72 protein-coding genes, 8 tRNA genes, 2 pseudogenes and 1 riboswitch (1 of these 83 cut by a window edge) are annotated in these 85407 nt (G+C 39.6%); of the genes and pseudogenes, 61 read left to right on the top strand and 21 right to left on the bottom strand.

Translation table 11 applies throughout. The features are described from left to right. Positions 1-8 precede the first annotated feature (8 nt). The 13 genes from IGI38_RS23490 to gor all read left to right on the top strand — a co-directional run bounded on the left by IGI38_RS23490 (position 9) and on the right by gor (position 7659). Positions 9-81, top strand: a tRNA-Val gene (locus IGI38_RS23490). Positions 82-84: 3 nt separating this feature from the next. Further along, positions 85-157, top strand: a tRNA-Lys gene (locus IGI38_RS23485). Positions 158-166: 9 nt separating this feature from the next. Then, positions 167-248 (top strand) — tRNA-Leu (locus IGI38_RS23480). 19 nt (positions 249-267) lie between these two features. Next, positions 268-340, top strand: a tRNA-Thr gene (locus tag IGI38_RS23475). Positions 341-344: 4 nt separating this feature from the next. Next, positions 345-416 (top strand) — tRNA-Gly (locus IGI38_RS23470). A 24-nt stretch (positions 417-440) separates the two neighbouring features. Then, positions 441-526, top strand: a tRNA-Leu gene (locus tag IGI38_RS23465). A 12-nt stretch (positions 527-538) separates the two neighbouring features. After that, positions 539-612: transfer RNA gene (locus IGI38_RS23460), tRNA-Arg, on the top strand. Positions 613-628: 16 nt separating this feature from the next. After that, a tRNA-Pro gene (locus IGI38_RS23455) sits at positions 629-702 on the top strand. A gap of 117 nt (positions 703-819) precedes the next feature. Further along, entirely contained in the window at positions 820-1287 is a 468-nt protein-coding gene (locus IGI38_RS23450) for a CtsR family transcriptional regulator (RefSeq protein WP_438734394.1), read from the top strand. 5 nt (positions 1288-1292) lie between these two features. Then, positions 1293-3791, top strand: coding sequence for an ATP-dependent Clp protease ATP-binding subunit (locus tag IGI38_RS23445; protein ID WP_438734379.1), 2499 nt, complete (start codon positions 1293-1295; stop codon positions 3789-3791). Positions 3792-3896: 105 nt separating this feature from the next. Next, positions 3897-4811 (top strand): peptidase U32 family protein, encoded by a 915-nt coding sequence (locus IGI38_RS23440; RefSeq protein ID WP_438734378.1) that lies wholly within the window; start codon positions 3897-3899, stop codon positions 4809-4811. Positions 4812-4826: 15 nt separating this feature from the next. Further along, positions 4827-6068: a peptidase U32 family protein gene (locus tag IGI38_RS23435; RefSeq protein WP_438734376.1), complete on the top strand. Its 1242-nt coding sequence runs from the start codon at positions 4827-4829 to the stop codon at positions 6066-6068. A gap of 241 nt (positions 6069-6309) precedes the next feature. Then, entirely contained in the window at positions 6310-7659 is a 1350-nt protein-coding gene (gor, locus tag IGI38_RS23430) for a glutathione-disulfide reductase (protein ID WP_438734375.1), read from the top strand. 34 nt (positions 7660-7693) lie between these two features. Here gor and IGI38_RS23425 read toward each other — a convergent pair whose 3' ends face one another. The 4 genes from IGI38_RS23425 to IGI38_RS23410 all read right to left on the bottom strand — a co-directional run bounded on the left by IGI38_RS23425 (position 7694) and on the right by IGI38_RS23410 (position 11455). Beyond that, complete coding sequence (locus IGI38_RS23425) at positions 7694-8647, bottom strand: biotin--[acetyl-CoA-carboxylase] ligase (protein ID WP_438734374.1); 954 nt, start codon at positions 8645-8647, stop codon at positions 7694-7696. Between the two features lie 99 nt (positions 8648-8746). Then, positions 8747-9550, bottom strand: coding sequence for an ABC transporter ATP-binding protein (locus tag IGI38_RS23420; protein WP_438734372.1), 804 nt, complete (start codon positions 9548-9550; stop codon positions 8747-8749). Next, the gene (locus IGI38_RS23415) at positions 9551-10447 is read right to left on the bottom strand and encodes an ABC transporter permease (protein ID WP_438734371.1); all 897 of its coding nucleotides are present in this window, start codon (positions 10445-10447) and stop codon (positions 9551-9553) included. It lies immediately after the preceding gene. 42 nt (positions 10448-10489) lie between these two features. Beyond that, positions 10490-11455 carry an ABC transporter substrate binding protein gene (locus IGI38_RS23410; protein WP_438734370.1) on the bottom strand — a complete coding sequence of 322 codons (966 nt, stop codon included), beginning with the start codon at positions 11453-11455 and terminating at the stop codon, positions 10490-10492. Between the two features lie 785 nt (positions 11456-12240). On the opposite strand from IGI38_RS23410, the gene rpoB reads away from it, so the two are divergent. The 4 genes from rpoB to msrA all read left to right on the top strand — a co-directional run bounded on the left by rpoB (position 12241) and on the right by msrA (position 21899). Beyond that, the gene (gene rpoB, locus IGI38_RS23405; RefSeq protein ID WP_438734369.1) at positions 12241-15855 is read left to right on the top strand and encodes a DNA-directed RNA polymerase subunit beta; all 3615 of its coding nucleotides are present in this window, start codon (positions 12241-12243) and stop codon (positions 15853-15855) included. Positions 15856-16054: 199 nt separating this feature from the next. After that, the gene (rpoC, locus tag IGI38_RS23400; protein WP_438734368.1) at positions 16055-19708 is read left to right on the top strand and encodes a DNA-directed RNA polymerase subunit beta'; all 3654 of its coding nucleotides are present in this window, start codon (positions 16055-16057) and stop codon (positions 19706-19708) included. Positions 19709-20042: 334 nt separating this feature from the next. Further along, positions 20043-21143, top strand: a complete 1101-nt coding sequence (locus tag IGI38_RS23395; protein ID WP_438734366.1) for an LCP family glycopolymer transferase — start codon at positions 20043-20045, stop codon at positions 21141-21143. Positions 21144-21374: 231 nt separating this feature from the next. Next, the gene (gene msrA / locus IGI38_RS23390) at positions 21375-21899 is read left to right on the top strand and encodes a peptide-methionine (S)-S-oxide reductase MsrA (protein WP_438734364.1); all 525 of its coding nucleotides are present in this window, start codon (positions 21375-21377) and stop codon (positions 21897-21899) included. Here msrA and IGI38_RS23385 read toward each other — a convergent pair. Then, a pseudogene (locus IGI38_RS23385) lies at positions 21896-22492 on the bottom strand (prepilin peptidase); the annotation flags it as partial. The gene msrA and the pseudogene IGI38_RS23385 overlap by 4 nt on opposite strands. Positions 22493-22696: 204 nt before the next feature. Between IGI38_RS23385 and IGI38_RS23380 the strand changes: the two are divergent. After that, on the top strand, positions 22697-23164 hold the full coding sequence (locus IGI38_RS23380) for a Dps family protein (protein ID WP_438734362.1): 468 nt from the start codon (positions 22697-22699) through the stop codon (positions 23162-23164). Between the two features lie 62 nt (positions 23165-23226). Here the strand turns inward: IGI38_RS23380 and IGI38_RS23375 are convergent, their stop codons facing one another. From IGI38_RS23375 to IGI38_RS23365, 3 genes are all read right to left on the bottom strand, one after another. Then, positions 23227-23934 carry a transposase gene (locus tag IGI38_RS23375; RefSeq protein ID WP_438734360.1) on the bottom strand — a complete coding sequence of 236 codons (708 nt, stop codon included), beginning with the start codon at positions 23932-23934 and terminating at the stop codon, positions 23227-23229. Further along, positions 23927-25456: a DUF1538 domain-containing protein gene (locus IGI38_RS23370; RefSeq protein ID WP_438734358.1), complete on the bottom strand. Its 1530-nt coding sequence runs from the start codon at positions 25454-25456 to the stop codon at positions 23927-23929. The genes IGI38_RS23375 and IGI38_RS23370 overlap by 8 nt, the downstream gene beginning before the upstream one ends. 97 nt (positions 25457-25553) lie before the next feature. Next, positions 25554-26303, bottom strand: a complete 750-nt coding sequence (locus tag IGI38_RS23365; protein ID WP_137609646.1) for a MurR/RpiR family transcriptional regulator — start codon at positions 26301-26303, stop codon at positions 25554-25556. A 147-nt stretch (positions 26304-26450) separates the two neighbouring features. On the opposite strand from IGI38_RS23365, the gene pfkB reads away from it, so the two are divergent. The 4 genes from pfkB to lacD are packed head-to-tail and all read left to right on the top strand — an operon-like array spanning position 26451 to position 30268. Next, positions 26451-27401 (top strand): 1-phosphofructokinase, encoded by a 951-nt coding sequence (pfkB, locus tag IGI38_RS23360; RefSeq protein ID WP_438734357.1) that lies wholly within the window; start codon positions 26451-26453, stop codon positions 27399-27401. After that, complete coding sequence (locus IGI38_RS23355; protein ID WP_438734355.1) at positions 27383-28825, top strand: PTS fructose transporter subunit IIC; 1443 nt, start codon at positions 27383-27385, stop codon at positions 28823-28825. The genes pfkB and IGI38_RS23355 overlap by 19 nt, the downstream gene beginning before the upstream one ends. A gap of 13 nt (positions 28826-28838) precedes the next feature. Next, positions 28839-29297, top strand: a complete 459-nt coding sequence (locus tag IGI38_RS23350; protein WP_438734393.1) for a fructose PTS transporter subunit IIA — start codon at positions 28839-28841, stop codon at positions 29295-29297. Continuing rightward, positions 29294-30268, top strand: coding sequence for a tagatose-bisphosphate aldolase (lacD, locus tag IGI38_RS23345; RefSeq protein ID WP_438734354.1), 975 nt, complete (start codon positions 29294-29296; stop codon positions 30266-30268). The genes IGI38_RS23350 and lacD overlap by 4 nt, the downstream gene beginning before the upstream one ends. Before the next feature lie 223 nt (positions 30269-30491). Here the strand turns inward: lacD and argH are convergent, their stop codons facing one another. Continuing rightward, positions 30492-31862, bottom strand: coding sequence for an argininosuccinate lyase (gene argH / locus IGI38_RS23340; protein ID WP_438734352.1), 1371 nt, complete (start codon positions 31860-31862; stop codon positions 30492-30494). Between the two features lie 400 nt (positions 31863-32262). Further along, the gene (locus IGI38_RS23335; RefSeq protein WP_438734350.1) at positions 32263-33471 is read right to left on the bottom strand and encodes an argininosuccinate synthase; all 1209 of its coding nucleotides are present in this window, start codon (positions 33469-33471) and stop codon (positions 32263-32265) included. Positions 33472-33822: 351 nt separating this feature from the next. Between IGI38_RS23335 and rplM the strand changes: the two genes are divergently transcribed. Continuing rightward, entirely contained in the window at positions 33823-34251 is a 429-nt protein-coding gene (rplM, locus tag IGI38_RS23330; protein ID WP_438734392.1) for a 50S ribosomal protein L13, read from the top strand. A 15-nt stretch (positions 34252-34266) separates the two neighbouring features. Continuing rightward, positions 34267-34659 (top strand): 30S ribosomal protein S9, encoded by a 393-nt coding sequence (rpsI, locus tag IGI38_RS23325; protein ID WP_010741373.1) that lies wholly within the window; start codon positions 34267-34269, stop codon positions 34657-34659. A 361-nt stretch (positions 34660-35020) separates the two neighbouring features. On the opposite strand, the gene IGI38_RS23320 is transcribed toward rpsI (IGI38_RS23325), so the two are convergent. Next, entirely contained in the window at positions 35021-36184 is a 1164-nt protein-coding gene (locus IGI38_RS23320) for a site-specific integrase (RefSeq protein WP_061053483.1), read from the bottom strand. 253 nt (positions 36185-36437) lie between these two features. Here IGI38_RS23320 and IGI38_RS23315 point away from each other — a divergent pair, with 253 nt between their 5' ends. Then, positions 36438-37013 carry a tyrosine-type recombinase/integrase gene (locus IGI38_RS23315; protein ID WP_061053482.1) on the top strand — a complete coding sequence of 192 codons (576 nt, stop codon included), beginning with the start codon at positions 36438-36440 and terminating at the stop codon, positions 37011-37013. 14 nt (positions 37014-37027) lie between these two features. Here IGI38_RS23315 and IGI38_RS23310 read toward each other — a convergent pair whose 3' ends face one another. Continuing rightward, a complete protein-coding gene (locus IGI38_RS23310) occupies positions 37028-37948 on the bottom strand; it encodes a hypothetical protein (RefSeq protein ID WP_225869332.1) in 921 nt (306 codons plus the stop codon). A 122-nt stretch (positions 37949-38070) separates the two neighbouring features. Between IGI38_RS23310 and IGI38_RS23305 the strand changes: the two genes are divergently transcribed. From IGI38_RS23305 to IGI38_RS23235, 15 genes and pseudogenes are all read left to right on the top strand, one after another. Beyond that, on the top strand, positions 38071-38286 hold the full coding sequence (locus IGI38_RS23305; protein ID WP_061053480.1) for a hypothetical protein: 216 nt from the start codon (positions 38071-38073) through the stop codon (positions 38284-38286). Between the two features lie 412 nt (positions 38287-38698). Further along, positions 38699-39271 (top strand): recombinase family protein, encoded by a 573-nt coding sequence (locus tag IGI38_RS23300; RefSeq protein WP_061053479.1) that lies wholly within the window; start codon positions 38699-38701, stop codon positions 39269-39271. 200 nt (positions 39272-39471) lie between these two features. Beyond that, entirely contained in the window at positions 39472-39687 is a 216-nt protein-coding gene (locus tag IGI38_RS23295) for a hypothetical protein (RefSeq protein ID WP_061053478.1), read from the top strand. A 22-nt stretch (positions 39688-39709) separates the two neighbouring features. Further along, positions 39710-41137, top strand: a complete 1428-nt coding sequence (locus tag IGI38_RS23290; RefSeq protein WP_061053477.1) for a hypothetical protein — start codon at positions 39710-39712, stop codon at positions 41135-41137. Beyond that, on the top strand, positions 41130-41366 hold the full coding sequence (locus IGI38_RS23285) for a hypothetical protein (protein WP_061053476.1): 237 nt from the start codon (positions 41130-41132) through the stop codon (positions 41364-41366). Before IGI38_RS23290 ends, IGI38_RS23285 begins: the two co-directional genes overlap by 8 nt. An 819-nt stretch (positions 41367-42185) precedes the next feature. Continuing rightward, positions 42186-43640 (top strand): primase C-terminal domain-containing protein, encoded by a 1455-nt coding sequence (locus IGI38_RS23280; protein WP_082741542.1) that lies wholly within the window; start codon positions 42186-42188, stop codon positions 43638-43640. Then, on the top strand, positions 43633-44460 hold the full coding sequence (locus tag IGI38_RS23275; RefSeq protein ID WP_061053474.1) for a hypothetical protein: 828 nt from the start codon (positions 43633-43635) through the stop codon (positions 44458-44460). The genes IGI38_RS23280 and IGI38_RS23275 overlap by 8 nt, the downstream gene beginning before the upstream one ends. Before the next feature lie 425 nt (positions 44461-44885). Continuing rightward, the gene (locus tag IGI38_RS23270; RefSeq protein ID WP_061053473.1) at positions 44886-45104 is read left to right on the top strand and encodes a hypothetical protein; all 219 of its coding nucleotides are present in this window, start codon (positions 44886-44888) and stop codon (positions 45102-45104) included. Positions 45105-45185: 81 nt separating this feature from the next. Next, complete coding sequence (locus tag IGI38_RS23265) at positions 45186-45407, top strand: hypothetical protein (RefSeq protein WP_061053472.1); 222 nt, start codon at positions 45186-45188, stop codon at positions 45405-45407. An 80-nt stretch (positions 45408-45487) separates the two neighbouring features. After that, positions 45488-47011 carry a type I restriction-modification system subunit M gene (locus IGI38_RS23260; protein ID WP_061053471.1) on the top strand — a complete coding sequence of 508 codons (1524 nt, stop codon included), beginning with the start codon at positions 45488-45490 and terminating at the stop codon, positions 47009-47011. After that, complete coding sequence (locus tag IGI38_RS23255; RefSeq protein ID WP_061053470.1) at positions 47001-48206, top strand: restriction endonuclease subunit S; 1206 nt, start codon at positions 47001-47003, stop codon at positions 48204-48206. Before IGI38_RS23260 ends, IGI38_RS23255 begins: the two co-directional genes overlap by 11 nt. Positions 48207-48209: 3 nt before the next feature. Beyond that, on the top strand, positions 48210-51287 hold the full coding sequence (locus IGI38_RS23250; protein WP_061053469.1) for a type I restriction endonuclease subunit R: 3078 nt from the start codon (positions 48210-48212) through the stop codon (positions 51285-51287). Between the two features lie 252 nt (positions 51288-51539). After that, positions 51540-51656 (top strand): annotated as a pseudogene (gene rpsI, locus IGI38_RS23245) (30S ribosomal protein S9); the annotation flags it as partial. Positions 51657-51788: 132 nt separating this feature from the next. Further along, positions 51789-52694, top strand: coding sequence for a hypothetical protein (locus IGI38_RS23240; protein ID WP_438734345.1), 906 nt, complete (start codon positions 51789-51791; stop codon positions 52692-52694). A gap of 179 nt (positions 52695-52873) precedes the next feature. Beyond that, on the top strand, positions 52874-54958 hold the full coding sequence (locus IGI38_RS23235; protein WP_438734344.1) for a DUF262 domain-containing protein: 2085 nt from the start codon (positions 52874-52876) through the stop codon (positions 54956-54958). 324 nt (positions 54959-55282) lie between these two features. Here the strand turns inward: IGI38_RS23235 and IGI38_RS23230 are convergent, their stop codons facing one another. From IGI38_RS23230 to IGI38_RS23220, 3 genes are read right to left on the bottom strand one after another with little or no spacing between them, the layout of a single operon-like run. After that, the gene (locus IGI38_RS23230; RefSeq protein ID WP_438734343.1) at positions 55283-55714 is read right to left on the bottom strand and encodes a DUF6608 family protein; all 432 of its coding nucleotides are present in this window, start codon (positions 55712-55714) and stop codon (positions 55283-55285) included. Further along, positions 55707-56165, bottom strand: coding sequence for a LytTR family DNA-binding domain-containing protein (locus IGI38_RS23225; RefSeq protein WP_438734342.1), 459 nt, complete (start codon positions 56163-56165; stop codon positions 55707-55709). The genes IGI38_RS23230 and IGI38_RS23225 overlap by 8 nt, the downstream gene beginning before the upstream one ends. 22 nt (positions 56166-56187) lie before the next feature. After that, positions 56188-57147 carry an alpha/beta hydrolase gene (locus tag IGI38_RS23220; protein WP_438734340.1) on the bottom strand — a complete coding sequence of 320 codons (960 nt, stop codon included), beginning with the start codon at positions 57145-57147 and terminating at the stop codon, positions 56188-56190. Positions 57148-57460: 313 nt separating this feature from the next. Between IGI38_RS23220 and IGI38_RS23215 the strand changes: the two genes are divergently transcribed. After that, positions 57461-57949, top strand: a complete 489-nt coding sequence (locus tag IGI38_RS23215) for a DUF3916 domain-containing protein (RefSeq protein WP_438734338.1) — start codon at positions 57461-57463, stop codon at positions 57947-57949. 250 nt (positions 57950-58199) lie between these two features. On the opposite strand, the gene IGI38_RS23210 is transcribed toward IGI38_RS23215, so the two are convergent. From IGI38_RS23210 to IGI38_RS23200, 3 genes are all read right to left on the bottom strand, one after another. Further along, complete coding sequence (locus IGI38_RS23210) at positions 58200-59228, bottom strand: hypothetical protein (protein WP_438734337.1); 1029 nt, start codon at positions 59226-59228, stop codon at positions 58200-58202. Between the two features lie 384 nt (positions 59229-59612). Next, entirely contained in the window at positions 59613-61049 is a 1437-nt protein-coding gene (locus IGI38_RS23205) for a hypothetical protein (protein ID WP_438734336.1), read from the bottom strand. Positions 61050-61161: 112 nt separating this feature from the next. Beyond that, a complete protein-coding gene (locus IGI38_RS23200) occupies positions 61162-61866 on the bottom strand; it encodes a helix-turn-helix domain-containing protein (protein ID WP_438734335.1) in 705 nt (234 codons plus the stop codon). Positions 61867-62268: 402 nt separating this feature from the next. Here IGI38_RS23200 and IGI38_RS23195 point away from each other — a divergent pair, with 402 nt between their 5' ends. The 5 genes from IGI38_RS23195 to IGI38_RS23175 all read left to right on the top strand — a co-directional run bounded on the left by IGI38_RS23195 (position 62269) and on the right by IGI38_RS23175 (position 67124). After that, positions 62269-63414: an efflux RND transporter periplasmic adaptor subunit gene (locus IGI38_RS23195; protein ID WP_438734333.1), complete on the top strand. Its 1146-nt coding sequence runs from the start codon at positions 62269-62271 to the stop codon at positions 63412-63414. After that, positions 63407-64084: an ABC transporter ATP-binding protein gene (locus tag IGI38_RS23190; protein WP_438734332.1), complete on the top strand. Its 678-nt coding sequence runs from the start codon at positions 63407-63409 to the stop codon at positions 64082-64084. The genes IGI38_RS23195 and IGI38_RS23190 overlap by 8 nt, the downstream gene beginning before the upstream one ends. Further along, positions 64081-65286, top strand: coding sequence for an ABC transporter permease (locus IGI38_RS23185; RefSeq protein ID WP_438734330.1), 1206 nt, complete (start codon positions 64081-64083; stop codon positions 65284-65286). Before IGI38_RS23190 ends, IGI38_RS23185 begins: the two co-directional genes overlap by 4 nt. A 169-nt stretch (positions 65287-65455) precedes the next feature. After that, positions 65456-66049 (top strand): helix-turn-helix domain-containing protein, encoded by a 594-nt coding sequence (locus tag IGI38_RS23180; protein ID WP_438734329.1) that lies wholly within the window; start codon positions 65456-65458, stop codon positions 66047-66049. A gap of 100 nt (positions 66050-66149) precedes the next feature. Next, a complete protein-coding gene (locus IGI38_RS23175; RefSeq protein WP_438734327.1) occupies positions 66150-67124 on the top strand; it encodes a tRNA dihydrouridine synthase in 975 nt (324 codons plus the stop codon). A 197-nt stretch (positions 67125-67321) separates the two neighbouring features. On the opposite strand, the gene IGI38_RS23170 is transcribed toward IGI38_RS23175, so the two are convergent. Further along, complete coding sequence (locus IGI38_RS23170; protein WP_438734326.1) at positions 67322-67651, bottom strand: ArsR/SmtB family transcription factor; 330 nt, start codon at positions 67649-67651, stop codon at positions 67322-67324. 170 nt (positions 67652-67821) lie between these two features. Between IGI38_RS23170 and IGI38_RS23165 the strand changes: the two genes are divergently transcribed. The 10 genes from IGI38_RS23165 to IGI38_RS23120 all read left to right on the top strand — a co-directional run bounded on the left by IGI38_RS23165 (position 67822) and on the right by IGI38_RS23120 (position 80167). Then, positions 67822-68823, top strand: a complete 1002-nt coding sequence (locus IGI38_RS23165; RefSeq protein WP_438734324.1) for an NADP-dependent oxidoreductase — start codon at positions 67822-67824, stop codon at positions 68821-68823. A gap of 64 nt (positions 68824-68887) precedes the next feature. After that, the gene (locus IGI38_RS23160; protein WP_438734322.1) at positions 68888-69394 is read left to right on the top strand and encodes a macro domain-containing protein; all 507 of its coding nucleotides are present in this window, start codon (positions 68888-68890) and stop codon (positions 69392-69394) included. A 77-nt stretch (positions 69395-69471) separates the two neighbouring features. Next, entirely contained in the window at positions 69472-69858 is a 387-nt protein-coding gene (locus IGI38_RS23155; RefSeq protein WP_438734320.1) for an ASCH domain-containing protein, read from the top strand. Between the two features lie 550 nt (positions 69859-70408). Next, on the top strand, positions 70409-71932 hold the full coding sequence (locus IGI38_RS23150; protein ID WP_438734319.1) for a helix-turn-helix domain-containing protein: 1524 nt from the start codon (positions 70409-70411) through the stop codon (positions 71930-71932). 19 nt (positions 71933-71951) lie between these two features. Then, positions 71952-72245 carry a nucleotide pyrophosphohydrolase gene (locus tag IGI38_RS23145; RefSeq protein ID WP_438734317.1) on the top strand — a complete coding sequence of 98 codons (294 nt, stop codon included), beginning with the start codon at positions 71952-71954 and terminating at the stop codon, positions 72243-72245. 487 nt (positions 72246-72732) lie between these two features. Beyond that, entirely contained in the window at positions 72733-73293 is a 561-nt protein-coding gene (gene lepB, locus IGI38_RS23140; protein ID WP_438734315.1) for a signal peptidase I, read from the top strand. Between the two features lie 55 nt (positions 73294-73348). Then, positions 73349-74539 (top strand): DUF7601 domain-containing protein, encoded by a 1191-nt coding sequence (locus tag IGI38_RS23135; RefSeq protein WP_438734313.1) that lies wholly within the window; start codon positions 73349-73351, stop codon positions 74537-74539. A 4-nt stretch (positions 74540-74543) separates the two neighbouring features. Beyond that, positions 74544-75506, top strand: coding sequence for a class B sortase (srtB, locus tag IGI38_RS23130; RefSeq protein ID WP_438734311.1), 963 nt, complete (start codon positions 74544-74546; stop codon positions 75504-75506). Further along, on the top strand, positions 75496-76191 hold the full coding sequence (locus IGI38_RS23125; protein WP_438734310.1) for a Spy0128 family protein: 696 nt from the start codon (positions 75496-75498) through the stop codon (positions 76189-76191). The genes srtB and IGI38_RS23125 overlap by 11 nt, the downstream gene beginning before the upstream one ends. Before the next feature lie 124 nt (positions 76192-76315). Beyond that, positions 76316-80167: a beta strand repeat-containing protein gene (locus IGI38_RS23120; RefSeq protein WP_438734308.1), complete on the top strand. Its 3852-nt coding sequence runs from the start codon at positions 76316-76318 to the stop codon at positions 80165-80167. A gap of 120 nt (positions 80168-80287) precedes the next feature. Here the strand turns inward: IGI38_RS23120 and gloA2 are convergent, their stop codons facing one another. Next, complete coding sequence (gene gloA2, locus IGI38_RS23115; RefSeq protein ID WP_438734306.1) at positions 80288-80677, bottom strand: SMU1112c/YaeR family gloxylase I-like metalloprotein; 390 nt, start codon at positions 80675-80677, stop codon at positions 80288-80290. A gap of 129 nt (positions 80678-80806) precedes the next feature. Beyond that, positions 80807-80896: riboswitch (TPP riboswitch) on the top strand. 71 nt (positions 80897-80967) lie between these two features. Here gloA2 and thiW point away from each other — a divergent pair. From thiW to thiD, 4 genes are all read left to right on the top strand, one after another. Further along, the gene (thiW, locus tag IGI38_RS23110) at positions 80968-81507 is read left to right on the top strand and encodes an energy coupling factor transporter S component ThiW (protein ID WP_438734305.1); all 540 of its coding nucleotides are present in this window, start codon (positions 80968-80970) and stop codon (positions 81505-81507) included. Further along, on the top strand, positions 81504-82322 hold the full coding sequence (locus IGI38_RS23105) for a hydroxyethylthiazole kinase (RefSeq protein WP_438734303.1): 819 nt from the start codon (positions 81504-81506) through the stop codon (positions 82320-82322). Before thiW ends, IGI38_RS23105 begins: the two co-directional genes overlap by 4 nt. Then, positions 82301-82933: a thiamine phosphate synthase gene (gene thiE, locus IGI38_RS23100; RefSeq protein ID WP_438734302.1), complete on the top strand. Its 633-nt coding sequence runs from the start codon at positions 82301-82303 to the stop codon at positions 82931-82933. The genes IGI38_RS23105 and thiE overlap by 22 nt, the downstream gene beginning before the upstream one ends. Positions 82934-83008: 75 nt before the next feature. Beyond that, on the top strand, positions 83009-83827 hold the full coding sequence (gene thiD, locus IGI38_RS23095; RefSeq protein WP_438734300.1) for a bifunctional hydroxymethylpyrimidine kinase/phosphomethylpyrimidine kinase: 819 nt from the start codon (positions 83009-83011) through the stop codon (positions 83825-83827). A gap of 80 nt (positions 83828-83907) precedes the next feature. Here the strand turns inward: thiD and IGI38_RS23090 are convergent, their stop codons facing one another. After that, positions 83908-84261, bottom strand: coding sequence for a winged helix-turn-helix transcriptional regulator (locus IGI38_RS23090; RefSeq protein ID WP_438734298.1), 354 nt, complete (start codon positions 84259-84261; stop codon positions 83908-83910). A 198-nt stretch (positions 84262-84459) separates the two neighbouring features. Here IGI38_RS23090 and IGI38_RS23085 point away from each other — a divergent pair, with 198 nt between their 5' ends. After that, positions 84460-85407, top strand: partial view of an MFS transporter gene (locus IGI38_RS23085; RefSeq protein ID WP_438734296.1) — the 5' portion only. 261 nt of this gene lie beyond the right edge of the window; the window shows 948 of its 1209 coding nt (coding positions 1-948); its start codon is at positions 84460-84462; its stop codon lies beyond the right edge, outside the window.

Here is an 85407-nt window from a genome sequence, read left to right as displayed (position 1 = left end):
GAACTTATGGGGGTTTAGCTCAGCTGGGAGAGCATCTGCCTTACAAGCAGAGGGTCAGCGGTTCGAACCCGTTAACCCCCATTTGAGCCGTTAGCTCAGTTGGTAGAGCATCTGACTTTTAATCAGAGGGTCACTGGTTCGAGCCCAGTACGGCTCATAAGTATATGCGGGTGTGGCGGAATTGGCAGACGCACTAGATTTAGGATCTAGCGCCTTACGGCGTGGGGGTTCAAGTCCCTTCACCCGCATTTCTAATATTATTTAGTTGCCGGCTTAGCTCAGTTGGTAGAGCATCTGATTTGTAATCAGAGGGTCGAGGGTTCAAGTCCTTTAGCCGGCATCGCGCGGAAATAGCTCAGTGGTAGAGCACCACCTTGCCAAGGTGGGGGTCGCGGGTTCGAACCCCGTTTTCCGCTTTCCTGAAGACCAGGGGAAGAAACGCCGGGGTGGCGGAACTGGCAGACGCACAGGACTTAAAATCCTGCGGTGAGTGATCACCGTACCGGTTCGATTCCGGTCCTCGGCATTAATAAAATACGCACCCGTAGCTCAATTGGATAGAGTACTTGACTACGAATCAAGGGGTTAGAGGTTCGAGTCCTCTCGGGTGCATAATTTTTTTATTTACCGGGAAGTAGCTCAGCTTGGTAGAGTACTTGGTTTGGGACCAAGGTGTCGCAGGTTCGAATCCTGTCTTCCCGATCAAAAGAAGGTGAAAACCTTCTTTTTTTTTATCCTAATTTAAAGAAAGGCGTTCTTCTTTATTTCATGCGCCAAATTCGATATAATTATGGTCAGGAATAGTCAATAGGAGGCGATATTATGAGTAGAAATACCTCTGATTTGATCGAATCTTACTTAAAAGATATTTTGGAAAATAGTGAAATTATCGAAATTCGAAGGGCTGAGATGGCGCAGTTGTTTAATTGTGTACCTTCCCAGATAAATTATGTGATCAATACGCGCTTTACTTTTCAACGCGGTTATTTAGTTGAAAGCAAACGTGGCGGAGGCGGCTATATTCGAATAAGTAAAGTTAAGATTTCTGATCAGCATTACTTTTTGGAACAATTAATGGACTCTTTTGGCAGTGAAATTTCTGAAGCAAATGCTTTTGGGATAATTCAGAAACTATTTGAAGAAGAAATTATTACAGAGAATGAAGGCAATTTGATGTTGAGTGCAGTATCGAAGAATGTTCTTGGAATCAGTCAAATTGAAAATAGACTACGTTCAAGGATTCTACATGGATTTTTGGAACGCTTAAGTTATGAGAAAAAGGAGTGAGAGATATGGATCAGCTGTATACAGAACGCGCCAAAGCAGTATTGGCGATTGCGCAACAAGAAGCCAAATATTTTAAACACCGCTCGGTTGGTTCGGAGCATTTATTGTTAGCGTTAGTAATTGAACAACAAGGAATTGCGGGCAAAACATTGCGTCAGATGAATTCAAGCGAGAATGATATTCGTGAAGAAATCGAGCACATGACGGGATATGGATCTGTTAAGTCTTATCCAGAAGGCGGCTATCTTCCTTATTCTCCTAGAGCGAAGCAGATATTGATTTTTGCTGATGATGAAGCGAAACGTTTTAATGCAAAATTGGTAGGTACTGAGCACATCTTATTAGGATTATTACGGGATGATGAAATCTTAGCTTCTCATATCTTAGTGAACCTAGGTTTGAGTTTGCCTAAAATGCGACAGCTTTTACTGAAAAAAATGGGCGTCAATGAAACACAAAATACGAATCAAGGTGCGGGAGCTCGCAGGAAAACAGCGGCTAAACCTGCACAAAGTAATTCTCAAGGAACACCTACACTAGATGGCTTAGCTCGTGATTTGACGAAATTGGCGCGGGAAAAACGATTAGATCCAGTAGTTGGAAGAGATAGTGAAGTACGCCGTGTCGTGCAAATTTTGAGTCGACGTACGAAAAATAATCCTGTATTAGTCGGAGAACCTGGTGTCGGTAAAACGGCAATTGTTGAAGGCTTAGCGCAACGAATTATTTCTGGTGATGTTCCTGAAGATATGCGTGGAAAACGTCTGATGATGTTAGATATGGGCGCCTTAGTTGCTGGTACAAAATATCGAGGTGAGTTTGAAGATCGTCTGAAAAAAGTGATTGATGAAATTTATCATGATGGACAAATTATTTTGTTTATTGATGAATTGCATACTTTGATCGGTGCTGGCGGAGCAGAGGGTGCGATTGATGCATCGAATATTTTAAAACCTGCTTTAGCTCGTGGTGAATTGCAAACCATTGGTGCGACAACATTAGATGAATATCAAAAATATATTGAAAAAGATTCTGCTTTAGAACGACGATTTGCTCGTGTGCAGGTAGAAGAACCGACACCCGAAGAGGCAGAAGAAATTTTAAAAGGATTGCGCCAACGTTATGAAGACCATCATGGTGTAGAGATTACCGATGAGGCGTTGCATGCGGCAGTTTCTTTATCGGTTCGATACATCAATTCACGTCAACTTCCTGATAAGGCAATTGATTTAATGGATGAATCTTCTGCTAAAGTTCGCTTGGATTCGACGGATGAAGTATCAGAGCTTACGGAACTAGAAGAAGAGGTTCATGATTTGGTGGTTGAAAAAGAAAAAGCGATCCAAAATCAAGATTTTGAATCTGCAGCTCGTCTACGATTGCGTGAAAAACAATTATCTGAGGTGCTGGAACAAGCCAAAATTAAAGCAGCAAAACAAGAAAACGGCTATATTGATCAAGTGACTGATGAAGATGTAGCAGCAGTTGTTTCGCAATGGACTGGAGTGCCGTTACAACAATTAGAGAAAAAAGAAAGTCAGCGTTTGTTAGATTTAGAAAATGTTTTGCATAAACGAGTTGTCGGACAAGAAGAAGCTGTTCAGGCTATCTCGCGCGCTATCCGGCGTGCTCGTAGCGGGTTGAAAGATCCTAATCGCCCAATTGGTTCATTTATGTTCTTAGGACCAACAGGTGTCGGAAAAACAGAATTGGCGAAGGCTTTAGCCGAAGCGATGTTCGGCAGTGAAGAGTCTTTGATTCGAGTAGACATGTCTGAGTACATGGAAAAATATAGTACGAGTCGTTTGATTGGCTCTCCTCCAGGTTATGTAGGTTATGAGGAAGGCGGTCAATTAACAGAAAAAATTCGTCAAAAACCGTATTCAGTAATTTTGTTAGATGAAGTGGAAAAAGCTCATCCTGATGTCTTCAATATTTTATTGCAAGTCTTAGATGATGGTCATTTGACAGATTCGAAAGGTCGTAAGGTTGATTTCCGTAATACGATTTTGATTATGACTTCAAATATTGGGGCAACAGAAATCCGAGAAGAGAAAAATGTCGGGTTTAACGTGAAGGATATTACTAAGGATCATCAAGCTATGGAAAAACGTATTTTGGAAGAATTGAAAAAGGCGTTTCGTCCTGAATTCCTAAACCGAATTGATGAAACGGTTGTCTTTAAATCGTTAGACCAAGAACAAATCCATGAAATCGTGAAGATTATGAGCCGTTCTATATTAGATCGTATGAAAGAACACGAAATTAAAGTTAAGATCACGGCAGCAGCCTACGATGTGATTGGAAAAGTTGGTTTTGATCCAGAGTACGGTGCGCGACCAATTCGCAGAGCATTGCAAAAAGAGATTGAAGACCGATTAGCAGAAGCTTTATTGTCTGGTCAAATTCAATTGGGGGATGCGGTAACGATTGGTGCGAGCAAAGGAAAAGTCACATTGACTGTGAAAAATTCTAAAGAAGAAAAGATTCCTGAAAAAGTTTGATTGATTGGAGGATAACGCATTGGCGTTGTCCTCTTTTTCTGGGTGGTCAGTTGGAAACTTTGAGAAGCTGTGATAGTATGAGAAAGTCTAAAAGGAGGACGTATCATGATCGAATTAATTGCGACAGCAGAATCGATGGCACAGGCTGAAGATTTGTTAACTGCTGGCGTTGATACATTATACATAGGGGAAGAAGATTATGGCTTACGACTGCCGCATTCTTTTTCTCGTGAAGAACAAAAAGCCTTGATTGAGTTGGCTCACTCACTAGGTAAAAAAGTGAACATTGCTGTAAATGGCATCATGCATCCTGATAAGATGAAAAAGATTCCAGAATATTTGGCTTTTTTGGCGGAGGTGAAACCAGATCATGTAGTTGTTGGTGATACTGGTGTGATTTATTTATTGCAAGCATACGAATTGCCTTATATTTATGACGCGGAGACGTTGGTCACTAACGCACGACAAATCAATTTTTGGCAGAAAAAAGGTGCAGTCGGTGCTGTCTTAGCACGTGAGGTTCCTTTTGAAGAGATGCAGCGTTTAAGGGCGCATGTTGATGTTCCGGTAGAAATATTGGTGTATGGGGCTACGTGTATCCATCAATCGAAAAGGCCGTTGTTGGATAATTATTTTAATTATACGAAACAGACAGAAGACGCTTCAAAAGAGCGTGGGTTATTCATTTCAGAACCGAAAAAAGCAGAAACGCATTATTCAATCTATGAAGATCAGCATGGAACGCATATTTTCGCTGATAATGATCTGAATTTAATTCAAGAGTTGTCTGAACTGGCTCGGACAGGCTATCAAACATGGAAACTCGATGGTTTATTTACACCTGGGGTAAATTTTGTAGCTATCGCAAAAATATTTGCAGAGGCCAAAGCAGCAATTGAATTGGGCTCTTGGGATGAGACAGCGGCACTTAATGCGCAAAAAGAAATCCAAAAATATCATCCTGTTGGTCGGGGAATGGATACTGGTTTTTATCATTTAGACCCAACAGCGATTAAATAGGGGTATATTATTAACATGACAGAGAGAAAATTGAAACGTCCAGAAGTTTTAGCACCAGCAGGGACATTGGAGAAGTTGAAAACCGCCATTCATTATGGTGCGGATGCAGTATATATTGGCGGGGATGCTTACGGGCTGCGCTCGCGAGCTGGAAATTTTTCATTTGAAGAGATGGAAGAGGGCGTGGCATTTGCTGATGAGTATGGTGCAAAAGTTTATGTAGCAGCGAATATGGTAACGCATGAAGGAAACGAAGAAGGTGCGGGAGCGTTCTTCAAAAAATTACGGGATATTGGTATTTCAGCAGTGATCATTTCTGATCCGGCCTTGATTGAAATTTGTGCAACAGAGGCACCTGGGTTAGAAATTCACCTATCGACTCAAGCATCAGCAACAAATGCGGAAACGTTGAAATTCTGGCAAAATGAAGGCTTAGAACGGGTAGTATTAGCTCGCGAAGTCTCCATGGATGAACTAGCAGAGATTCGCCGCAACACGGATATTCAAATTGAAGCATTCATTCATGGCGCGATGTGTATTTCATATTCAGGTCGTTGTACGTTATCGAACCATATGTCGATGCGCGACGCTAATCGCGGCGGGTGTTCGCAATCCTGCCGGTGGAAGTATGAATTGTTCGATATGCCTTTTGCTCAGGAGCATCGTTCGTTAACAGAAAATGGAGATGTGACGGAAGAGTTTTCTATGAGTGCCGTGGATATGTCCATGATTGAGCATATTCCTGATCTGATTGAAAATGGTGTTGATAGTTTGAAAATTGAAGGACGAATGAAATCGATCCACTATGTTTCGACTGTAGCTAATGTATACAAAGCGGCTGTAGATAGTTATATTGAAGATCCAGATAATTATGTCTGCAAGCAGGAATGGATTGATGAATTATGGAAGGTTGCTCAAAGAGAGCTGTCTACGGGTTTTTATTACCACATACCGACAGAAAATGAGCAGCTATTTGGTTCGCGCCGCAAGATTCCGGTTTATAAATTTATCGGAGAAGTTTTAAACTATGATGAGGCCAGTGGGATCGCGACTGTTCGTCAAAGGAATCATTTTAAAGTTGGCGATGAAATTGAATTTTATGGCCCGCATTTTCAACATTTTGAACAGACTGTTGTGAAAATGAAAAACGATGAAGGTGAATTAATTGATCGTGCTCCAAATCCTATGATGGTTTTGACGATGCCTGTTGCTCAACCCGTTCAACCTGGAGATATGATTCGGAAGAAAAAAGACTAACGATTCAAAGCAAGATGATATGCCGACTAGAAAAATCTGGTCGGCTTTTTTGACAGAAGTCTCATACTAAAAATGAATATCATTGAAAATGGCTAGGCAAAAAGCAATTATTTTCTGACTGAATGTATTAAAATAGATTTATTGAGGTTGAAGAGATTGATTTGCTAATTCTAGGCTACTTTTTTATTTAGAGTGAGACAAATTGAATAAGTGATAAAAAATGATTAATGGAGGCAGATGAATGAAAGAGTATGATTACATTGTTATCGGTGGCGGTAGCGGCGGGATTGCTTCGGCAAATCGTGCGGGGATGCATGGCGCAAAAGTATTATTGATTGAAGGAAATAAAATTGGCGGAACATGTGTCAATGTTGGCTGTGTGCCGAAAAAAGTCATGTGGCAAGCGAGCAGTATGCTGGAGATGATTGAACGGGATGCGCCAAGCTATGGGGTTCAAGCGGATGTTGAAAAATTTGATTTTAAAGAATTAGTCGCGCGTCGTGAAAAATACATCGATTTTTTACATGGGGCTTACTATCGAGGACTTGACAGTAATAATGTTGAACGCATCGAAGGGTACGCAACTTTTAAATCGGATCATGTCATTAGTGTAAATGGCGAAGAATACACTGCACCGAATGTTTTGATCGCAACTGGTGGTCGTCCAAGTCAGATGACAATTCCTGGTGGTGAGTTTGCTATTGATTCTAACGGCTTCTTTGAATTGACAGAACAGCCTAAAGACGTGGTCGTCTTAGGTGCGGGATATATCGCAGCGGAATTGGTCGGTGTCTTGCAAGGAATGGGGACTCAAGTTCATTGGGCCTTCCGTTATGGCCGTCCGCTACGGACGTTCGATAAAATGCTGGCGGATAATTTAATAGAGATCTATCAAGACAATAAGATGAAGCTTTATGATCACCATGTGGCAAAAGAAATCAAACAAAATACTGATGGTACTTATACCGTTTATTTTGAGAATGGCAATACGTTAACGGGAGATCAGGTATTATTTGCTGGAGGGCGTGTTCCTAACACTGATAAATTAGGTTTGGAAAATACTTCGGTAACGTTGAATGAGAAGGGATTTGTGATCGTCGATAAATATCAAAACACAACGAGTGAAGGTGTTTATGCAGTTGGTGATGTTATCGGTAAGATTGATTTGACGCCAGTGGCCATTGCTGCAGGTCGTCGTTTATCTGAACGGATTTTTAATGGCAAGTCTGAAGAATTTTTGGACTATGAAAATGTGCCGACTGTGATTTTTACGCATCCAACGATTGCGACGATTGGATTAACCGAAGAAGCAGCTGTTGAACGTTATGGCAAGGAACAGATTAAAGTCTATCGTTCTCGATTCACTCCAATGTACTTTGCATTAAGCGACTACCGTCAAAAATGCGAGATGAAATTGATTTGTCTTGGAGAGGAAGAGAGGATCATCGGATTGCATGCGATCGGTATCGGTGTTGATGAAATGCTGCAGGGATTTGCTGTAGCTATCAAGATGGGAGCGACGAAGAAAGATTTCGATGACACTGTTGCCATCCACCCTACAGGTAGTGAAGAATTTGTGACGATGCGATAAAAAAATGATGTGCCAACTATGGCACATCATTTTTTTATTGGATTGAACTTAAGCTGATCTCACCAGATGAAATGGTTATTGTTTCATTTCCTAAATCAACCACTAATTCACCTGTATCAGTGATAGCAACCGCAGTTCCTAGATACAACTGTTCTTTACGCTTGAATGTGATTTTTTTACCTAGCACGAATGATTTTTTGCGATAGGTATCAAGATAAGCTTCTTGATCAGCTAACAAGTCAAAGAAACGATTCCAAATGGTGATAATCAATTGATTCCGTGTGATTGTCGCTTCACCATCAGGAAACAGGGAGGTTGCCTTTTCCTGCAGCTCTTCGGGATACTTTTCCTGCGGAATCGAAAAGTTGATCCCCATACCGATAATGATGTATTTTAATGAGTTGGTTTCAACATCAGTCATTGCTTCTGATAAAATTCCAACGACTTTTCTGTGATCCACATAGATATCATTCACCCATTTTATTTGACTGTCGATGCCTAATACTTCATCGATTGCTTCAGCGACAGCGACAGCCATCAAGATTGTATACTGTGGCAGCTCTTGCAGCTGCCCCTTGGGCTCTAATAATAAGCTCATGTAAATTCCTTGTTGTTTCGCCGCGAAAAAAGGTCGATTGAAACGGCCTCGCGGAGCCTCTTGCATGTCTGCTACGATCAATAAGGGTGATTTCTTGCCATCCATCACTGCTAGTTGCGCATCTTTCATAGTGGAGACGGAAGTCTCTAAGACGGTAACATCGACAGGTTGTTCGATATGTGCTTGGATTTCTTTTGCGTCTAAAATATCAGACGGTCGATAGCGATACCCATTTGCTAAGTGCTGAATCTGGTAGCCTTTCTTTTCCAATTCTTTGATTGCTTTCCAAATAGCGGTGCGGGATACACCTAATTCTTGGGCTAAGGTTTCACCGGACAGAATTTCTTCTGCAGCTTTTAAACGGGCCAAAATTTTTTCTTTCGTTGTCAACCGGATACCTCCATCATTTTTCATTCTGGGCTCAGTGTAACAAAAAAACAGGCTACATAAAAGTAGCCTGTCAAGAAAGAAGGGAGAATCATATCGGAATCAACCTAATAATAAGGCATCATCTTTGAGTTCGACACCAGAATTTTGATGGAACAGTTCCATCAATTTTGGAACTGTTAAATGTTGTTTTTCCTCTTGTTTCAAATCTAAAGCGATTTGTCCTTGATGGAGCATGATTAATCGATTACCGTACTGGATCGCATCCTCCATATTATGGGTTACCATGAAGGCGGTCAGCTCTTGTTCGCGAATCAAACGTTCGGTCAATGCCATCACTGTTAATGATGTCTTTGGATCAAGCGCCGCTGTATGTTCATCTAGTAAAATCAAGTCGGGTCGTTGTAAAGTAGCCATTAATAAAGTGATGGCTTGGCGTTGTCCGCCGGAAAGTAAACCGATCTCAGCGTCTAATCGATTTTCCAAGTTTAGATTCAACATCGCTAGTTGTTCTTGGAAGAAACTCCGATCTTTGCTTTTTACCCCTAGAGAAAATCCACGCTTGTGTCCGCGCTTCATTGCTAGGGCTAAATTTTCTTCTACCGATAAACGAACTGCCGTCCCCATTTTAGGGTCTTGGAAGACGCGGCTGATTTTTTTTGAACGACGAGTTACAGAATGCTTGGTGATTTCTTCTTCATTCAGAAACATTTGCCCTTCTTCAATCGGCAGAGTACCAGCAACACTATTCAGCAGGGTTGATTTTCCTGCACCGTTACCACCGATGATCGTTACGAATTCGCCGGGGGCTAAGCTTAAATTGATGCCGCGCAATACATGATTTTCATTGACTGTACCACGTTCGAAATATTGGTGAAGGTTATTGATTCTTAATACTGGTTGCATTTACGCCGCCCCTTTCTTTTTCGATTTGAAGGTAAATTTTGAACGAATTTGCGGTAATGATAGACAAATAACTAATACGATTGCTGAAGCTAGTTTAGAATCTGTCGGCTCCACATTCAGCTCAAATACTAACGCTAAGATGAAGCGGTAAATAATGGCGCCCGCCACAATTGTAATCAGGCGAATAAGGATTGGTTTATTATGGAGCAGAACTTCCGCGATAATGATCGAAGCCAGTCCAATAACGATAGTCCCGACCCCTGAATTCAAATCGGCGAAGCCATTGTTTTGCGCGAGCAATGCCCCTGAAAGAGCGATGCTGCCGTTTGAGATCATGTAGCCCAACAGCTTCATATTCTCAGTTTTAATTCCGTTAGCTTCACTCATATCCGGGTTATCACCAGTTGCTCTGACAGCTAAACCAATCTCTGTTCGGAAAAAAAGAACTAGCAATAAGATGACCAGCAGTACGATGAAAGCGCCGACCAAAATCACAGCATTATTTTTACTCAATCCCATATCTTGTGCAGCAGTAAAAACAGTACTTTCTCCAAGCAAAGCAATGTTTGGCGCGCCCATCACTCGTGAAGTAATGGAATATAAACCAGTCATCGTAATTATTCCGGCCAGTAGAGCTGGAATTTTGAATTTGGTATTCAAGATTCCAGTGACTAGTCCAGCTAGCATACCGCCAACAAAGGCCAGTAAAGTAGCCAACACAGGGTGCAAGCCGCTGACAATCCCGATCGCAGCAATCCCTCCGCCTAAAGGGAAACTACCTTCGGCGGTTAGATCCGCAATATCCAAAATTCGAAAAGTCATGTAAACTCCGATCGCTAATAGTGACCAGAGCATACCTTGTGACGTCGCTGATAAAAACAAAGTGATAACATTCATGATTCTTCCTTCTTTCTTTTTGGTGCTGTTTAACTATTCTCTTTATTTAGGTTCTTTGATGCTATCTGGATCGATTCCCAAGGCTTCCGCCATGTCTTTGTTGACAACTAATTTAAGTGTGTCGGCTGACTCTACTGGTGTATCTTCAGGTTTTGCATCCCCATCCAAAATTTTTGCCGCCATTTTTCCAGTTTGTTTGCCAAGTGATTTGTAGTCAATTCCAACAGTCGCTAAACCACCACCATCGACTTGTTCAGTTGAACCTGCAACTAATGGAATTTTCTTTTCTTTTACCACATCACCAATGACCGAAGCGGCACTTGCGAAGGTATTATCTGTCGGGACATAGATACCATCTGTTTCACCTGCTAGTGATTCAGTGACCTGCTGAACATCATTTGTTGTGTTGGCCGTTTTGACTTTGACGTCAACGCCCGCTTTCTTCAATGCTTTTTCAGCAAGATCAGCTTGGATTTTTGAATTGGCTTCACCGGCGTTGTACATAATTCCAATAGTTTTCGCATCTGGAACGATGGATAATAAAAGATCAATTTGTTTATCGATTGGGACCATATCGGTTGTTCCCGTTACGTTTCCGCCCGGTTTTTTATCACTTTTAACTAATTTCGCTTCTTTTAAATCCGTAACGGCGGTAACAGTGATCGGAATTTCGGTTGTTGCGTTTAATAAAGACTGAGCAGCTGGCGTAGCGATCCCTAGAAGCAGATCTGGTTCATCCTTAATTAACTTCTCGCTCATACTTTTTAAATTATCTTGATTGTTTTGTGCATTTTGGTATTCAATTTCTAGATTATCGCCTTCTTTATAGCCGCCTTCTTCTAGTCCTTCTTTGAACCCTTCATAGGCATTGTCTAAAGATGAGTGTTGAACTAGTTGCAAGACGCCTACTTTTTTAGCGTCATCATTTCCGCCTGCTTCTTTGCTGCCGCAAGCTCCTAACATTAATAAACTTACCAATCCAATTCCTGCTAATACCGTTTTTTTCATAATTTTCTCTCCTTCTTCAAATTGCATACCAATTCCTTCTTTATATGTGCGGTTTACCCAACCTAACCATGAAAAGCAGAACTGGTATCCTTTTGTAATAAAAAATCACCCGCTTAGAATTAACGAAACTCTAAGTGGGTGATACGAATACAAAGATAGTATGATCCTTCAGCCACTTAGATTTCTCTATGCGGCCGGTGGTACGTCAAACTGCTCTAGCCATCATAGATACAAAAAACACTCAAGTTGTTTGTATCCATCGTGATGAATACAAACCTATCTAAAATAGCTAAAGTAATAGCGGTTATTCAGTTGTGAGTTTTTTGTGTTCAGCATAGGAACAACCTCCAACTTGGTTAAGATGTAAATTAGTATACGTTAAGAAAAATGAGATGTCAATAATAAAACGTCGAATATTCTGAATATTCTAAAATGTAAATCAAATTAAACCAATTGGTACTTGCTGAAAGTTTTAAGAAAAGCTTGCGGAAACTAAAATGAAGTACTGAGGCTATTGACTTTTATGCTATTGTCATGTATCATATTAATTTGCTAAAACTATCTGAAAATGATAACAGGCAGGAACGAAATATTGTCCGTTCCGGCTTTTAATAAGGAAACAAAAGTAGAAGCTCGCGAATATTTTTCAAGAGAATGTTCTATTTTTGGTTTTTTTTTGCCAAAAAGCCGCAAAAAATGTCGGGTGTTACGTTAATTTAATTTTTGTAACACAAATGTAATTAATCTTCGGATCGGTTTTCAAACTTTTAAGAGGGGTGAAGAACTTGGCTGGACACGTAGTGAAATACGGAAAACACCGAGAACGTAGAAGCTTCGCACAAATCAGTGAAGTGTTGGAATTACCGAATTTGATCGAAATTCAAACAGATTCTTATCAATGGTTCTTAGATGAGGGCTTACGAGAAATGTTTGAAGACATTTTGCCAATTGAAGACTTTAATGGAAACTTGTCACTTGAATTTGTTGACTATGAATTGAAAGAACCTAAATACACGGTTGCAGAGGCTCGTTCACACGATGCAAACTATTCTGCACCATTGCATGTTGTCTTACGACTAGTAAACCGCGAAACTGGTGAAATCAAATCCCAAGAAGTATTCTTTGGTGATTTCCCATTAATGACTGAACAAGGAACCTTTATTATCAACGGAGCTGAACGGGTTATTGTATCTCAATTGGTTCGTTCTCCGGGCGTTTATTTCCATGGAAAAGTGGATAAAAACGGAAAAGAAGGCTTCGGTTCAACTGTGATTCCTAACCGTGGCGCATGGTTGGAAATGGAAACAGATGCGAAAGATATTTCTTATGTGCGGATCGACCGTACGCGTAAGATTCCTTTAACCACGTTAGTTCGTGCATTAGGTTTTGGTTCAGATGATACAATCTTCGAGATTTTAGGAGAAAGCGAATCATTGCGTAACACGATCGAGAAAGACTTGCACAAAAACCCAAGTGATTCTCGTACGGAAGAAGGTTTGAAAGATGTATACGAACGTTTACGTCCGGGCGAACCTAAAACGGCTGACAGCTCTCGTAGCTTGTTAACAGCTCGTTTCTTTGATCCAAAACGTTATGACTTGGCAAATGTTGGTCGTTACAAAGTAAATAAAAAATTAGACCTTAAAACACGTCTATTGAACCTGACTTTAGCCGAAACATTGGTGGACGCTGAAACAGGCGAGATTATCGTTGAAAAAGGTACCGTTTTAACTCATCAAGTGATGGAAGATTTAGGACCACGCTTAGAAAACGGCTTGAATTCAGTGACTTATTACCCATCAGAAGATGCGGTTGTTACTGATCCAATGACTGTTCAAGTTATCAAAGTCTTTTCGCCAAAAGATCCAGAACGTGAAGTAACGGTGATCGGCAATGCTTATCCTGATTCTTCTGTACGTACGGTTCGTCCAGCGGATATCATTGCTTCAATGAGTTATTTCTTAAACTTAATGGAAGGTATCGGCAATGTTGATGATATCGACCACTTAGGAAATCGTCGTATCCGTTCAGTTGGTGAATTATTACAGAATCAATTCCGTATCGGATTAGCTCGGATGGAACGTGTCGTTCGCGAACGTATGTCAATCCAAGATCAAGAAACATTGACGCCGCAACAATTGATCAATATTCGTCCAGTTGTTGCCAGCATCAAAGAATTCTTCGGTTCTTCTCAGTTGTCACAGTTCATGGACCAAACGAACCCACTAGGGGAGTTGACCCATAAACGTCGTCTATCTGCCTTAGGACCTGGTGGTTTGACTCGTGATCGTGCCGGCTATGAAGTCCGCGACGTTCACTATTCTCACTATGGCCGTATGTGTCCGATTGAAACCCCCGAAGGTCCAAACATCGGGTTGATCAACAGCTTGGCTTCATATGCGAAGGTCAACAAATTTGGCTTCATCGAAACACCTTATCGTCGTGTGGATCGTTCAACTGGTCGAGTAACGGATAAAATTGATTACTTAACAGCTGACATCGAGGACCATTATGTTGTTGCCCAAGCGAACAGCAAGTTAAACGATGATGGAACATTCGTCGAAGAAGTCGTTATGGCTCGTGCTACTTCTGAAAACTTGGAAGTTACGATTGATAAAGTGGACTACATGGACGTGTCACCGAAACAGGTTGTCGCAGTCGCAACAGCTTGTATCCCGTTCTTGGAAAACGATGACTCCAACCGTGCCTTGATGGGTGCCAACATGCAGCGTCAAGCAGTACCATTGATCCAACCTCGTTCTCCATGGGTTGGTACTGGTATGGAATATAAAGCCGCTCATGACTCAGGTGCCGCCTTATTATGTAAAAACGATGGTGTCGTTGAATTCGTAGATGCTCACGAAGTACGTGTTCGTCGCGACAATGGCGCATTAGATAAATATGACATCACTAAATTCCGTCGTTCAAACTCAGGAACCAGCTACAACCAACGTCCTTTAGTTGGTTTAGGTGAACAAGTTGAAGTCGGTGATATCTTAGCTGACGGACCTTCAATGGAAAATGGTGAATTAGCATTAGGTCAAAACGTGGTCGTAGCCTTCATGACTTGGGAAGGGTATAACTATGAAGATGCCATCATCATGAGCCGTCGTTTGGTAAAAGATGATGTCTACACGTCAATTCATATTGAAGAATATGAATCAGAAGCACGTGATACAAAATTAGGACCTGAAGAAATCACGCGCGAAATCCCGAACGTTGGTGAAGACGCCTTGAAGAACTTAGACGAAATGGGGATTATCCGCATTGGTGCTGAAGTTCATGATGGTGATTTATTAGTAGGTAAAGTCACTCCTAAAGGGGTAACTGAACTATCTGCTGAAGAACGTTTATTGCATGCGATCTTTGGTGAAAAAGCTCGTGAAGTTCGTGATACTTCTCTACGTGTGCCTCACGGCGGCGGCGGAATCGTTCATGATGTGAAGATCTTTACCCGAGAAGCAGGCGATGAATTATCTCCAGGTGTGAATATGTTAGTGCGCGTCTACATCGTGCAAAAACGTAAGATTCATGAAGGGGATAAAATGGCCGGCCGTCACGGAAATAAAGGGGTCGTTTCTCGGATCATGCCTGAAGAGGACATGCCGTATCTGCCAGATGGTACACCAGTAGATGTCATGTTGAATCCATTAGGGGTTCCATCTCGTATGAACATTGGGCAAGTATTGGAATTGCACTTAGGGATGGCTGCTCGTCAACTAGGTATCCATGTGGCGACACCAGTATTCGATGGCGCGCAGGATAGCGATGTTTGGGAAACAGTACGTGAATCTCGTATGGCGGCAGACGCTAAGACTGTCCTTTATGATGGACGTACAGGTGAACCATTCGATAACCGTATTTCCGTTGGGGTAATGTACATGATTAAATTGGCCCATATGGTCGATGATAAATTGCATGCTCGTTCAATCGGACCTTACTCTCTTGTTACGCAACAACCATTGGGTGGTAAAGCTCAATTTGGTGGACAACGTTTCGGGGAAATGGAAGTTTGGGCACTGGAAGCATATGGTGCTGCCTATACATTACAAGAAATCTTGACTTACAAATCAGATGATGTGGTTGGTCGTGTGAAAACTTACGAAGCCATCGTCAAAGGTGAACCTATTCCGAAACCAGGCGTGCCTGAATCTTTCCGTGTATTAGTGAAGGAATTACAAGCTCTTGGTTTAGATATGCAAGTCTTAGATATCAATGACAAGGAAATCGAGTTGCGAGACATGGATGATGATGATGACGACTTGATCACAGTTGACGCGTTGACAAAATATGCAGAGCAACAACAATCTGCAAAACAAGTCGAAGAACAAGCAGCTGCTGAAAAAGCCGAACAAAAATCTGATTTAATCCAAGAAATCGAAACTGCTGAAGACTTATAAGAGCCGCACTTGTCTGAAGAGGTAGTGCCAGAAGTGTTCAGTTTCAAGAAATAAGAAAGAATTTCAAAGAATTGATTCTCAAATTTATGAAATTTCGGCTTATCTCTGAAGAAGCTACTTCTGGAACACCGTTTATGCATACGTAAGTCAGCTAGTTCCCTAGCTGACTTACGATAAAATGAAATGGAGGGAAACCCTTTTGATCGATGTAAATAAATTCGAAAGTATGCAAATAGGTTTGGCTTCTCCTGAAAAAATCAGAAGCTGGTCATACGGTGAGGTAAAAAAACCGGAAACCATTAACTATCGTACATTGAAACCTGAACGTGAAGGGCTATTCGATGAAAGAATTTTTGGGCCAACCAAAGACTGGGAATGTGCCTGTGGAAAATACAAACGGATCCGTTATAAAGGAATCGTCTGCGACCGTTGTGGTGTTGAAGTAACACGTTCGAAAGTTCGTCGTGAACGGATGGGTCATATCGAATTAGCAGCACCTGTCACACATATTTGGTACTTCAAAGGAATTCCTTCTCGAATGGGTCTTGTGTTAGACATGAGTCCTCGTGCGTTAGAAGAAATCATCTACTTTGCATCTTATGTCGTAATCGATCCAGGCAATACGAGCCTAGAGAAAAAACAATTATTGACTGAACGTGAATACCGTGAAAAACGGGATCAATACGGTCAAGAATTCCATGCGGCAATGGGTGCCGAAGCGATCAAACAATTATTAGATCACGTTGATTTAGATGGCGAATCAACCGAATTAAAAGAAGAGTTGAAAACAGCTCAAGGACAAAAACGTACGCGAGCAATCCGTCGTTTAGACGTTCTAGAAGCCTTCCGTTCTTCTGGCAACTTGCCAGGCTGGATGGTTATGGATGTTATTCCCGTTATTCCGCCAGATTTACGTCCGATGGTTCAATTAGAAGGTGGCCGTTTTGCAACGAGTGACTTGAATGATTTGTACCGTCGTGTAATCAACCGTAACAACCGTTTGAAACGGTTGTTGGACTTGAACGCACCGAATATCATTGTCCAAAATGAAAAACGGATGCTGCAAGAAGCGGTCGATGCATTAATCGATAATGGTCGTCGCGGTCGTCCAGTAACTGGACCAGGTAACCGTCCATTGAAATCTTTATCTCACATGTTGAAAGGGAAACAAGGTCGTTTCCGTCAAAACTTGCTGGGTAAACGTGTCGATTACTCTGCCCGTTCCGTTATCGTTGTTGGACCGTTCTTGAAGATGTATCAATGTGGTTTGCCAAAAGAAATGGCGATCGAATTGTTCAAACCTTTCGTTATGAAAGAACTTGTTCAACGTGAAATTGCTTCAAATATCAAAAATGCTAAACGTAAAATCGAACGTCAAGAAGATGTTGTATGGGATGTCTTAGAAGAAGTTATCAGAGAACACCCAGTTTTACTTAACCGGGCACCTACATTGCACAGACTTGGTATCCAAGCATTTGAACCTATCTTAGTTGAAGGTCGTGCGATTCGTCTTCACCCACTAGTGTGTGAAGCCTACAATGCCGATTTCGATGGAGACCAAATGGCCGTGCATTTACCATTAGGTGAAGAAGCACAAGCGGAAGCTCGTATGTTGATGCTGGCTGCGACGCACATCTTGAACCCGAAAGATGGCAAACCAGTTGTTACACCGTCTCAAGATATGGTCTTAGGTAACTATTACCTAACAATGGAAGAAGAAGGCCGTGAAGGTGAAGGAATGATCTTCCGTGACATGAATGAAGCTGTTTTAGCATGGCGTAATGGCTACGTTCACTTGCACTCACGTGTGGCTGTTGATCCTAATACATTAGGCGACAAACCATTCACTGAAGAACAAAAAGAACGCATGCTGATCACGACTGTTGGGAAAATTATTTTCAACGAGATCATGCCGCAAGAATTCCCTTACTTGAATGAACCAACCGATTTCAACTTAACACAATATACACCTGACAAATACTTTGTCGAAAAAGGTGCAGATATTCCTGCAGCGATCAAAGAACAAGAAATTATCTTGCCATTTAAGAAGAAAAATCTTGGAAATATCATCGCTGAAGTCTTCAAACGTTTCAAAGTCACTGATACGTCAATGATGCTTGACCGAATGAAAGACTTAGGGTACAAACACTCAACACACGCTGGTATGACCGTTGGTATCGCCGATATCATGGCGCTAGCAGAAAAACAAGAAATCATCGACAATGCCCACAAACAAGTTGGCACGATCACGAAGCAATTCCGTCGTGGTTTGATCACGGATGACGAACGTTATGAACGTGTTATTGCTGTTTGGAATGCCGCTAAAGATGAAATTCAACAACGACTAATGGAATCATTAGATGCGAAGAACCCAATCTTCATGATGTCTGATTCTGGAGCCCGTGGTAACATCTCCAACTTTACTCAGCTTGCTGGTATGCGTGGACTGATGGCCGCTCCGAATGGACAAATCATGGAATTGCCGATCATCTCGAACTTCCGTGAAGGTCTATCTGTCTTGGAAATGTTTATCTCGACTCACGGAGCCCGTAAAGGGATGACCGATACAGCCTTGAAGACAGCCGATTCAGGTTACTTAACTCGTCGTTTGGTTGACGTTGCCCAAGATGTTATCGTACGTGAAGAAGATTGCGGCACTGACCGCGGTTTAGAAATCTCTGCGATTCGCGAAGGTAATGAAATCATTGAATCACTAGAAGAACGTCTAGTTGGACGTTATACACAAAAATCAGTATTGCATCCTGAAACAGGTGAAGTTCTGTTGCCGGCTGATGCATTGATCAGTGAATCAGACGCAAAACGTCTCATTGACGCTGGTGTTGAGAAATTGACGATCCGCTCAGTATTCACATGTAATACAAAACACGGTGTATGTAAACATTGTTACGGCCGCAACTTGGCAACTGGCGACGACGTTGAAGTCGGCGAAGCAGTTGGTACGATCGCTGCCCAATCAATCGGTGAACCTGGTACTCAGTTAACCATGCGTACATTCCATACCGGCGGGGTTGCCGGAGATGATATCACACAAGGTCTTCCTCGTGTCCAAGAAATCTTCGAAGCACGTAATCCTAAAGGGTTGGCTGTTATTACTGAAGTTACAGGTGAAGTTGTTGAAATCGCAGAAGATGCTGCGACTCGTGTGAAAGAAGTTACGGTCAAAGGTGAAACGGATACGCGTACCTACACTGTTCCTTATACAGCACGTATGAAAGTCGTTGAAGGCGATATGATCCATCGTGGAGAACAATTAACAGAAGGTTCAATTGATCCTAAACACTTATTGCAAGTGCGCGATGTAATCTCTGTTGAAACGTACTTGTTACGTGAAGTTCAACGTGTTTACCGGATGCAAGGGGTAGAAATCGGTGACAAACATATTGAAGTTATGGTTCGTCAAATGTTGCGTAAAGTCCGCGTTATGGACCCAGGCGACACAGATATCTTGCCAGGTACATTGCTTGATATCGCTGACTTCAAAGACCAAAACTACAATACATTGGTTGCTGGTGGAACACCTGCGACATCTCGTCCAGTTTTGCTTGGTATCACTAAAGCGTCATTGGAAACGAACAGCTTCTTATCTGCCGCATCATTCCAAGAGACAACACGTGTCTTGACCGATGCTGCGATCCGCGGTAAGAAAGATCCATTACTTGGATTGAAGGAAAATGTTATCATCGGTAAGATCATCCCTGCTGGTACAGGTATGGCGACTTACCGTAACATGGAACCAAAAGAAGTTGTCGTAGCAAGCGAAAATGTCTACAGTATCTCTGATATTGAAGCGCAAATGGCTGCTGAAGACGCTTTGAACAATCCATTAAACTAAATTTAAAGGCTTTACGAACACGCTCAGCTTTTGAGCAATAAGATGAAACTTGTTCAAACTGTTTTTCAACGTTCGAATGAATGTCGCTTATTGCAAAAAAAGCTCGTTGACAAAGTCCGATATAGTTAGTACGAAGACCACAAGGTTCAAAAGAATCTTGTGGTCTTTTTATTTTCGCGCTATTATAAGAAGGTATCTGGTAAATGACAGCAGTCGCTTTGTTCAGATATTAAGTTTCGTTTAGAGGACGATATAAATACTATTGTCTAAGGATATTTTATGAGAGAATGACGGAAACTATTATATAGGTACGTAAAAATTTTTGAGGTGTTACATGAACAGAACAAAGAAAATCATCTTGATTGTCGTGGGAATTATTGTACTGCTCGTCGGAGCTGCTACCGTCTATCTGTTGAAAGTGAATAACGATGTGGATCAGGCAATCAATAAAATGACTAAAAAAGTCAATTATAAAAGTCAGCGATCGGATGCCGTTGATCTGGAAAGCGGGGAACCCTTTTCTATACTGTTGATGGGGACAGACACCGGCGATAAAGGCCGAACCTATCAGGGACGTTCTGATTCCATGATGCTGGTCACTATCAATCCTAAGAAGAAACAAACCTTGATGACGAGTTTGGATCGAGATATTTATACCCAGATCGTTGGATACAAGGGTGACGAGGATAATTACGTCGCGAAAGGCGATACGTATTACGATAAATTAAACGCGGCTTATTCACTAGGCGGCACTAAAATGGCGATCGAATCCGTCCAAGAAATGATGGATATTCCTGTTGATCATTATATTGAGATCAATATGAAGGGATTGAAGACCTTAGTTGATGCTGTCGGCGGGATCGAAGTTGATAATAAGATCGCTTTTACATTAGATGGCGTACATGTGAAAAAGGGCAAACAAACCTTAGATGGCAGACATGCCTTAGAATATGTGCGGATGCGTCATGAGGATCCTAAAGGCGATGTGGGGCGACAAGCACGCCAACGAGAGATTTTATCTAAGATCGTTCATAAAATCCTTTCAGTCAATTCAGTTACAAAATATAAAAAATATTTGCATGCAGTGGAAGATTATGTGCGGACGGATCTAAGCTGGAGTGAGATGCTGACAGTGGCGAAAGATTATACACCGGCTGCTGAGAATATCAAGCAGACGCAAGTTGAAGGTCAAGGCGAGATGATCAATGATATTTATTTCCAAATATTGGGATTGAACAATTTATTGGAAGAACAAAATATCGTGAAGAAACAGCTCGGCTTGCCTACGAAGAAAAAATTGCCGAATCTAGATGAGGATGACGACAATCAATTATTCTTTGATGATAGTGATGTCGATAAAATCAGTGCAGGGACGCATTATGACTATACCGGGTACGGGAAAATTCTGTATCCTATTGATCCAGATAATTATTAACAATAGTGAATCGTTCAGAAGAGGGTGGCCGTGAAGTGGGGCACTCTCTTTTTTGGCTATTAGGGAAGTTTAAAATTTACTGCTGAACAGCAGGATACCCATGTCCGGCTTCACGAACTAGCCTATCGGCAATAAACGGAGCGAGTTCGCGAAGTCTTTCTTGCCTAATGAGCAGATTCGTTTCAATTTTTCTAAAAATGTTTATGATGAAACCAAAAGGGGGCGTATTTCATGACAGAAGAGAAAGCTATTTTTGCCGGCGGCTGTTTTTGGTGTATGGTGAAGCCTTTCGATCAGATGCCGGGTATCAAAAAGGTTGTTTCCGGCTATACCGGAGGACAGGTACCGAATCCAACATATGAAGAGGTTTGCAGCGGAACGACTGGACATACTGAAGCAGTCGAGATCACCTTTGATCCAGCGGTGATCTCTTATCAGCAATTAGTGGAGATTTATTGGCAGCAAACGGACCCGACGGATGCATTTGGCCAGTTTGCGGATCGCGGCGATTCTTATCGTCCAGTGATTTTTTATTCCTCTTCAGAGCAAAAGGAAGCTGCTGAAGCGTCGAAAGAACGACTGCAAGCTAGTGGCCGTTTCAACGCGCCAATCGTTACATCAATCGAACCAGCTCAGCCTTTTTATCCCGCAGAAGACTATCATCAGGATTTTTATCGAAAGAATCCTGAACATTATACTGCTTATAGTGAAGGTTCTGGTCGCCGCGGATTTATTCGCCAAAATTGGAACGCTTAACGATTTTTCAACAATAAAAATAAAAGCCCGATAAATAAGAAGGGCACAAAGGGCAAAGGCTCCGGCGCTTGTCGACGCAACGCGTGATACCCGAAAAAGGCTAAACCGCTGAGTGAAGCAACGAAGAGGAGTTGCAGCAGCTCGTAGCCAGACAAAAAGAAACTCCATAGCCCGATTACCCAGAGATCTCCCAGACCTAAGCTGTTTGGGAGAATTTTTTGACTAAGGTAAAATAGCCCGCCAATAATCAACGGCTGAGTCCAATTCAGCTGGAAAAGGACGGCTCCGCTAACGAACAAAATCATCCCTGTAGAGAAGAAAATCCGCATCTCTACAATCAAGTAGTCCCAATCAATTACTGCTAAAGCTAGTGCGCTCAGCAGCCACAGCAAACGCCAAAGATTGATCCAATGAAGATCCTGTAAAAAGATCAGAAAAAGAAGGCCGCAAAAAAGTTCTAGCCAAAAACTTCGCGCAGAAAATTTTTGCTGGCAGTGGGCACAATGAAACCTTTGGCGCAAAGCAGAAAGCAGCGGGATCATTTCGATTGGCCGGAGCGGGTGCTTGCATTGATCGCAGTGAGACGGCGGGTAGAGTAACGATTCATTTCAAGGGATACGAGTACAAACAACACTTAAAAAAGATCCGATAATCGTTCCGAAAATAAAAGGCATGTCATATTCACCTCCTTTTTCAATAAGATACGAAAAACGAGCAAATTCCCAGCATTTTCTTTGTGCTTTTGCCATAATTGTATTATGCTTTTAGTGGAGTAAATAATTAGGAGGTATGAAGGAATGAAATTCGAAAAAACAAAAGAAGTATTGAACCAACTAGTTGCAGACTTGAGTCAAATGTCCATGGTCATCCACCAAACACATTGGTATATGCGCGGCCCTGGCTTCTTGACATTACACCCAATGATGGACGATTTCATGGATGACGTGAACGACCAATTGGATGAAATCTCAGAACGTTTAATCACATTAGACGGTTCTCCTTATTCAACATTACGTGAAATGGCTGACCAAACAAAAATCCCAGACGAAGTAGGCCGTTGGGACCGTACAATGGAAGAACGCTTAGCGACACTTGTTGAAGGTTACCGTTACTTAGCAGATCTTTATCAAAAAGGGATCGAAGTAACTGGTGAAGAAGGCGATGATCCAACTCAAGATATCTTTATCGAATTCAAAACAGCGACTGAAAAACGCATTTGGATGCTTCAAGCACATTTAGGAAAAGCACCTGAAATTGATGCTTAATTAAACCAAAAAGAGGTTCTCATCTTAGATGGATGAGAGCCTCTTTTTTTCACTATAAAAACTTATTGTTGAGTTGTATCCGTTGTTAAGCCAATCACGCCGTCGACGGGAATAGAAATCAAGATGCCTTGAGCCTCACTAAGCAGCCCGCATTGTTCGCCGATCGCCTTCATGATCGCCATTTTTTTGTCTTGCTCCACTAAGATATAAACCATTTCTTTTTCTGGTTGAATACTGATTCCCCATTTTTTCATGGTTTCTTGCGAGTCCAGACGGCGAGCATGGACAACAGTTCCGCCCGCGGCACCAGCCCCGGTGGCAGCGATCATGACCTCTTCACTGAATCCTTGGTTAATCGTCACCATTAGTAAACTGTATTTAGCATCTTGGATCATCTGCTTTTCCTCTCTTTCCATGTGTTTTTGGATTGATTCATGCATTTCTGTATCTAAAATTTTCATGACATAGCTGCTTGCTCCAGAGACGGGAAAAGTAAATGCACACCCTCTGTTTGGTTTGTTAAGGCATAGGCCTTCGCCGAGAGCGGCAAACAAATCAGGGACGCATTTCTTTAATACGGGACAAATAAAAATCGCTTTTTCTGATACGCCTAACCCTAAATAGTCCATGACTTCGTTGGTGGCGGTCCCTTCGCCGATACACAAATATTGGACAGGTGTATGATGAGCATCAAAAATAGCATGCGCCTTTTTCTTATCTTTCTGGTCTATGATCAAAATCAACATTCGAACTGCCGGTCTATTATGCATCCTCTTCAGCGTCCTCCCATTCTTCAATTTCATTAAGTTCTTCTATTGCTAACTCTTCTTTTTGAGCCGCTTTGTTTTCTTGCCATTTATAAACGATCCCCATGATTTGGATGGCGATCAATGGTGTTAATGCAACCAGTGCCACTACGCCGAACGCATCTGCCATAATATTTCCCCCTAAGGCTTCGCTGACTCCGATACAAAGAGGAAGCAGGAATGTGCTGGTCATGGGTCCGCTGGCTACGCCGCCTGAGTCAAAGGCGATCCCGATAAATATTTTAGGGACAAATCTGGAGAGCAGCAGGGCGATAAGATAGCCGGGGATAATGATCCAATAAATGCTGATCCCAGTAATAGAACGCATCATGGCCAGCCCGACACTGACTGCTACTCCAATGGAGAGACACATATTCATGGACGAGGCGGAAATCGACCCGCCGGTAACATTTTCTACTTGGTGGTTCAGAACCTGAATGGCGGGTTCGGCTTTTACAATAAAGTAGCCGATCAGCATCCCGATCGGTATTAACAGCCATTTGAACTTACTGGCAGCCAGTTCACCGCCAAGCAGGCTGCCCACCGGAGCAAAGCCAATACTTACACCCGTTAGAAAAAGCACAAGACCAATATAGGTGTAAAAAAGTCCGACGATCATCCGGATATATTGCCTGTGATGGTAACGGCGGCTGATAAGTTGGAAAACAAAGAATAATAAAGCGATCGGCAGCATGGAGATGAAGACCTCTTTAGCAAAATGAGGCAGCTCCAGCATGAACTCACGCATCACATCTTGCGTAGTGCTGACATTAAGAAACTCTGTCGGTGTATAAGAAGCATCTGTGGGTTGAAAGAAAATTCCCAACAGCAGTACCGCCAAAATCGGGCCGATACTGGAAATAGCAACTAAACCAAAGCTGTCGTCAGAAGCATTTTTATCACTTCGAACGGAAGCTAAACCGACCCCTAAAGCCAAAATGAAGGGTACAGTGATCGGTCCAGTGGTAGCCCCTCCTGAATCGAACGCCACCGGGACGAAATCATTGGGGGTCAAAAAGGAGAGTAAGATTACGATAGCGTACAGCACTGTCAGTATGAGAGATAAATTGATTTTGAACATGATCCGCAAGACGGCGATTGTTAGACAAATACCGACCCCGATCGCGACAGTCCAAATCAATAAATTACTAGGTATGGCGGGCATTTGATCGGCTAATACTTGCAGATCAGGTTCTGCGATAGTAATAACGGCACCGATAATAAAAACGCTAGCGGCCAATATGCCGATTTTTTTACTTTTAGAAAGCTGAACGCCCATCCCTTCACCGAGGGGAGTCATGGACATTTCGGCACCTAGCTGAAAGAAGCCCATCCCAATGATCAGCATGACGGCTCCCATTAGAAACATAGCGAATGTTCCTATTTCCATCGGAACTAAAAACACACTAATGACTAGAACGGTAATTGTAATCGGCAGGACTGCCGACAAGGATTCTGAAATATTCTCTTTTAGTTTTTGATTCATCGTTTCACTCCGTTTCTATTTTATCTGGAGGAATGTTGTCAATACGGACTATTTATACCTAAAAGTCATATTTCCTCTTGATGGAACAAGGTATTTATTAAGTATCAGTGACACGTAAAGCGTAGGAGTCGAGTAAAATTCTCGCGATGATTTGCAGCGGCAAGCGTGAGCGCACCTCGTAATCAGGAAAATAGGAACCTTCAGATTTGAAACCAACCAAAGCAATTTCACAATAAGTCATCAGACTAGAGGAATTGTTCGCTGTTAATAGGATCGAACCAATCTCCGCATCGTAACAGTTCTTCGCCGCGATGACGAGTTCCTTCGTCTCGCCGTTCAGAGAAATAAAAATGACGATGTCGCGCTTCGTTAGTTTTCGACTGATATTCTTAATAATCTCCGGATCGGTGTGCATCTGACAATTTTTGCCGGTCAATTGGAACTTCACCATCATTTCCTGACCGATCATTTCTGAAAAACCTCGCGCAAAAATAATCACCCGCTCAGCGAACTTGATCTTTTGGATCGCGTCTTCAATATTTCCAATCTTCATCATGTTGATGGTTCGAACGACCTCTTGCTCATTTTTTAGAATCGCTCGCCGAATGCCTGTATCGACCTTATCTAATGAAGAAAAGTTGATGTTCTTATTTTCTTGCTCCTTTAAATGATGCTTAAAAGCAGTGAATCCTTCGTAGCCTTTCTTTTTCATCGTACGAACGATCGTCGCTGTCGAAACATTGGCTAGTTCACTAAGTTTGACGATGGAGTAATTAGGGATCTCAAGAATATGACTTTCAATAAAATCCCAGAGGTATTGTTCAGTGTCGCTTAATTTATGTTCCATTGCCTCATAAACCTTCTTTCAATGTATCACTAGTTAAAAAGTATCATGTTTCGTGAAAAGATGTAAAGCTTTTCAGGAAAATCCCTTAAACATGAAAACCTTTTCGGTGTCGAATGTCCCATAATAGGGTCAAGGAGGTCATCACTCATGTCTATCTATACATGCACCATGAATTTAGCGATTGATCTATTTATTGAAACAGACACCATGAATCCTTCTACAGTAAATCGAACGAAGGATGATGATATCCAAGCAAATGGAAAAGGCGTGAATGTCTCGCTTGTATTAAAAATGCTGGGAGTCGCCACCACTGCATTAGGATTTCGTGCAGGGTTTACAGGGAACTATATAGAAGATTATTTACAGGAAAAAACAATCAGCACTGATTTTATTGAAGTTCCCGGAATGACTCGCATCAATGTGTTCACTCAAGTCAATCAAACAGGGGAGGAATACAAACTAGTCAATCAGGGACCAGAAATACCGCCTGAAAAGGTTCAAGCCTTTTTAGATCAAATCAAAGGGTTGCAGCCAGGCGATCATCTCTGTATCTCAGGAAGTTTGCCTCGAGGAGTAGAGCCGAAAATTCTTGTTGCTATTAGTCGGATCTGTCACGAGCGCGGAGTTCATTTGATCATTGACAGTAGCTACCAGGAAGTCATGGATTGTTTGCCTTATCGGCCGTTTTTACTGAAGCCGAATGAAGAGGAATTGGAATCTTGGTTTGGACAAGTGATTGACACGGAAGAAGCCTATTTGTTTTATGGGCAGCAATTGTTGGAAGCGGGTGCGCAAAATGTGTTGTTGTCACTTGGCGGAGACGGCGCCATCTTTTTCACGCAGGGAAAGATCATTCGAGGAAATTCGCCAAAAGGAAAGGTAGTCAATACTGCTTGTGCCGGAGATACGCTATTAGGCACGTTCTTGGCCGGCTATTTGACTGATCAGCCGCTGGAGACGACATTGCGAAAAAGCTTGGCAGCGGGAAGTTCGACGGCTTTTCGTAAAGGTTTGACCGATTTTTCGGATGTAGAAGAGTTAAGTAAACAAATTGAAATCAAAGAAGAGAGGGTAAAAACATGGGAAATTATCAATTAATCGCAGCAACAGGTTGTCCGACAGGGATCGCCCACACCTATATGGCGCAAGAGGCTTTAGAACAAGCGGCGAAGAAAAAGGGTGTCACGATCAAAGTCGAGACGCATGGGCAAATCGGAGTCGAAAATGAATTAACAGCCGAAGAGATCAAAAATGCAGATGCCGTTATTATTGCGGCAGATAAAGATGTTCATCCGGAACGCTTTGCTGGGAAACGGATTATCGATGTTTCGGTTAGCACGGGGATCAAGGATGCGGAACGATTGATCGACGATGCGTTAGCAGGAAAAGGGTCGATTGCTGCAGAAAATAAAGCAGTTGAGGCTTTGGAGCAAGAGACAGGGAATAAAAGCAGTTTTGGCCGCAGCATTTATAAAAATTTGATGAACGGTGTTTCTCACATGCTGCCTTTCGTAGTGGCCGGCGGGGTATTGATCGCGATCTCATTTGCTGTTTGGGGCATTTATTCTTTTGATCCAGATAATGCGCAATACAATTCGACGGCAGCGATGCTAAAAGCCGTTGGAGATGCGGCGATGGGGATGATGGTTCCAGTTTTGGCGGCTTATATTGCTGAAGGGATCGCGAAACGTCCAGGTTTAGTCGTTGGTTTTGTCGGCGGGATCGTCGCGATGAATGGCGGTACCGGATTCTTAGGCGGTATTTTGGCAGGTTTCTTAGCGGGGTATTTCATTCTATTCTTGCAAAAAATCTTAGATGTGTTACCAAAACAATTGGATGGACTAAAAGCAATTTTCTTATATCCAGTTATTGGTGTGGCTGTTATCGGGGTCGTGATGTCTCTATTGGCAGGACCGATGAAGGCAGTCAATGAAGGTATGATGAGTTTCTTAGCTGGGTTTGAACATTCAAATCCATTGGTTCTAGGCGTGATCGTTGGTTGTATGTGTGCCTTTGATATGGGAGGGCCAATCAACAAAGCCGCTTATGTGACCGGAACGGCATTATTGGCGCAAGGAAATACGACCTTTATGGCGGGTGTTTCTGCAGCGTGTATCGCACCGCCATTGATTACAGGATTCGCAACCTTATTCTTTGGAAAATATTTCGATACAAATGACCGCAATGCTGGTTTAGTCAACTTCATTTTAGGTTCAACCCATATCACTGAAGGGGCGATCCCATTTGCCGCAAAAGATCCGATTCGAGTATTGCCGACAATGATGCTAGGCTCATCAATCGCGGCGGTCTTAACCTACATGTTCGGCGTCCAAGTACCAGCGCCCCATGGCGGGTTCCTGGTATTACCAGTCGTAACTGGTAAATTCCAATGGGTTCTTTCGATTTTGATTGGCTCGATCGTGGGCGGCATCATTTTAGGCTTTATCCAAAAGAGCAGTGTCGCTGCTAAAGAGAAGAAAGCAAATGCCGAACAAGCAGACAAATCGGCGGTTGCGGAATAGAGAGGAATCCATGATGGAAATTATTCAAGAAGAGAACATCTTTTTAAAGCAAACATTGACTACCCAAAAAGAAGTATTTGAATTTTTGGCCAAACAAGCCAAGCATTTAGCGATTTCAACAGATGAACATCACGTGTATCAAAAATTAGTCGAACGTGAAAACGAGGGCACTACAGGAATGATGGACGGTTTTGCGATTCCCCATGCGAAAGATCCATCGATCAGCGAACCAAGCATCATCATTGTTACGCTGGAGCAAGGCATCGAATGGAACAGCTTAGACGGTCAGTTGATCAACTTTGTTATTGCACTGTTTATTCCAGATTCAGAAGCGGGAACGACTCATTTGAAATTATTATCCGCAGTCGCACGTTTACTGATGCGAAACGAAGTGACGGAACAATTAAAAGCAGCGCAATCGAAGATAGAAATCGCAACATTACTAAACGAAAAAATAGGTGAGAATGAATGAAGACAATCAGTGCAGGAAAAAAGAACTATTTAAATCAAATAACCAATGAAGAAGGAATCATCGGTGCTTTAGCGATTGATCAGCGCGGCGCTTTGAAGAAAATGATCGGCAAATACAAAGAAGCGACCACAGCAGATGTGATTAAGTTCAAAGAGCTGGTTTCTCAACAATTGACGCCTTATGCGTCCGCAATTCTGCTGGACCCAGAGTATGGCTTGCCGGCGGCTGGCGTTCGCGACAAAGATTGCGGACTGCTTTTAGCCTATGAAAAAACCGGTTATGATGCAACAACTCCTGGTCGTTTGCCCGATGTGCTAAATGATTGGTCAGTGAAACGCTTGAAAGAAGCAGGTGCGGATGCCTGCAAATTCTTACTATATTATGATGTCGATGAACCGAAAGAAATCAATGAACAAAAACAAGCCTATATGGAACGAATTGGCTCAGAGTGTACAGCGGAAGATATTCCTTTCTTCTTAGAGATCGTTTCCTATGACGCGGAAATTACCGATGCGACATCAGTAGACTATGCAAAAGTGAAGCCGCGGAAAGTGATTGAAGCGATGCGGGAATTTTCGAAAGATCGTTATCAGGTCGATGTTTTGAAGGTAGAAGTTCCAGTAAATATGAACTTTGTTGAAGGGTACGGTCAAGAAATCCTCTGTAGTCAAGCCGAGGCAGCCGCTTACTTCAAAGAGCAATCAGAAGCAACCGAGCTGCCGTTTATTTTCTTAAGCGCGGGTGTCAGTGCGGAGTTGTTCCAGGAAACATTACGCTTTGCGAAACAATCAGGTTCAACTTTTAACGGCGTGCTATGCGGCCGGGCAACTTGGGCCAATGGTGTGGAGTCCTTTGTAACTGAGGGTGAAGAGCAAGCGATGGCTTGGTTATCGGAAGAAGGCAAGCGAAACATCGAAGAATTGAATGCCGTATTAAAAGAAACGGCAACCTCTGTTTATACCAATGTATAAGAAAAGGACCTGTGACAAAAGTCTTGTCACAGGTCCTTTTTCCGACCAAACGGTGTGTCAGAAGCAGCTTCTTCTTCGCAAGCTACGCATACAGTTACTGCTAAGTTTCACTAAGCAGAGCTAGCATTCGGAAATAAGCCGAAATTTCTTGAAGCTGACCACTTCTGTCACAACCTCTTCTTTGTCAGTGCTGTTTTTGCAGTGAATTTGTTTTGAGCTGTAGCTATAGTTCTGTTTTAGCCAGTTGAATTTGTTTTTTGACTTGATCGAAGCCGGTGCCGCCTAAGGAATGCCGGCGAGTTACCGCCGTTTTAGAAGCCAGCGTATCATAGATATCTTCTTCAATTACGGGGTTGATGGCTTGATAGTCTTCTAACGGCACATCTTGCAAATAAATCCCTTTTTGGGTACAAGCCAATACAAGTTTTCCGACGATTTCGTGGGCTTGACGGAAAGGAATCCCTTTTGTTGCCAAATAGTCGGCTAGTTCAGTCGCGTTAGAGAAGTCTTTTTCAGTAGCATCGTGCATGATTTGCGTATTGACCTTCATGGTATCGATCATACCTGCCATGATGTCCAAGCTAGTTGCTACAGTATGAACCGTATCAAACATGCCTTCCTTGTCTTCTTGCAGATCCTTATTATAAGCCAGCGGCAATCCTTTTATGACGGTCAATAAGCCCATCAAATCACCGAAAACACGTCCGGATTTTCCGCGGATCAATTCTGCCATATCAGGATTTTTCTTTTGGGGCATGATCGAGCTGCCGGTTGAAAAAGTATCCGTCAATTCAACAAATTTGAATTCATGACTACACCATAAAATGATTTCTTCACAGAAACGCGAGAGATGCATCATCAAGATCGAGCTGTTGCTTAAAAACTCGAGAATAAAGTCTCGATCGCTCACGCCGTCAAGACTGTTCATGTACAGATCAGCAAAGCCCAACTCATCGGCAGTCATCTGACGATCGATTGGGAAAGTCGTACCTGCCAAAGCAGCACAGCCTAGAGCGGAAATGTCCACTCGCTTCATACTTTCCTCCAAGCGCGCCTGATCACGCGTCAGCATGCCGTAATACGCCATTAAATGATGACCGAAAGAAATCGGCTGAGCATGCTGCAGGTGAGTATAGCCGGGCATGATCGTTTCGACATGTTCTTCGGCCTTATTGACCAAGACCGCACGAAAATACTGAACCTTCTCAATGATTGCCTTTAAGTGCTCCTTCAAATATAAATGCATATCGGTCGCGACTTGATCGTTTCGGCTGCGGGCGGTGTGGAGCTTGCCGGCGACAGGTCCGATTTCGTCGTGGAGCATTTTTTCTAAGTTTAGATGAATGTCTTCATTTTCAATCGTGAAGGTTAATTCATCCTTCGCAGCTTTTACTGCTAATATCTTTAAACCAGCGGTGATTTGTTCCGCTTCTTCTTTTGTGATAATACCTGTTTCGCCTAGCATTTTAACATGCGCTAAACTGCCGGTGATATCTTGTGTAGCTAGCTGCTGGTCAAACGGAATCGAGGCGCCGAATGCGTCGATCCAAGCTTCGTTTTTTCCATCAAAACGCCCACCCCATAATTTTGCCATTGTTTTATCCTCACTTTTCTTTAATAGAAGATTATTGCTAAAAAAGACCGACGAGTCGGTCTTTTTCGCGATGAAGTATAGTTACAACCTCATTTTTTTATATCTAGCTTAACGAACTCGCTTTTTCTGCAATAAGCAAAAACATTTCGAAATTTGAGAACCCATTTAAAAATATTTTGGTCTTATTGCTCAAAAGCTGAGTGAGTTCGTGAAGCTTTTAAGCTAGGGAGGAGGCATCTTTTCAGATACCTCAGGATGAAAACATTGCTGGTTTCCTTATTTCCTGACTGGAAAAGAAACTCTCCTAAGAGCAATGGCAAGATGTGAAACCGGACGGCCTTATTTACCGGCAAGTAAAAGCCGCCTCACATCTGGTTTCTCTTGCACTTTCTTTACTATATTATACTGTTGGTTGTTTCTTTTCAGCTTGGACTTCAGCGTTTACCTTTGTTGGCAAGCCCCATAGCTTGATGAAGCCGATCGCCGCGTCTTGATCGAAGGTATCCGCAGATGTGTAAGTCGCCAAGTTTTCGTTGTATAAGCTGTTGTCAGACTTACGTCCTTCTACGATCACATTGCCTTTGAATAGTTTCACACGTAATACGCCGTTCACAACTTCTTGTGATTGTTTCAAGAAGGCGATCAATGCGTCCATTGTCGGATTGAACCATAGACCATCATAGATCATTTGACATAATTGCTGTTCGATGACTGGTTTGAAATGCGCCATCTCACGAACGAAGGTCAAATCTTCTAATTCCTTGTGAGCCTTCATCAAGACCTCCGCACCTGGACATTCGTATACTTCACGAGATTTGATCCCAACCAGACGATTTTCGATATGGTCAATTCTGCCGATGCCGTGTACGCCGGCGATCGTATTCAGCTTCATGATCAATGTCGCTAGAGATAAATCTTCACCATCTAAAGCAGTTGGAACGCCTTTTTCGAAGGTGATCTCAACGATGGTTGGTTTATCTGGTGTTTCTTCTAATTCAGCGGTGATGGCATAAGCGCCAGCTGGCGGAGTAGCCCATGGATCTTCTAATACGCCGCATTCGCAGGCACGTCCCCACAAGTTTTGGTCGATCGAGTAAGGATTATCTAAATCTGCTGGGATCGGCACGCCTTTTTCAGCCGCATAGTTGATTTCTTCTTCCCGAGACCATTTCCATTCACGAACAGGCGCGATGATCTTCAAGTTTGGATCAAGCGCTGCGATAGACACTTCAAAACGCACTTGGTCGTTTCCTTTACCAGTACAACCATGAGCGATCGTTGTCGCTCCAGTTTGGTGGGCAAGCTCAACTAATTTTTTCGAGATCAATGGACGAGACAAGGCCGATACTAATGGGTAAGAATTTTCATAGTAGGTATTTCCTTGCAACGCGATCAATACGAAATCTTGCGAGAATTCTTCACGGGCATCGATGGCATATGATTCAGATGCGCCAACCTGCAAGGCTTTATTTTTAATAAACTCAGTGTCACGGCCTTCACCAATATCCAGACAGCAGGCAATCACGTCGTACCCTTCATCAACGAGCCATTTGATTGAGACTGAAGTATCCAGACCACCTGAGTATGCTAAAATCACTTTTTCTTTCATCCTGATTGCTCCCTTATCGCTTTTTCATTAAATTCTAATTAATGTGTTGAAGCAATATTAGCACCGTAAAATACAAAAAGCAAGTACTTTTTAAATATTTATGCAATATTTTTTGTAAATACGTTTCTTTATTCATTTTAAACTGTATATTGAGGTTCGTTTTGTATAGTAGAAGAAATGTAAAAGAATGAAAAATATTTTGCGTTTTCAAAGAGAAAAACATTGACATGGCAAGGCTTTGCAAGTATTATGGTAAATGGTATTGTTTGCCCCATGAGAGCCCCGGAAACTCAAGTGTTTGTCAAACATTCGAAATTGAAATTGGAGGAAAAAAACGTGCGTACAACATATATGGCTAAGCCAAACGAAGTAGAACGTAAATGGTACGTAGTAGACGCAACTGATGTTCCTTTAGGACGTCTTTCAACAGTTGTTGCATCTATGCTACGCGGTAAAAATAAACCAACATTCACACCACATGTAGATACTGGTGATTTTGTAATTGTAATTAATGCGGATAAAATCAAATTGACAGGTAAAAAAGCAACTGACAAGATTTACTACCGTCATTCAGGTTTTCCAGGCGGATTAAAATCAGTCTCAGCAGGCGAATTGCGTGCTAAAAATTCTCGCCGTTTGATCGAAACTTCTGTTAAAGGGATGCTTCCTAAAAACACTTTAGGTCGCGCTCAAGGCATGAAACTTCATGTTTACGGTGGAGCAGAACATCCACATGCAGCACAACAGCCAGAAGTTTTAGACATCACAAACTTAATTTAATAGGAGGGAAATTCATTGGCACAAGTTCAATATAGCGGCACAGGCCGTCGTAAAAATGCAGTTGCTCGCGTACGTTTAGTACCAGGAACTGGTAAAATTACTGTAAATAAAAAAGACGTTGCAGAATATATCCCACATGCTGACCTACGTTTAGTAATCAACCAACCATTTGGCGTTACTGAAACAACAGGTTCATATGATGTATTTGTAAACGTTGATGGCGGAGGTTACGCAGGTCAAGCCGGCGCTATCCGTCATGGTATCTCACGTGCTTTATTAGAAGTAGATCCTGATTTCCGTGCACCTTTAAAACGCGCTGGATTACTTACTCGTGATTCACGTATGGTTGAACGTAAAAAACCAGGGTTAAAAAAGGCAAGAAAAGCAAGTCAATTTTCAAAACGTTAATCCTTATTACATCAAGGATTTCAAGACATCATCTATTTGGATGGTGTCTTTTTTTAGCTAAATTTCTTAAAAAATGGGTCTATTTTACAGACCCTTTTCTATATAAACTGTTTTCGAGACTTGGAAAAATCTGTTATTTTTAAATTTTATTTAATTCTAATGTTTACTATGTTTTTAGCAGTGTTAGGTAATGCGAAAGTATAAAATTGTTATCGAATTATGATTTTTACCTTTGGGACGTAAAACATTGTGTTTTATGTATCTTTTGTTGGTTTAGAATGTATAGAAAGTCTTTAATAGGTGAATAGAAAATTTATTTTTGTTGAACTAAAAAAGAAGCTAATTCGTATGAACTAGCTTCTTAGCTATCTAAGTATAAAGCAAGTTTATTTGCTGTTTCTCTTTTAGTTTCAGTTGTGACATGAGTATAAATCTTTAAAGTTATATCACTATTAGCGTGTCCTAATCGGTCTTGAACTTCTTTGAGTGTTGCTTCTGCTTCAAATAATAGAGAACAATGAGTATGTCTAAATCCGTGAATTGTAATTTCTCTTATTTCTTTATTTTCTTTGGTTATTGTTTTCATACATCTATTAAGATAATCTGGGTCGAATGGTTGGTCTTTTTCATTCTTTAATGGAATATCTCTTGTAAATACTAAATGATTATCCTTAACATTAATATAGCGTGCCTGTTGTTTCTCTTTCCAAGTTTTTAAAATATTAGAAGTCGTAGGGTCGATGCTAATTACTCTATTGCTTTGTTCATTTTTAGTGTCTGATACGTAAGCAATGCGTTTAATCATCGTCATTGATTTATTTACGATAATACTGTCAGCACGTATATCAGACCATCTTAAAGCCATCAGTTCGCCTTTCCTCATCCCCGTAAAAGCCAATAATCGAAAAGCTGTAAACCACATATAATCATAGTTCTGCTCCAACACATCCAAAAAATTATTCAATTCATTCTTATCATAGTAATTTTCGGTATTATCACTTGATAATTCGACAGTATTAGCAATATTCATTCGAGATTTATTTATCTTTGGCATTGTGCATAGTCGCATAGGATTTTTTTGAATTAAATCTTTTTTTACTGCTAAATCAAGAATTTGTTGTGTGTAACCTTTTAAAGCTTTGTATTTATGATATTCTTTTGCCCACTTATTTAGTATTTGCTGACAAAATTCTGTAGTTATTTCATCAACATATTTTTTACCAAAAATGGGTAATATTTTTAATCTAAACAAATCAATTGTTCTATTGTATGTAACCAATCTGACAGAATCTTTATAGGTAATCAACCATTCTTTATACATATCCTGAAATGATAATTGAATATATTTTTGCTCAGATTCAATTTTCCCTTCTATTTCAGCTAGTTTTTCAAGTGCTTGTTTTTTTGTCGGGAATCCAGATTTTTTAATATATTTTTGTCTACCAAGGTAGTCTAACCCAAGGAAAATCCTAAATTTATAGGCAGTTGCTCCATTTTTCTTTATGTATTTTTCTATTTTAGCCAAACCAATCGCTCCATTCTGAAGAAGTGTGCAGCGATTATACCTCACTTCAGAGTGGATATCGAGGATGTTCTACAAATTTGCAACCATCAAATTGTGATGCTATAACGGACCATGAAAGGGATACTTCTTCAATTAGTATCCATCACGAATCCTATTATATTAATGTTTCATTTTTGATTTATAGGGTGATGGATACTTTTGTATCAGAAATTAATAAAAGTATCCACCAAAATAGAAATAAGGGAGGCAAATTATGGGACAAAAAATGATAAATGTAAAACCAATAAAAAATAAAGAGGTCCTGAACCAATTTGGAAAAGAGTTAAAAAAAGGGAAGCATGGAAAACGAGACTATCTAATCATGGCAATCGGAATTAAAACAGGGTTACGGATTTCAGATATACTTAATTTAAAGGTTTCTGACGTGAAAAATAAAACACAAACAGAAATTATTGAACAAAAAACAGGAAAAAGAAGAACGTTGCATTTAAACAGATTGACCGTATCTATTATTGAATATTTAAATGAAGAACATGATTCTCAATCAGAATGGTTATTTCCAAGTCCTTCAGATAGAAGTAAACCCTTGGCAAGTCATCAATATTACAAAATCATGCAAAAAGTAGCTGATAGTATGGGGTTAGATTATATTGGCACACATACACTAAGAAAGACTTTTTCTTATTTCTTTCTAAAGCATAATCGAGGAGATATTGTAACATTAATGAAAATTTTAAACCACAGTAGCCAAGCAGTAACTTTAAGATATGCTGGTATTGAAGAAGACGATATCAAAGCGAAATTAGAAGATTTTGACCCGTTTAAATAAAAAGGCACAGTCGATTAAGATTGTGCTTTTTGTTTGTCCTTTTTTATTTGGACAGTATTAAATTTTTGTTTGTTTTCCTCGCTTTTACGATACAAAGTGTGAGCATTGTCAAATTCATCTTTAGATAAAGAAAAATAGACAGAATCTTTCGAGTGAGAATATTTTGCTAAAAAGTAGTAAAAATCCATAATGGAAATTATTTGATTAAACTCATATTCTCTGTGTTCATTCTTTTTAAAATAAATAAGCTTATCTATTTGCTCAATGTAAACAAGGATATCTTCTCGGATATAATGGGTATTTCTCTCAATATTTCTGTAAGAAAAATCATCTAATTTAGATTTGAGAAACGGAAGGAATTCAATAGTAGGAACTGTCAAAATTTCTATGGTATCTAAAGAAGCTGTATAGTAGCTGTTTTTCGATTCCTCCGTCATACTTGAAGCGAGGATAGGAAATTTTGTTAGTTCATTTTTTACACATTCGACGAAAAAATCAGATTCAGCAGACTCATATGGTAATTGATTAATGAGTTGATTAGCTTGTTGTTTTAACCTTGTTATTGTTTTAAAACATGTTCTTCCTGACGAATGTGTTGATAGAAACAATTCTTTTTGTTTTTTTGAATTAGTAAAGACGGTTATCTTGTCTACATAGATATTAAATGTGTGTAATTTTTGAATGATGTTTGCTTGAGCATCTAATGTTTTTAAGTTCTTTAAGTCAAAGTTATTGGTATAAACAAATTGTTTGTGAAATCTCTCTTGTTGAATCCATTTTTGTCTTTTCAATGTGTCTAGTCGTGATGCTAAACTGATTCGATTGCATAAAAGCATTTTTTCTAAAGTTGATTGATAAATCCCTTCAGCATTATTTATTATTTGAAATAATTCTTCTGAATCAATAGCTCTTTTGTTTACAATTGGTGTGTTCATGTTCACTCCCTCCATTATTTTTTATATAGTGATTATTTAGCTTTGCTATTTCAAAAACGAAAATAGTGATTCTCGAAAGAATCCTTTATTTTTATCCATCAGAACAGTAGAGCAATAGGCTATTGGAATTTAAAGATTTTCCATTTGGCAAGCATTTAAAAAAATTATGGAGGTTTCCATTCGATTTTTTAAAAAACAGCATCAAAAATGATAGAGTTTTAAAAAAGTTATGCCAAAAGTTATCTTTTTGTTATCATTTGATTTTTGGAAAACAGCCTTTTATTAAGGATGATGTAGGGGTTACGGAGCCTAAAAAGAAAGGGCAATGTAGGGCATGAATGATAGAATAAAGGAATTGGTTCTCGCAACTATCCCTCGAAAGTATCCCAAATTTAAAAGTATCTACCCCTTCATTCCCGCTCCAGTATAGCATCATAAGAATAAAGATGAAAATTTGAATGTTGTGTTTCGAGTTGTTGACAAAATAAGAGTTTTTCTGCTAACAATTCCTGAAAGCGGTATAAAACAACTTTAAATAGAACGTTTCCATATAAAAGTAAAGACATAAGTGATTTTCTCGACAACGGTGGGGGATGATGCAATAATTAAAGATAACCTTGATATAGAAGACAATCCAGAATACTATCACCTGTACTATTATTTTTAAACCCTGACTGTGATAGTCAGGTAATTTTTGAATTTGAATAGCGTAGCACACTAAAATTTATAGACGAAAGGAGGAGAATCATTATGACAAAAACAATCGGTTATATTAGAACTAGTAAAAATTCACAAAATTTAGGTGTAGAAGTTCAAAAAGAAGCACTTATTCGTTATAAAATTGATGTTTTTTTTATCGAACAAGTGTCAGGAAGGAAAGAGAATCGAAAAGAATTAGATAAAGCTCTGAGGGAATTAGAAAAAGGAGATACGCTGATTATTTATAAGATAGACAGATTAGGACGTTCCACCAAGCAATTGGTCAATATCATGAGCGAGCTACAAGAAAGAGGAATCAATTTGATTAGTATCAAAGAAAATATTGATACATCGACACCGATGGGGAAGGTTATTTTTACTATATTATCGGCGATTGCCGAGCTTGAAGCCGATTATATATCGGAACGGACGAAAGAAGCACTGGCAATTCTCAAAGAAAATGGCGTGAGATTAGGTAATCAGGGATTAGACCGAAGAACTGTCAATAAAATTAAAAAGTTATATACAGAAACTGATTTAACCCAGAAAGAAATTGCCGAAAAATGTCATGTATGTATTAAAACCGTGTATAATGTAAAAAAACGGTATCAATTGACCAGATAACGCTTTTCATTATTCTACTTAATTTGGTATAATAATTGCCGGTAAGAGACGTTCGTTTGTTACCGATAGAGCCTAAAAAAATATAAATACATAGAACAGTTGATAACTCTGATGTTTTCTTTTCAGAAGTATCAGCTTTTTTTGTTGGTCTTAAACGAACGTTTCATTCATGCAGCTAAAATAAAGAAAGGGTTGATTTTGTGGCATTAAAGGGTGGAAAAATCTTTCAAGAAATGATAGAGGTTCCTGACAAACAGGAAGGTGGTTGTTTAACAGCCAGTATAAGTTGGCTTATTGGATTTGCTATTATCATTGGGATTTTGGTATTAGGTTTCAATTTTTTGATGAGCCATCCAATTTTTTTATTTGGTTTTATCGCAGTAGCTCTATTTATTGGTGTGAAAGTAAGTAAATAATAAGATAGGTGTGGTGATTAAAATGAATAAATGGATAAAACTAACAAGTATGAGCTTATTAATACTTGTTGTGTTAAGTGCTTGCGATAAAAAACAAGACACTCAAGAAAGTGAAGGAAGTTCTCAATCGTCAACGCTTGAATCGACAGAACAAATTAAGGAAAAAGAATCAATTATTATAGAAAAAACAGCTACAGATTATGATGCTATTTATGTTCAAAATGGTTTAGTTATTGCTCAAACTGGAGACGATAGTTCGTATAATTGGACGATTTATGATACGGAATTAAATGAAAAAAATTCTATTTTAAATGCTGATATGAAAAGAGATGAACTGGCTCATTCGTTAGAAACAGGTTATTCAAAAAAGGTAAATGGAACAGCAGTAATAGAACAGGATGTTCATGAAGATGAAGTATATTCCACTTATTTAGATGAAAATGCTGAATTAGCAAAGATTAGTCTAGGGGAGCGAACAACTGATAATGACGTGTCAATAAATACATTAACTTCTGGTAAATATGAAATTATTCCTTATCGTGATGGGTCAGGAGTTACAATTAATTATTTAGCTAACGGATACAGAGAAAAGAGGTTTTCAACAGCACATGGAAGTATGTCGGGAGATATAAATAAAAATGGCTATTTCACACTTCTTGACCAAATGAATGATAAAAAAATAGTTAATGATACTTCTGTTCAGATTTATGATGCTAAATTAAAAGATAGTGGTGATAACAGTAGCGGTGAAAAAAACATTGCTGCTAAAACAATCAATACAGTGAAACTAGATACAGCAACAAATATAAACGATAAAAACCGTCTATTTATCAGACAATACACTACTGGATTAGTAGATGATCCTGCGATTTGGACATTTTATGATTTGGATTCTGATGTGAGCTACAATTATCCATCAAATATTAATATTCTTAAATTTACTGACTATGGAATTGAAGAAAATATTGGTGATGGTGAATTTATGGGAGATATTGGTGGAGCAGAAAATTATATCTACGAAGACTTAAACGAAAAAGTAATACCCGATGATTCTACTCCATCAAGTATAGATTTTACTCCACGCAAAAAAGGGATTATATCATCTGATGGAACAGTTATCAAAGAACCGTTCGCTTTTGAAATTAAGAAACCAAATGCCAACGGAATTGCTCCATATAAGTTAGAAAAAGATGGAAAATATGGTTTGATTAACGTAAACACTGCAGAAATAGTCAAAGAACCATTTGCTTATAACATTCAACGATTTAATGATAATGGATTATCAGCAATGAAAGAATCTGAAGGTGGGAATTGCAGCATAATTGATGAACAAGGGAATGTGTTGGAAGAAACAGAATATATTTATATATCCCCGCTAACCAATGACAATCTAGCCAGCTACCGAGAAGAAGTAAATGGTAGCCTAGGAGTATTGAAAATTAGTGGATGAATTAGCCAAAAAGAAATTTGTTCAACACAAGATTAGAAAAACGTATTATCAATCAAATGCAACAATTCCTAAAATTGTAGTGAATCAGTTGGCAAATGTGCTATATAAAGAATTTGAAGGATTAGCAGGAATTGAACAAGAAAAATTACTTTTGTCTGGAAAATTAGTCATGGCATTATGGAATAAATATATGGAAAGAGTGAATAGGGAATTGCTGGAAGAGGTGTGAGTAAAATCGTGCCTCTTTTTCACTCAAAAATTTATCTAAACATTTATGATAGAAACCACTTAAAAATCGGCATTGAAAAAAACCAATAAAATCAACTCGTTTCTCTTTATTGACAAAAACATTAGGATGTTGAAACATCAACATTTTAACGATTTATTTTTGGAAAAATCCCTCTCAGACAATACGAAGAAATATTTATGGGTGATGCACCGCTTAAACAGTTAATTTCGAATGTTTTAAGAAATTATTAAGAATGTTTAAAGTCGATAAAAAAGCATGGTTTTACAAAAACAATTTGAAAAGTGTAAATATAATTTTTTTATTGTTATTTTATTTCTGGAGTTAGCCAACTGAAGATGGTGTTTTTGACTTTTGTTAATTTGTTTTATTTAGCTGTGAACAAAACTATTGTATATCTCACAACACTTTTATTTTATAAACAAAATCGTTGTAATAAAAGGGTTTGTTAGGCATTTTTCAAATATTGACAATATATTTTTTTTGGTATAAATCGATTATACAAGAAATACACCATAAAAAAATTCTTGTATAGAATTTAAGATTAACTATTTACATAATAGATAATAGTGTTATTATATGGATGTCGATGGGATTTTTTAAACATAAAGAAAAAGGGGGATAGATTTTAATAGGGTCAAAAATTTTCCATCGCTAATAGAGTGCATATTATTGAAAAAAGTAAAGGTTAAGAAAAAAATAATGTAAATAACTATTGATACTGTGCATCTTTTCTCATCCTGCACTTATACATATATGTATTCTCTAAAGAAATAAATTAAATACTTAATAATAACTAATATGGAGGGAGTAATCATAAAAAATTTTGCAGAAGAATATGAAATGAGAATGGGGGAAAGAATACCTACTAGGAAATTAGGAGAATCAGATTTAGAATACTATGTTAGAAGATTAACCTATAACATGATATTTCATCGAATCATTAGTTATGAGATAAGAGATAGTGAAGGAAATGTTCATTATGAAAGTATTGATTTTCTCAATACAGAAGAAGCTCTGATAAATCTCGACTATAAAAATGTGTATGAAAATGTCTTTTTAAGCATTAATAGCTTTAGATATTGTTCCAGAAGAGAAGAAAATTTACGAGCGGTCAATGCCTTTTATTGCGATATTGATACGGAAAAGAAATGGTGTATGAAAAGCGAAGACTTTTGGCAACAAAAAGTAATACCTTTTTTAGAAGAAAAACAATTTCCTTTTCCCAGTCTAGTTGTCAATAGCGGTCGTGGGTTACATTTATATTGGATAATCACTCCTGTTGAAGTGAATCATCCTAGTGTGACATTTTTATATAAATCGATTCAAACAAAATTAAGCCGTTTATTTAAAGAGTTGAAAGCTGATTATTTGATTGATTGTAGCCGCCACTTACGAATTGCAGGCACAATAAATAAAAAAGAAGGAAAAGAAAATCAACACGTATCAATCATTTATGTAGACGATGAGAAAGACTATGAACTAAGCGTCTTTAGAGACTATTTTCAACTTCAATTTAATGCTGATATAGAAAAGCAAAAGAAGAAAAATAATATGATTCTAATTGATTATCCGATAAAAAGTAGCTATCGAAGTAAAAGAAAATCTCAGAAAAAAGATAGCGATACATTTTCTGGAGTAAGAAAAAAATTTAGTAAACGGAGCTTATATACCGCAAGAATCCATGATTTGAATCAGTTAATAAAACAAAGAAATTATCAATTGACAGGTCACAGAAATGATTTTTTCTTTATCTATGCCAATCTTTTAATGGAACTTCAGTATTCAGAAAAATCAATTATGGATACAGTTGAAAGCTGGAATGCCACGCTAGTGAATCCGTTATCTGATAGCGAGATAAAACGGATTGTAAAAAGTTCATTTTCTAAAAATGAAGCATATAAATTTACAAATACCTATCTGATTCAAAAATTAAATATTTCAGAAAAAGAACAAAATAGCTTTAAAACCATGATAAATCCTCAAATAAAAAAGAAAAGGAAAAATCAAAAAGAACGAGAACGATATGTTCAGAAGAAAAAAATAGAAGAAAAACGGCAAAAAGAGAATATGCGAAAAAAAGAAGCATATTTATCTACAAAAGCCATGAATCAAGAGAAAAAGCAAAAGTTAATTAATAGAGCAATAGAACTTCGAAAAAAAGGACTTACTATTTCAGCGATTGCTCAACAGTTACATCTATCAGAAAGTACCATTAAACGCTATATAAAGAAAGGAGAAAGTGCTTGTGCTTAATCAAATACAACGAGATAGAATTTTAGGGAAAATGACGGCGTCGCAAAGAAATGTCTTATTTGAATACAAACTGAAAGATAGAAGAAACTATTTTTTGAATCAAATATATTTGAAAGATACCGATTGGGAATTTATCGATTATAAAGAAAGTTTACATTATCAGGATAAGGGCGTATCTAAAAAAGAACGGTTGTTTTGTCAGTGTGGCAGAGAAATTAAATATCAGTGTGTATTATGTTCTAATAAAAGCGGTGAATTGATAAATTTGAGTTTACATCATTTAGAAAAACACACTTCGATTCCTAAAAATATCGCTAAGGAAATTGAGCAAGGAATATTAGAACTTGATGAAGTGTTAGACAGTATTTTACGGAAGTTTGACAAGGGAGAAAGATTTCCTCAATGGTATAAGAATTTTTATCGGAAATACCAGTGTATATTACAAGTAAGTGAGCCTTACCGAGAAAGAATGAGAATGTTCATAAAAGAAGACTTACCTATATCAACCAGTGATGAACTGGAACTTCGTGAAAAATCCAATCTCTATCTTAAGGAATTAGAGAAACCAATTGTTATTACAGATATTTCAGATAAACGATTTTTAAAGGATATTGCAGATTATATAAATAGTAGAGAAAAAGGAGAATTTTATATATTGCGTGTGGCAGAGTATTTGTCTGCTAAAAATTATGATGGAGCTTTGGATTTTGGAGACATTAGTCAAGCTGTAGACATTTTAACAGAACAATTTCCAACGATTTTAAAAACATTGTCACTTCCCATGAAAGAAAAAATTTCTGACGAGAAAATAATTATTTGATAATTGATTTATCTTTCATTTTTTAGGAAAGGGTTAGAGAGTTGATATCTATAACTATATATTATCCAAAGAGTTGAAAAGACCGCAAGTTTTAATGACTTTTCGGTCTTTTTATTTACTCAAAAACTGGTTGCTACATAAAAGATACCTCTCAGATGTAAATAAGCGTAGAATTACCCACAAAAATTTCTTTGTGTGGTGTGAGAGGTGTTTTTTGGGAAATAGTGCCTCGAAACATTGATATTTCAATAATTTATTAATTTTGTCAACAATCATAAAACCCTTAATAATACAGGCTTTTAAGTAGTTCGATTTTTAAGTAGATTTTATTGGAAATACGCAGATAATTTTACATAGCACATATTGACTATAGTTTTAAAGGATGGTAGTCTTCTGGACCTATAAAAGATACGGAGGTCAATAACATGAAGGACAGAGTAACAATTATTAAATCAAATTTGAGTTATCAACAAGCTATCTTCTCTTTACTAGCGTTAGATTCATTGCCGAATGATTATGTAGGCAACCAAATATTCAGAGAAAATGTTCAAACGATTGTTGAAAAAACTTTAGAAAATGACGGAAGTGAACTAATTATTATAGAAACTAATTCAAATGATATTGAAGCTATTGCGTATTTTTGATAAGAGGACAAGTTAATAAAGTTGATTTATTGGTATTTATAGATATAATTGATTAAGTTAAATAAGGATGATGCATTAAAAATGAATACAAAACGTACTTACGTAGAAATCGAAAAAGATTTCCATCATTTGAGGAAAAAGAATTATTATCCAAAACAGTATAATGAGAAATTACAAGCATTGATGGACGAGCTAAAGGAAAACTATGATTTTTCAGTTTACACAGAGGAGAATTCTAGAGCAATTGCTTTGCATTATCATATGTCTCAAAAATTTCAAACGGATAAACCCACTCTATTTTGAATGGGTTTTTTTGCTGTCCTAAAAATGCTTAAAAGCTGTTATAATAGTAAAGTATGACAATGATTAGGAGGAAGTAAATAATGGTCTCAGCAGAACTTAAAATTGAAGATAAACTGTGGGCAGCTGCAGATAAACTAAGAGGAAGTATGGATGCTTCAGAGTATAAAAATGTTGTTTTAGGATTAATATTTTTAAAATATGTTTCAGACAGTTTTGAAGAAAAGTATGAAGAGCTAACCAAAGATGAGTATGCGGATCCGGAAGATAAAGATGAATATTTGGCTGATAATATTTTTTGGGTACCTGCTGAAGCAAGATGGGAAAAAATCAATCGTGATGCCAAAAAACCAAAAATTGGTGAAACAATTGATGAAGCGATGATTGCTATAGAAAAAGAGAATCCATCTTTGAAAAATGTATTACCTAAAAACTATTCAAGACCTCAATTGGATAAAACTCGTTTAGGAGAAACGGTTGATTTAATTACTAATATTAAAGTAGGGGATTCAGAAAACCGCAAAACTGACACTTTAGGAAGAACATATGAATATTTTCTTGGAAAGTTTGCCGGTGCTGAAGGTAAAAGCGGTGGTGAATTTTACACCCCAAATCCAGTAGTTACTTTGTTGGTTGAAATGTTAGAGCCATATTCAGGACGTATTTATGACCCATGTTGTGGAGCAGGGGGGATGTTTGTTCAATCAGAAAAATTTGTAGAAAATCATCAGGGGAAAATTGGAGATATTTCTGTTTATGGGCAAGAATTTAATCCAACTACATGGCAATTATGTAAAATGAATCTTGCAATTAGAGGAATTGACGGAAATATTGGCACACATAATGCTGATACATTCCAAAATGACCTTCACAAAGGATTAAGAGCAGATTACATTTTAGCTAATCCACCCTTCAATATCAGTGACTGGGGGCAAGAAAAGCTATTAGAAGATTCTCGTTGGAAATATGGCCTGCCACCAAAAAATAATGCAAATTATGCTTGGATTCAACACATTATATCTAAATTGGCACCAGAAGGAACGGCAGGCTTTGTATTAGCTAATGGAAGTATGTCTACATCAACAAAAAGTGAATATGAAATTCGTAAAAATCTAATCGAGAATGATTTAGTGGAATGTATCGTGACTTTACCAAGTCAAATGTTTTATAACACTCCAATTCCCGCATGTTTATGGTTTGTCACAAAATCTAAAGCTAAAAAAAATGAACGCAATCATCAAGGAGAGATTCTTTTCATTGATGTCAGAAACGAAGGTTACATGGCTGATAGGACAACAAAAACTTTTAGTAGAAATGACATTAAAAAAATAGCAGATGCTTATCATGATTGGAAGGGGACAAGTGCCAAAGAATATGTTGATATAGCAGGATTTTGTTCATCAGCTTCATTAGATACAGTTAAGGCACAAGATTATATTTTAACTCCTGGTCGTTATGTAGGGTTAGAAGAGAAAATAGAAGATTCTGAGCCGTTTGAAGAAAAGATGGAACGATTAACTACGTTGTTATCAGAACAATTTATCCAATCTCATCAATTAGAAGAAGATATCCGAAAAGCACTTGGAGGGATTGGGTATGAAATATAAACTTTCAGAATTAGCTTTTTACAGTACTGAAAAAATTGAGATTGATAAAGTTGATGAGAGTAATTATGTTTCGACAGAGAACATATTACCTAATAAAGCAGGGATTTGTATTGCGGATAAATTACCTCAAATAAAAAAAGTCAATGCTTATAAAAATGGAGATATTCTTATATCAAATATTCGACCTTATTTTAAAAAAATTTGGTTTGCTAATAAGGATGGGGGACATTCAGCTGATGTATTGAATTTTAGAGCAAAAGAGGGCGTAAGTAATGGATTTTTGTACGCGTTACTTTTTCAAGATAGTTTTTTTAATCAGATGGTGCTTTCTTCTAAGGGAACAAAGATGCCACGTGGAGACAAAAATGCAATAATGAATTTAGAATTTGAAGTTCCTTCTTATAACAAACAAGAGAAAATTGGTGATATTCTATTTTATTTTCAACATAAAATAGAATTAAATAATCAAATTATTTCTAATCTTGAAGAACTAGCATCCACATTGTTTAAACAATGGTTTGTTGATTTTGAATTTCCTGATGAAAATGAAAATCCATATAAATCCAGTGGTGGAAAGATGGTTGATAGTGAATTAGGTAAAATTCCTGAAGGATGGGAAGCAACTAGTTTATCAGATATTGCTAATTATAAAAATGGACTTGCAATGCAGAAATTTAGACCAGATGAGGATGAAGAATCTTTACCAGTTCTTAAAATAAAAGAGTTAAATCAAGGTTTTACTGATTCCAATAGTGATAGATGTAGTATTGACATCAGTGACGAAGTTAAAATTGAGAATGGTGATGTTGTTTTTTCTTGGTCAGGAACTTTATTAGTTAAAATTTGGACGGGAGGAGACGCTGGATTAAATCAGCATCTATTTAAGGTCACTTCAAATAAATTTCCTAAATGGTATTATTATCTATGGACAAAGTTTTACATGAATAAATTTATAGGCATTGCAAAAGATAAGGCTACAACTATGGGGCATATTAAGAGACAGCATTTAAATGAGGCTAAAGTTCTTATTCCGTCAATCGATATGTTAGAGAAGTTTGGCAAAGTTTTAGGTCCTACGATTGATATGGTAACTGAAAAAGGTATTGAAAATTTAGAACTTTCAAATCTACGAGATTCCTTACTCCCCAAATTACTATCAGGTGAAATAGAACTACCAGAAGATGAGGAGGCGTAATTTTTGGCTGAAGAATACAGTTTTAACGAAAATGAACTAGAATTAGTTGCTTTACGCTGGTTAGAAGAAGTGGGATACACTTCTGTTTCTGCCAAAGAATTAGAAGATAGTGGGATGTCTAAACGGAAAGACTACAAAGAAGTTGTTTTGATAGACCGTTTGAAAGAAGCTCTTGTAACAATTAATCCTGATGTATCAATGGCAGTAATTGATGAAGCCATTAAGACAATTACTGTCCATAAACATCCCGATATGGCAGTCAATAATCAGACTTTCCATAGATACATTACAGATGGTATTGAAATTCCTACACGAGAAGGCAATCGCAATGTTACAAAACGTATTTTATTATTTGATTTTAATGAACCTAGAAACAATGACTTTTTAGCTGTCAATCAATTTATTGTAGAAGAGGATAATCAACGCAAAAGAACGGATATTATTCTATTTATCAATGGATTGCCTATTGTGCTGTTTGAATTGAAGAATGCTACGGATGAAGCCGTGGGTATTTCAGACGCTTATAACCAATTACAGACATATAAACAAGAAATTCCTTCGCTGTTAACGTTTAATGAATTTATGGTTGCTAGTGATGGAGTGCAAGCAAAAGTGGGGACTTTATCAAGTAATGAAGAACGTTTCATGGTTTGGCGAACAATTGATGGGAAAGTGGAACCTGGAACAGCTAGTAGTCAATTAGAAGTGTTGATAAAAGGAATGTGCAATCCAGAAGTACTACTTGATTTACTGCATCATTTTATCTTATTTAAAACTGATGGGGATAAAACGATTAAGATTTTAGCGGCTTATCATCAATATCATGCAGTGAATCGTGCAGTAGAAGAAGCAAAACGTGCGGTTAGCACTGAAGGAGATAATAAAATTGGGGTTGTTTGGCACACCCAAGGCTCAGGTAAAAGTCTATCAATGGTTTTTTATACTGGGAAATTGGTGCAAGAATTAAACAATCCGACTGTTGTAGTTTTAACTGATAGAAATGATTTAGATGACCAATTGTTTTTAACGTTTAGTCAATCAAGTGATTTATTACGGCAAACACCAAAACAAGCCAATGATGGGGATGAGTTAAAAGAGTTATTGTCTGTCAATGCAGGTGGCATCGTTTTTAGTACCATGCAAAAGTTTGCACCTAAAGAAGGCAATCAAATGGATATATTAACTGATAGACGAAACGTTATTGTAATGGCAGATGAAGCTCATCGTTCTCAATATGGATTTAGTGCGGATGTGAATGATAAAGATGGCTCAATCAAATACGGGTATGCTAAATACTTACGAGATGCGTTACCTAACGCTTCCTACATTGGTTTTACAGGAACACCTATTTCTAGTGCAGACAAGTCTACAAAAGCTGTGTTTGGGGATTATATAGACGTATACGATATGACCCAAGCGGTAGAAGATGGAGCTACAGTAAAAATCTATTATGAAAGCCGAATCATCCCTGTATCACTTCCTGATGGATTAGATATAGACGATTCAGTAGAAGACATTGTGGAAGGTCAAGAAGAAGATGTCGCTTCAAAAACGAAAGCAAAATGGAGTCGAATAGAAGCTATCACAGGTTCACAACCTCGATTAGAAAAATTAGCTCAAGATTTTGTGAAACACTTTGAAACAAGACAAGAAGCTTCTTTCGGTAAATCAATGATTGTTACAATGTCAAGAAGAATTGCGATTGATTTATACCAAGAAATAATTAAACTTCGTCCTGATTGGCATTCTGATGACGATGATAAAGGGAAAATTAAGATTGTAATGACAGGTTCAAGTAGTGACCCAGATTATTGGCAACCTTTTATTGGGAGTAAGACAAGACGTGATAAATTAGCGAAGCGAATGAAAGATGATTCTGATGAACTTCAAATTGTCATTGTTCGAGATATGTGGTTGACAGGTTTTGATGTTCCGTCTATGAACACGATGTATATTGATAAACCAATGCAAGGACATAATTTAATGCAAGCAATCGCTCGTGTAAATCGTGTATTTAAAGACAAAACAGGCGGATTGATTGTAGATTACATTGGGATTGCACCGAATTTGAAAAATGCTCTACAAGAGTATACACCAAATGACCAAAAACAAGCAGGGATTGATACCCAAGTTGCCGTGAGTTTAGTCAAAGAAAAATATGACTTGATTACCAATACGATTCTAGATAAGTTCGATTATTCTGATTTTAATTCAACAGATTATACGAAAAAATTACAAGTTATTACAAATGCTGCAAACTATATTTTAGGATTAGATGATGTTGAAGATGTTAAGAGATTTAAAGATTTAGTAACGGAAATCACTCGAGCGTATGCTTTGTGTGTGACAGAAGAAGAAGTCCAACAATACAATGCTGAAATTGCCTTTTTTAAAGCTGTAAAAGTATATTTAATTAAATTAAACTTTGTAGATGGAGTAAAATCTCCTCAACAAATCGATGAAGAACTGAAGCAATTAATTTCTAAGTCCGTTGTAACGGAAGATATTGTGGATATTTACGATTCTCTAGGATTAGAAAAAGCTGAATTGTCTATTTTGTCTGACAAGTTTTTAGAAGAAATTAAAGAAATGCCACAGAAGAATCTTGCTTTACAACTACTTGAAAATTTATTAGCGGGAAAAATTAAGTCTATTCAAAAAACGAATGTTGTCCAAGCAGAAAAATACTCTGAACTATTGAAAAAATCCATAAATAAATACAATACTAGAGGAATTACTTCTGAAATTGCCATTCGTGAGTTAATTGAATTGGCAAAAGACATGAAAACAATGAAAGAAGAAGGCGAAGAATTAGGCTTGACAGTCGAAGAAAAAGCCTTTTATGATGTTATCTCTAAAAATTCGGATGAAGATGAACAAGTTCTAAAAGATATTGCAGTAGGTATCGCTAAAACTATTGAAGAAAATATGACAATTGATTGGACAAAACGTAGTTCTGAGAAAGCCCGAATGAGAGTTAAAATCAAACGTTTTTTGAGAAAAAATAAATTTAAGACAGATTTAGAAACCATTGATTTAGTGATTACACAAGCAGAGCTAATGGCAGAAAACTTGGTTTAGAGGTAAAAATAAAAAAGCCTAAAATTAAGGCGTTTTCATTTTACTCACGAACATAGAAATTTTTTTCATACTTTAATAAATTGGGTCTATTTTATTTTTGAAATGTTATCTAATCCCTTGATATATGTGGCTAAAATCCATTTTATTTTTGGGTCTGGATTTTGAAAATTTGAGGTAAATTGAAGAATTTAAGACTGTATTCTAAAGTATAAAAGATGGTGAGAAAAACCATTGTAAACGTTGATATATAAGGATTTCCGTTTAGCTCTTAAACGTGCTGGATTACTTACTCGTGATTCACGTATGGTTGAACGTAAAAAACCAGGTCTTAAGAAAGCCCGTAAAGCTTCACAGTTCTCAAAACGTTAATATATTTTATATATCGACATTCAAGACACTTTCCAATTTTGGAGAGTGTCTTTTTTTAGTGTGTTCTCGATTAATAAAACGGACATGATAATTGGTAGTGATGATAAGGGATAATTTGGTATACAATTAATTATGAAAAAAGAATTGAAGGAGTATGAAATGAAGAGAAAAGTGATGGTTGGTTGCTTATTTGCGAGTGTGATTTTACTAGGGGCATGTCAAAAAGCGAATACGGATAGTGCTACGACAGATAAATCAATGAAACAGTCTATAAGCAAAGCTGAGAGTTCCAGTAGTATAAAGAAAACAGATACTAACAATCGAATAGAGGATACGCAAAATAAATTAACCAACGAAGAGCTTGCGGTTGCAATATATATCACTCCTGATAATGAGACTCGATCAATCGATGCAGTGATTAATGATTATACTAATGCTTATGAGAAAGATACTGGATATGGTACGAAATTACAATTGTCTAAAAACTTATTACCTGACATAATAGTAAGCTTCTCCTCAATAGGAACAACCAAACGATTTCATTTTGAGGGAGATAAAGTTACTGTAACTGGACGATCGAATTCAGGAGATGAGTCATCACAAAACTTTAGTGTAAAAGAAATGACTGCTAAATTTGGAGAATACAAAGATGGTATAGCCAAATTAGTAGCCAAAGCAGAAAATTATTCTCCTTTAGATGAACAATCGGGATCATCTGAAAGTAATTCCGATACAAATGTTGACACTAAAAATTTAACTTCTGAACAATTCAAGGAATGGGTTAGTGCTGTTTTAGATAAACAATTTAGCATGGGAAGAAGTTCATTCCCGTATGATCTAATCGTAGAAAACAATGTTGGCTATGCCTATGTTCGTGTGAAGCATAGTGAATTACAAGTAGACACGATTACGATGTTTCGAATAAATGATGAAGGACAGTTAGAGGAAGAGGATAAATCAAATGGATATCCAGCATCTTATAAAGTTGTATCTACGAAATTTATAGATACTTCAGAAGTTACTGTAGTAGATAATTGAATTATTAATTAATAAGAAGTGCCTATTTGGGAAACCATATGGGTGCTTTTGCTCATTTCAAAAGTAGTTGATAAATACTAGATTGAACTTTTGTTAGTTTGTGTAATGATGTACAATTAATCATAAGTAACTGTTTGAAAATATTGTGAAATAATATATTAACTTAAAGGAGTGTATTTATGGATACAGAATTAACTAGTTTGAGTGATTTATTTAATAGATGTATTTACAGAATCCCTGATTACCAAAGAGGATATGCTTGGGAAGGAAAGGAAATTCAAGATTTTTGGGATGATTTAGAAATACTATCGAACAATAGATTACACTATGGTGGAGTTATAACTTTAGAACCAGTTGAAGAATCTGTATATGAGAAATGGACTCAGGATACATGGCTTTTTGAGAGAAGAAATATAAAACCTTATTATGTTGTTGACGGACAGCAAAGATTAACTACAGCAATGATTTTATTATCAGTTATATTGGATAATGTGAAAAAAAGGTTCAAGAATGAGAAATTAGATGAAAATAAAACTGTAGAAGAAATTGAGAAACTATTTATTCTAGAAACAGGGAATGGAAGTTTGAACTCGACTCTTCTATTTTCTTACGAGAAAGATAACAATAGTTATGGTTTCTATATTGCTAATATTATTGGAAGAGACTACTTAGTTGATAAAGAAGATGTTTACGAGAATAAATACACTGATAATTTAAAATACGCATATGATTTTTTTTATGAAAAATGTGAAGAATTGAATTTTACTCAGTTAGATCAGTTATATTGCAAACTGACTTATAATTTTGTTTTTAATAGATATGTCATCCATTCTAAATTAGATATATTTGTTACTTTCGAGACTATGAATAATAGAGGTAAGAAATTATCTCAATTGGAGTTACTGAAAAATAGATTAATCTATTTGACGACATTGTATGATGGGATTGATGTTGGAACAAAAGCTGAAATGAGAGCTCAAATTAATAAATGTTGGAAGAAATTATATAGTTATTTAGGAGAATTGCAATTAAAAAATATACCAAGATGGCAAAGAAGAAGATATAGAGACTTTGATGGTATGGGAATGAATCTAGATGATATTTTTTTAGGAGCCCAAGTTTCATCATATCGAAACGAGAAGCTAATTTCGCTGTCACCTAGAAGTAGTGGTGACGGAGAGTCAATTTTAAATATCACAAATTTATTGAAGTCAGTCTTTACAGCTAAAAATGTTATGGAAAAAAACTTAGAGATGGAAGATATAAAACTGTATATATCTGATTTATCTCATAGTATTGAAATATGGAGTGCAATGAAGTCTCCAAGTTCAGCTGATTTTTCGTTGGAACTAAAAGAATACCTCTATAAAATAAAGTATTTTTTAGGTTCAATATACTTCAATTTCAACTTTAACTTTAGTTTAAACGATGGTGTATACCATCGGAGAATTTTTGGGAGTGAAGTGATTGAAACGAGTATTTTCAAATTATTAAAAACTGAATTTGTTGACGACACACTAAAAATAATCAAAAGCTTAGAAAAAATTTTATTTATTTATGGATATTTACCTAAAGAAAATAATAGAGAGTACGAATTTAAAGCAAACGGTTTAATGAAGGACTGTATATTAGGTTTAAACACGATTAACAATCAAAACAGTTACACAATAGAAGATTTAAAAGAAATAAACAAGAAATTAACTAAGATAAGAATAGAATTATCAAAACTTTTCGGTATCACAACTGGAGACTTTTTGAATAAACAGGCTTATCGCGACTATAAAAGTATAAGTTATTACATTTTGCTTGAATATGAAATATACTTATTAAAAAAATCTAAGAATAATTATTCAATCTCAGATATTGAAAAGCTATATGAGGATAAAGAAAAATTAAATTTGGAGCATATCTATCCTAAAAATGGAAGGAATAGATATTGGAAAGAGAGATTTGGTGATTTAACTGATAAAGAAAAAGAATTGTATAAGAATAGTTTGGGGAATTTAATCATAATATCAAGTGAAAAGAACGATGGTTTGGGTAATAAAGACTATCCGACAAAAATTGATGGTGGTACGATAAATAATCCTTTAGGGTATAAATATGGCGGTTATGCGGAACGATATCTTGTCAATAATTATTCTGAATGGACTACTAGATCAATTGAAAAAAGAGGGAAAGAATTACTAGATTTTATTAAGAATAATTGGAATCTGCACATTACTAAGGAAATGCGAGGAGATTTATTAGGGATTCCTGTCTAAACTTTAGATTTGCTAAAAATATTTTAAAAGAAAGTATTTGAACGTAGCAACTAAAATATGATATTTTAATATTCTGTATTCAACTACCATCTATCGTGGTTCAAATTGGTTCAAATATAGTCTATAAGAGTGCATTTGTATCAAATTTGAAGTAATCTGCATACTGTCGAATCTTTGATATAAAAGGATTTCTATTGATTGAGCTTCTTAAAGATTACGTTTTTCTGTTCTCAAAACGTTAAGATATTTTATATATCGACATTCAAGACACTTTCCAATTTCGGAGAGTGTCTTTTTTTGGAAATCCCCACCAATTTCTCGCTATTAAAGCAGCTTATTCTGACTTGTCTGAATTTCCTCTAGTAATCGATTCTGTTTTCGAACATCAATATGCAGGCCGACATAATAGGCGATTGCGCCAATGATGTAAATAGCCGTAAAGGAAGAAAAAGCACCGAAGTAGCTGTTCTCGTGTAATTTTTCAAAGAAGCTGCTAATCCAAATGGTCAAAAATACCAGCAGCATTGCGCCAACATATTGCAGCACAATCATCGCCAAAGGTGACAATCGTTCCAGCAGCGGATGCGTGTATAAGATGCTCACTGCAATGGCGGTACAGATAAATTTGAACAGCAGACTGGAGAAATCGTCACGGCCGTCGTAAAACAAACGATCATAAAGGGTCGTTCCTAAGGAAATAATCGTATAGCTGACGCAAATCACCGTCAGCATTTCTTTTAAACGATTTTTAGTCATGTAAAATACCTCGTACTTTCTTTAAGTAGTTTTGAAAGATCTTGCGATAATAACGGCTGATGACTAGCTCCTCCTGGTTATTCAAAACCACTTTCAGCCGCATATTGGCTTCGGACTTCACTTTTTTTATTTGCTGAATGTTGACGATATTGGCTTTACTAATACGGCAAAAACCATGTTTGGACAAAGCAGATTCAAGAAATGTTAAACTTCCTTGGATTTGGAAAACGTGTTCTCTTAAGTAAGCAAAGGTCTTTTTATCGACAGTATCGATATAAAAGATTTCTTCCAACGACAGAAGTACCTGTTCACCATCCTCTAATCCAAAAAGCTGGGGGACGGAACCCTCCAGCATTTGACGGACTTTCTCAATTTGCTCGGTCATTTCACGATAGTAAATTTCTGTTCGGTCTTCTTCAAGAGCGTCCTCTTGAAATAATTTGATCCGCATAGTTCAGCTCCAATTCAATCAGTTATTTTGCTAGAAATTGCATAACGGCAGCTATGTACTCTTCTTTTTGGTCAAGCATGCCTTTAATGTGCTCCGTGTTGATGGAAACGAGTTCCTTATCCTCTGCTGCAATATTCTCGTATAAAGACGTCACCTTTTCAGGAAGACATACGTCGTCCTGCTCACTATTAATAACGAGTGTTTTGATTTCATTATATTTTTGTTGTTCGGTGATTTCAACATCTTTAAAAGTAAAGCCGTAGTTTAGCTTCATATAGAAGTTCCCACAAGCAACAACATAAGGGAATGGAATGCCTTCAGTATCCTCCATGCCTTGCCAAACTCCGGCAAACATTTCCTCCATACTACAAACTGGTGAATCCATAATCACGGCATCCACATGTTTAGCCGCGTGTTCAGTCGCTGCATACATCCCAGCAGTCGCGCCGCCCATTGACTGCCCGTGAATGACAATTTGCTTATCCGAATTTACTTTTTCTGCATAATCCACGATCGCACTTACATCCAAGCGCTCTAAGTAGCCAAAAGTGACCAAAGGATCTTCGTTGTCACCATGTCCGCGCATATCAAAGGTCAACACGTTCCAGCCCTTTTCCAAATAAATCTCTGCTAAGGGAGAAAGAAAAACGTTATCGCCGCCTGCACCATGAATCAAAATCGCGGTATCTTTCGCTTTATCGCCATCTGTGCTGAAAGAAGTTACCGGAAACGTGTTCCCATCTTCAGCCTTCAAGTCAAAAGTCTCTCCTGAGTATTTTGCATTAAATTTCTCCAAATCATAGCCCCATTCCTTCAACTGTAACAGGCTATTCTTCTTTGTATCGTTTCCATCGTTTTGGTGAAACAAGCCTTCTGTTACCATCTTTCCAAAATAATAACTGGCCCCAATTCCAGCGATTAAGATAATTCCTAATAAAATACTTGCACCGATGCTGATTTTCTTTTTGATTGATTTTTTCATATTTTTCTCCTCCATGACGACTTTTTTTATCTTTAAAGTCATCATAGGCGACTGGAAAACGGTTTTCCACCGATTCTTTCTTTGTTGCACTTTGGAGGAGCTGAGTTGCACTTTTTTTAGTTTCTTAGTGATTCTAGATGGGAAAAACGAAATAAGGCGATGATGTTCTTGAGATATTAGGAGATGATTTCCTAAGCTGAATCAGCTATTGAAGGACTAATACATAGAAGTTAGAAAATGTAGTGGTTTACAGTGAGCGGATAGACTAATATAAAAGCTGAAGAGACAGAGTACGTATAGGAGGAGAGCAGTATTGGATAGGAAGAAACAACGTGGTCAAGGACGCAAATTGAAAATGTTGCTAAGACGTATTAATGAGTTCACGCCATTTCTTGAAACAGACGACAATTACGATCATTTTCATGTACCAAGTGATCCGTTTATTGACAGTCTAAAAACAAGAGGAAGAATAAAGACAGAATTTTGTAGAGCATGGATAAGTACTACCGAAAGATTCATTCTTCAAAAACCAAATGATTTGCCTTTCTGTAAAGTTATTGCTGTCATATCCGTTCCTTATTATTGGAATTCGCAAATCATCATTTTTTATGATGAAAATTACTACAATAATTTTTGGGATAGGACAGGACCTGAACAATTTTGGACGAAAATAGATCAGGAATATTCATTCTGTAAAGAGCGTAATATCAAAACAGCAGTGCGTGAAATGTGCTATCAGGAAAAGATGATTGATGATGAACTGCTTGTAAATGACTTATGGTTTTATGGAGAGTTAAACTAAGAAATTGTGACAAGTGAGACAAACAGATCCGGTTTTTCAGGATTTTTATGTGCTGAGATGTGTGCAAAAACAGTTTGAAATTTCTCAAAACGTAAATCCGTTTATCCAGAATATCGAAAGGCGTTTTCCATTTGGAAATTTTGTATAAGAATTGAAATGGAACAGAAGATTTTCCCACACCAAATAAACGTCATCTTTCCTCAACTCAAAGAGCACATTCAATCGCCTCTCCTTCACTGCGAGAGCGGGGTCACTTCCTCCTTTTCAGGATTTTGTTGAGTTTGTTTCGCCAAGCTCTTTCGTCTCGTCCTTGTTGGATCTGTTCTTTGCTTTTGCCGTAGTGCAGATCGGTGTCGTCCGTGTTTTCAGGAGGTGCGGCCGATTTTTGTGTTTTGGCTGTTGGATAGGGTGCAGCTTGATTCTTTGGTTCGGCTGGCGGTACGTTTCCCGGAATCGGGGCTGTCGTGTCTGCCTTCGCCTTGGTTTCTTGTTGGGTCCGCGTGTGTGAATGGGTCTGGTTTGCTGACGAAGGTGCTTGATTTTTTTCGGGAGCATTGCTGCTTGATGTGTTGGCAGCGGGCGTAATTCGTTCTGGCTGCATTTTTTCTTTCCGAGAAGTGTCTTCAACGGCTTGCTGAACAAGTTCTTCTGGGTCTGCTTGAAGGGCTTCGTGCTCTGCATCGATGCAGCCTTTTTTACTTTTGAATTTGACGTATTCCGCAAAACGGCGGACACCTGAGGCTTGAAAAATCGTTAAGGTCGTCAAGATTCCTAATATTTCGGCAGTTTCTTCCTCGGAATGGACTTGTTTTGTATTGCGGAGTGTCCATGTGTGGCGTTTTCCGTTGGCATCTTTAAAAATCGATACGAGATCGAATTGGAATTCGGATTCGTGGGAGGTTTCAAGGTTCTTTTTCTCTAATAATTTCTTATAGAAGCGTGTTTCCTTGGTGAAATGCTGGTACTCTTCTTCGTTGGCGAATAGGCGTTGGGTAACCGTCTGCCATTCTTCTGCCGAAAAGAAATGCTGGAAGTAGAGGCAATGTCGGCGCAACGTATCATTTGGGGGCGTGTTCAAGAAAATTTGCTGGATCAACTCGTTCAGCGGCTGAAGTGAAAAGTCGCCAACGCAGATCGAGTGGCGAAACAGGATCGCTACAAGGTATTCGACAACTTCTGCCGCTTGCTGTGTCTGTTGGAAAAACCGAGTAATTCTCTTTAGAAGCGTATCTTTCTTCATTCCAAATAATTGTCTCTGACCAAGTTTTGCTACATCCATTGTCATTTTCCTCCATACTGTTCAAAAGTTTTGTGCAACCGTTTTCTATGAGATCTATCTAAAATAGTAGCCTTATATAACATCGTTGTAAAGAGGTTTTCAAATACCCAATTTTGCATATTTTTTTAAAACATTTGAATAATAAGGTTTTAAAGGTATTTTTGAATATTTTTGTATGATTAAGTATGGTTTAAAATAACTAATCTAGGAGTAGTCTGCTGGCTGAATAAGACCGCCAGACTATTTATTGGATTTTTCCACATCTGTTTTTATTTCTAAATAAGCGTATTGATTATAATTATTCTGAAGAAAAAAGAGATATCGCCTAAAAAAAGCGGTATCTCTTAACAGAAATTTCTTAGTTTTTGGCCCTAAACAGCCAGTTTATTGTTTCGTCAAAACGCAGGTGAAGATGTAGTTGGAGATGTCTTTCAAATCGTTGGTCAGGTTATTGATGGAAATAGGGAGAATAAACGTTCTATCTTGATTCAATAGGCAACGCTCACACACGATAAAGCAGTTGATGTTGAAAAATAATTCTGGGATATCGTCGATGGAATAATAGATTTCGTCATTGATGATAAAATAATTTTCAGAGATGATCTTGCTGATATTGTTTCTGAATAGCATATGGGAATATTCATCTTTAGAGACAATGACGATGGGAATCTTTTTTTTCTCACCTTTTTTCAGAATGGGCATGACTAGATGACAAAATTGCAAAATGATGGATTCCGACATGGTTATATTGGTTGAAATTTCTTCGTTCAACCAGGTTCGTACGATTTGGCTGATTTTATTCTGAATAAAGTGATCCTTGCAATCAATGAAATAGTACTGATTAAGCAAAAATTCATTGATCCCCAAAGTGGTGGTATACACGAGATCCATCAAGGGTTTTTCAAATTCGATTTCCCCCAGCAGGTTCATTTCAAAGGCAGCCTCAAAATTTCTGATAAGCTGCAGAACGGAAGGGTAGCTTTTTATTAATCGTTCACGATAGTATTGGTAGTCCGCCTCGATTAACCGGTAGCTTTCAGGATTGTAGGGCAAATTTTTATAGATGAAAGCAATATACGCGATATCCTCATCCGCTGCCTCGAGCCCGTGCTGCGAGAAACAAGTCCTCACGCTGTTAAAAATAATTCCAGATTTCAAGAATTCGATTGTTTCAGCATCTATTGGCAATGTTTCCTCTCTGGTGATGCTCAAAAACAGGGCGTATTGCAAATAGTGCAAACTTTTTTTACTCAGACGATTTTTCAAAAGTTCGCCTAAATGGTGCGCCATTCGCTCTGATTTATAAAATAAAGGATCGGTCTTCAACTCAGCGACACCGATGCCTCTCATCCAAAGAGCTAGGTAAATATATCTTACTTTCAATTTCCTCTCAAAAGCGATTTCCCCATCCGAATTGATTCCCAGCGCTTGTCTAAAATATCTTTCCGACTTCTTTTTCAGATTGAAGACTTTCGTCACCGAAATAAATTCTTCTTCGGCTATGGAAGTGTAATTATTTTTCCCCAAAAGACAGCGGTAACATACATTTAAAAAAAGTGAATCTGAATACAATTTCCGCACTAGCTCGTAACAGCTGATGCCTTGTTTGAATTGAAAGGACAGCTCTGAACGAGTGATGGAGTAGGTAACGATCTCATCTGCCAGCTTTGAGGCGATTTTTTGACAATCTTTCTTCAGTGTATTGAAGCTGGTATTTATATTTGCGGCAAGCTCTCCAATTTTTATCTGTCTGCACTCATATAATACATAGGTAATTTTCACTCTGCGTAGGATATCTTTTTCTATAAAGTTGTCTATCAATTGAATGTCTCCTTATATTGTTAACCCAGGAAAAAATAAAATAAGTATCCCTCTATCGTTCTTTTGAAGAACCCGATTCTGCTTACCTTTAAATGAGATTCGTGCAGCCCTTTTAATTCATATAGTTCTGAACATCGTTGAACAGCAGATCCCCCAAAAAGTAGCCTTTGTTCCAAGAGGTTATCAGCTCACCGTCAGGGAAATGATTCACAGCTAGTTTCTTTTTGATTCGATTGGTTAAGTTGGAAAGCTGACACAAATTTGATTTTGTTACGTCGGTTTCCCAGATCAGATGGCATAATTTTTCTCGCGACAATACCTTTCCGTCTTTTTGAAACTGGTAGATATGATATAAGAATTTTTTTTCATTGGACGAGAGACTGAAAAAGAATAAATCGGAATTTTTTTCGTTCCTTGATCCAAGATTGTTATCATTAGGAAGCGTCATTTTGACTTGTCCGCTAGTTAGTTTAGCAACTTTTTCAATGACATCGATGTCGGTTGTTGCGGGCGTAATCCAATCATCGATCTCATCAAGCAAGTAGGAAAATTCGGAATTTTTCAGATCGTCTTTATTTCCTTTTCTTAAAATCGCCAAGCCGTTTTTCTTGAAGGCAGAATAATACTTTGAAACGTCTAAGGTAGAAATGGTATCACTAAAAATAACCAATGAGAAATACTTGATGATTTGCGGGGAGAACTGTGCGTCGCTCATTAAATCGCTGGAACAGTAGACCTCTTCATTGGAACGCTGCAGGATAGCTTGCAGGGATTGTTCCGCTAATAAATTTTTGGTTATGATTAATACTCTTGACATAAATTTCACTCCTATTAGCAAATTTTCAATGGATTTTATCGAGATTAGTCGAATACCTATTAATTTGCCTTATTTCTTTGTTACTACTGCAACAATACATTATCAAAAATACATAAAAAAATTTTTCCTTCTTTTTAATTTTTTTAATTGATAAATTAAATTTTTGAATAAAATACATCAAAAACCAAAAAGTAATATACGATTTGTCATTATTTATAAAGATAGAAAACGCTGAATAGATTACTAATCCTCTATTTTGAATAAAACTGACGATAATAGATTTTTTCAGTTTGTGAATGTTGTCGTATTACTTTTTTGTTAGTTTAAACGAAGTTGATTCGATGTTAGCAAAATGTCCTGCATTGTAGACTAATTTCAGAAAGTCTATTTGGGGGAAGATGTATGAAGAAAAAGACAAAAATAATTGTAGCTGGGGTAGCCGGTTTGGTTCTTGCCGGAGGTGGATTTCTTGCATTTAGTTCTAAAAAAAAGGAATCACCTTATCATGTTTATACAGTAAAAACAGCGGAGCCGTTACAGCTCAAAGGCAAGGTAGAACCGATTAAGCGTCAGCTTTATTTTTTAGACGCGAATAAAGGAACAATCAAAAATGTTCCGGTTAGTAATGGGGAGGAAGTCGCTGTAGGAACCCCTTTGATCGACTATCAGAATGATACTGTCCAAAATGAGACGATCACACAGCAGCATGCGGTGAATAAAAGTTCTCTGGATGCCTCTCAAGCGGAAGCCACCGTGGCTGCTGGGGAACGACAGGTCCAAACGATTACGAATCAAATCAATGACACTCAGCAAAAAATTGCTCAGGCAAAAGAGGCAGAAGAGAAGACCGCGTTAAATGAGCAGTTGAAGCAGCAGCAGAGTGAATTGCAGTCCGCAAATGATCAATTAAGCCAAGCGCGTTTTGCGGTACAGGGGGCTTATGAAGATGTTCAATCAGCTAAGGATGTATTAGCGGGTCAGCAAAAACAGGCGTCGGCAATCGTGAGTTCGGAAATTGAAGGTGTGGCCTCTGTAGATGAGAAGGGAAAAGGTTCTCCTGAGGTCCCCGTAGTGACGGTTTCCAGCAAAGAGAAGCAAGTCAAAGGGATCGTCACTGAATATGATCTAGATAAATTGGTGCCTGGACAAACGGTGCAGGTAGTGACAGTCGGCAGTGATAAAAAAGTCGATGGAACGATCAAAAGTATCGCTGCTAGTGCTTTGGCAACTAGTGGTGACAATAATAAAGTCGCCTCTTATGAATTTACAGTAGAAGGTAATTTTCCGTGGACCGATGATTTATCGACCTTGGTCACGTTGCAGCAAAAACAACTGTTACTGCCGGATTCTGCGGTGAAGAAGGCTGGAAAAGAGCAGTATGTCTATAAATATGTGAACGGTAAAGTCCAGAAAACTGCGATTCAAACATTGAATCTTAATGGACGTACGGTGGTTCAAAAAGGGTTGAATGATAAGGATAAAATTATCGAAAATCCAGATGACGCCTTGAAGGATGGCGCAGAGATCCAGGTGAGTGCCAATGATTAAGCTGGAACACATCTATAAGTACTACGAAACAGGCGGAACGTCGTTGGCTGTTTTAGAAGATATCAATTTTTCAATCGATGCAGGCGAGTTTGTCGCCATCATGGGGCCTTCTGGTTCGGGAAAATCGACCTTGATCAATCTTTTAGGCTTTATCGATCGTAATTTTAACGGGGAGTACCTGTTTAATGGACGAGAAATAACCAATTTCAAAGATGAAGAATTATCTGAGATTCGCAATCAATCCGTCGGCTTCGTTTTTCAAAATTTTAGTTTGATCGAAAATTTGACGGTAGCTGAAAATGTGGAATTGCCGCTTTTATACAAAGGGGCTAAACACAATGAGACCCAAAAGAAAGTGAAGGCGGCTTTAGCGAGGGTTGGTTTAGCTGATAAGCTGAATCAACTGCCTAAACAACTATCCGGCGGCCAGCAGCAGCGGGTGGCAATCGCTCGCGCGTTAATCAATCGACCTAGCTTCATCATTGCAGACGAACCGACCGGGGCATTAGATACGCATACGACGGATGAGATCATGCAGCTGTTCAAGCAATTGAATGAAGAAGGTGTGACGATCATTTTGGTGACTCATGATCCGGAAACGGTCGTTTACTGTGACCGACTATTGAAAATCAGAGATGGAAAAATGATTGAGGAGGTGCTGCAGTCGTGAGAAAATATATTCTCTGGCGGACCGCCTTTCGCTCGATCTTCAAGAATAAACGCCGCAGCTTCTTAACGATGGTCGGGATCATTATCGGGATCGCTGCAGTGATTACGATCGTTGCTCTGGGGAATGGCTTCAAACGCAATATCTTATCAGAAACGACGGATGTAGATGAAACGGGTCAAACCAAATACATCAATCTTAAATACAATGATTTTGATAATCTGGTCAGTGACAACAGCGGAATTTCGCTAACGGATAAAAATATGGTTGCTAATTTGCCAGAGGTGAAGGATGTCTCCTATTATAAAGCGATGAAAAAAGAGAGCAATCCATCTATTGACTTCTATGACAAAAATACGAAGCTTACTATGACGGTTCAGCCAAGTAAAGAAACAGAACTGTCGATTTTAACGGGACGCCAGCTGAATGCGGCGGACAGTGACGGGTTGAACAAGGTCGTTGTTCTCGATGAAGCTGTAGCAAAACAAGTTTTTGGTTCGAAAGAGTCGGCCTTGAACAAAGGCTTTGACGTAAATGGGCAGGTTTTTACCGTGGTTGGCGTATCTGCAAATACGTCAGGTGAAATCAGCCCGCAAAACTATAAACCGCTTGCCTTTTTCCCTAAAAGGACCTATACCCACTACTTAGGAAAAAAAGAGGACCATTCCGTTTTGGCGATTCAGTTCAATGCTAAGGCAAATGATGAAGCGGCGATGTCCAAAGTACTGAAACAGCTCAATATGAATGGTGAAAGTCGAACACAGGGAGAGTACCAAAGCTATGACCCGACGTCTGAAATTAAACAGCTGGGCTCAATGCTGGATCAGCTGACACTGTTCATCAGTGCAGTGGCGGCTATCTCGCTATTTATCGCTGGTGTCGGCGTGATGAATATGATGTACATTTCTGTCTCCGAACGGACAAAGGAGATCGGTATCCGCCGCGCGCTGGGCGCGAATGCCAAGTCGATCAAATTGCAATTTCTATTTGAAGGAATCGTATTGTCCTTGAGCGGTGGGATCATCGGCTACATTTTAGGTATTTTAATTGCTTTTGGAGCATCCTTTGCATTGCCGTTTTCCGTTCGGCCGGATATGATGACCGTGCTGATCTCGATTGGGACCTCAATGTTGATTGGTGTAGCCTTCAGCTACTTGCCTGCATCTTCTGCAGCCAAAAAAGAATTGATTGATATTTTGAAATAGTGACCGCTGTTGGATGTCTCATTTTGTTTGAGTTAAACGCTTAAAATCGAATTTTTTTCCAAACCTTCTGAAAATGGTAAAATTTAGGTGCTCAACGAATGGTTTAGTCTAAATTTTAGTCATTCAACAGAAGGTTTATTGTCTGCGTAGATACTGGAGGGATATAGTTATGGTAGAGATCGGTCCGAAAGTCAAAGAATTGAGAGAAGCAAAAAAGATGGCGCAAAAGGATCTAGCAGATCTGCTCAATGTTACGCCGCAAGCTGTTTCAAAATGGGAACGGAATAAAAGCTATCCGGATTTAGATACATTAGTAAAAATGAGTAAAATTTTTCACGTGACTGCAGATGAGCTTTTAGGGAATTCGAAACCGTCATTTTTTGCCTCTTTCTTTTCTAAATCAAAAGGAGAAGATGAAATGAATAAGTCGATCGAGATAAAAAAATACCCTGAAGGGAAAGTACCAAAAGCAGAAAAGATCGAAAACATGTCTGGATTTCTGCGAATCACTTTTGAAAGTGGAGAGGTCCGATTTTTAAGATCACATATTTTTGATGGGATGCTAGATATTTTTTCTCCCAGCAGAGGGAAAGGAAAGCGCGGACCATTGATGTTTGGTAAGTATAATTCTTATAATTGGATCGGTTCACAATTTGAGATCAAAGAGACAGGCGAAGTGATTCTCAACGGGACAGACTCCTATTCGCCAGAAGAGCTTTGGTATGATAGTAAAGAACATATTCATGAAATCACCTACCCTTAGTTTGTGCTAAGGGTATTTTTTTTAGTTTGTATTTTTGCTTCTTCCCTCAAACCTTAGTATAATAACGTTGTTTTGGATGATATAGGAGGACACATACATAATGACAACAAATTTTTGGGCGGAGCTGCCAAAGCCCTTTTTTATTTTGGCACCGATGGAAGATGTGACAGACGTGGTGTTTCGCCACGTTGTAAAAGCGGCGGGGGCACCGGACGTATTCTTCACGGAGTTTACGAATTCGGATAGTTTTTGTCATCCGGATGGGATCGAGAGCGTTCGCGGACGTTTGGCCTTTACGGAGGATGAGCAGCCGATGGTCGCGCATATTTGGGGAGATAAGCCGGGATTTTTCCGCGAGATGAGTATCGCGTTAGCGGATATGGGCTTTAAAGGAATTGATCTGAATATGGGCTGTCCAGTTCCAAATGTTGCGGAGCGGGGCAAAGGCAGCGGCTTGATTCTGCGTCCAGAGGTTGCGGAGGAATTGATCGAAGCGGCGAAGGCAGGTGGGCTGCCGGTCAGTGTGAAGACGCGTCTTGGTTTTACTGAAATTGCTGAGATGGAACACTGGATCCGTCATTTATTGAAGCAAGATATCGCGAATCTTTCGGTTCATATGCGGACACGGAAAGAAATGAGTAAAGTCGATGCGCATTGGGATCTGATTCCCCAAATCGTGAGCATGCGGGATGAGATCGCTCCGCAAACCTTAATCACGATCAACGGCGATATATTGGATCGGCAGATGGGCCTAGAACTGGCGGAAAAATATGGTGTGGATGGCTTGATGATCGGTCGCGGGATTTTTAAGAACCCTTATGCGTTTGAAAAGGAGCCGAAGGAGCACTCACCAAAGGAAATGATCGGCTTGCTGCGTTTGCAGCTGGATCTGCAGGATAACTATGCGGAGCAAGTGCCTCGTTCAATCGTTGGTTTGCATCGCTTTTTCAAAATCTATGTCAAAGGATTCCCTGGAGCAAATGATCTACGGGTAAGCTTGATGAATACTAAATCAACAGCGGAGGTCCGCAAGATTTTAGATGCGTTCGAAAGTGGACATGAAAGCATTATCTAACGCTGAATACGTGAAGCAAAAAAGAGGCTGTGACAGAAGTGGTCAGCTTCAAGAAATTTCGGCTTATTTCTGAATGCTAGTTCTGCTTAGTGAAACTTAGCAGTAACTGTATGCATAGCTTGCGAAGAAGAAGCTGCTTCTGACACACCGTTTGTTCGGAAAAAGGAACTGTGACAAGATTTTTGTCACAGTTCCTTTTATTTCGTTTCTTCGATGATCTGACTAACGTGCGTCAACAGCTGTTTAAGTTTATTGATTTCTTCGGTGTCGTGAGATAAAAAGTAATAATTCTTTGTGCCCTTACTTCGGTAATCCACGAGTTTTGCTTGTTTCAAAATCTTCAAATGATGAGATACAGCGGGGCGCGAAAGCTTTGTTGTCTCAGTCAGATCGGTCACACGCAATCCTTCGCACGCTTTATCCTCTAGCAGAGCGATGATGATCGCTTGGCGCTTTTCGTCACCTAAGGCGATTAGAAAGTCGCTTACTTCAGCAAATTCATTCTGCAATTGTTTTAAATCGGACATGCGTCTACACCTTCTGTTTATTATTTTAAACCATTAAACCATCGGGTCTGATACTTGTCAATTTTCTGAATCAAAGAAGTTGACGAAATAGCCTTCTTTCGTTAAGATACATTTCATATCAATGGTTTAAAAATTTAAACGAATGAAGAATATTGAAGGGAAGCTATCAAATGAAAACAGCAATGATTCACGAGTACGGTCAAAAAAATATCGAGGTAGCGGAGACTGCCATGCCGAAAATTCGTGAGAAGGATGTTCTGGTGAAGATCGCGGCAGCCAGCATCAATCCTATTGATCTAAAAACTAAAGACGGCAAAATGAAGATGCTGTTAACCTACAAAATGCCCTTGATTTTAGGCAGTGATTTTTCAGGAACTGTAATGGAGGTCGGAGAAGGGGTGACTGATTATCTGGTTGGTGACAAGGTTTATGGTCGCGTTCAAAAGGATCGGATCGGGACTTTTTCAGAGTATCTGGCAGTGGCGCAAACGGATATTGCTTTGATGCCAAAGAATATAAGCTATGAAGAAGCGGCGGCGATTCCTTTAGTAGGGCTGACTAGTTATCAAGCGCTATATGAGGTCATGCAGCTGACTGATCAGGATAAAGTATTGATCCAGGCTGGTTCAGGCGGAATCGGAACGATCGCGATCCAATTAGCGAAATTGTCAGGCGCCTATGTAGCGACTACCACTAGTGAAAAAAACGCGGCTTTTGTAAAGGCTCTGGGCGCTGACAAAGTGATCGATTACCACAAAGAAAATTTTGAAGATGTTCTGACCGAGTATGATTATGTGTTTGATACGATGGGAGGGGAAATCTTAGAGAAAGCCTTCAAGATAGTTAAGCCCAAGGGAAAGGTTGTGACCTTATCAGGTATTCCCAATCGCCGGTTCGCGCAAGAGTATGGTCTGCCGATATGGAAGCAAGGGGTTTTAGCTCTGGCTAGTCGTAAATTCACGAAACTGGAAAAAGCAGCGGACGTGAGTTATCATTTTCTATTCATGAGACCGGATGGCCAACAGCTAGCACGGCTGACAGAATTGATTGAAGATGGGAAGCTTCGTCCGATTATCGATCGCGTGATCCCCTTCGAGGATATCCAAACTGCTTTTGATTATTCTGCTTCTGGCCGAGCAAAAGGGAAAATCATTATCAAAATGGAGAATTAGCTGTTAAGGGAGTTCTCAGGATTCTTGCTATAATAGAGAGAATAGAAACAAGGAGTGGAATAGGATGATCGAAGTCATACTGGGAGATATCTCTCGTTTAGATGTTCATGTTGATGCAATCGTTAATGCTGCGAACGCAGCGCTGATTCCTGGCGGAGGTGTCGATGGTGCGTTGAACCGAGTCGCGGGTCCCAAATTGAAACAAGCGATGAGAGCGATTGGCGGAACACCGACTGGTACAGCGGTACTCACACCAGCCTTCGATTTATCTGCCACCTATGTGATTCATGCAGTTGGCCCGCGTTATATCGATGGCGAACACGGGGAAGAAGCCTTGTTGTATTCTGCTTACGAGTCGGTTTTTCGGCTGGCTCATGAACAAGAAGTTCGTACTCTGGCGATTCCAGTATTGAGCGCGGGGATTTATCGTTATCCCAAAGAGGCTGCGGCTCGGATTCTTTATGAAGTAGCGAATCGAGCAGAAAATCAAGGGATCACGACAAAGATCATTGTATTTGAAGCTTTTTGGGTGCCGCTTTTTGAAAAGGTACAACAGGAGCATTTTGGATGAAAACGGTTAATTTGTTTTAATAATTTTCTGATAAAGTGATAAGATACTAGTAAATAAGTAGAAGTGAGGCGAATGATTTGAAAGCTATCTCAATTCACCCCGAGCCAGTGATGGCTATTCTTTCCGGAAAGAAAACAGAGGAATATCGCTCATGGTCGACCCATTATCGCGGCCCATTGCTGATCTGTTCGACAGCGATCAAGACTCCCGGCTGTATTTCAGGGCAGGCTGTATGTATAGTGGCGCTTGTCGATGTAAAAAAATTGGGCGAGGATTCTTATGCGTGGATTTTTGAGGATGTCCGCTGTATTAAGCCGTTTCCAGTCAAGGGGCAGCGACGCTTATATCATGTACCGGATGAGCGGATTCTTGAACCGGGTACGGGAGAATTTGTGATCGAGAATGGCGAAAAGGTCGTAACCGAGGCATTTTGGCAAGAATACTATCTATCCATCGTTAATTAACACTCCGATTAGGTACTAATAAAACTGGGATCGCGGCCTTTCTAGTTGCTGTTTTGACCTAGTCTATTAAATAGTAAGAGAAGGACAAGAGCAGACAAAGCTCTTGTTTTTTCATTTTTCTAAAAAAAATGGGAAAACGGATAAAATCTAAATATACGCTAAAAAGACATTGTGTTTCGATAAAAATCGTCAAGATGGTAAATTATTTGCATTTTTTTTTTGCTGATTCCAGGAATTGTTCTCTATTATTGTTCATTATTCATAAAAAAACGACGAATAAATAATGGATTTTGAAGCTTTTTGAGTAAAATTGCCATTGTGATCTTTTTATATTATTATTTGTTGAAAATAAGGATGATTTTAAAGCATTTCATATTTTTTTGAGATTAAAAATGATCTGTTACGCGTCAAATAGATTAGGAGAGCTCAATAATTAATAATAGTACCTTTTTTTGATAGGTTACCCAGCACTTGTTTCTGCCGAATGTTGAGTGAAGAAAAAGAATAGATAGGTTTCAGGCGCAGGCGTTCTTTCGAGAGGGGAATAATCATGGACTTTCGTGCAGTTTTAGGAACAAGCAGCAAACGGCGGCTCACGCTGCTGGAACGGCTATATCAGCACCGCGATGGCTGGTCGAGTGAACAATTAATCAGTGAGTTGAATTGTTCGCTGCCAATTTTATTAAATGATATCGAGCTGATCAATGCGGAGTATCCGAGTTTTCAGATTACGAAAACAAAAGGGCTCTATCGAATGCTCGTGGATAAAAAAGTGAGTCTGGGGGATCTGTACGCCAATATTTTGAATACTAGTCCTGAATTTCAAATTATCGAAGAGCTTTTGTACGAGGAGTGTGAAAATATTACGGTACTCGCCAAAAAGCTGTATCTCAGTTCATCAAACACCCAGCGCTATTTGAAAAAAATCGAAAAGGCCTTGACCAAAGCCGGAATAGAATTATGCTATCGTCCCTTGCGAATGGAAGGAAATGAAGGGGAGATCCGCAATTTTTACTATCGTTTTTATAGCGAACGGCAAATTGCGTTTGAAAGCACATTGCCTAAATTACCGGTCAAACACTATCATATTATTGAGCGGTATGTTCAGGAGTTTGTTCGAATCAATCAGATTCATGAAAAATACGTTTTTCAAAAGCGGCTGCTCTACAATTTTTATATTAGTATCTGGCGGATGAAAAATGGTCATGAATTTCCGGCAGAGGAGTTGCGGACGGAGGGTCTGATCTTACCGATGGATCTCCACTACAAAGAGTTAAAGCATGCGGTTAGAGAAGGCGCGGACTTGAACTTAACTACGGAAATGATCCGAGACGGCTTTTGGCTGCTATTCTCTGACGCGATCGTCTTCAGTGTTTCCCACCGGGAATTAGCCATGAAGGATAATGAGAAATACCAGCAGCTGTTTGTACGTCACTATGAATTGGTGAAGGAATATAATAAAATGCTGGGTCATCGTTTAGAGAAGCGCAACCGAATCGATCTAGCGACGGTTTTATCGAATGATTTTTATCTTTACGATCCGCAGGGGCAATATTTGTGTCTGTTGTGGCGCAACCGGACGGCTTTTCTATCAGAAGTTTCAAAAGAGTACCTTCGCGGAGTGGAAAGAGTGAGGGAGTTGGTACAGAAGTTTGTGAATACGTATGAAATGTACCAAGAAGAGGACTTCATTTGGAACTATGTTTATTTACTGATTACGATGGAAGAACGTGGAATGGAATGGCTGGCTAATCAAGAGCCGCTGTTGAAGGTTTTGCTGTTATCCGATTTAACGCCGACGGAAGAAAGCTTCTTAGCAAAGCAGATTTCTAACACGATCTATGGGAATTTTCTGATCATTCATTTTGAAAAATTATCCGGTGGGACGTCGCAGCTGCATAATGAACTAAAAAATTATGATTGCTTGATTACGACAGGTTCAGCGGAAGGATTGCCGGAGGACTATCCGGTGGTGGTGATCGATCCCTTCCTGACGAAGCAAAGTACACGCTGGATCCAAGAGACGATCAACGAGCTAGGAGAAAAACGCCAATTCGTTTCTGTGATAAAATAGAAACGAAAGAAGGCTGACTATGAATAGTATGGAGAAAATCAATCAATTTCGCGATGAACGAAAATGGCGTCCTTTTCATAACGAGAAAGATTTAGCGTTGTCGATTTGCTTAGAAGCGGCTGAATTGTTGGAACTTTTTCAATGGAAGGATTCAGAAGAAGCGCGGACGCAAACGGAACGCTTGAAGGAAGAATTGGCCGATGTGCTGATTTATTCGTATATGATGGCGGACAATCTGGATTTTGATATTGATGAGATCATCAGTGAAAAATTGAAGAAAAATGCGATTAAGTATCCGGTGGAGGAAGCGTAAGCGATTCGCGGATATGGAATCGCTGAATTGCTAGAGCAGAGAAATCTGCTCTTTTTTTTATTCTCATTTAGTGTGGGAATAGGTGATTTATTCCGTTAATAATATTAATACTGCGTTTGTAAATAACTGTATTTATAATAATGTCGTTTGAAACGATATAGTTAATTCTTGGTGCTTACATATCGTGTAAATAAGTATTTACAGGTGTTTTTTTAGTTTTTATTTTATTTTGATAACGTTTTTATATTTTTTGTTTTGAAATAATCTAATACCAAATCTAATAATTGTGATTTTGTGATTAATGTTTTAGTTGAGTTACTATTCTTGTTATGTTAATTTATAATTACAAAACAATTATTACGTTTTGAATAATCGTTAATATTTTAATTAATATTTTAAAATATATGAAGTTTGCAACGGAGCGTCTAAACAGTTCTTTTATAGATGAATGACAAGCGGCTGCTGTGAATGTTTGAGGGAAACAGAAATGGGAATAAAGGATAAAAAAACTGAGAAAATGAAGGTGAAACAAGTAAACAAGCAGGCACCGCGAGCTTCCGTGCTGTCGCAAGAAATTGTTCGTCTTATTATTAAGATAACAAGCGTGATTGTTTTTGGGTTTTTGATTTTGCAATTTGTTTATGGCTTCGCTCGCTACCCAGATGATTCCATGACCCCGGCTGTGAAGGCCGGCGACGTGCTCTTGTATTATCGGCTGAATAAGAATTATACGTCTTCTGATACAGTTATTTTGGAATACGAGGAGAAATTACAGGCGCGACGAGTTGTTGCCATCGAAGGAGATACCGTGGACATTACGGAGGAAGGCTTGATCATCAATGACAATTTACAGGTGGAAGCGCAAATCTATGAAGAAACATTGCCGGACCAAAAAGGGATCGAATACCCTGTGACCTTAGAGGCAGGCCAAGTATTTGTTTTAGGAGATAAACGGACCGCTGCGGTTGACAGCAGAATCTATGGACCCGTCGAAGTCAAAAATACTTTAGGCAAAGTAATCACTATTTTAAGACGGAGAAGTATTTAGTTTTTGACCCAAGCGGCATTTGAATCGCTAACTATTTTTTTGCAGGAGGAAAAGGATGAAAAATTTTTTGAAGAGGCTAATGGTCGGAGTAGCAACAATAAGTGCAGTAGCAGGAGTAACGCTCGCTGCAACGATGGAGGCAGAGGCGGAAGATACCTATGACGCTGCTGTTTTGACAAAAGAGCTAAAAATACCTGAAGGAGTGATCGTTCCGAATCTTACCTTCGATTTTACAGCTGAAAAATTAGGAACGGAAGATGCAGACGGAAACGTTACGCTGGATTCGAAACAGCCTGATTGGACTATACCGTCGATTGAATTTAGTCAAGACGCCGGAAATCCAGAAAAAGGGTTAGTGGGTGACAGGGTTGTTAAAGCGACAGAGGATTTAATGAGTACGATAAAGGGATTAGCATTCGAGCATGCGGGTGTCTATCTTTACAAAGTGACAGAGGTAGATCCTAATAAATCAGCTGATATCATCTCGCATTATTCTGCTGCTGAGTACACTGTTAGGGTCTATGTAGAAAATAATGACAGCGGTGGGGTTGATGTTAAAGGGATCACCGTCTTAAAAGAAAAAGATGACGCTGGCAATGACGTTGGCAACAAGGTAGATCCAACGCCTAATCCGGGGGATTATGGCGGCAGCGAGTTTCGCTTTATTAACGAGTTTTGGGATGAAACAAATCTTGAGGTAGAAAAACAGGTTAAAGGCAAATCGGCCGACTTAACGAAGGATTTTAATTTTGAGATTACATTGAACATGCCAACAGCAGTCTCAGCTCCAGCGGGACATAAAATCATGTACCAATTGCCAGGTGAATCCAGCGCAACCCATGAATATGATGGAATCAATCCTATCAGCATAAAATTGAAACATGGCGAAAAAGTTATTTTTGCCAATTTGCCAGTGGGTGCGACATATACAGTCGTTGAAAAAGCAGCGACGGGTTACACTCCAACAGCAGAAGTCACTGGGCGAGGCACTCATGGAACAGCAGACGCCGGAACAGCGGGAACGGATTATACCGTAACGATTGGATCGGAGACTAAGCTATTAGTAGACGCTGAAGATTTAGGGGCGGCGACCCCGATCAAAAATACCACTGTCGTTACTAATGAATTGAAGGAACCAAGCATTACCGGTGTCATCACAGATAACCTGCCGTTTGTTTTGATGATCGTGGTCGCAGGTGCAGGCATTGTTTTCTTAACACTAAATAAACGTCGCAGAGCGCAATAAAAGCATGACGAAAACTAAAAAGGAACAGGAGCAGCATTCGGTTTCTTTAGGTGTTTGGCTGTTGCGTAAAGTTAGTGATTTAATTGATCGCATAGCAGTAATAGTTCTATTGCTGCTATGCGCATATGGAATTTACGGCATGTGGGACACGAATCAGCTGCTATCCAATGCCCAATCGACTGAGGTACAGCAGTACAAGCCAGAAACGGATGACAGTCTTTCTTTTCAGGAATTGAAAAAGATCAATGATGAAGTGATTGCTTGGGTAACCGTTTATGGAACAAAAATCGATTATCCTGTCACCCAAGCCGCTAACGATCAGAAGTATGTTCATACGAATGTATTGGGCGAGTATTCTTTGGCCGGTAGCCTCTTTTTAGCTAAAGAAAATGCGGCGAATTTCTCTGATTTTAACAGTATTATCTATGGGCATCACATGGATAAAGAAGCCATGTTCGGCGGTCTGGATAAATTTCGGGGAAAAACCTATTTTGATCAACATCAATATGGCAATCTCTTTTATGACGGAAAAGATTATGGAATCGAATTCTTTGCATTCATTCAGGGCGACGCCTATGACTGGCAGCTGTATAATCCAGGGGTTCAGGAGATAGCAGCTCGTGAATCCTATTTGTCGTATGTCATGGAACAAGCAAATCAAACGAGGCTGGTTGAAGTTAGCGGTGAGGATCGGATCGTTTTGTTAAGCACTTGCGCTTCTGAGCCGACGAATGGCCGGCATATTTTGATCGGGAAGTTGTATGCTGAACCGTTCGATGATCCCTTTTATAAGGAAACGACAGATACCCCCTTTTTGGGGATTGATCCTCAATCATGGTGGAGGAGGCTTCAAGCCTTGCCAAGCTGGATCGGCGGTCTATTTTCAGCGATATGGATTTTATTAGTAGTCAGCTTGTTTTTAAGAAGAAAACAAAGGAAAGAAAGGAGTCGGGAAAATGATGACTAGTCGAAAGCGTGAAAAATATTTGCTGGTTTTTGCCTTTCTGCTTGTCGGCCTGTTCTTTCCCTCGTCGTCTTATGCTCAAACGACTATTCAAATACCGTTGGAGCAAATCTTTAAGGTCACTTCTGGCAAGCCGTCTCAGGAAGAACAGACAGGTGTCTATCTTCTGGAACCGTTAGAAGCGGCAAATCCCATGCCGAATGATGTGCAAAAGTACCAACTAGAGCTTTCAGGTAACGAAAACGGGATGATCGAAGGCTTTGATTTTTCCCAAGAAGGGCTTTTTTCTTACAAGCTTTACCAGCAAATTCCCACAAAAAAAGCAGGGGTGACTTATGATACTCAAGAGTATCTGATCACCGTTTTTGTGACGAGTTCCGCCGACGGGGTGAATGCGGAGGTAATCGTCAAAAATAATCAGAAGCTGAAGGTGTCTGCGGCGGCATTTACGAATACCTATTCTGCGAGGAACAGTTCTGAGAGCAGCGAACAGGAAGAAGCAAGTGCGGCTAATGCTTCCTTACCAGATACAGAACGAACAGAGAAGGCCCCAGATGCTTCGGAACAGGAACGCCGCTTACCTCGGACGGGACAGCTGGCAGAAAATAGTTGGTTAATCGGCTTGGCGGTACTAATGATGGTTTATCTTCTTTACCAGCGAAATCAGCGAGAAAATAAAGATGAATAAGATGTCGATTCAATTTTGGTTGGATCGATCTCTTATCCTTTTTTCTGAGAACATGACAGGTCGTCCTGTTTCCATAAAAGAGGATAAGAATTGTATTGAGAAACAAGCGAGGAGGGTGGATGCAATGAGGCGTAAAAAGCGGCGGAAAAAAATCTCAAACGGGCTATCAATTTGGCTGATACTCATGCTTTTTTTAGTGAATGTTCCCTTCTCAACGATCTATGCGGAAACCATGGAAGCAACTTCCGCAATCGCAGATACTCAAGAACCAGCACAAAGTGTATCATCGTCTCAAGAATTTCAAGCTGAAGAATTGCAAGGAATCACTGATTCGTCAGAGCCTGCAGAATCAGAGAGGCAGGAAGAAAACGAGTCGACTACTGAAACGGCTCCGTTAGACGAAAATGAAGAGGACGATGCTGATTCACTGCATCAAGCGCAGTTTGACCTATCGGAAGAGGCGTATCAAGTTTATGATTCCACGAATGGGTTACTTAGTTCCCATGCAACGTTAAAAGCCGCGGTCGATGCTTGTAATGCTGGAGGGGCAGGTTCATATACGATCCTAGTAACAGGTGATGACTCCGCGCAGGGGGAGGAGGCGACGATTGAAGCTGGTATTCAGATAACTTTGACCTCAGCTTCAAGCACGCCAGTTGTTATCAATCAGCAGATCGCGGCAAAGCAACGGCATGTGATCGTCAATGGCGGAAGTCTTACCTTAAAAAACATTATTCTTTCAGGAGAAGGAAAGCTCTTTGATGATTCTGACTGGGGCGGAACTAATGGCGGTATAGAAGTAAAAAAAGCTGGCAGTTTAACTGTTGATGAAGGCGCGGAGATCACTGAGACTTTTGGCAATAGAGGCGGCGCGATTGAGGCAGCTGGCAGCAGCAAAGTCTACTTAAAAAACAGCGGTAAAGTCCATTTAAATCAGTCGAGTGATACGGGCGGCGGCATTTATGCGGCGGACAGTACAGTAGAACTCTCAGGAACCAGTAGTATCTCACAAAATATTGGACAATGGCGTACCGGCGGCATCAACCTAAGTAATAGTTCTCTCGTCATTAAGGATGAAGCGGCGATTGCTGGAAATACGGCTAAACATAATGAGGCGGGCGGTATCAAAGTTGAAAACAACAGCAGTGTGACTATGAATGGCGGCAGTATCACAGCGAATAGTGTCGATGACGGCGGCAACGGCGGCGGCATTTATATTACCGGCGGCAGCCTGAACCTGACGAACGGAAAGCTTCAAGAAAATACCGCTAGTGAAGCTGGCGGCGGGATCTATGCGCTGAATGCGGTGATTACTGCAGCAAACAGTGCAATCAATCAAAATACAGGAAAAGACGGTGCCGGAATTTATAGTAAAGACGGTTCTCTTGAATTAAGCGGGAGTACGGTTCAAGAAAATAGTGCAACACTAGATGGCGGCGGTATTTATACTATAGATAATGCGATCATAGTAACAAATAGTAAAATCAGCAAGAATACAAGCGCGACTAGTGGCGGCGGTATTTTCATGCGGGGCAAGACCCTTGAAATGACAGGGGGAGAAATTAGCAGCAATATTGCCAGTAACGATGGTGGTGGTATTCGTGCTACAAGCGGAGCGGAAATAACGATATCGGGCAAGACTAGCTTGATCCATGGAAATGATGCTGCTTACGGCGGCGGTATTTCAGCCAACGAAAACAGCAAGATTACGGTGACCGACGGAACGATTAGTGAAAATACAGCCAAACAGCGTGGCGGCGGTGTCAATCTGGACGGAACGGAAACGACTTTTACAATGACGGGCGGAGTAGTCAGTACCAATACCGCGCTTCAATCTGGCGGTGTTTTGGCGGATAAAGCCACCGTAGATATCAAAAGCGTCGCGTTCACAGAAAATCATGCGACAGGTAATCAGGCAGGCTCAGGATATGGCGGTGGGATTCTCGTTGAAAATAGCGGGAAAGCAACGATCGCTGATAGTACATTTACCGACAATACCGCTTATGACGGTGGCGGCATCTTTGTCAGTGAAAATAGCCAAGACTTAAAAATTACTAATTCCGCGTTTACCGGCAATCGAGTTCGACATCATGGCGGCGGGATCGTGGCCAATCGAACCACGACAGAAATAAACAAAGTCACTATCGAAAACAATCACGCCGATCGCTATGGCGGTGGCATAAAAATTAGTGATGAGACGGAACTGACAGTAATCGATAGTGAAATCAAACTGAATACGGCGAGATATGGTGGCGGACTTTCTGTTAACAGCGGAAGTAAAGTCGCGATGACTGATACAAATGTTGTCGGCAATACCGCGCTACATATTTCCGATGAAACTGCCGAAGGAGGCACAGAAGAAGACAATAAAGGCGGCGACGGCGGCGGAATAAATATTGATTTGCCTAACACTGTGTTTACCATGACTGGCGGAGAAGTAGCAGGAAATACTGGAGAAAGCAGCGGCGGCGGGCTGTTTGCGACAGCTCAGGCCAAATTCACTTTAACGAATGTATCTGTCCGTGATAATACCGCAGTACTAGCTCATGGCGGCGGGATCTTTCTCAAGGTCTCTGCTGAAGGAGAGCTTATCGACAGTGCTGTTGAAGAAAACAAGGCAGCTATCAATGGCGGCGGGATTCGTTTGGAGGATCATGGAAAACTGACGATTACTCAGAGCAGTGTTAGTAAGAATACTGCGCCTTATGGTGGCGGGGTGTCTGCGAATAGCGGGAGTACAATCAGAATGACCGGTGCTGCTAGTAAGATAGCGGAGAATAAAACGACTCACTTCGGCGGCGGTGTCAACGTCGATAACGCAGACACCACATTTACGATGGAAAATGGGTCTATCGAAAATAATCCAGCCCGTAATGGCGGCGGCGTCTTCGCCAGTGCTCATGCTCAATTTATTATGACCGGCGGAACCATTACAAAAAATACGGCGGTCAACAACGGAGCAGGTTTGTATCTTCAAGCATCTGCAAAACTACACGTCTCCAACGGAACAATCTCATTGAATGTGGCAGATAGAAGCGGCGGCGGGATTTTTACCGAAGATTATTATTACGCATCACCCGTGGATGCGGCTGCACATTATAAGAACATTACGATTATCAGCCCGGGAGTTGTTAGTGAGGACAATCGTTCTCAGGCAAAGCAGCCTTTGCCTGAAGTAAATGGAACACTGAATTTTGATAAAGACTATCTGAATGATTATCAGGTCAATTATTTTCCAGATTCAGTAAAGATCGTCTATGACCCGAATGGCGGAGTAGGGAATCTTTATGAGGAACGCTACCATGATGGCGCGGAGCCAGTGGTCGTTCCGATTCTTTCGGAAGAAGATCTGAATTATCAGCCTCCGCTGGATAATCCTGAGTACGTCTTTTTATACTGGTGTGAAAGCAGTGATGGGCAAGGGAAACGATATAGTACTGGCGGCACAGATACGATTACGATGGACGGTGATAAATACCTTTACGCAATTTGGGGACCGCCGACGACACTTTCGGGAACGGTCTTTCTTGATAAAAATAAAAATAATTTTTATGACTTGAAGGAAGAATTAGAAAATCGAGAAGTGACGTTGTATAAGAAAGATGAAGTCACGCAAGAATACGTTGCTATTGAAACAACGTTTACGAATCAAGATGGGAAGTATTATTTTGCGGTAGGAGATAAAGCCTCCTATAAAATCTCTGTAAAAAAAGTAGATGGCGAATATGGGAAATACGGCTTTACTAAAAAGGGAACCACGGAGCTTAACAGTCATGTAAATCAAGACGGTTTCTCCGATCCATTAACGATTGATATTCAAAATGAAATGAAACCAATTCTTAATGCCGGCTACATTGAGTCGGTTGTCGTTACAGGAATTAAATTGGACACAGCAAATTGGTGGGTTTATTTGGTACTCATCGTTTTGGGTGGGCTTGTAGTTAACCGATTCTATCTATTGCGGAAAATCGGATAAACTAACGAGGTGTGACAGAAAATTTCGGCCTATTTCCAATAACGCTGTTTCGGGTTCACTGAATAATCGAAAGAAGGAGTTGTGACGAGATTTTTGTCACAGCTCCTTTTCGTCGTTTATCTATTCATGCAGCTCCAGCGGCAAGCCGTCTGGATCGAAGAAAAAGGTCATCTTTTCACCAGTAAAGTCATCGGTCCGCAACGGTTCACATTCAATACTGTGACTGCTTAAATAAGCAACAGCAGCTTCGATATCATTCGTTTTAAACGCTAAGTGGCGTAATCCCGCAGCTTCTGGAAAGCTGGGGCGTTTTGGCGGATTTTGCGGGGCGAAGATTTCTAACTCCGCGTCGTTCAGCTGCAAATCCAATTTATAATCTTGGCGCTCTGGGCGGTAATTCTCACGGATGATCGGTAAACCCAGCACATCGACATAAAACTGGCGCGCCTTTTGGTAATCAGAGACAATAATCGCGACGTGATGGATTGCAGAAAAATCTGGTTTTGACATGAGCGTGTCCTCCTTGTTTTTCTTGATCGAACCCGCTTTATCGGCAAAAAGCTGAAGGGCTTCGACAAGTCTTTCCTAAGTATAAGCTAGTTGGAATAAAAAAAGTATGTTATACTCCAATCAATTGAAGAGAAACATTTGGGGTGCTTTATGGCTGAGATTATACCCATGGAACCTGATGCAGTTAAAACTGACGCAGGGAAATGTAGCTAACGACTGATTGTACCCGACCATTTTATTTTGGTTGGGTTTTTCTGTTTTTCTTAGGTATCTTGATCTCGTTGTTTCTCATGGAAAGGAGGATTAACGTGGAGAAAAATAAAATCCATAAATTGACACTGCTGGCTTTAATGATCGCGTTGGATGTTGTCTTATCACCATTGATGCGGATCGAGGGGATGGCGCCAATGTCTAGTGTCATGAATATTGTGGCCGGAGTGTTGTTGGGTCCGGTCTATGGAACACTCATGGCTTTTGTCTGTGCATTGATTCGAATGACGATGTTGGGGATTCCGCCGTTAGCGTTGACGGGTGCAATATTTGGCGCCTTTTTTGCAGGATTGTTTTATCGATTAGGCGGGAAACTAATTTGGTCGATGCTGGGGGAAGTATTTGGAACAGGTATTTTGGGTTCATTATTATCCTATCCGGTGATGGTGTGGTTTACTGGCAGTCAAAGTGATTTGTATTGGTTTATTTATACGCCGCGTTTTGTCGGTGCGACGCTGATCGGTTCGGCGATCGCGTTCGTCGTATTGGTGAAGCTGCAGGAAACAACGATTTTCAAACGTTGGCAGCGCTTATTTTTGAGTGAGAGGATGTTTGGATGATCAAAACGAAGGTTTCAAACGTATTTCCATTGGCAGATGCGCCGTTGGTTCATTGTATAACTAACGAGGTCACCTGTGAAACGGTGGCGAATGCCTTGCTGTATATCGGTGCTAAGCCCATCATGGCCTCTGATCCAAGAGAGTTCAATGAGTTGTTTCAACAAACGGACAGTTTATTGCTGAATATCGGTCATTTATCAGAGGAGCGGGAAGCGAGTCTGATTGCTGCGGCTAAGCTGGCGAATAGGGGACAAAAACCGAGTGTTGTCGATCTGGTGGGCTATGGTGTCAGTCAGACTCGTGATCAGGTCGGGCGTTTGTTGATTGCGGAAAACCCTACTGTGGTGAAAGGCAATATTTCCGAACTGCGTAATTTTTGCGGCTTGCCAAGCCATGCTCGTGGAGTAGACGGCAGTGAGCTGGATCAAGGTGAAGCAGCACTCGAAGAATTATCCGCAGCACTGCAGCAAATAGTCAAACGCTACCCCAAAACGACTTTTTTAGCGACCGGCAGCCAAGACATTGTGGTCGATCAAAAATGTATTCGCCGCTTAGCTAACGGAGTGCCGGCGTTGGATCGATTCACTGGTACAGGTGATATTGTCGGCGCGATGATTGCTGCTTTATTAGGATGTGGAGTAAAAACAGCGGAGGCGGTTGTTGCCGCGGTCAGCTATTTTAATCTTTGTGGAGAGCAAGCCGGAGATGCGATCGGTTTAGCCGCTTTTCGCCAAGAAACATTGAATCAACTTTCGATCTTAATGGAAAAAGACTGGTGGACTGAAGTGAAAGGATGGGAAAAGCAGTGGATTTAACTTTGTATTTAGTAACAGGACGTTATGATTTTAGCGACGAAGAATTTTTAGCGGTGATCGAAGAGGCCTGTAAAAATGGCGTAACTCTAGTTCAATTACGTGAAAAGGAATTAGTGACTGGGAAATTTTATGAGCTTGCTTTAAAAGTCAAAGCCCTCACAGATCAGTATCAGATTCCTCTGATCATCAATGATCGAGTAGATATTTGTTTAGCTGTCGATGCGGCAGGAGTACACATCGGCGATGATGAGCTGCCGGTGGCGGTCGTTCGCTCGTTGATTGGGCCAGAAAAAATCTTAGGCGTTTCGGCGAAAACAGTTGAACGTGGGGTAGCAGCCGAAAAAGCGGGAGCAGATTATTTAGGGATTGGCGCGATGTTCCCTACGAAAACCAAAGATACTCCGCTGACGACCAAAGAAACGTTAAAGGCTATTAATGATGCGGTGACTATCCCAAGTGTGGCAATCGGCGGAATCAAAGAAGAAAATTTGACTGATCTTCGTGGAACCGGCATCGCGGGTGTCTCGATCGTCAGTGAGATCATGCGGGCGCAGGCTGTAGGTGAGAAAGTCCGCCGTTTAAAAGAAAAAATTACTGAAGTATTCGTGTAATTCAGTACCTTAACGGAATACGAATGGGAAATTTATCTTTGAAAATCCCTTAATATGAATTTGGAGGCATAGGAAATGATTAATCAAACACCTCAGGTCGTAACGATCGCTGGTTCTGACTCTGGCGGCGGCGCAGGCATTCAAGCAGATCTTAAAACATTTCAAGCTCGAGAAGCCTTTGGCATGAGCATCATCGTGGCACTTACTGCTCAAAATACGTATGGTGTGCAGAACAGCATGGCGATCCCTAGCACATTTATTGAAGAACAGTTTGATTCCCTGGCAGCTGATTTTGCGATCGGAGCTGCAAAAACAGGAATGTTAGCTGATGTGGAACGAGTGGAGACCGTTGTAAAGAAATTGAAGCAGGTCGACTTTGGCCCATTGGTCGTTGATCCAGTGATGGTGGCTAAAGGCGGACACCACTTACTGCAAAGTGATGCGGTGAAAACGATCAATCAGAAGCTATTGCCGTTAGCTGCGATCGTAACGCCTAATTTGCCGGAAGCAGAAGTAATCATCGGGCAGCGGATCGTTACAGATCAGGAGATGGTTGATGCGGCCAAGAAACTGCAAGCTTTCGGTGCACAAAATGTAGTCGTAAAAGGCGGTCATAGTGAAAACAAAGACGCAGCTGATTTTGTTTTGCTGGCATCAGGAGAAAACTTCTGGATGAGTGCTCCGAGAGTAGCTACAGCTAATACCCATGGCACGGGCGATACCTTCTCTGCTTGTATCGCTGCCGAGTTGGCTAAAGGAACCGAATTAAAAGAAGCGATCATTATGGGGAAGAAATTTATTCAAGCAGCTATCAGCCAGCCGATTTTTGTTGGGCATGGTCATGGGCCGACGAATCATTGGGCTAAGATGCTGGATGGTATCGTGATCAAATAGAAGAGGTTGTAACAGAAGCTACTTCAGGCATACCGTTTGTTCGGAAAAGGAGCTATGACAAGATTCTTGTCATAGCTCCTTTAATTTGCCTTCAAACAAATAGCCTGTCCCTGTTCTTGCAGATGTGCGACATGCTGTTCACCCCAGCTGCACAGGTTATCTAAAATATTTGAAAGACTGCGGCCGTAGTCGCTTAATGAATATTCTACTTTGGGCGGGACTTGCTGATAGACCTTGCGATCGATGATATTGTCCTCTTCTAATTCACGCAGCTGCTGTGTCAGCATTTTTTGACTGATGCCGGTGATGCCGCGTTTCAGATCACTAGGACGCATCGCTCCGTGACGAAGATTGCAGAGAATGATGGGTTTCCATTTTCCGCCGATTACATCCATGGTCGCCTCTACACCGATCATATATTCACGATTCTCCAAAAAAAATTTCCTCCTTAAAACCTTGATATGAATCAAAAGTTACTAAAAAGTACCTATAGTACAAAGAAGTGGGTACTTATCAAAAGGTCATCAACAGTATATAGTATCTTCTCGTAGGTTACAACTATTATTTGATGTCGGGCTTCATGAACAGGCAAAGCCGAATGGGTTCATGGAACCTTTCTGAGGAGGAACAAAATGGAAAAGAAAATATCACCAAACTTAACCTTACTGGCTCTCGCAATTAATGCGTTTGCGATCGGGTCAACCGAATTTATCAGCGTTGGTCTTTTACCGATGATCGTTAAAAGCTTCAACGTCACGTTAGCTCAAGCGGGCTTGACCGTTTCTTTATATGCATTAGGGGTTACGATCGGCGCGCCATTGCTGACGGTATTAACAGGAAAATGGAATCGTCGAAATTTGATGCTGGGGATCATGCTGCTGTTTATCAGCGGGAATTTGTTTGCGGCCTTTGCGCCAACTTTTTCGATTTTGCTGCTGGGTCGAATTTTGGCGGCGTTAGCTCACGGAATCTTTATGTCTGTTTCAACAGTCATTGCCGCGGATGTGGTAGAACCTTCGCGCCGCGCAAGTGCGATCGCTATTATGTTTACAGGTTTAACAGTAGCGACCGTTACGGGCGTACCATTAGGAACATTTATTGGTCAGCAAACGACCTGGAATATGTCCTTTATCTTTATTGCGGCGGTGGGTTTATTGGGCCTGATCGCCAGCAGTTTTTTAGTTCCGCGGCATTTACCGATTCCCGGCAAAGTTGATTTGAAAGGTTTTTCTCGTATCTTTACTAATAAACCGTTAGTGATGTCCTTCTTGATCACGGCCTTTGGGTACGGCGGAACTTTTGCCGCATACACCTATCTGTCACCAATTTTGGAAGGATTCGGTTTTTCAGCAAGCGCGGTTGTGATTATTTTGATCGTGTATGGTGTGATAGTCGCGATCGGCAATACCGTCGGCGGACATTTTGCCAATGAAAAGCCATTAGCCTCATTGATCAAAATGTTTGCTCTTTTACTGGCTGCATTGGTGTTCTTATTTGCGACAATCTTAATTGGAAATAATCGTTTAGGTTTATTGGCCGCGATGCTTTTAGGTTTATTCGCCTTCATGAACGTTCCTGGA

The organism is Enterococcus sp. AZ128 (assembly GCF_051714485.1).
Classification (GTDB): Bacteria; Bacillota; Bacilli; order Lactobacillales; family Enterococcaceae; genus Enterococcus_A.
This window is presented reverse-complemented; position numbering and strand designations above follow the sequence as displayed.

Bases quoted from the DNA above. Each gene is read 5' to 3' on its own strand.
- IGI38_RS23180 (WP_438734329.1), top strand. From the start codon at position 65,456: ATGGTAGAGATCGGTCCGAAAGTCAAAGAATTGAGAGAAGCAAAAAAG.
- IGI38_RS23200 (WP_438734335.1), bottom strand. From the start codon at position 61,866: ATGTCAAGAGTATTAATCATAACCAAAAATTTATTAGCGGAACAATCC.
- IGI38_RS23420 (WP_438734372.1), bottom strand. From the start codon at position 9,550: ATGCAACCAGTATTAAGAATCAATAACCTTCACCAATATTTCGAACGT.
- rplM (WP_438734392.1), top strand. From the start codon at position 33,823: ATGGCTAAGCCAAACGAAGTAGAACGTAAATGGTACGTAGTAGACGCA.
- thiE (WP_438734302.1), top strand. From the start codon at position 82,301: ATGGGAAAAGCAGTGGATTTAACTTTGTATTTAGTAACAGGACGTTAT.
- lacD (WP_438734354.1), top strand. From the start codon at position 29,294: ATGAAGACAATCAGTGCAGGAAAAAAGAACTATTTAAATCAAATAACC.
- gloA2 (WP_438734306.1), bottom strand. From the start codon at position 80,677: ATGTCAAAACCAGATTTTTCTGCAATCCATCACGTCGCGATTATTGTC.
- thiW (WP_438734305.1), top strand. From the start codon at position 80,968: ATGGAAAGGAGGATTAACGTGGAGAAAAATAAAATCCATAAATTGACA.
- IGI38_RS23410 (WP_438734370.1), bottom strand. From the start codon at position 11,455: ATGAAAAAAACGGTATTAGCAGGAATTGGATTGGTAAGTTTATTAATG.
- IGI38_RS23235 (WP_438734344.1), top strand. From the start codon at position 52,874: ATGGATACAGAATTAACTAGTTTGAGTGATTTATTTAATAGATGTATT.
- IGI38_RS23255 (WP_061053470.1), top strand. From the start codon at position 47,001: ATGAAATATAAACTTTCAGAATTAGCTTTTTACAGTACTGAAAAAATT.
- IGI38_RS23160 (WP_438734322.1), top strand. From the start codon at position 68,888: ATGATCGAAGTCATACTGGGAGATATCTCTCGTTTAGATGTTCATGTT.
- lepB (WP_438734315.1), top strand. From the start codon at position 72,733: ATGGGAATAAAGGATAAAAAAACTGAGAAAATGAAGGTGAAACAAGTA.
- IGI38_RS23365 (WP_137609646.1), bottom strand. From the start codon at position 26,303: ATGGAACATAAATTAAGCGACACTGAACAATACCTCTGGGATTTTATT.
- srtB (WP_438734311.1), top strand. From the start codon at position 74,544: ATGACGAAAACTAAAAAGGAACAGGAGCAGCATTCGGTTTCTTTAGGT.
- IGI38_RS23120 (WP_438734308.1), top strand. From the start codon at position 76,316: ATGAGGCGTAAAAAGCGGCGGAAAAAAATCTCAAACGGGCTATCAATT.
- IGI38_RS23380 (WP_438734362.1), top strand. From the start codon at position 22,697: ATGAAATTCGAAAAAACAAAAGAAGTATTGAACCAACTAGTTGCAGAC.
- IGI38_RS23150 (WP_438734319.1), top strand. From the start codon at position 70,409: ATGGACTTTCGTGCAGTTTTAGGAACAAGCAGCAAACGGCGGCTCACG.
- pfkB (WP_438734357.1), top strand. From the start codon at position 26,451: ATGTCTATCTATACATGCACCATGAATTTAGCGATTGATCTATTTATT.
- IGI38_RS23290 (WP_061053477.1), top strand. From the start codon at position 39,710: ATGAATAAATGGATAAAACTAACAAGTATGAGCTTATTAATACTTGTT.
- IGI38_RS23165 (WP_438734324.1), top strand. From the start codon at position 67,822: ATGAAAACAGCAATGATTCACGAGTACGGTCAAAAAAATATCGAGGTA.
- thiD (WP_438734300.1), top strand. From the start codon at position 83,009: ATGATTAATCAAACACCTCAGGTCGTAACGATCGCTGGTTCTGACTCT.
- IGI38_RS23375 (WP_438734360.1), bottom strand. From the start codon at position 23,934: ATGCATAATAGACCGGCAGTTCGAATGTTGATTTTGATCATAGACCAG.
- IGI38_RS23415 (WP_438734371.1), bottom strand. From the start codon at position 10,447: ATGAATGTTATCACTTTGTTTTTATCAGCGACGTCACAAGGTATGCTC.
- IGI38_RS23195 (WP_438734333.1), top strand. From the start codon at position 62,269: ATGAAGAAAAAGACAAAAATAATTGTAGCTGGGGTAGCCGGTTTGGTT.
- IGI38_RS23190 (WP_438734332.1), top strand. From the start codon at position 63,407: ATGATTAAGCTGGAACACATCTATAAGTACTACGAAACAGGCGGAACG.
- IGI38_RS23270 (WP_061053473.1), top strand. From the start codon at position 44,886: ATGAAGGACAGAGTAACAATTATTAAATCAAATTTGAGTTATCAACAA.
- IGI38_RS23125 (WP_438734310.1), top strand. From the start codon at position 75,496: ATGATGACTAGTCGAAAGCGTGAAAAATATTTGCTGGTTTTTGCCTTT.
- argH (WP_438734352.1), bottom strand. From the start codon at position 31,862: ATGGCAAAATTATGGGGTGGGCGTTTTGATGGAAAAAACGAAGCTTGG.
- IGI38_RS23310 (WP_225869332.1), bottom strand. From the start codon at position 37,948: ATGAACACACCAATTGTAAACAAAAGAGCTATTGATTCAGAAGAATTA.
- IGI38_RS23280 (WP_082741542.1), top strand. From the start codon at position 42,186: ATGGAGGGAGTAATCATAAAAAATTTTGCAGAAGAATATGAAATGAGA.
- gor (WP_438734375.1), top strand. From the start codon at position 6,310: ATGAAAGAGTATGATTACATTGTTATCGGTGGCGGTAGCGGCGGGATT.
- IGI38_RS23260 (WP_061053471.1), top strand. From the start codon at position 45,488: ATGGTCTCAGCAGAACTTAAAATTGAAGATAAACTGTGGGCAGCTGCA.
- IGI38_RS23105 (WP_438734303.1), top strand. From the start codon at position 81,504: ATGATCAAAACGAAGGTTTCAAACGTATTTCCATTGGCAGATGCGCCG.
- IGI38_RS23350 (WP_438734393.1), top strand. From the start codon at position 28,839: ATGGAAATTATTCAAGAAGAGAACATCTTTTTAAAGCAAACATTGACT.
- IGI38_RS23395 (WP_438734366.1), top strand. From the start codon at position 20,043: ATGAACAGAACAAAGAAAATCATCTTGATTGTCGTGGGAATTATTGTA.
- IGI38_RS23265 (WP_061053472.1), top strand. From the start codon at position 45,186: ATGAATACAAAACGTACTTACGTAGAAATCGAAAAAGATTTCCATCAT.
- IGI38_RS23220 (WP_438734340.1), bottom strand. From the start codon at position 57,147: ATGAAAAAATCAATCAAAAAGAAAATCAGCATCGGTGCAAGTATTTTA.
- IGI38_RS23445 (WP_438734379.1), top strand. From the start codon at position 1,293: ATGGATCAGCTGTATACAGAACGCGCCAAAGCAGTATTGGCGATTGCG.
- IGI38_RS23210 (WP_438734337.1), bottom strand. From the start codon at position 59,228: ATGGATGTAGCAAAACTTGGTCAGAGACAATTATTTGGAATGAAGAAA.
- IGI38_RS23300 (WP_061053479.1), top strand. From the start codon at position 38,699: ATGACAAAAACAATCGGTTATATTAGAACTAGTAAAAATTCACAAAAT.
- IGI38_RS23435 (WP_438734376.1), top strand. From the start codon at position 4,827: ATGACAGAGAGAAAATTGAAACGTCCAGAAGTTTTAGCACCAGCAGGG.
- IGI38_RS23230 (WP_438734343.1), bottom strand. From the start codon at position 55,714: ATGACTAAAAATCGTTTAAAAGAAATGCTGACGGTGATTTGCGTCAGC.
- IGI38_RS23175 (WP_438734327.1), top strand. From the start codon at position 66,150: ATGACAACAAATTTTTGGGCGGAGCTGCCAAAGCCCTTTTTTATTTTG.
- IGI38_RS23240 (WP_438734345.1), top strand. From the start codon at position 51,789: ATGAAAAAAGAATTGAAGGAGTATGAAATGAAGAGAAAAGTGATGGTT.
- IGI38_RS23225 (WP_438734342.1), bottom strand. From the start codon at position 56,165: ATGCGGATCAAATTATTTCAAGAGGACGCTCTTGAAGAAGACCGAACA.
- IGI38_RS23315 (WP_061053482.1), top strand. From the start codon at position 36,438: ATGGGACAAAAAATGATAAATGTAAAACCAATAAAAAATAAAGAGGTC.
- IGI38_RS23355 (WP_438734355.1), top strand. From the start codon at position 27,383: ATGGGAAATTATCAATTAATCGCAGCAACAGGTTGTCCGACAGGGATC.
- msrA (WP_438734364.1), top strand. From the start codon at position 21,375: ATGACAGAAGAGAAAGCTATTTTTGCCGGCGGCTGTTTTTGGTGTATG.
- IGI38_RS23170 (WP_438734326.1), bottom strand. From the start codon at position 67,651: ATGTCCGATTTAAAACAATTGCAGAATGAATTTGCTGAAGTAAGCGAC.
- IGI38_RS23135 (WP_438734313.1), top strand. From the start codon at position 73,349: ATGAAAAATTTTTTGAAGAGGCTAATGGTCGGAGTAGCAACAATAAGT.
- IGI38_RS23145 (WP_438734317.1), top strand. From the start codon at position 71,952: ATGAATAGTATGGAGAAAATCAATCAATTTCGCGATGAACGAAAATGG.
- IGI38_RS23440 (WP_438734378.1), top strand. From the start codon at position 3,897: ATGATCGAATTAATTGCGACAGCAGAATCGATGGCACAGGCTGAAGAT.
- IGI38_RS23370 (WP_438734358.1), bottom strand. From the start codon at position 25,456: ATGAATCAAAAACTAAAAGAGAATATTTCAGAATCCTTGTCGGCAGTC.
- IGI38_RS23335 (WP_438734350.1), bottom strand. From the start codon at position 33,471: ATGAAAGAAAAAGTGATTTTAGCATACTCAGGTGGTCTGGATACTTCA.